General features: G+C 72.4%; 95 protein-coding genes and 1 pseudogene (2 of these 96 cut by a window edge). 56 read left to right on the top strand and 40 right to left on the bottom strand.

Annotation, left to right across the window (positions count from 1 at the left end; translation table 11 throughout):
* From ABTY62_RS03070 to ABTY62_RS03045, 6 genes are all read left to right on the top strand, one after another.
* Positions 1-19, top strand: partial view of a hypothetical protein gene (locus ABTY62_RS03070; protein ID WP_352127594.1) — the final stretch only. 593 nt of this gene lie to the left of the window's left edge; only the last 19 of its 612 coding nucleotides appear in the window; its start codon lies off the left edge, out of view; its stop codon occupies positions 17-19.
* A 72-nt stretch (positions 20-91) separates the two neighbouring features.
* Positions 92-679 (top strand): copper resistance CopC family protein, encoded by a 588-nt coding sequence (locus tag ABTY62_RS03065; RefSeq protein WP_352127593.1) that lies wholly within the window; start codon positions 92-94, stop codon positions 677-679.
* Complete coding sequence (locus ABTY62_RS03060) at positions 669-2786, top strand: bifunctional copper resistance protein CopD/cytochrome c oxidase assembly protein (RefSeq protein WP_352127592.1); 2118 nt, start codon at positions 669-671, stop codon at positions 2784-2786. The genes ABTY62_RS03065 and ABTY62_RS03060 overlap by 11 nt, the downstream gene beginning before the upstream one ends.
* Entirely contained in the window at positions 2783-4393 is a 1611-nt protein-coding gene (lnt, locus tag ABTY62_RS03055) for an apolipoprotein N-acyltransferase (RefSeq protein WP_352127591.1), read from the top strand. Before ABTY62_RS03060 ends, lnt begins: the two co-directional genes overlap by 4 nt.
* 39 nt (positions 4394-4432) lie before the next feature.
* Positions 4433-5083, top strand: coding sequence for a hypothetical protein (locus ABTY62_RS03050; protein ID WP_352127590.1), 651 nt, complete (start codon positions 4433-4435; stop codon positions 5081-5083).
* A 59-nt stretch (positions 5084-5142) separates the two neighbouring features.
* Complete coding sequence (locus tag ABTY62_RS03045; protein WP_352127589.1) at positions 5143-5880, top strand: DUF1775 domain-containing protein; 738 nt, start codon at positions 5143-5145, stop codon at positions 5878-5880.
* Between the two features lie 57 nt (positions 5881-5937).
* Here ABTY62_RS03045 and ABTY62_RS03040 read toward each other — a convergent pair whose 3' ends face one another.
* Both ABTY62_RS03040 and ABTY62_RS03035 read right to left on the bottom strand, forming a co-directional pair.
* Complete coding sequence (locus ABTY62_RS03040; protein WP_352127588.1) at positions 5938-7485, bottom strand: GMC family oxidoreductase; 1548 nt, start codon at positions 7483-7485, stop codon at positions 5938-5940.
* Between the two features lie 106 nt (positions 7486-7591).
* Complete coding sequence (locus tag ABTY62_RS03035; RefSeq protein ID WP_352127842.1) at positions 7592-8662, bottom strand: cation diffusion facilitator family transporter; 1071 nt, start codon at positions 8660-8662, stop codon at positions 7592-7594.
* Between the two features lie 599 nt (positions 8663-9261).
* Here ABTY62_RS03035 and ABTY62_RS03030 point away from each other — a divergent pair.
* Positions 9262-9936, top strand: a complete 675-nt coding sequence (locus ABTY62_RS03030; RefSeq protein ID WP_352127586.1) for a GntR family transcriptional regulator — start codon at positions 9262-9264, stop codon at positions 9934-9936.
* Between the two features lie 30 nt (positions 9937-9966).
* On the opposite strand, the gene ABTY62_RS03025 is transcribed toward ABTY62_RS03030, so the two are convergent.
* Together ABTY62_RS03025 and ABTY62_RS03020 are read right to left on the bottom strand one after the other, a co-directional pair.
* Complete coding sequence (locus tag ABTY62_RS03025) at positions 9967-11301, bottom strand: CAP domain-containing protein (protein WP_352127585.1); 1335 nt, start codon at positions 11299-11301, stop codon at positions 9967-9969.
* Positions 11302-11372: 71 nt separating this feature from the next.
* Complete coding sequence (locus tag ABTY62_RS03020; RefSeq protein ID WP_352127584.1) at positions 11373-12818, bottom strand: glyceraldehyde-3-phosphate dehydrogenase; 1446 nt, start codon at positions 12816-12818, stop codon at positions 11373-11375.
* A gap of 210 nt (positions 12819-13028) precedes the next feature.
* Between ABTY62_RS03020 and ABTY62_RS03015 the strand changes: the two genes are divergently transcribed.
* The 6 genes and pseudogenes from ABTY62_RS03015 to ABTY62_RS02990 all read left to right on the top strand — a co-directional run bounded on the left by ABTY62_RS03015 (position 13029) and on the right by ABTY62_RS02990 (position 19780).
* Entirely contained in the window at positions 13029-14219 is a 1191-nt protein-coding gene (locus ABTY62_RS03015) for an alginate lyase family protein (RefSeq protein ID WP_352127583.1), read from the top strand.
* Between the two features lie 99 nt (positions 14220-14318).
* Complete coding sequence (locus ABTY62_RS03010; protein WP_352127582.1) at positions 14319-14930, top strand: hypothetical protein; 612 nt, start codon at positions 14319-14321, stop codon at positions 14928-14930.
* A 153-nt stretch (positions 14931-15083) separates the two neighbouring features.
* Positions 15084-15278: pseudogene (locus ABTY62_RS03005) on the top strand (helix-turn-helix domain-containing protein); the annotation flags it as partial.
* 30 nt (positions 15279-15308) lie between these two features.
* The gene (locus ABTY62_RS03000) at positions 15309-15824 is read left to right on the top strand and encodes an IclR family transcriptional regulator domain-containing protein (RefSeq protein ID WP_352127841.1); all 516 of its coding nucleotides are present in this window, start codon (positions 15309-15311) and stop codon (positions 15822-15824) included.
* Positions 15825-16063: 239 nt separating this feature from the next.
* Complete coding sequence (locus tag ABTY62_RS02995; protein WP_352127581.1) at positions 16064-18655, top strand: hypothetical protein; 2592 nt, start codon at positions 16064-16066, stop codon at positions 18653-18655.
* 15 nt (positions 18656-18670) lie between these two features.
* A complete protein-coding gene (locus ABTY62_RS02990) occupies positions 18671-19780 on the top strand; it encodes a hypothetical protein (RefSeq protein ID WP_352127580.1) in 1110 nt (369 codons plus the stop codon).
* Positions 19781-19795: 15 nt separating this feature from the next.
* Here ABTY62_RS02990 and ABTY62_RS02985 read toward each other — a convergent pair whose 3' ends face one another.
* A complete protein-coding gene (locus tag ABTY62_RS02985; protein ID WP_352127579.1) occupies positions 19796-22585 on the bottom strand; it encodes a SpoIIE family protein phosphatase in 2790 nt (929 codons plus the stop codon).
* 249 nt (positions 22586-22834) lie between these two features.
* On the opposite strand from ABTY62_RS02985, the gene ABTY62_RS02980 reads away from it, so the two are divergent.
* The 3 genes from ABTY62_RS02980 to ABTY62_RS02970 all read left to right on the top strand — a co-directional run bounded on the left by ABTY62_RS02980 (position 22835) and on the right by ABTY62_RS02970 (position 26005).
* Positions 22835-24550 carry a PHP domain-containing protein gene (locus ABTY62_RS02980; protein ID WP_352127578.1) on the top strand — a complete coding sequence of 572 codons (1716 nt, stop codon included), beginning with the start codon at positions 22835-22837 and terminating at the stop codon, positions 24548-24550.
* Positions 24547-25170, top strand: coding sequence for a hypothetical protein (locus tag ABTY62_RS02975; protein ID WP_352127577.1), 624 nt, complete (start codon positions 24547-24549; stop codon positions 25168-25170). Before ABTY62_RS02980 ends, ABTY62_RS02975 begins: the two co-directional genes overlap by 4 nt.
* 151 nt (positions 25171-25321) lie before the next feature.
* The gene (locus ABTY62_RS02970) at positions 25322-26005 is read left to right on the top strand and encodes a DUF899 family protein (protein ID WP_352127576.1); all 684 of its coding nucleotides are present in this window, start codon (positions 25322-25324) and stop codon (positions 26003-26005) included.
* 13 nt (positions 26006-26018) lie between these two features.
* Here the strand turns inward: ABTY62_RS02970 and ABTY62_RS02965 are convergent, their stop codons facing one another.
* Positions 26019-26687: a TetR/AcrR family transcriptional regulator gene (locus ABTY62_RS02965; RefSeq protein ID WP_352127575.1), complete on the bottom strand. Its 669-nt coding sequence runs from the start codon at positions 26685-26687 to the stop codon at positions 26019-26021.
* Positions 26688-26888: 201 nt separating this feature from the next.
* Here ABTY62_RS02965 and ABTY62_RS02960 point away from each other — a divergent pair, with 201 nt between their 5' ends.
* Complete coding sequence (locus tag ABTY62_RS02960; RefSeq protein ID WP_352127573.1) at positions 26889-28403, top strand: MFS transporter; 1515 nt, start codon at positions 26889-26891, stop codon at positions 28401-28403.
* Positions 28404-28565: 162 nt separating this feature from the next.
* Here the strand turns inward: ABTY62_RS02960 and ABTY62_RS02955 are convergent, their stop codons facing one another.
* Positions 28566-29501, bottom strand: a complete 936-nt coding sequence (locus ABTY62_RS02955; RefSeq protein WP_352127572.1) for a LysR family transcriptional regulator — start codon at positions 29499-29501, stop codon at positions 28566-28568.
* A 70-nt stretch (positions 29502-29571) separates the two neighbouring features.
* Between ABTY62_RS02955 and ABTY62_RS02950 the strand changes: the two genes are divergently transcribed.
* Complete coding sequence (locus tag ABTY62_RS02950) at positions 29572-30717, top strand: TDT family transporter (RefSeq protein ID WP_352127571.1); 1146 nt, start codon at positions 29572-29574, stop codon at positions 30715-30717.
* Here the strand turns inward: ABTY62_RS02950 and ABTY62_RS02945 are convergent.
* The 6 genes from ABTY62_RS02945 to ABTY62_RS02920 form a co-directional block, all read right to left on the bottom strand.
* The gene (locus tag ABTY62_RS02945) at positions 30714-31064 is read right to left on the bottom strand and encodes a UBP-type zinc finger domain-containing protein (protein WP_311723313.1); all 351 of its coding nucleotides are present in this window, start codon (positions 31062-31064) and stop codon (positions 30714-30716) included. The two genes, ABTY62_RS02950 and ABTY62_RS02945, sit on opposite strands and share 4 nt — an antisense overlap.
* A complete protein-coding gene (locus tag ABTY62_RS02940) occupies positions 31061-32506 on the bottom strand; it encodes an ATP-binding protein (RefSeq protein WP_352127840.1) in 1446 nt (481 codons plus the stop codon). The genes ABTY62_RS02945 and ABTY62_RS02940 overlap by 4 nt, the downstream gene beginning before the upstream one ends.
* 5 nt (positions 32507-32511) lie before the next feature.
* Positions 32512-34188 carry an NAD(P)/FAD-dependent oxidoreductase gene (locus ABTY62_RS02935; RefSeq protein ID WP_352127570.1) on the bottom strand — a complete coding sequence of 559 codons (1677 nt, stop codon included), beginning with the start codon at positions 34186-34188 and terminating at the stop codon, positions 32512-32514.
* Positions 34189-34322: 134 nt separating this feature from the next.
* The gene (locus tag ABTY62_RS02930; protein ID WP_352127569.1) at positions 34323-36065 is read right to left on the bottom strand and encodes a pyruvate dehydrogenase; all 1743 of its coding nucleotides are present in this window, start codon (positions 36063-36065) and stop codon (positions 34323-34325) included.
* 165 nt (positions 36066-36230) lie between these two features.
* Entirely contained in the window at positions 36231-36428 is a 198-nt protein-coding gene (locus ABTY62_RS02925; RefSeq protein WP_352127568.1) for a hypothetical protein, read from the bottom strand.
* A 24-nt stretch (positions 36429-36452) separates the two neighbouring features.
* Positions 36453-37175, bottom strand: a complete 723-nt coding sequence (locus ABTY62_RS02920; protein WP_352127567.1) for a GntR family transcriptional regulator — start codon at positions 37173-37175, stop codon at positions 36453-36455.
* A 216-nt stretch (positions 37176-37391) separates the two neighbouring features.
* On the opposite strand from ABTY62_RS02920, the gene ABTY62_RS02915 reads away from it, so the two are divergent.
* The 8 genes from ABTY62_RS02915 to ABTY62_RS02880 all read left to right on the top strand — a co-directional run bounded on the left by ABTY62_RS02915 (position 37392) and on the right by ABTY62_RS02880 (position 47895).
* Positions 37392-39632: an MMPL family transporter gene (locus ABTY62_RS02915; protein ID WP_352127566.1), complete on the top strand. Its 2241-nt coding sequence runs from the start codon at positions 37392-37394 to the stop codon at positions 39630-39632.
* Positions 39633-39756: 124 nt separating this feature from the next.
* Entirely contained in the window at positions 39757-41076 is a 1320-nt protein-coding gene (locus ABTY62_RS02910) for a sensor histidine kinase (RefSeq protein ID WP_352127565.1), read from the top strand.
* Positions 41073-41729, top strand: a complete 657-nt coding sequence (locus ABTY62_RS02905) for a response regulator (RefSeq protein ID WP_352127564.1) — start codon at positions 41073-41075, stop codon at positions 41727-41729. Before ABTY62_RS02910 ends, ABTY62_RS02905 begins: the two co-directional genes overlap by 4 nt.
* A 109-nt stretch (positions 41730-41838) precedes the next feature.
* Positions 41839-42555 (top strand): GntR family transcriptional regulator, encoded by a 717-nt coding sequence (locus ABTY62_RS02900; RefSeq protein ID WP_352127563.1) that lies wholly within the window; start codon positions 41839-41841, stop codon positions 42553-42555.
* Positions 42556-42611: 56 nt separating this feature from the next.
* Positions 42612-43619 (top strand): ADP-ribosylglycohydrolase family protein, encoded by a 1008-nt coding sequence (locus ABTY62_RS02895; protein WP_352127562.1) that lies wholly within the window; start codon positions 42612-42614, stop codon positions 43617-43619.
* Positions 43620-43680: 61 nt separating this feature from the next.
* Complete coding sequence (locus ABTY62_RS02890) at positions 43681-45174, top strand: purine-cytosine permease family protein (RefSeq protein ID WP_352127561.1); 1494 nt, start codon at positions 43681-43683, stop codon at positions 45172-45174.
* A complete protein-coding gene (locus ABTY62_RS02885; protein ID WP_352127560.1) occupies positions 45171-46190 on the top strand; it encodes a PfkB family carbohydrate kinase in 1020 nt (339 codons plus the stop codon). Before ABTY62_RS02890 ends, ABTY62_RS02885 begins: the two co-directional genes overlap by 4 nt.
* Positions 46191-46320: 130 nt before the next feature.
* The gene (locus ABTY62_RS02880; RefSeq protein WP_352127559.1) at positions 46321-47895 is read left to right on the top strand and encodes a class I adenylate-forming enzyme family protein; all 1575 of its coding nucleotides are present in this window, start codon (positions 46321-46323) and stop codon (positions 47893-47895) included.
* Positions 47896-47965: 70 nt separating this feature from the next.
* Here ABTY62_RS02880 and ABTY62_RS02875 read toward each other — a convergent pair whose 3' ends face one another.
* The 4 genes from ABTY62_RS02875 to ABTY62_RS02860 are packed head-to-tail and all read right to left on the bottom strand — an operon-like array spanning position 47966 to position 53430.
* Positions 47966-49243, bottom strand: a complete 1278-nt coding sequence (locus tag ABTY62_RS02875; protein WP_352127558.1) for a cation:proton antiporter — start codon at positions 49241-49243, stop codon at positions 47966-47968.
* Positions 49244-49258: 15 nt separating this feature from the next.
* Positions 49259-50707, bottom strand: a complete 1449-nt coding sequence (locus tag ABTY62_RS02870) for a cytochrome P450 (protein ID WP_352127557.1) — start codon at positions 50705-50707, stop codon at positions 49259-49261.
* Positions 50704-51795 (bottom strand): alpha-hydroxy acid oxidase, encoded by a 1092-nt coding sequence (locus tag ABTY62_RS02865; RefSeq protein ID WP_352127556.1) that lies wholly within the window; start codon positions 51793-51795, stop codon positions 50704-50706. The genes ABTY62_RS02870 and ABTY62_RS02865 overlap by 4 nt, the downstream gene beginning before the upstream one ends.
* Positions 51796-51804: 9 nt before the next feature.
* Positions 51805-53430, bottom strand: a complete 1626-nt coding sequence (locus ABTY62_RS02860; protein WP_352127555.1) for an NAD(P)-binding domain-containing protein — start codon at positions 53428-53430, stop codon at positions 51805-51807.
* A 193-nt stretch (positions 53431-53623) separates the two neighbouring features.
* Between ABTY62_RS02860 and ABTY62_RS02855 the strand changes: the two genes are divergently transcribed.
* Entirely contained in the window at positions 53624-55777 is a 2154-nt protein-coding gene (locus tag ABTY62_RS02855; RefSeq protein ID WP_352127554.1) for a hypothetical protein, read from the top strand.
* A gap of 18 nt (positions 55778-55795) precedes the next feature.
* Here ABTY62_RS02855 and ABTY62_RS02850 read toward each other — a convergent pair whose 3' ends face one another.
* Positions 55796-56602: an SAM-dependent methyltransferase gene (locus ABTY62_RS02850; RefSeq protein WP_352127839.1), complete on the bottom strand. Its 807-nt coding sequence runs from the start codon at positions 56600-56602 to the stop codon at positions 55796-55798.
* A 268-nt stretch (positions 56603-56870) separates the two neighbouring features.
* On the opposite strand from ABTY62_RS02850, the gene gnd reads away from it, so the two are divergent.
* The 3 genes from gnd (at position 56871) to ABTY62_RS02835 (ending at position 60591) form a co-directional block, all read left to right on the top strand.
* Positions 56871-58310, top strand: coding sequence for an NADP-dependent phosphogluconate dehydrogenase (gene gnd, locus ABTY62_RS02845; protein ID WP_352127553.1), 1440 nt, complete (start codon positions 56871-56873; stop codon positions 58308-58310).
* A gap of 150 nt (positions 58311-58460) precedes the next feature.
* Positions 58461-59294 (top strand): alpha/beta fold hydrolase, encoded by an 834-nt coding sequence (locus ABTY62_RS02840; RefSeq protein WP_352127552.1) that lies wholly within the window; start codon positions 58461-58463, stop codon positions 59292-59294.
* A gap of 184 nt (positions 59295-59478) precedes the next feature.
* On the top strand, positions 59479-60591 hold the full coding sequence (locus ABTY62_RS02835; protein ID WP_352127551.1) for an IS701 family transposase: 1113 nt from the start codon (positions 59479-59481) through the stop codon (positions 60589-60591).
* Here ABTY62_RS02835 and ABTY62_RS02830 read toward each other — a convergent pair.
* Positions 60510-62594, bottom strand: coding sequence for a helix-turn-helix domain-containing protein (locus ABTY62_RS02830; protein WP_352127550.1), 2085 nt, complete (start codon positions 62592-62594; stop codon positions 60510-60512). The genes ABTY62_RS02835 and ABTY62_RS02830 overlap by 82 nt on opposite strands.
* Positions 62595-62850: 256 nt before the next feature.
* Between ABTY62_RS02830 and ABTY62_RS02825 the strand changes: the two genes are divergently transcribed.
* The gene (locus tag ABTY62_RS02825; RefSeq protein WP_352127549.1) at positions 62851-63627 is read left to right on the top strand and encodes a 50S ribosomal protein L11 methyltransferase; all 777 of its coding nucleotides are present in this window, start codon (positions 62851-62853) and stop codon (positions 63625-63627) included.
* Between the two features lie 46 nt (positions 63628-63673).
* Complete coding sequence (gene pabB, locus ABTY62_RS02820) at positions 63674-65809, top strand: aminodeoxychorismate synthase component I (RefSeq protein WP_352127548.1); 2136 nt, start codon at positions 63674-63676, stop codon at positions 65807-65809.
* On the opposite strand, the gene ABTY62_RS02815 is transcribed toward pabB, so the two are convergent.
* The 4 genes from ABTY62_RS02815 to ABTY62_RS02800 form a co-directional block, all read right to left on the bottom strand.
* Positions 65793-66968 carry a transaldolase family protein gene (locus tag ABTY62_RS02815; protein WP_352127547.1) on the bottom strand — a complete coding sequence of 392 codons (1176 nt, stop codon included), beginning with the start codon at positions 66966-66968 and terminating at the stop codon, positions 65793-65795. The two genes, pabB and ABTY62_RS02815, sit on opposite strands and share 17 nt — an antisense overlap.
* 6 nt (positions 66969-66974) lie before the next feature.
* Entirely contained in the window at positions 66975-68144 is a 1170-nt protein-coding gene (gene metK, locus ABTY62_RS02810; protein ID WP_352127546.1) for a methionine adenosyltransferase, read from the bottom strand.
* Between the two features lie 98 nt (positions 68145-68242).
* Positions 68243-69670, bottom strand: a complete 1428-nt coding sequence (locus ABTY62_RS02805) for an MFS transporter (RefSeq protein WP_352127545.1) — start codon at positions 69668-69670, stop codon at positions 68243-68245.
* Positions 69667-70563: an AfsR/SARP family transcriptional regulator gene (locus tag ABTY62_RS02800; protein WP_352127544.1), complete on the bottom strand. Its 897-nt coding sequence runs from the start codon at positions 70561-70563 to the stop codon at positions 69667-69669. Before ABTY62_RS02800 ends, ABTY62_RS02805 begins: the two co-directional genes overlap by 4 nt.
* A 201-nt stretch (positions 70564-70764) precedes the next feature.
* Here ABTY62_RS02800 and ABTY62_RS02795 point away from each other — a divergent pair, with 201 nt between their 5' ends.
* From ABTY62_RS02795 to ABTY62_RS02745, 11 genes are all read left to right on the top strand, one after another.
* On the top strand, positions 70765-71556 hold the full coding sequence (locus ABTY62_RS02795; protein WP_352127543.1) for an HAD-IA family hydrolase: 792 nt from the start codon (positions 70765-70767) through the stop codon (positions 71554-71556).
* Positions 71557-71598: 42 nt separating this feature from the next.
* The gene (locus ABTY62_RS02790) at positions 71599-72831 is read left to right on the top strand and encodes a transaldolase family protein (protein WP_352127542.1); all 1233 of its coding nucleotides are present in this window, start codon (positions 71599-71601) and stop codon (positions 72829-72831) included.
* A gap of 8 nt (positions 72832-72839) precedes the next feature.
* On the top strand, positions 72840-73613 hold the full coding sequence (locus ABTY62_RS02785; RefSeq protein ID WP_352127541.1) for a sulfotransferase-like domain-containing protein: 774 nt from the start codon (positions 72840-72842) through the stop codon (positions 73611-73613).
* A complete protein-coding gene (locus ABTY62_RS02780; protein WP_352127540.1) occupies positions 73610-74341 on the top strand; it encodes an SDR family NAD(P)-dependent oxidoreductase in 732 nt (243 codons plus the stop codon). Before ABTY62_RS02785 ends, ABTY62_RS02780 begins: the two co-directional genes overlap by 4 nt.
* 38 nt (positions 74342-74379) lie before the next feature.
* Complete coding sequence (locus ABTY62_RS02775) at positions 74380-75513, top strand: hypothetical protein (RefSeq protein WP_352127539.1); 1134 nt, start codon at positions 74380-74382, stop codon at positions 75511-75513.
* Between the two features lie 73 nt (positions 75514-75586).
* Positions 75587-76372, top strand: coding sequence for a class I SAM-dependent methyltransferase (locus tag ABTY62_RS02770; protein ID WP_352127538.1), 786 nt, complete (start codon positions 75587-75589; stop codon positions 76370-76372).
* Between the two features lie 16 nt (positions 76373-76388).
* A complete protein-coding gene (locus tag ABTY62_RS02765; RefSeq protein WP_352127537.1) occupies positions 76389-77714 on the top strand; it encodes an MFS transporter in 1326 nt (441 codons plus the stop codon).
* Entirely contained in the window at positions 77707-78315 is a 609-nt protein-coding gene (gene cysC, locus ABTY62_RS02760) for an adenylyl-sulfate kinase (RefSeq protein WP_352127536.1), read from the top strand. Before ABTY62_RS02765 ends, cysC begins: the two co-directional genes overlap by 8 nt.
* Positions 78312-79250 (top strand): sulfate adenylyltransferase subunit CysD, encoded by a 939-nt coding sequence (gene cysD / locus ABTY62_RS02755; RefSeq protein WP_502997390.1) that lies wholly within the window; start codon positions 78312-78314, stop codon positions 79248-79250. Before cysC ends, cysD begins: the two co-directional genes overlap by 4 nt.
* 2 nt (positions 79251-79252) lie before the next feature.
* Complete coding sequence (locus tag ABTY62_RS02750; protein WP_352127535.1) at positions 79253-80566, top strand: sulfate adenylyltransferase subunit 1; 1314 nt, start codon at positions 79253-79255, stop codon at positions 80564-80566.
* A complete protein-coding gene (locus ABTY62_RS02745) occupies positions 80563-82017 on the top strand; it encodes an FAD/NAD(P)-binding protein (protein ID WP_352127534.1) in 1455 nt (484 codons plus the stop codon). The genes ABTY62_RS02750 and ABTY62_RS02745 overlap by 4 nt, the downstream gene beginning before the upstream one ends.
* 63 nt (positions 82018-82080) lie before the next feature.
* On the opposite strand, the gene ABTY62_RS02740 is transcribed toward ABTY62_RS02745, so the two are convergent.
* The 5 genes from ABTY62_RS02740 to tatA all read right to left on the bottom strand — a co-directional run bounded on the left by ABTY62_RS02740 (position 82081) and on the right by tatA (position 88169).
* Positions 82081-83310 carry a hypothetical protein gene (locus ABTY62_RS02740; RefSeq protein WP_352127533.1) on the bottom strand — a complete coding sequence of 410 codons (1230 nt, stop codon included), beginning with the start codon at positions 83308-83310 and terminating at the stop codon, positions 82081-82083.
* Between the two features lie 7 nt (positions 83311-83317).
* A complete protein-coding gene (locus ABTY62_RS02735; protein WP_352127532.1) occupies positions 83318-83899 on the bottom strand; it encodes a hypothetical protein in 582 nt (193 codons plus the stop codon).
* A gap of 2 nt (positions 83900-83901) precedes the next feature.
* A complete protein-coding gene (locus tag ABTY62_RS02730) occupies positions 83902-85272 on the bottom strand; it encodes a hypothetical protein (RefSeq protein WP_352127531.1) in 1371 nt (456 codons plus the stop codon).
* Entirely contained in the window at positions 85265-87709 is a 2445-nt protein-coding gene (locus tag ABTY62_RS02725; RefSeq protein ID WP_352127530.1) for a hypothetical protein, read from the bottom strand. Before ABTY62_RS02725 ends, ABTY62_RS02730 begins: the two co-directional genes overlap by 8 nt.
* Positions 87710-87938: 229 nt before the next feature.
* Positions 87939-88169, bottom strand: a complete 231-nt coding sequence (tatA, locus tag ABTY62_RS02720) for a Sec-independent protein translocase subunit TatA (protein WP_352127529.1) — start codon at positions 88167-88169, stop codon at positions 87939-87941.
* A gap of 115 nt (positions 88170-88284) precedes the next feature.
* Here tatA and ABTY62_RS02715 point away from each other — a divergent pair, with 115 nt between their 5' ends.
* Positions 88285-89796 (top strand): LCP family protein, encoded by a 1512-nt coding sequence (locus tag ABTY62_RS02715; protein WP_352127528.1) that lies wholly within the window; start codon positions 88285-88287, stop codon positions 89794-89796.
* A 40-nt stretch (positions 89797-89836) separates the two neighbouring features.
* Here the strand turns inward: ABTY62_RS02715 and mgtA are convergent, their stop codons facing one another.
* From mgtA to ABTY62_RS02690, 5 genes are all read right to left on the bottom strand, one after another.
* Positions 89837-92530: a magnesium-translocating P-type ATPase gene (gene mgtA / locus ABTY62_RS02710; RefSeq protein ID WP_352127527.1), complete on the bottom strand. Its 2694-nt coding sequence runs from the start codon at positions 92528-92530 to the stop codon at positions 89837-89839.
* Entirely contained in the window at positions 92514-92864 is a 351-nt protein-coding gene (locus tag ABTY62_RS02705; protein ID WP_311722297.1) for an ArsR/SmtB family transcription factor, read from the bottom strand. The genes mgtA and ABTY62_RS02705 overlap by 17 nt, the downstream gene beginning before the upstream one ends.
* 99 nt (positions 92865-92963) lie before the next feature.
* Positions 92964-94979, bottom strand: a complete 2016-nt coding sequence (locus tag ABTY62_RS02700; RefSeq protein ID WP_352127526.1) for an AfsR/SARP family transcriptional regulator — start codon at positions 94977-94979, stop codon at positions 92964-92966.
* 52 nt (positions 94980-95031) lie between these two features.
* A complete protein-coding gene (locus ABTY62_RS02695; RefSeq protein ID WP_352127525.1) occupies positions 95032-95793 on the bottom strand; it encodes a DUF6065 family protein in 762 nt (253 codons plus the stop codon).
* A gap of 118 nt (positions 95794-95911) precedes the next feature.
* Positions 95912-96070, bottom strand: coding sequence for a hypothetical protein (locus ABTY62_RS02690; protein ID WP_311722293.1), 159 nt, complete (start codon positions 96068-96070; stop codon positions 95912-95914).
* Between the two features lie 207 nt (positions 96071-96277).
* Between ABTY62_RS02690 and ABTY62_RS02685 the strand changes: the two genes are divergently transcribed.
* Positions 96278-97462, top strand: a complete 1185-nt coding sequence (locus tag ABTY62_RS02685; protein WP_352127524.1) for a CaiB/BaiF CoA transferase family protein — start codon at positions 96278-96280, stop codon at positions 97460-97462.
* 73 nt (positions 97463-97535) lie between these two features.
* On the opposite strand, the gene ABTY62_RS02680 is transcribed toward ABTY62_RS02685, so the two are convergent.
* Positions 97536-97991: a PaaI family thioesterase gene (locus ABTY62_RS02680; protein ID WP_352127523.1), complete on the bottom strand. Its 456-nt coding sequence runs from the start codon at positions 97989-97991 to the stop codon at positions 97536-97538.
* Between the two features lie 40 nt (positions 97992-98031).
* Positions 98032-98703, bottom strand: a complete 672-nt coding sequence (locus tag ABTY62_RS02675; RefSeq protein ID WP_352127522.1) for an enoyl-CoA hydratase-related protein — start codon at positions 98701-98703, stop codon at positions 98032-98034.
* Positions 98704-98940: 237 nt separating this feature from the next.
* Between ABTY62_RS02675 and ABTY62_RS02670 the strand changes: the two genes are divergently transcribed.
* Complete coding sequence (locus tag ABTY62_RS02670; RefSeq protein WP_352127521.1) at positions 98941-99306, top strand: ArsR/SmtB family transcription factor; 366 nt, start codon at positions 98941-98943, stop codon at positions 99304-99306.
* Between the two features lie 63 nt (positions 99307-99369).
* Here ABTY62_RS02670 and ABTY62_RS02665 read toward each other — a convergent pair whose 3' ends face one another.
* Positions 99370-100098, bottom strand: coding sequence for a response regulator (locus ABTY62_RS02665; RefSeq protein ID WP_352127520.1), 729 nt, complete (start codon positions 100096-100098; stop codon positions 99370-99372).
* A gap of 941 nt (positions 100099-101039) precedes the next feature.
* Here ABTY62_RS02665 and ABTY62_RS02660 point away from each other — a divergent pair.
* From ABTY62_RS02660 to ABTY62_RS02630, 7 genes are all read left to right on the top strand, one after another.
* Complete coding sequence (locus tag ABTY62_RS02660) at positions 101040-101654, top strand: hypothetical protein (RefSeq protein WP_352127519.1); 615 nt, start codon at positions 101040-101042, stop codon at positions 101652-101654.
* A gap of 44 nt (positions 101655-101698) precedes the next feature.
* Entirely contained in the window at positions 101699-103297 is a 1599-nt protein-coding gene (locus tag ABTY62_RS02655; RefSeq protein ID WP_352127518.1) for an aldehyde dehydrogenase family protein, read from the top strand.
* A gap of 57 nt (positions 103298-103354) precedes the next feature.
* Positions 103355-104638 (top strand): aspartate aminotransferase family protein, encoded by a 1284-nt coding sequence (locus ABTY62_RS02650; protein ID WP_352127517.1) that lies wholly within the window; start codon positions 103355-103357, stop codon positions 104636-104638.
* Positions 104639-104640: 2 nt separating this feature from the next.
* Positions 104641-105132 (top strand): type II toxin-antitoxin system RatA family toxin, encoded by a 492-nt coding sequence (locus ABTY62_RS02645; RefSeq protein WP_352127516.1) that lies wholly within the window; start codon positions 104641-104643, stop codon positions 105130-105132.
* Between the two features lie 34 nt (positions 105133-105166).
* A complete protein-coding gene (locus tag ABTY62_RS02640; RefSeq protein ID WP_352127515.1) occupies positions 105167-106207 on the top strand; it encodes a beta-ketoacyl-ACP synthase III in 1041 nt (346 codons plus the stop codon).
* A 78-nt stretch (positions 106208-106285) separates the two neighbouring features.
* Complete coding sequence (locus tag ABTY62_RS02635; protein ID WP_311722282.1) at positions 106286-106516, top strand: acyl carrier protein; 231 nt, start codon at positions 106286-106288, stop codon at positions 106514-106516.
* Positions 106516-107736 carry a beta-ketoacyl-[acyl-carrier-protein] synthase family protein gene (locus ABTY62_RS02630; RefSeq protein ID WP_352127514.1) on the top strand — a complete coding sequence of 407 codons (1221 nt, stop codon included), beginning with the start codon at positions 106516-106518 and terminating at the stop codon, positions 107734-107736. The genes ABTY62_RS02635 and ABTY62_RS02630 overlap by 1 nt, the downstream gene beginning before the upstream one ends.
* A gap of 48 nt (positions 107737-107784) precedes the next feature.
* On the opposite strand, the gene ABTY62_RS02625 is transcribed toward ABTY62_RS02630, so the two are convergent.
* The 3 genes from ABTY62_RS02625 to ABTY62_RS02615 form a co-directional block, all read right to left on the bottom strand.
* Entirely contained in the window at positions 107785-109371 is a 1587-nt protein-coding gene (locus ABTY62_RS02625) for an amidase (RefSeq protein ID WP_352127513.1), read from the bottom strand.
* The gene (locus ABTY62_RS02620) at positions 109368-109652 is read right to left on the bottom strand and encodes a hypothetical protein (RefSeq protein WP_352127512.1); all 285 of its coding nucleotides are present in this window, start codon (positions 109650-109652) and stop codon (positions 109368-109370) included. Before ABTY62_RS02620 ends, ABTY62_RS02625 begins: the two co-directional genes overlap by 4 nt.
* Before the next feature lie 98 nt (positions 109653-109750).
* Positions 109751-112129: a thiamine pyrophosphate-binding protein gene (locus tag ABTY62_RS02615; protein ID WP_352127511.1), complete on the bottom strand. Its 2379-nt coding sequence runs from the start codon at positions 112127-112129 to the stop codon at positions 109751-109753.
* A 192-nt stretch (positions 112130-112321) separates the two neighbouring features.
* Between ABTY62_RS02615 and ABTY62_RS02610 the strand changes: the two genes are divergently transcribed.
* From ABTY62_RS02610 to ABTY62_RS02600, 3 genes are all read left to right on the top strand, one after another.
* Positions 112322-112810, top strand: a complete 489-nt coding sequence (locus ABTY62_RS02610) for an Lrp/AsnC family transcriptional regulator (RefSeq protein ID WP_352127510.1) — start codon at positions 112322-112324, stop codon at positions 112808-112810.
* Positions 112811-112970: 160 nt separating this feature from the next.
* Positions 112971-113849, top strand: coding sequence for an alpha/beta fold hydrolase (locus ABTY62_RS02605; RefSeq protein WP_352127509.1), 879 nt, complete (start codon positions 112971-112973; stop codon positions 113847-113849).
* Positions 113850-113938: 89 nt separating this feature from the next.
* A complete protein-coding gene (locus tag ABTY62_RS02600; RefSeq protein WP_352127508.1) occupies positions 113939-114667 on the top strand; it encodes a TetR/AcrR family transcriptional regulator in 729 nt (242 codons plus the stop codon).
* 60 nt (positions 114668-114727) lie between these two features.
* Here the strand turns inward: ABTY62_RS02600 and ABTY62_RS02595 are convergent, their stop codons facing one another.
* A protein-coding gene (locus tag ABTY62_RS02595) for a hypothetical protein (RefSeq protein WP_352127507.1) crosses the window boundary here: on the bottom strand, positions 114728-115343 show its final stretch. 836 nt of this gene lie beyond the right edge of the window; only the last 616 of its 1452 coding nucleotides appear in the window; the start codon falls outside the window, past its right edge; its stop codon occupies positions 114728-114730.

Here is a 115343-nt window from a genome sequence, read left to right as displayed (position 1 = left end):
CGGTGCCTGCCCGGTCTGAACCGGCGTGGCGGCCGCCGCGTGCCCGGCCGCCGACCCCGGCCGTGTTCGCGGCCGGAGACCAAGGCACTTCATGTCCATCGCACGCATCACGCGAGCAGCCGCCGTGTCCGGGCTGCTGATCTGCGCCGCGCCCGTCTCGGTCGTCACCGCGCCGCCCGCCGCCGCGCACACCGGGCTGACCGGCAGCGCCCCGGACGACGGCGCCACCGTCGCCGCCTCGCCCGCCCGGGTCTCGCTGTCCTTCAACGACCCCATGGACGCCCGCTACAGCCGCGTCGCGGTCACCGGCGCCTCCGGCCGTTCCGTCACCACGGGGGCGCCGAAGGTCGACGGCCGCACCGTGTCCCAGGCGTTGACGGCCGAGCTGCCGGCGGGCCGGTACACCGTCGGCTACCGGGTGGTCTCCGCCGACGGCCACCCGGTGTCGGGCAGCTACAGCTTCACCGTGGCCGCCGCCGGTACGACGGCTCCGGTCCCCCGGCCCTCGCGGTCCCGCCCCGCTTCAGCCGCCCCGTCCGCCTCGGCCGAGGCGGATGACGCGGATCAGTCCTCCGGCCCCGGTGCGCTCCCGGTGGCCGCCGGGGCGGCAGCGGTGCTCGCGGGCGCGGGCGGCATCACGTACGCGGTGCGCAAGAGGGGGTTCCGCCATGGCAATTGAGCCCCTCGTGCGCAAGGTCCTCCTCCGTCCTCCGCTGCTGGCCGCGGCCGCGCTGCTGGCCGCGACGGGCGCGCTGCTGGCGGCCGTACGGTTCGGCGGCGCCGTCCCCGAGGCCGTCCCCGGGCTGCCGGACGCGGGGCCGGTCACGGCCTGGGGGCTGCCGCTGGCGCGCACCGCCGCGGACCTCGCCGCGGTGTGCACCGTCGGCGCGCTGCTGCTGGTCGCCGTCCTGGCGCCCGGTGGCGGGCGGCGGCTGGGCGCCCGGCGGATGCGGGTGCTCGCCCTCGCGGCGGTGTCCTCGGGCGGGTGGCTGCTGGCGACCCTGGCGGGGCTGGTGTTCACCGCCTCCGATCTGCTGGCCCAGCCGCCCGCCGACGTCCTCGACCCGACCGTGCTCGCCGATGTCGCGGTCAACACCCCGCAGGGGACCGCCCTCGCGCTGACGGCGGCGGCCGCGCTCGTGCTCGCCACCGCGCTGCCCGGGGTCACCACGCAAGGCACGGCGCGGTGGGGACTGTGCCTGGCGCTCGCCGGGCTGGTGCCACCGGCGTTCGCCGGCCACTCGGCCGCTGCCGGCAACCATGACGCCGCCGTCATCGCACTCGCGGCCCATGTGCTCGCGGCCACGGTGTGGACCGGCGGGCTGGCGGCCGTCACCGCCACCGCCCTGCGGGCCCCGTCCCACACGGTGGCGGCCGTGCGGCGGTTCAGCCCGCTGGCCGCCTGGTGTCTGGGCACCGTGGCCGCCACCGGCACGGTGAACGGGCTCATCCGCCTGGCAGCCCCGGGGCAGTTGTTCACCACCCGCTACGGGCTGCTGCTCCTCGCCAAGACCGCCGCGCTCATCGCCCTCGCCGCCTGCGGCGCCCGGCATCGCAGGCGTACCCTCCCCGCGCTGGAGGCGGGGCGACGGGCGGCGTTCGCCCGGCTCGCCGCGGCCGAACTGCTGCTGCTTGCGGCCACGGTCGGCCTCGCGGCCGGGCTCTCGCGCACCCCGGCCCCGGCGCGGGCGCCGGAGTCGTACGACCCGGTCCGGGAGCTGCTGGGCTTCCCGATGCCTGCCCCGCTCGGGGGCTTCCCCTGGACACCGCTGTTCACCGAGTGGCGGTTCGACGGGGTGTTCGGCTTCGCCACCGCCGCCCTGGCGCTCGCCTATCTGGCCGGGGTGCGCAGGCTGCGGGCGCGTGGCGACACCTGGCCGGTGGGCCGTACCGTCTCGTGGCTGGCGGGTCTGGCGGTCGTCGTGGTCGCGACCATGAGCGGCCTGGGCACCTACGGCAAGGTGCTGTTCAGCGTGCACATGGGCCAGCACATGACGCTGGCGATGACGGCGCCGATCCTGCTGGTGCTGGGCGCCCCGGTGACCCTCGCGCTGCGCGCCCTGCCCGCCGCCCCCAAGGGCGGCCGGCGCGGGCCGCGCGAGCTGCTCACGGCGGTGCTGGGCAGCCGCTACGTCAAGGTGATCTCACATCCGGTGGTGGCCGGGGTGCTGTTCATCGGCAGCGCCTTCGCGGTCTACTACACCCCGCTGTTCGCGTTCCTGATGCGCAGCCACTACGGCCATCTGGCGATGCTGGTGCACTTCCTGGCCGTCGGGCTGCTGTTCTTCTGGGTGATCATCGGCGTCGATCCCGGTCCGCACCGCATCCCGTATCTCGCCAAGCTGTTCGTGATGATCCTCACGATGCCGTTCCACTCCTGGTTCAGCATCTCGCTGATGAGCTCCACCGACCTCATCGGCGCGGGCTGGTGGACGGCGCTCGACCGCCCCTGGGGCGCCTCGCTCGCCGACGACCAGTACAACGCGGGCGCCATCGCCTGGGCGACCGGCGACATCCCCGTGCTGATCACCACGATCATCCTCGCCGTCCAATGGGTACGCTCTGATGCCCGCGAGGCTCGCCGCGTCGACCGCCGGATCGACCGCGGCGACGCGGGCGACCCGCTGGCCGCCTACAACGCCTACCTGGCGAGCCTCCATGCCCGCGATGAAAGGATCCGGATGGCGCGGGCCGGGCGAGGCGACGCGCGGAAGCCGGGAGCGCGGGCCGCAACGCCCGCTCCACCGGCCGACGGTGAAGCACACTCGATGGAGGACAGACCATGACCCGCTTGACGACGGCGCTGAGCCGCGCCGACCTCATACGCCTTCGGACGCGGTGGCGCGACCCGGCGGCGGCCGTCGCGGGCGGCCTGCTCCTCGGCAGCGCCTTCCCGCCGATCGGGCTGTGGCCGGCCGCCGCGGTCGGCCCGGCCCTGCTGCTCGCCGTGTTGCGGCACCGCCGGCCACGCGCCGCCTTCCGGCTCGGCACACTCTTCGGGCTGGCGTTCTTCACCCCGCTGCTGTGGTGGCTGAGCAACCTCGGCGTGCTGCCCTGGCTGGCGCTGAGCATCGCCCAGGCGCTGCTGCTCGGCCTGCTCAGCTGCGCCGTCCCGGCCTTCGGCCGGCTGCCGGGCTGGCCGCTGTGGGCCGCCTGCTGGTGGGTGACCGCCGAGGCGGTGCGCTCCCGGGTGCCGCTCGGCGGCTTCCCGTGGGGGCGGCTGGCGTTCAGCCAGGCCGATTCCCCGGCGCTGGGGTGGGCGTCGGTCGGCGGCGCGCCCGCCGTCAGCGCGGTGGTCGCCCTGGTGGCGGGGAGCCTCGCCGCGCTGGTGACCAGCCGTCCCGGCCCGCGTCGCCTGGCGGCCGCGGGGCTTGTGGCGGCCGTGGGCGCCTGCGCCGGCGGGGCCCTGCTGATCCCCACCCCGCCCTCGGCGGATCAGGGGTCACGGGCGCGGGTGGCCGTGGTGCAGGGCAATGTGCCCCGCGCCCGGAACATGGAGGAGCAGGCCCGCCTGGAGCAGGTCGCCGAGAACCACATCGCCGCCACCCGGCAACTCGCCCGCGACATACGGGCCGGGCGCACGCCCCGGCCCGACCTCGTGCTGTGGCCGGAGAACGCGAGCGACACCGACCCGCGCACCGACCCCTCGCTGCACGACCGGATCTCCGGCCTCGTGGCCGATCTCGGCGCCCCGCTCGTGGTCGGGGCGATCCTCGACGCGCCCGGCGACCGGATCCGCAACACCGGGCTGCTGTGGCTGCCCGACAGCGGTCCCGGGCGCTACTACACCAAGCAGCACCTGGTGCCGTTCGGCGAGTACATCCCGCTGCGCGATGTCATCGGCGGCCTGGGCAAACTCCAGCTCATCCCGCGCGACTTCATCGCCGGTGACCACCCGGTGCGGCTGGACGCCGGGCGCGTACGGCTGGCGGAGTCGATCTGCTACGAGGTGGCGTACGACAGCCAGGTCCGCGGCGCCGTCCGCACCGGAGCCAACCTCCTCGCGGTCCCGACCAACAACGCCACCTATATGCGCGACGGCAACATCGCCGAGCCGGAGCAGCAGCTCGCCATGTCCCGGCTGCGGGCCGTCGAGCACGATCGCGCGGTGCTGGTCGCCTCCACCACCGGCATCAGCGCGATCATCGCCCCGGACGGCAAGGTCACCCAGTCCACCGGACCGTGGACCCGTGCCGTGCTGACCGGCACCGTCCCGCTGCGCACGACCACCACGCTCGCCACCCGCCTGGGCCCCGCCCCGGAGGCGGCCTTCGCGGTGGCCGCCTGCGCGGCCGTGGCCGTCGGCCTCCGACGCCGCCGCCGCGACACCCCGTCCCGGCCGGCCGGATCGCCTGAACAGCCGGCCGAGGACGTACGTATCCAGACGGTGTGATGCACACACCGGCAGCCTCGCCGCCACGGACGGCGTGACATGGCGAGGACCACGGGCGCCGGGCCCGCCACGGGCCTTGATGTCCACGCGCGCGTGGTCCGCTCCGGCGTGTTCTCGGTCACCGGTGTCGCGCTGGCCGCCGTCGCGCACCACGTCGCGTCGCGGCAGCCGGTGTCCTGGGCCGCCCTGCTCCCGGCGCTGGCCGTGGCCTTCCTCGCCGCGCTGCCGTGGGCGGGTCGGCCCCGTTCGCTGCCCGGCGTCGTGGCGGCCACGCTCGCGGTCCAGGTGGCGGCGCATGAGTGGCTGACCGTCACCGGCCCCGCCGGTGGCCTCGCCGCCGGGCATCACGGCATGGAGCCGCGCAGCGCCACCGGCCATGGCCCCGTCGTGGACTCCGGGGTGATGCTCGCCGCGCACACGGTGGCGGCCCTGGCCGTCGCCGTGCTGCTGTACGTCGCGGACGACCGGCTGGCGGCGCTGCCCTCGGCACTCGGCCGGTTCGCCGAGTCCGTACGCGCGGCGGTGGCGCGGTGGGTACGCCGGTGGTGGGGCACTCCGGCGCGGCGGCGTGGCGGGGTTCCCCGGCGGCGGAGCGCCGAGGCGGCGCCCGCGACCGTGGCCCGCGATCTGCTCGACCACGTTCTCGTCCGCAGGGGGCCGCCGTGGCCACGGGTGCGCTTCGCCCCGTGAACCACGCGACGGACGCCTCGCACGACCCGGCGTCCACCCCTTTGACGAGGAGAGACCACGTGTACGCACACCACCCGTCGGCCCGCCCGTGGCGGACCGCCGCCCTCGCCGTCGCCGCCTCGGCGATCGTCCTCGCCACGGCCTCGCCCGCCCTGGCCCACGCCGAGGTGAGCGCCTCCGACTCGCGCGCTCTGGCGAAGAACGTCACGCTGACGTTCGAGTCCGAGGCGGAGTCCGAATCGGCGGGCTTCACCGAGATCCGCACCGTTCTGCCCGAGGGCATCGACGGCGACGGCATACGGCTGAAGGAGGCGCCGAAAGGCTGGAAGCTGAAGCCCACCAGCGACGGCTACAGCGTCGCCGGACCGGCGCTCGAACCCGGCGAGAACGCCGAACACAGCGTCTTCGTCGAGCAGTTGCCGGACGCGAAGTCCCTGGCGTTCAAGACCGTGGAGACCTATGAGGACGGCGAGGTGTCCCGGTGGATCGAGCTGCCCCGTGACGGGGAGCCGGAACCGGAGAACCCCGCCCCGGTCCTGAAGCTCAAGCCCGCGGCCCCCGGTGCCACCGAGGCCGCGGCATCGGCGTCCGCCTCGGCCTCGCCCTCCGCCTCCTCGGCCTCCTCGCCGCCGGAGGGCGGGACGCCGAGTCCGGACGGCTCGGCGCCGTCCGAGGCGGCGGAGTCGGACGACGGGTCCCCGTGGCCCACCGTGGCCGTTGTCGCCGGCCTCTGCCTGGTCGCCCTGGTCGGAGGTGTCCTGGTGTTCAAGCGGCGCGGCAGGGCTGGGACCGAGTAGCGCGAGAGGCGGGGCGCCGGCCCGGCGCCCCGCCTCGGCTCAGCCCTGGCTGGAGGATCAGCTCCTGATGAGGTCGGCGGCCTTCTCCGCGGCCATGATGACCGGCGCGTTGGTGTTTCCCCTCGGCACGCTCGGGAACACCGAGGCGTCGACGACCCGCAGCCCCGCCACGTCCAGCACCCGCAGCTCGTGGTCGACCACCGAGCCGATGGCGCAGGTGGACGTCGGGTGGTACAGCGTCATCCCGACCCGCTGCGCGAAGGCGAGGAGATCCGCGTCGGAGTCCGTGTCCGGCACCTCGAACGGCCCGGTGACGACCTCGGTCAGGGCGGCCTGCGCCGCGATCTCCAGGGCCATCCGGAGGCCGCCGACCATGCATGCGCGGTCCTCGGCCGTCGTCAGGTAGTTGTGCACGATCCGGGGCGCGGCGTCCGGGAGCGGGGAGCGCAGCGTCACCTGGCCGCGGCTGGTCGGGGCGACCACAGAGGGGCCGAGGGCGAGGCCGTGCTCGGTGACGGGGCCGAGCCCTTCCTGGTGGAACAGCACGGGAGCCATGTGCAACTGCACATCGGGGGCGTCCAGTCCGCCCCGGCTATGCAGGAAGCCGCCCGCCTCGCCGATGTTGGAGGTCAGCGGGCCCCGCCCCGCGTCGCGCAGCAGCGCGACATTCTCCGGGCTCTGCGCGCTCATCAGGGACTCGACGCCGGTACGGAAGTTCAGCACCGTCATGTAGTGGTCCTGAAGGCCCTGGCCCACCGGCAGATCGCGCACCACCTCGATGCCGAGGGCCGAGAGCGCGGCGGCGGGCCCGATCCCGGAGAGCATCAGCAGTTTCGGGGACTCGTAGGCGCCCGCGGACAGGATCACCTCCCGGTCGGCGCGGATCACTTCGACCGCGCCGCCCCGCTCCACTTCCACCCCCGTCGCCCGGCCGCCCTCGATCACCACGCGGTGGGCCCGGGCGGAGGGGAACACGGTGAGGTTCGACCGCTCCAGGACGGGGTGCAGATAGGCGACGGCGGCGCTACAGCGCATGCCGCCGCGCTGGGTCAGCTGATACCGCCCGACGCCCGCTTGCGTCTCGCCGTTGAAGTCCTCGTTCCGCCGGTGTCCGGCCTGCTCGGCGGCGCGGACGAACGCCGTGACGAGCGGGTGGTTCGACCTGCTGTCGCTGACCGTCAGCGGCCCGCCCGCCGAGTGGAACTCGTCCTCGCCGCGTTCGTTGTCCTCCGAACGCCGGAAGTAGGGCAGTACATCGGCGTACGACCAGCCCTCGGCCCCGGCGGCGGCCCAGCCGTCGTAGTCGGCGCGGTTGCCGCGTATATAGATCATCGCGTTGATCGAACTGCTGCCGCCGAACACCTTGCCCCGGGGCAGATAGGTCCGCCGGCCACCCGCCCCCGGCTCCGGTTCGGAGTCGAGGTCCCAGTCGAGCTCGCTCTTGAAGAGCTGGGGGAAGGCGGCCGGAACGTGTATCTCCTGCGCGGTGTCGGGGCCACCCGCCTCGATCAGCGCCACCCGGACATCGGGGTCCTCCGACAGCCGCGCCGCCAGCACACAGCCCGCGGATCCGGCACCGACGACGACGTAGTCATATGTGGTCACTCGATCTCCTTGACCGAAGAAGACGCAGACTGTGCAAACGCTAACATTCGCGATCCGCGCCCAACTCTTCGGTAAGAAGGAGATTCTGGCCCGCCTGACGGCGGGTTCAGTGGTTGTGGGGGACGCTGCGGTGGGTCCGGCCGTGCAGTTCGGCGCAGTGCGGCGTCGAACTCACGGTGTGCAGCACTCCCCCGGCGGACACGGCGAGGCCGTCCTCGGCGTGGTGGTCGACCTGCAAGGTGGTGTGGGTGATGGCGTACTCCTCGGCCAGGACTCGTTCGAGGTCGTCCCGGACGATGTGGCAGTCCCCGTCCGCTTCGACCAGAACGTGCGCGGAGAGGGCCGTCTGGCCGGAGGTGATGGTCCAGATGTGAAGGTCGTGGACCTCCGTCACCTGAGGGGCCTCGGCGAGGCGCCGGCCGATGGCGTCGGGGTCCAGCCCGGCCGGGGCCCCTTCGAGCAGGATATGGCCCGACTCGCGCAGCAGGTCCACACCGGCCTTGATCATGAGCGCCACGACCAGCAGGGTCGCGATGGCGTCCGCGCGGGCGAAACCGGTGAGCAGGACGATGGCGCCGGCGATCGCGGTGCCGATGAAGGCGAAAAGGTCGTTGAGGATGTGCTGGTAGGCGCCTTCGATGTTCAGCGAGGAGCGGTTGGCCTTGGACATGCACCAGGTGGCGACCAGGTTGACGGCGACCCCGGCGAGCGCGGTGACCAGCACCATCCAGCCGCTGACCTCGGGCGGATCGAAGAGCCGCTGGATGGCCTCGTAGCCGAGCCACACCGCGGCGAGCAGCAGGGTGAGTCCGTTGGCCTGCGCGGAGAGGATCTCCACGCGCTTCAGCCCGAATGTGTAGCGACCGCGCGCCGGCCGGGCCGACAGCCGCATAGCCACCAGGGCCAGCACAATGGAGAGCGCGTCGGTGAGCATATGGATGGCGTCCGACAGCAGCGCCAGCGAACCCGCAACGAAAGCGATAATGCTTTCCACTGCAATAAAGCCGACGATGAGCAACAGCGCGGCCGTCAGCCAACGCCGGTCGGCATCGGCGGATACCCCGTGGCTGTGCCCCGAATGGCCGCCGTGCCCGTCATGGCCCCCGGGATCCCCATGCCCTTCCGGGCCGTGGCGGTGCGTGTGAGCGGAAGTCACTGTGCTGCCCCCTATCGGCATGTCCTTCGACTGACCGAAGTGAACCGCACACCACGGGGGTATGGCAAAGGCTGCATTGGTGACCGTTGTCAATATCATTCGCGCGCCCCTGACCTGCGGCGATGAGCGGATGCCGGGCCAATGCCGGTTCCGTGGAAGTGTCCCGGGAAGAAGAAATGCGAACAAGAAAACCATGCTCGGTCAGAAGTGAGCACCATGCTGCCGCGATGAAATGACGCAGACGAACGAGGCTCGGGCGGGTCGGCGCCACCCTCGGCGGAGGGATGGCGGCGATGCTGGACGCCGGGCGGACTTCTCCGCCTATGGCGCGGCCATTCAAGGCGTACAGAAAAAGCGGCACGGTCACCCGGGTGGCATTCGCCGAATCGGCCGGTGGTTCGGTTGCCCACGGCCATGCGCTGCTCGTGGAACCGACGGGAGACAGCAGACCGGACATCGCGTCGTGTTCCGCTTCGACCCTCCGTGACCTGCCCTGATCATCATCCGCAGCAGATCTGAAGGTATGCGTTTCCCTATCCGGTCTGCGGGACAATCGCTGTGGTTCCCGGCTTCGTCCATGGGCGCGGGTCAGTCGGCCCCGGCGAGAGGATGGTTGAGCGATGGCTCGGAGCAGCGTCGATATCTACACGATCGTGCGCAGTCGGGTCATGGCGGGCTTCTACCCTCCCGGCGCCCACCTGACGGAGGCGGCGCTGTGCACCGAACTCGCGGTCAGCCGGAATCCGGTGCGGGCGGCACTGCGGCGGCTGGGCGAGGAGGGCCTGGTCCGGGTCGAGCTGAACAAGGGGGCGTTCGTCGCCGAGTACACCCGCTCGGACATCGACGAGGTCTTCGAGCTGCGGCAGCTTCTCGAGTCGCGGGCCGCGAGGCTGGCCGCGACTCGCCGCACCGAGCGGGACATGCGGGTGTTGTGGGAATCCGTGGAGCACATGCACCGCATCGCACGTGACAAGGGCGAGGGCTACCTCGATGAATTACACCGCAGCGACTGCGATTTCCACCGGGCCGTCCTCGCCGCGGCCGAGGCGCCGAGGACGTTCCGGATCGCCCGGGCGCTCGCCGAGACGTCGATGACGCTGGGGACCTTCTTCTACTACTCCGACGACGACATCGACCGCACCGTGCAGTTCCACCGGGATCTCGCCCAGGCGATCGCAGCGCGGGAACCGGACCTCGCGGCGTCGTTGATGTCGGCGCATCTCGGGCTCGCGCACGTGGCCTTCATGGCGCGGCGGTTCGCCGAGATCGATGACGCCGCCGCCGGACGCGGGTGATCCGGCGCTCGGTGGCGGAGCTGCGCCGCCTCACACGCTGCCGAAGAGCTGTGTCCAGTACGTGCCCGCCCGGCTCCCCGTCGCGTAGCCGATCCCGATGTGGCTGAACTCCGGCTTCAGGATGTTCGCCCGGTGTCCGGGGCTGTTCATCCAGCCCCGGACCACCTCCGCCGGGGTGCGCTGACCGCACGCGATGTTCTCGCCGATGCCCCGGTGGCGGCATCCGGCGGCCGCCGCCCGGTCCCACGGCTGGCCGCCCTCGGGGTCGGTGTGGGAGTAGAAGTCGCGGGCGACCATGTCCTCGCTGTGCCGCTGCGCGGCCACGGTCAGGTCCGGGTCCGCGGCGAGCGGTGGCAGTCCGGCCGCGGCGCGCTCCGCGTTGGTGAGCTCGCGTACGGCAGTGGCCGCACGGGCCAGGCCCGCGGCCGTGAACGGCTGGGCCCACAGCACCGTCCAGAAGACCTCCCCCGAGCGGCCGCCGACGGCCCGGCCCACCCCGAGGTGCGCGACCGAGGGATCCCGGAACGGCGCGCCGCGCTCCCCGTCCTGGAGGCAGTAGTCCATGAACTCGGCCGCCGTACGGGGCCCGGAGACGATGTGCTCGGCGATGGTCAGACAGGCGTAGCCGGCGGTGGCGATCCGGTGGAAGACCGATGTCCCGTCGGGGCTCTCGAGGCCGAGGCGGCCGTGCGAGGCCATGGCGTCGGCGTGGGCCCGGGCGGCCGTGCTCAGCCGCGCATCGAGGGCGATCGCGGGGGCGCCGCTCCGCGCCCGCACGCCGTTGACCAGGCCGAGGAGGCCGTCGGGGTCCTGAGCGGCGCCGGCCGGGGGCGCGGCGGGCGACGGAGCGGGCGGCGGAGGAGGCGGGGGCGGCGGCTGCCCGCCGTCGTCCGCGACGTCCACCCCGAAGTCCCGGGCCACCCCGGCCAGCCCGTCCGCGTACCCCTGGCCCAGCGCCCGCACCTTCCACCGGTCGCCGCGCCGGTAGATCTCGGCGAGCAGCAGCACCGTCTCATGCGTCGGGCTCGCCGGGGTGAACCGGATGGCCCGCGCCCCGCCCACCCCCGTGATGGTCATGGTGGGGGCGGGCAGCCGGCCGAGCGGCGTGCCGGGATCGGCGGGGCTGATCACCACCGTGGCGCGGCCGGCGCCGCGCCGCAGTTCCTCCGGCCGCAGCGTGACGGTGTCACCGTCCAGCCGGGCGCCGGGGGCGGACGGCTGGTTGAAGAAGACGAAGTCGCCGTCCCCCGCGACCTTTCCGTCCTCTCCGGTGATCAGCACGGACAGGTCGAAGGGGCCCGGCACCCGTATCGACAGCACGCCGTCAGGGAGCATTGCGTTTCCGCCAGGAACCAGTTCGCCCATGTCACACCCAACGTCGTGGCGTCGCGCGGGGTTCCGGGGCGGTGGCCTGAACGCCCCGCCCCGGTCCGCGGTCAGGCCACGGGGGCCGGGTAGGTCGGGTACTCCACCCCGGAGACATGCTGGACGACGCGGATGACCTGGCAGGAGTAGCCGAACTCGTTGTCGTACCAGAGGTAGAGGATCGCGTTGTCGCCCTCGACCTTGGTGGCGCCGGCGTCGACGATCGAGGCGTGGCGCGAGCCGATGAAGTCGCTCGAGACGGCGTCGGGGGCGCTGGTGAAGTCGATCTGGCGCTTGAGCGGAGAGGTCAGCGACACATTGCGCAGATAGTCGAGTACGTCCTCGCGGGTGGTCTCACGCGCGAGCCGCAGGTTGAGGATCGCGATCGAGACATCCGGCACCGGAACCCGGATCGAGCTGCCGGTGATCGGCGCCTTGAGGTCGGGCAGCGCCTTGGTGACGGCGGAGGCGGCACCGGTCTCGGTGATGACCATGTTGAGCGGCGCCGAGCGGCCACGGCGTTCGGACTTGTGGTAGTTGTCCAGCAGGTTCTGGTCGTTGGTGAACGAGTGGACGGTCTCCACGTGGCCGCGCAGCACGCCGTACTCGTCCTCCATCGCCTTCAGCGGCGGGACGATCGCGTTGGTGGTGCAGGAGGCGCAGGACAGGATCTGCTCGTCCGGCTTGATCGTGTCGTGGTTGACGCCGTGGACGATGTTGGGGACGTCGCCCTTGCCGGGCGCGGTCAGCACGACCTTGTCGATGCCGGGCCTGAGGTGCTTGGACAGGCCCTCGCGGTCACGCCACTTGCCGGTGTTGTCGATGAGGATGGCGTCCTTGATCCCGTACGCCGTGTAGTCCAGCGACGTCGGGTCGTCGGCGTAGATCACCTTGATCTCGTTGCCGTTGGCGACGATCGTGCTGCTCGCCTCGTCAACGGTGATCGTGCCCTGGAACTGGCCGTGGATCGAGTCACGGCGCAGCAGCGAGGCACGCTTGACGATGTCCTGATCACCGCCCCCGCGGACGACGATGGCGCGCAGCCGCAGGCCGTTGCCGGAGCCGGCCTTCTCGATGAGCAGCCGGGCGACGAGGCGGCCGATGCGGCCGAACCCGTAGAGGACGACGTCACGCCCCTCGCCGCACTCGATCTTGTTGGCGCCCGTGGCGCCGGCGACGGCCTCGGCGGTGAACGCCTCCACCGACAGTCCGCGGTCGTCGGCCTTGTACAGCGCGGCGAGCATGCCGATGTCGATCTGGGAGGGACCGAGATCGAGCGTGGTGAGGGCCTGGAGGAACGGCACCGTCTGGGTGACGGAGAGTTCCTCTCCGGCGATCTGCCGGGCGAATCGGTGGGCCTTGAGAATGCTGACCACCGACTTGTTCACCAAAGAGCGGCTGTGCAGCAGGACGGTGACATCTCGTTCCCGATGCAGTCTCCCGATGAGCGGGATCATCGACTCCGCGATCTCCTCGCGGTTCTTCCAGTTGGTGAACGAGTCCTCGTTGACAGTCACAAGTTTATCTTTCGAGCTAGGCGGCGCTCATATGCTAACCCGTCGATGCTTTGATCAATCAAACGGTGCCCCCCGCGCTCGAATGTGCGGCGATTCGCCCGATACGCCACCCTCGCCATTGACATGCACACGAAGACTCCCTATGGTCCAGGCCAATCCAGTCCGTATTCGGAACCAAGTTCCTATTCGTGAATGGAAAGAGGTCGTCGAATGGCACGAACCAGAACCGCGCTGTGCACCGTCCTCGCCCTGCTGGCCGGCCTGCTGAGCCTTCAGTTCACCGGCCCTGCCCCGCGGGCGACGGCCGCGCCGGCCACCTTCGCCCACCCGGGCGTGCTGGTCAGCCGGGCCCAACTCGACTACGCCCGCGCCAAGGTGGACGCCGGACAGCAGCCCTGGAAGGCCGCGTACGACAACATGCTGGCCAGCTCCTACGCCTCGCTCTCGCGCACCGCCAAGCCGCGGGCGATCGTGGAGTGCGGCTCGTCGTCCAACCCCAACAACGGCTGCACCGACGAGCGCCAGGACGCCATCGCGGCCTACACCGACGCGCTCGCCTGGTACTTCACCCGGGACAGCAGATACGCCAAGAAGTCGATCGAGATCATGGACGCGTGGTCCGCGACCATCACCGACCACACCAACAGCAACGCCCCGCTCCAGACCGGCTGGGCGGGATCCACCTGGCCGCGCGCCGCCGAGATCATCAAGTACACCTACGACGGCGGCTGGCCGGGCGCCGGGCGCTTCGCGACCATGCTGCGCGAGGTGTACCTCCCCGAGGTGATCAACGGCGCGGCGACCAAGAACGGCAACTGGGAACTGGTCATGACCGAGGCGGCGATCGGCATCTCGGTGTTCATCGAGGACCGCGCCGCCTACGACAAGGCGGTCGACACGTACCTCGCCCGCGTCCCGGCGTACATATATCTGACCAGCGACGGCGATCTGCCCAAGCCGCCGGCCAACAGCAGCATCGACACCAGCGCCGAGATCATCAAGTACTGGCAGGGCCAGAGCACCTTCGCCGACGGCCTCGCCCAGGAGACCTGCCGTGACTTCGGGCACACCGGCTGGGGCATCGCCTCCGTCGCGGACATCGCGGAGACCAGCCGGATCCAGGGCCAGGACCTCTATCCGAAGATCCAGGACCGGCTGCGCCACGCGCTGGGCTTCCACACCTCCTACGAGAACGGCACGGCCGTGCCCTCCTGGCTGTGCGGCGGCTCGGTCAAGACGGGCCTCGCCAAGGTCACCGAGGTCGGCTACAACGCCCTCCACAACCGGCTCGGGATCAGCATGTCCAACACCCAGAAGTACACCGAGGCACACCGGCCGTCCGGCACGGACAACTACTTCAACGCCTGGACGACCCTCACCCACGCGGACAACCCCAACTGACCGCCACCGGCCCGCGGCGCGGTAATCCGCTTGGCATCCCGCCGCGGCGCCTGCCACGATCCTCGGGTTGAGGACATTCGCCGACCCGAGGTGAGGGCGATGGCGCGAGCCGGAGAACAACGGCCGCCGGACGGCCGGCGCGCCCCCTACCGCGGGCCGGGACAGCGCCCGGCACCTCCGACGCTCGGTGTGGACGTGGGCGGGGTGATCATCGACCGGATCGCCACCGGAGAGGACACCTCGTTCTTCGGCTCGCAGCCCCTGCTGACCCCGGCGGTGGACGGCGTGTTCGAAGCCCTCGCCCTGCTGGCGGAGGAACCCTTCGAAGGGCGAGTGCACATCGTGTCCAAAGCGGGCCCGAAAGTCGCCGGAAACACCCGCGCGTGGCTGCACCACCACGAGTTCTTCCCCCGCACCGGCATCCCGGCCGAGAATCTGCACTTCGTCCGGGAGCGCGCGGACAAGGGGCCGGTCTGCGCACGCCTGGGCATCACCCACTTCGTCGACGACCGCCTCGACGTCCTCGGCCATCTCACGACGGTCGCCCACCGGTACCTGTTCGTGGGCGGTTTGGGCGACGAACCCGCCCCCACGGACGTACCGCCGTGGGCGACGGTGGCAGACACCTGGGCCGGGCTCGTCGACACGATCAGGCAGCCGGACCCGCCGCCCGAGGTGACGCGGCCCCGTCGCCGTCGGCGGAAAGCCTGATCGCCGTTCGGCCGCGCGCGGGGCATCAGCGTCCGGACCGAGGCGTCCGCGTATGTCCACCAATCTCGCGAATACCGGGTTGTCAAGTGGGGATTTATCTCCCGTGTATCTAAAATAGCTTTCCTTGCCGTAAGAGAGCACAAAGCGGCAGCGGTGGAGGGAAGGGCGGGCTCGGCGGTGACCGAAACGAGTGTGCCGAGTGGCGGACGCGGGGTTCTGGAGGGCGCGTTCGCCCTGCTCGAGGCCGTGGAAAGGGCCGGGCCCTCCCGGCTCACGGAGTTGGCGGCGGAGACCGGATTACCGAAGACGACCGCGCGCCGACTTCTCGAACAACTCGTCGAATTGGGTGCGGTAGAACGGTCGAATGGCCTTTTTCGAATGGGCTCGCGAATGTTCCGGCTGGGGCTCGGATGGCAGCCGCTCCCCGGCACACTGGCCCTCGCTCGCGGACCGGTCCGCGAGTTGTCGAAAGCCACCGGCGCCACGGTCGGGATCTTCGTCCTGCGCGAGGGCCGGACACTGACAGCCGGCACGGTCCCCGGCGAGTTGGACGCCGTGACGCCGATGCGGGCGGGGATGACATTCCCCTGGACGACCGCCGCGGGGAAGATCCTGGTGGCGGGCGCGCCCGACGCCCTGCCCCTGGACCCGCCGTCCAGGGCATGGGCGCGGGAGGCGGCCCGGATCCGGGAGACCGGGTTCGCGCTCGACCGTCAGGAAGTCATGGACGGGGTGTGCTGCGTCGCCGTCCCCCTGCGCGGCCGGGGCGGTGCGGTGGTCGCGGCCCTGGGCGCCCTGGTGGACCCGGACCGGCCGCTGCCCTCGCTGGCGGCCTCGGTGGTGCGGACGGGGAAGGTCATCAGCGCCGCGATGCAACGGCGCCCGGGGAGCTGATCCGCTCAGCGGCACAACTGGTGCCGCTGGGTGATCCGCTGTGCGAGGGTCGGGTCCAGTGGCCCGGAGTGCGGCCGCAGTCACCCGCTGTGGAGATCACCATGACCATTGCCCCCGAGTCCGGATCGGGATCCGGGTCCGGAGCGGACGCGCCGAGCGTCGCCGCTCCGATGCCACAGACCACTCCACCGACCCCCGCGTCAGCGACAACACCGGCGACATCATCGACGACAGCGCCGATGTTTCCGCCGGCGACCGCGCCCGTGCTCGACCAGTCGACCCGCGAGATCGAAAAAGCGACCTTCGTGCCCCTGGCCGTGGAGACCCCGTCCGTCGGACAGGCCCTGGCCAAGGCCGCGTTCGTACGCCGGCTCCAGCTGCGACCCGACGAGGCCGACGCGCTGGGAGACCAGCGCCCCGAGCTCATCGAGCCACTGCGGGACCTGCTCACCCCGCCCGCCCTCTCCCCCGCACCGCTCTCCGCCTTCGCCGCGGTCCCCATGCACACGCTCCGGGAACTCGGCGAGGCCGTGGTCGCCCTGCGCCGCCGGCGCGCGGAGGAGCCCCAGGCCACGCGGGGCACGGCGCTCCAGGCGCTACAGACCGCGGTGGTGGCGGCCAAGGGCCTCGAGGCCAACACCGCCGCACCCCGGATGGGCCTGATGAACCTGGAGCGGCTGGAGATGACACCGGCCGGGATCGAGCGGGGCGAGCTCGTCGCCACCATTCCCCTGGCCCCGCAGGAGGAGACCGCCGTCACCTACAAGGAGTGGTCGGTCCAGAAGAAGGAGTTCAGCTCGATCGTCACCGACTCGCTGGAAACCTTCAGCGAGACCGGGGTGACGGACAACACCGAACTGTCGCAGTCGACCGCCTCGCAGCAGCAGCACTCCAACCAGTTCAACATCACCGGGACCGTCTCCGGCGGCATCCCCGTCATCTCCGGCTCGGTCACCTCGGGATTCACCGGCCAGGACGCGGCCTCCCAGTCGGCCACCGACAGCCGGAAGCACGCGACCACCCTGACCCAGAAGGCGTCCACCCGCGCCCGGCAGGAGCACAAGGTCACCATCTCCACGACCACGGTCACCGGAACCTCGCAGACCACCACCAGGACGCTGCGGAACCCCAGCACGACCAACCCGATCCGCATCGACTACTTCAGCCTGATGCGCAAGTGGCGGGTCCGCCTCTACCGGTACGGGATGCGGCAGACGTATGACGTCGTGCTCCCGGAGCCCGCCGCCACGATGCGCCGCGCCTACGCGGAGCTCGAGGCGCTGAAGGCCCAACTCGGGCCGTTCGTCTTCAACATCCCGCACAACGACATCACCGCCGAGGTGCGCAAGGGCGACCCGGAGCCGCCGGAGACGGACCCGCCCACCCCCAAGTCGCCGCACTACCTGGTGCTCGCCGACCAGTACGACGCGCAGGTCCCGCCGCCGCCCCCGGACCTGCCCCCGCAGACGTACGCGGTGGAGACCGGGCCGCTGCCGCAGGGCCGTGGCGTCACCAGGATGCCCCTCAACATCCCCGCCGGGTACGAGATCGTGAGCATCACCATCAGCGGGCGGATGACGAGCTTCTCGGGCCATCTGGGCCAGTTCACCATCGAGGGCACGACCCTGCCCTTCGACCCCTTCCCGGAACGGGTCTTCGAGCCCGGCACCGTGCTGAAGCGGGACACCGACGGCGGCGACTTCATGGCCGGCGCCGGCGGAACGTCGGTGCTCGTCCTGGTCTTCGACCAGGTGTCCACCCAGTCCCTGCTGCTGACCGCGGAGGTGCGGCCGACCCGGGCCGCCATGCAGCGGTGGCAGTTCGATGTGTGGAACGCGCTCTACACGGCCGCGCAGACGAACTACTACGCGGAACAGCAGGACATCGCCGGCCGGATCGCGGCGCTCGAAGCCCGGCTCAACGACGTGGACACGCTCACGCTGCGCCGCGAGGAGAGCGACGAGATCATGAAGAGCGTGTTGCGGTATCTGCTCGGCGGCAGGTTTCCCAGCATGCCGAAGGACGTTCTCGACGCCTTCGTGGCGGCCAAGGTGGATGTGGCGCACGGCACGGGCTTCGAGGGGGACACCATCGGCCCGGACTCCACGCTGTGGACGACGGTCCGCCAGTACGAGGACGTCGTACGCTTCGTCAACCAGGCCATCGAGTGGGAGAACGTGGTGAGCTTCCTCTACTCGTACTTCTGGGACCTCCCGCAGAGCTGGCGTTTCATCCGCGAGATCGAGCACCCCGACGCCAACCGGCAGGCGTTTCTGCGGGCGGGCAGCGCGCGGGTGGTGCTCACCATCCGGCGCGGCTGGGAGACGCGGTGGGTGAACTTCGTCGAGAACGGTGTCATCGACGACCCGAACACCCCCGAGAACCCCTCGCAGTACTGGACCATCGCGCAGGAGATCGCCGCCTACGACGACCGCAACTACCCGGGGATCCCGCCCGCGAACCCGGGGCGGACCGCGACCAGGCTGGAGGACGCGGTCTTCACCACCTCGGCCGCCTCGGTGGGCCCGTCCACCCGGCCGGTCTCCATCCCCGTCGCCTCCAGCTCCGGGTTCGTGGTCGGTGCCCAGGTCGTCATCGGTGCGGTCCACGGTCTCGAACACAGCCAGGAGGCCCAGACGGTCACCAGGGTCCCCGACGGCACGCACATCGAGGTCGCCCGGCTCGACCAGGCGCATACCGGGTCCCCGACCGCGCCGTTCCCGGTCATGCAGCCCGGGGAGAAGGGTGAGCTGATCGCCGAGTGGGCCGAATACACGCCGACTTCGGGCACGGACATCGCGGTCACCAGCAACCTCTCGGCCATCTCCTGAAGGGCGTCGCCGCGCATGGCCTCCCGGCTCGACACTCAGCAGGTCACGATCTGCCCCGGCGAGGGCAACTTCACCCGGAGCGCGGGGCGCGTACGCGGCACCGCGACGGGTGAGCAGAACACCATGGAGTGGCAGTGGGCCCAGGGGGCCATGTTCGGCTACTTCTACCCCGACTTCAAACTCCGCTATCCCGAAGCCTCGTTCGTGCTGGCCGAGAACGAGTACACGCGTCTGCTCACCCATATGACGGGACCGGACCGGTTGCTGAACCGGCTGTTCCGGGAGTTCCGCAGGGACCACAAGGCCGGCGGGCAGCTGCGTCCGGACATCCTCGGGTTCTGCGCGAGACCACCGCAGGCCGGTCCGATCGTGCTGGAGCTGCTGGAGGTCTCCACGGCGGATCAGGCGGTGGCCACGCTCACGGACGACATCGGCTACAAGCTGAACAAGTTCGAGCAGATCATCCGCGGGCTGGACCCCGACATCAAGGAGGGCTTCAGCCTGACCTCGTACAGCGTCCAGGCCGGTCCCTCGAAGTGGCGGCCGACGCCCATGTACCAGCGCATCGTCCCCCTGCCGCCGTACACCGACGAGCAGGGCAACAAGTACATCGAGTGGATCTGCTTCCAGCCGACGTTCAACCGCAACTGGCCCTACGGGATCGACGGGCTGCTGCTGTACGAGATCCACCGCATGCCCTACGGCTCGGAGCTGCCGGTGGTGCGCAGACTGATCGACGAGGAGAAACGCCGCCGGCAGGCCGCCCGCACTCCGTACGGGGTGACCCTGACCCCGTGGCTGAACGAGGAGTACCTCAACCGGATGCCCCGTGACCGGGACGCGCTCCGGATGGCCGCCGCGCTCATGGGCGTCGGGCTGCTGGCGCTGCTCGCCGTCGAGCTGCTGCCGGTGGTCGCCGGCTTGGAACTGGGCGCGGCGGCGCTCGGGACGGGCCTGGCCGAAGCCGGGGCGGGCGCGGGGGCGGGGGTGGCGGCCGAGGCCGGGGAGGTGGGCGCCGCCGCGCTCGCCGCCCGCGCCGCCGCCCTGCCCACGGCGCTGGAGACCGCGGCCAGATGGCTGTCGGCCCTCGGCCGCCACCTGGTGCTCAGCCCGAAACCGGCGTAGCGCTCACCGGTCGGCTCACCAGTCCGCCACATCCCACTGGCCGAGCAGGCTGTCGCCCGTGGCGTCGTCTCCCGCCGGGGTGTCGTGCAGGGCCTGCTCGGCCCAGATGACCTTGCCGCGCGTGGTGTAGCGGGTGCCCCAGCGCTGGGCGAACTGGGAGACCAGGAACAGCCCCCGGCCGCCTTCGTCGGTGGTTCTGGCCCGCCGCAGATGGGGGGCGGTGCTGCTGCCGTCGGAAACCTCGCAGATCAGAGTGCGGCCGTGCAGCAGCCGCAGCCGTACGGGCGGGACGCCGTACCGGATGGCATTGGTGATCAGTTCGCTGATGATCAGCTCGGCGTTGAAAGCGGCCTTTTCCAGGCCCCAGGCCTCGATGTGCCGGCCGCATTCGGCCCGCAGCGGCGCCACCGCCGCCGGGTCGAAGGGCACCTCCCACTCGGCCACGTGCTTGGGGTCGAGCAGCTGGGTGCGGGCGACGAGCAGGGCGACGTCGTCGGCCGGGCGGGGCGGCAGCACATGGTCCAGCAGGCTGCGGCATGTCTCCTCGGGGCTGCGGTCCGGGGCTGTGGCCAGCGCGTGGCGCAGCGTGCGCAGGCTGGTGTCCCGGTCCTGGTCGTCGTGGGCGAGAAGTCCGTGGGTGTGCAGGATCAGGCTGGTCGCGTCGGGCAGGGAGAGCTCGGCGGTCTCGACGGGTTCCCGGCCCTTGCCGAGGGGCGGGCCCAGCGGCACCTCGGGGATGTCCACGGTGCCGTCGGGGCCGAGGAGGGCGGGGGCGGGGTGGCCCGCGCGGGCCACGGTGCAGCGGCCCGCCACCGGGTCGTAGATGGCGTACAGACAGGTGGAGCCGGCGATGCTCGGGGAGTCGGCGCTGGGCCCGCGTTCGAGGTCGACCCGGGTGACCAGCTCGTCCAGGAGGGAGAGGACCTCGTCGGGGGGCAGGTCCAGGGCCGAGAAGTTCTGGACCGCGGTGCGCAGCCGGCCCATGGTGGCCGTGGCGTGGAGGCCCTGTCCGACCGCCGAGCCGACGACGAGCGCGACCCGGGCGCCCGGGAGCGGGATCACATCGAACCAGCCGCCGCCCCCGCCCGCCTGCGCGGGCAGATAGCGGGAGGCCACCTCCACGGCGTCCTGCTCGGGCAGGTCGTAGGGCAGCAGATTGCGCCGCAGCGTGACGACCATGGTGTGTTCGCGGGTGAAGCGGCGGGCATTGTCGACGCACACCGCGGTCCGCGCGGCCAGCTCCCCGGCGATCGCCACATCGTCGTCCTCGAACAGCTCGCTGCGCCGTGTCCGCCAGAAGTTGGCCAGGCCCAGGGTGACACCGCGGTAGCGCAGGGGCACCGTGATCAGGGAGCGCATGCCGTGGTCGAGGAGGCGCAGGGCCTCGGGGCCGTACCCCGCGGGCCACGCGGAGGTGTCGCTCAGGTCGGTCCGGAGCACCGCCTGCCCGGTCCGAAGGGCCTGGAGCTGCGGGGCGGACGGGGGGTAGGTGGCCTGCTCGCCCTGGCGGAAGAGGGGGTGTCCCTCGGGGACCCCGCCGACCGCGGTGCGGCGCAGTACCTCGGCCTCGTGCGGTGGCGACGGCTCCTCGCCGCGCTCCACCGGATCCAGCAGTTCCACGGTGACGACGTCGGCGAAGCGGGGGACGGCCACTTCCGCCAGCGCCTCCGCGGTCCCGGTCAGCTCCAGGGTGGAGCCGATCCGTACGCCGGCGTCGTAGAGCAGCTCGAGCCGCTCGCGCGCCACCTCGGCGCGGCCGGCGACCACGCGGAGTTCGGTGGTGTCCCGCAGTGTCGCCACCGTCCCGGTGGGGGTGCCGGCGTCGCCGGTGGACCGGATGTTGACCGCCAGCAGCCGGGTCCCGCTCGGGTGGACCTCGTCGCTGACGGTCCGCCCCGAGGCCAGCAGCTTTTCCAGATGTGGCTCGAGGCCCAGTTCGGAGACGTGGCGCCGCTCGATGTCCGGGGCCAGCTGGAGAAGGCGCCGGGCCTCGTCGTTGACCAGCAGGAGCAGGCCGTCCCCGTCGAGGATCAGCACGCCCTCGCGGACCGCGTGCAGCACCGCGTCGTGGTGCTCGTACATGCGGGTCATCTCCGCGGGCGCCAAGCCGTGGGTCTGGCGCCGCACCCGCCTGCTCACCAGGGTGGTGCCGCCCGCGGCCACGACGAGCGTCCCGCCGGCGGCGCCGAGCAGGACCGGCAGCCGCTGGTCCACCTCGCTGTTCACACTCTTGATCTTGACGCCGACCGACACCCCGCCCAGGAACTTCCCGCCCGGCCCGGTGACGGGAAACGCGGAGATCACGGAGCGGCCCTGGCTCGCGTGGAAGGTCTCGGTGATCGGTTGGCCCGCCAGCTCCTTCCGGATCTGCGCGGCGGGCCCGACGATCCGCTTGCCGATCAGTTCCGGCTGGGGGTGGGTGAGGCGGATCCCCCGGGTGTTGAACACCACGACGCTGTCGACACCGGAGGTCTTTCTGGCCGCCTCGGCGCGCGGCTGAAGCACCGCGGTGGGATTGCCCCTGGTCATGGCCTCGGCCACGCCAGGGGACTGGGCGAACGCGGCGGCGACGGCACGGGCACGGTGGCGGGCGTCCGCCGTGACCTGGGTCCGGGCGCTGAGCACCATCGCCACCACGGCTATCGCGACCAGCGCCACCACCAGCAAGAACTCCAGGACGAAGACCTGCCCGGCCACGCTCGACCCGCGCAGCAGCGAGGCCCGCCGTCTCGGGGACGACGTGTGCAGGGCTGGGGGCCCGCTCGGCCTGCGGCGACGCCAGGCTTTGCGAGCAGCTGCTGTCATGTCGGCCTTTATAACATTCATTCCTCTTTATCCGACAGTGCCATATCCACCCCGAAAACGGCCCCCGACCTGGCTCAGACGGCCGCCCGGCCCCGCCGGCGCCGGGAGCGGCCACCGGCACCGAGTGTGCGCTCGCCGCACATCAGCAGTTCCTCACCGCACCACCGGCCGGTCCTCCCCCGTTCACGCAGGCTTCGCAGAATCTGCCCCGTCCCAGCCTGTACGTCCCTGCGCCAGCGGGAGTTGAGCATGAGCCACGGTCACAGACACGACCACGGTCACCACCATCACCACCACACGAGCGGCGACGCGTCGTCCCTGCCGCCCGCCCTCGACATGTCCGTCCCGGACGAGGCACTGACCCCCAGCCAGCTGTCACGGCGCTCCATGCTGCGCCGTACCGGCCTGCTCGGGGCGGGCCTCGCGGCGGGCAGCGTCCTCGGCGGCGCGGGCCAGGCCGCCGCGGCCCCCGCGGCCGCGACATCCGCGTCGGCAGCCTCCGGGAGCGAGCGCTCCGGCGGATACCTGTGGCTGGCCGGCGACCACCACATCCACACCCAGTACAGCTCCGACGCCAAGTACCGGGTCATCGACCACGTACGCCAGGCGAACGCCCACGGCCTCGACTGGATGGTCATCACCGACCACGGCAGCGAGACGCACGCCAAGATCGGCGTGGAGAAGGTCAACCCGGACATCGTCGCCGCCCGCGACCAGATCGACGACACCCTCGTCTTCCAGGGCCTGGAGTGGAACATCCCGGCCGCCGAACACGGCACCGTCTTCGTCCACCCCGGCAAGAACGAGGTGGCGGTGTTGAAGGAGTTCGAGAACTCCTTCGACGGCTCGGTGAAGAAGGCGAGCTCAAACACCCCCGCCAACGAGGCGCTGGCCATCGCGGGCGTCAACTTCCTCGCCGAGCAGGTCCAGCGCCGCAGGGTGAAGGACATCCTGTTCCTGGCCAACCACCCCGCGCGCAAGGGCATCGACTCCCCGCACGAGATCCGCGCCTGGCGCGACGCCCAGCCGACCATCGCCGTCGGCATGGAGGGCGCCCCCGGCCACCAGGCCGCCGGTCTGCCCGCCCCGAACGGCCCCGGCGGGGCCCGCGGCATCTACGACAACAGCCCCGGCGCCGACTCCTTCGGCGGCTACCCGCTGGAGAGCTACCGCACCTGGGGCGGCTTCGACTGGATGACCGCCACCGTCGGCGGTCTGTGGGACAGCCTGCTCGCCGAGGGCAAGCCCTGGTGGATCACGGCCAACTCCGACTCCCACAACGTCTACGCCGACACCGCCGTGCGCGGCCCGAACAGCGACTTCAACGCCAACGGCCGCTACAACGACCCGGTCTACGGCGGCGGCCTCAACCTCACCGACACCGACTTCTGGCCGGGCCAGTACTCCCGTACCCACGTCGGCGCCGCCTCCTTCGCCTACAAGGCGGTCATGGACGGCATCCGCGCCGGACGTGTCTGGGTGGACCACGGCGGGCTCATCAGCGGCCTGAACGCCCAGCTGCGCTCCGGCAGCCGCGCGATCACCCTCGGCGATGTGCTGCATGTGCGCCGTGGCGCCCAGGTCGACCTGGTCATGGAGATCAGCCTGGCCAACGGGCCCAACTGGGCGCAGTTCGTGCCGAAGCTGGCCCGGGTGGACGTCATCCAGGGCGATGTCACCGGCCCGGTCTCCGACAAGGACACCTTCGCCACCCCGGACACCAAGGTCGTGAAGTCCTTCGAGGTGAACAAGTCCACCGGCTCGGTGCGCCTGACCTACTCCCTGGGCCGCGTGGACAAGCCGGTGTATGTGCGGCTGCGCGGCACCGACGGCAACCGCTCCGCCGTCGGCCTGCGCGGTACCGCCGTCGACCCGGCCGGACCGGCGATGGACGTGATCGGGGACGCCGATCCGTGGAAGGACCTGTGGTTCTACTCCAACCCCATGTGGGTCCTGCCCGCATGACCGCACCACACGACGTGCCCGGCGTCCACCTCCTCATCGGGGTGGACGCCGGGTCGGCGAACCTGCGCGGGGCCGACCATCTGATCCACGATCTGCTGGACCACCTCGGCCTCGCACCGGGCACGATCGCCTGCACCCATCTGATCCGCACCGAGGAGCGCCGCTCCACCGCCGTCTCGTTCGCCCTGCCCGACGCCGCCGCGGCCGAGGCCGTGTGGGAGCGCATCGCCGGAGGGGAGAGCCCGGACGTGGGCGCGGTCCTGCGGGAGCGCTCGTACGGCGCGGACCAGGCCGTCCGTACGGCCACGCTGGCCGCCGCGGAGCACGCCCACCGCAGCGGCGGGCGGGCCGTGGTCTACCCCGGAGTGGAACACCTCACCGGCACGGTCACCTTGGCCGACCTGCTCGCCCTGACCGCCATCGACCGGATCACCGTGGTCGGCGCACCGGCGGCGGACGGCCAGGGGCCCGACCCCGCCACGCCGGTGCTCACCCGCGACCACGTACGGCCCGAGTGGCGGGACGGGCGGCTCACCCTCGCCCTGGTCCCGGCCGCCGGCGGGGCGCTGGCGCCGTTCGAAGTCCCGAATCCCACGCCCTGCTGCGCCGACCACGCCTGACGGGGCTCCCTGCTGGAGCAAGCCCACCTCCCGGGCCGTTGCCCTCCCGACCTGCATTTTCCTCGCTTGGCACACTATTTATCGCTGTCTGCGTACCCCGGGAGCGCCATAGACTCGAATCCTTCGGGGGCTTCCCACCCAGGAGGATGCGATGCTGCGGCAGACCCGACTGCCCGATGAGTCCGCCGACTACCTCGCCGCCCGCGAAGAGCTCCGCCTCGCCGAGATCGAGCTCATGCGCCACCGCGAGGAGGTCGCGGCCCGGCGGCGGGCGCTTCCCGCGGGGCCGCCGGTCGACGACTACGTCTTCCTCGAGGGCCCCGCCGACCTGGACACGGGCGACGCCCCCGTCCGCGAGACCTCCCTGAGCGAGCTGTTCACCGCCCCGGACCGGCCGCTGATCGTCTACCACCTGATGTACGGAAAGCGGCAGACCGAGCCGTGTCCGATGTGCACCCTGTGGGTCGACGGTTTCAACGGCATCGCCCACCACATCGCCCGGAACGCCGACTTCGCCGTCGCCGCGGCCGCCGACCCGGCCACCCTGCGGGAGCACGCCCGCAGCCGCGGCTGGTCCCGGCTGCGCCTGCTGAGCTGCGGGGACAGCACCTTCAAGTACGACCTGGGCAGTGAGGACAAGGACGGCGAGCAGGACTCCACCATCTCCGTGTTCACCCGGGACGGCGACGGCACGATCCGCCACCGCTACTCCGCCCACCCGCGCATGGCCGAGGACATCGAGCAGCGGGGCATCGACCTCCTCGCCCCCGTCTGGCATCTTCTCGATCTGACCCCGGGCGGCCGGGACGACTGGTTCCCGCGGCTGGACTACTGAGCGGTGTCCCGCGTCACGCCGGCCGCGGGCGGGCCGGGTGACGGGAGACGGGGGCCTCCCACAGGGCGGCGATCGCGTCGGTCAGGTCGGTGGCGGTGTCGTCCCAGTTGAGGCGGGTGGCGGGGGCGCCCTCGGCCAGGGCCCGCTCCGTCTCGACGCACATCTGCACGATCAGATGGCGCGCCATCAGCATGCGCATGGTGATCACCTCGGGCGGCAGGTCCGGGAGGAACCGGTCGAGGAGGTCCCGCAGCTGTTGCGGTGACGAGGACATGAGGGAGTCCTCGACCACGATCTGGAACAGCGCCGGATCGGCCGACACCTGGGCGTTGAACCGGGCGAACCAGGTGGGGGTCCCCAGGGAGGCCAGGTGCTCGATGACGGGGCGCACCGAGGAGGCCGCCCAGTCCCGGACACAGGTGAACTCGCCGGACTCGGCCAGGATGCGGGCGCGGATCTCCGCGATGACCGCCGTGTGTCTGCGGGCGATCGCCCGGACCAGGTCGGTCTTCGTGCCGAAGTGGTAGCCGACGGCGCCGGTGTTGCCCTGGCCCGCGGCGATGCTGATCTGACGGTTGGAGACCGTGTGCACCCCGTACTCGGCGAACAGCCGCTCCGCGGCGTCGAGGATCGCCTCACGGGTCGCCTCGACCTGCTCCTCACGGACCCTTCTGCCGGCCATGTCCACCACCTCACCGGGACCGCGGCGTGCCCCGCGGCGGCCGGTCCCGACGCCCGCCGCAGGTCCTCCCCTGGGCGGCGAGGCAAGGCCGACAGCCTACTGACCGGCGCACCGTCTGCTACAGTCACTTTAACTCAGTCGAGTGATTTAAAATATCGAGTCCGGCAGTCCGCCGATCCCCGCCTCCGGAGGCCCTTCGCCATGCCCGACGCCCTCGCCCAGCCCGCCGGAAGCGGGCAGTCCACCGCGAGCGGGGAGTCCGCCCCGCCGAAACCGAATGTGGTCGTGGCGGTGCTGGCCTTCGCCGGCATCGTGGTCTCGCTGATGCAGACCGTCGTGATCCCGATCATCCCCAAGCTCCCGACGCTGCTGAACGCGACGGCCGCGGACGCCGCCTGGGCGATCACCGCCACCCTGCTCGCCGCCGCGGTCGCCACCCCGGTCGTCGGCCGGCTCGGCGACATGTACGGCAAGCGCCGCATGCTGCTGTTCAGCCTGGTGCTGCTGGTGTGCGGCTCGGTCCTGTGCGCGCTGTCCGACTCGCTGACGCCGATGATCGTCGGGCGGGTGCTCCAGGGCCTGGCCGCCGGTGTCATCCCGCTCGGCATCAGCATCATGCGCGACGAGCTGCCGGCCGAGCGGCTGGGCACCGCCACCGCCATGATGAGCGCCTCCCTCGGCATCGGCGGCGCGCTCGGTCTGCCCGCCGCCGCGCTCATCGCCGACAACTTCGACTGGCACGCGCTGTTCTGGACCTCGGCCGTGATCGGCGCCCTCGGCACCGCCCTCGTGTTCCTGCTCGTCCCGGAGTCCAAGGTCCGCACGGGCGGCCGGTTCGACGTGGTGGGCGCCGTCGGCATGGCCGTGGGCCTGGTGTGTCTGCTGCTGGCGATCTCCAAGGGCGCCGACTGGGGCTGGGGCAGCGGCACCACGCTCGGCCTGCTCATCACCGCCGTCGCCGTCCTGGCGGGCTGGGGCCGCTACGAGCTCCGGATCGCCGAACCCCTGGTCGACCTGCGCGCCACCGCGCGCCGCCAGGTCCTGGTGACCAACATCGCCTCGATGGCCTTCGGCTTCTCGATGTTCGCGATGTCCCTCGTCCTTCCGCAGCTCCTCCAGTTGCCTGAGGCGACCGGCTACGGTCTGGGCAAGTCGATGCTGGCCGTCGGTCTGGTCATGGCCCCGCAGGGCCTGGTGATGATGGCCTGCGCCCCGATCTCCGCGGCCCTGTCCGCGGCCAAGGGTCCGAAGATCACCCTCATGATCGGCGCCCTGATCGTCTCGGCCGGATACGCCCTGAACATCGTGATGATGTCCGAGGTCTGGCAGCTCGTCGTGGTCTCCTGCATCATCGGCGCCGGTGTCGGCTTCGCCTACGGCGCGATGCCCTCCCTCATCATGGGCGCCGTGGACCCGTCCGAGACGGCGGCCGCCAACAGCCTCAACACCCTGATGCGCTCGATCGGCACCTCCACCGCCAGTGCCGTCGCCGGCGTCATCCTGGCCCAGATGGTCACCGACTTCGGCGGCCACGCGCTGCCCTCGGAGAACGGCTTCAAGGTCGTCATGGCCGTCGGCGCCGGAGCCGCCCTCATCTCCTTCGCGGTCGCCTCGCTCATCCCCGGCCGGCGTCCGCTCACCGCCGCGCACCCGGCCCCGGACGACACCGCCGAGCCCGCCACGGCCTCGGACGCGGCCACCGCCCCACGGGCGTAGGCCGGACACGCTTCCGGGTCGCGCGTTGAGCGGCGCGCGCCCGGTCCGCACCACCCGTGGGGACGGGGACGGTGCGGGTGATCGGCCCGGCCGCGATCCGCACCCCCTTTGAGGATTCGCGGCCGGGTCTCGCCCGGCCCCGCGGCGGATACGCGGCGCCGGTCAACGGCCGGGGGCCGGGGCGCCGCCGCCGTTGCGGCGGGCGATGGCACACAGGTCCAGGGCCGGTCCGAGGAGCCTGCGTCCGCGGATGTGGACCATGCGCAGTCCGCGTCGGAGGTCCAGGCCCTGGACGGGCACGGCGACCACGGTGCGGTTGGCCAGGTCGGCGGCCACGGCCAGAGAGCTGAGCACGCCGGGGGCGACGCCCTCGGCCACGGCCGTCTTGATCGCTGTGGTGGAGGGCAGCTCCAGCAGCGGGGCCGCCAGCGGGGTGCGCGTCCTGGCGCCGACGGCGCGTTCGAGATAGCGGCGGGTGCCCGAGCCGCGCTCCCGGCTCACCAGCGGCGTGGCGGCCAGCTCCTCGGGGGTGATGCCCGAGCGGCGCCGGGCCCACGGGTGGCCGCGGGCCACGATCACGGTCAGTTCGTCCCGCGCGATCCGCTGACCGCTCAGGCCCCGGGGGATCTGCGGGCCCTCGACGAATCCCAGGTCGGCCCGGTCCTCGAGCACCGCCTGGGCCACGTCGTCGGAGTTCCCGGCGGTCAGCGCCACGGCAGCGTCCGAGGCCGTGGTCTGCAACGCCACCAGCCAGTGCGGCAGCAGATACTCGGCCACCGTCAGGCTGGCCGCCACCCGCAGCCGGCTGTGCGCGCCGTCCCGCAGCGAGAGCACACCGGCGTCCATAGCCGCGGCCGCCTCCACGGCCTCCCGGGCCCAGTCCGCCACCAGCGCGCCGTGCTCGGTCAGCCGCGAGCCGCGCGGCGAGCGGTCGAGCAGCCGCAGACCCAGCTTGCGCTCCAGGTGGCTCAGGCGTGAGCTCGCGGCCGGCTGGGTGATGTCATGCGCCCGGGCGGCCGCGCCGACACTTCCCAGCCGCGCCACCGACAGCAGCAGGTCGAAGGCGGTCAGGTCGCTGACGCGCGGCGAGAGAGGCATAAGGCCACTTTATGAGCTCATCCGGAATCAGTGCCTACCGGCCACGTCGGGGACGGGCGACGGTTGCTCCATGCCCCCTCTCCTCACCGCCCCGCGGCCCCCGGCGTACGACGCCCGGCGGCGGCTCCCCGCCGGTCTGCTGCGCGACCTGGACCGCCCTGCCCAGCTGTTCGAGAACCTCGGCCCGAACTGGTACGCCTCCGTCATGGGCACGGGCATCGTCGCCACCGCCGCGGCCGGCCTGCCCGTCCGGGTCCCCGGGCTGCACACGGCCGCCACCTTGGTCTGGGCCCTGGCCGCGGTCTGGCTGGTGGCGCTCACCGCGGCGTGGGCCGTGCACTGGACCCGCCACCGCGACCGGGCCAGGGCACACGCCGGACACCCGGTGATGGCCCACTTCTGGGGCGCCCCCGCCATGGCGCTGCTCACCGTGGGCGCCGGCGCCCTGACCCTGGGGCAGGACTGGCTCGGCCGGCCGACGGCCGTGGCCATCGACGTGGCGCTGTGGTCGGCAGGCACCCTGCTGGGGCTGGTCACCGCCGTCTGGATCCCCTACCGCGCCATGACGGGGCACGCCACCGCCCCGGACGCCGCGTTCGGCGGCTGGCTGATGCCCGTCGTCCCGCCCATGGTGTCCGCCGCCACCGGCGCCGCCCTCGTCCCCCACACCGCCGCCGGGCAGCCCCGGCTCACGCTGCTGCTCGCCTGCTACGCCATGTTCGGCATCAGTCTGCTGGCGAGCCTCGTCATCATCACCCAGATCTGGGCGCGGCTGATGCACCACAAGGTCGGGCCGGCCGCCATGACGCCCACCCTGTGGATCGTCCTGGGCCCGCTCGGGCAGTCGGTGACCGCCGCCAACCTCCTCGGCGCCGCGGCGCACAGCGCCCTGCCCCGCCCCTACGCCACCGGCGCCGAGGTCTTCGGCTTTCTGTACGGCGTCCCCGTCTGGGGCTTCGCCATGATGTGGCTGGCCCTGGCCGCGGCGCTGACCCGCCGCACCGCCCGGAGGGGGCTGCCGTTCTCGCTGACCTGGTGGAGCTTCACGTTTCCCGTCGGTACGTGTGTCACCGGCACCAGCGCGCTGGCCCTGCGGCTGCACTCCACCCCGCTCGCCGCCCTCGCCGTCGCCCTGTTCGCCCTCCTCCTCACCGCCTGGGTCACGGTGGCCCTCCGCACCGCGCGCGCGGCCGCGCGCGGTGCGCTGTTCGCCTAGCCGAGCTGCCGCACCCAGTCCGCGGGCACCCGTCCCGCGGGACCGGGCGTCGGCTGGTCGGCGGGGTGGCTCTCGGGCCCGGCCAGCTGCGGGCCCGACTCGTACATCTCGGAGGTCTCGTAGTTCCAGAACCAGCCCTCACCCGGTTCGAAGCTGCGGATCAGCGGATGGCCGGTGGCCTCGGCGTGCGCGGTCGCGTGCTTCGCGAGCGAGTCGTCGCAACAGCCGATGTGTCCGCACTGCGCGCAGCGCCGCAGATGGAACCACCATCCGCCGCCGGCCTCGCACTCGGCGCATCCGGTGCCGCTCGGCGGCACCGACGGGTCGATTCCGTTCTGCGGGGTCATGAGGGCTCCTGTGGGGTGTCGGGACCGGTGGCGGTCAGCGGGAGGCGCACCTGGAAGCGGGTGTCGCCCGGAGTGGACTGGACGCGGAGGTCACCGTGGTGCTTGTTGACGACGATGCGCCATGAGATGTCCAGGCCGAGACCGGTGCCCTGGCCCACCGGTTTCGTGGTGAAGAACGGGTCGAAGACACGGTCGCGGATGTCCTCGGGAATGCCGGGCCCCGTGTCGCCGAACTCGACGAGAAGGTGGTCCTCGTCGCGCGCGGTGCGCACGGTCAGGGTGCCCGGGGCGTCGTCCCCGGTGTTCATCGCGGAGACCGCGTTGTCGATCAGGTTCGTCCAGACCTGGTTGAGCTCGCCGGGGTAGGCGGGGATCTTCGGCAGGGTGCGGTCGTAGTCCTTGACGACGGTGATGTGCGGGCCGATCTTCGCGGCGAGCATCAGCAGTGTGCTGTCGAGCAGTTCATGCACATCGGCCACCTGGTAGGGCGCGCGGTCGAGCTGCGAGTACTGCCTGGCGGCGTTGACGAGGGTCGAGACCCGGGTGGTCGAGTCCTCGATCTCGTTCATGAGGAGCTCGGTCTCGACGGTGTAGTTCAGCCACCGCACGGCCCCTTCGAGGATGTCCTCGCCGACCGCCAGCGCGACCTGGTCCAGCCAGTCGGTGTCGAGGCCGGCCTGGACGAACGTCGGCGCGAGCTGCCATCCGCCCTCGATGCCGTGGTCGTCCAGCCAGTCGGAGATGGCGTCCTCGAGGTCCGAGGCCTCCAGCGGGCTCAGGGTGGTGGCCTTGGCGACGCGCTCGGCCGTGCGCTCCTGCACCTCGACGAGGATCTGGAGGCTGTCGCGCCGGTACGGGCCCGCCGCGATGGCGCCGAGCTTGTGGCGCATCCCGGCGACCCGCTCCCGGAGCGCCGAGGTGGCCCGTACCGCGGCGGCGGCCGGGTTGTTCAGCTCGTGGGTGAGGCCCGCGGAGAGCGAGCCGAGGGCCTGGAGCCGCTCCCGCTGTCCGATGGCCTGCTGGGTGTTCTTGGTGCCGAAGAAGAGCCCTTCCAGCAGGTGGACCCCCATGGGAAACCACTCGTGCATGACGCGGGCGAACGTCTCGGCGGGCAGCACGAAGAACCGCGCGGGCTCGATGACCCGCAGGGAGCTGGTGTACACCTGCCGGACGCGGTCGCCCAGGTAGGCGTGGAAGGCTCCCGCGTAGACACCACGGCTGGAGCTCCGGTTCACCTCCACGTCCTGGCCCCCGATCCGGCTGGAGAGCACCAGCGTCCCCTCGAGCAGCACATAGAAGCAGGTGGCCGGTTCGCCCTCGGCGTACACGGGCCCGGGTTCGAACCGCTCCACCCGGCCCTCGCGGCACAGCCGCGCGAGCTGGTCGGGGGCCAGCTTCTCGAAGAGGAACAGGGAGCCGATCTCGGCCTCGCTGCACTGCAATGCGTTCACGACTGCTCCAGATACCGGTGCACCAGCATGACCGCCATGGCTCCCTCTCCCACGGCGGAGGCGACGCGCTTGGCGGACTCGGCGCGCGCGTCTCCCGCCACGAACACCCCGGGGATATTGGTCTCCAGGTGGTACGGCGGCCGGTCCAGCTCCCAGCCGGGCGGGGGCGCCCCGTCGGCGGTGAGGTCGGGGCCGGTCAGGATGAAACCGCGGGAGTCCCTGAGCACGGTGTCGCCCAGCCAGTCCGCCAGCGGGGCCGCGCCGATGAACACGAACATCCACTGGGCGTCGACCATCTCGGCGTGGCCGGTCGTGGTGTCGGTCAGGGTGAGCCGCTCCAGCTGGTGCTCGCCGTGGGCGGCCTCGACCACCGTGTTCGTGCGCACCGAGATCGTGGGCGCGTCCGTGATCTGCTGGACGAGATAGTGCGACATGGAGTCGGACAGGGACGCTCCGCGCACGAGGAGGGTGACCGACTTGGCGCCCCGGGACAGATACATCGCGGCCTGGCCCGCGGAGTTCGCGCCGCCGACGATGTAGACGTCGTGGTCCTGGCAGGCGGCCGCCTCGGTCAGTGCGGAGCCGTAGAACACCCCGCATCCGGTCAGGTCCTCCACGCCGGGCGCCTGGAGTTGCCGGTACGACACGCCGGTGGCGAGGATGACGGCGTGGGCGGCGATCGCGGATCCGTCCGAGAACCGGACGACGCGGGCGGCGCCGTTGATCTCCAGCCCGGTGACCTCGCGCGCGGTCAGTATCTCGGCGCCGAACTTGGCCGCCTGGCGGCGGGCCCGGTCCGTGAGCTGCGCTCCGGACACGCCGTTCGGGAAGCCGAGGTAGTTCTCGATCCGGGAGCTCTGCCCCGCCTGGCCACCGGTCGCCGAGCGCTCCACCAGGACCGTCCGGAGGCCTTCGGAGGCCCCGTACACGGCCGCGCCGAGCCCGGCGGGTCCGCCGCCGATGATGACGAGGTCGTAGAAGTCGGCCGCCGGTGTCGTGGCCAGACCCACCTTGGCGGCGATGTCCCGGTCCTCCGGCTCCACGAGCGCTGTGCCGTCCGGGGTGACCACGAGCGGGAGCCGCAGTCCGTCCTGGCCCGCCGCGGAGAGCAGCCGCCGGCCTTCCGGCTCGTCGGAGGAGTACCAGCGGTACGGCACCTGGTTGCGGGCCAGGAATTCCCGTACCGCCGAGGACCGCGCCGACCAGCGGTGTCCGACGACCTTGGTGATCAGCACCGGCCGGTGTTCGCTGGCCCGCCAGGTCTCCAGCAGATCGTCCAGGACCGGGTAGAGCTTCTCCTCGGGCGGGTCCCACGGCTTGAGCAGATAGTGGTCGAGGTCGACGACGTTGATCGCGTCGATGGCCGCGTCGGTGTCCGCGTACGCCGTCAGCAGCACACGGCGGGCACCGGGGTAGATGTCGAGCGCCTGCTCCAGAAACTCGATGCCGTTCATCTGCGGCATGCGGTAGTCGGCGAGGATCACCGCCACCACATCGCCGCGCAGCTTGAGCTCCCGTAGCGCGTCGAGAGCGGACTCCCCGCACTCCGCGCGCACCACGCGGTATGCCTGCCCGTAGCGCCTCCGCAGGTCACGGGCTACGGACCGGGACACTCCGGGGTCGTCGTCCACGGTCAGAATGATGGTCCGCGCGGCTTCTGCGGACTGTGTCATGCCTCTCCCGCCCCGGACTGGCCGACGCCGGGCGGCGCCGACGGTCCGTGTGCAACTGTGCGCCGATGATCCCCATCGTATGGGCGACCATCCTGCTTCGCTACGAAAAACCTGGGTGTATCCATCGGCCGCGTTCAGGGGCGCGGAAGGTTGCGCAGATTGCTGCGGGCCAGATGGACCATGCGTCCCACGCCGCCGGCGAGCACGGTGCGGCTCGCCGACAGCGCGAAGCCGGTGACCTGCTCGGCCGTGATCTTCGGCGGGATGGACAGCGCGTCGGGGTCGGTGACGACATCGACGAGCGCCGGACCGTCGTGGGCGAAGGCCTCCCGCAGCGCGTCGCGCACCTCGGCGGGCTTCTCCACGCGGACCCCGTGCGCTCCGGCCGCCCGGGCGATGGCGGCGTAGTCCGTGTGCGGGTACCGGGTGCCGTGCGAGGGCAGACCGTCGACCATCATCTCCAGGTCGACCATGCCGAGCGAGGAGTTGTTGAACACCACGACCTTCACCGGAAGCCCGTACTGCACCAGGGTCAGGAAGTCGCCCATGAGCATGGAGAAACCGCCGTCGCCTGACAGGGACACCACCTGCCGCCCCCGGTCGAGGAACTGCGCGCCGATGGCCTGCGGCAGCGCGTTGGCCATCGATCCGTGCACAAAGGATCCCAGGATCCGGCGGCGGCCGTTCGGCGTCAGATAGCGGGCGGCCCACACGCAGCACATCCCGGTGTCCACGGTGAAGACCGCGTCGTCGGCGGCCTCCTCGTCGAGCACCGAGGCCACGTACTCCGGGTGGATCGGGGTGTGCTTCTCCACATTCCGGGTGTAGGCGCTGACGGCGCCCTCGAGCGCGCGGGTGTGGTGGTGCAGCATCCGGTCGAGGAACCGGCGCGAGGTCTTCTCCCGCACCATGGGGGTGAGACAGCGCAGTGTCTCACCGACGTCCCCCCAGACGGCGAGGTCCAGCCGGGTGCGCCGGCCCAGCCGCTCGGGCTGCACATCGACCTGCACCGTCCGGACGCCACGCGGCAGGAATTCGGTGTACGGGAAGTCCGTGCCCAGAAGCAGCAGCAGGTCGCACTCGTGCATCGCCTCGTACGCGGCGCCGTAGCCGAGCAGTCCGGACATCCCGACGTCGTACGGGTTGTCGTACTGGATGTGTTCCTTGCCCCGCAGCGCGTGGCCGACCGGGGCCTTGATCTTCTCCGCGAAGGCCATCACCTCGGCGTGGGCCCCGGCGACGCCCCGGCCACAGAACACGGTCACCCGCTCCGCGGCGTCGACCAGCTGCCTCAGCCGGGCGAGTTCCTGGTCGCCGGGGCGGATGGCGGGCAGGTCCAGCGGGATCGCGAGTTCGGCACCGCCGCCGGGAGAGTCCTGCCCGGCGATGTCGCCGGGCAGAGCCACCACGGACACCCCGCGCCGGCCGACCGCGTGCTGGATCGCCGTCTGGACCACCCGGGGCATCTGGCGGGGCGAGGAGATGAGCTCCGAGTAGTGGCTGCACTCCTCGAACAACCGGTCCGGGTGGGTCTCCTGGAAGTACCCGGTCCCGATCTCGCCGCTGGGGATCTGGGCGGCCAGCGCGAGCACGGGCGCCATCGAGCGGTGTGCGTCGAAGAGGCCGTTGATCAGATGCAGATTGCCCGGCCCGCAGGAGCCCGCGCAGGCGGCCAGCCGGCCGGTGAGCTGGGCTTCCGCCCCGGCGGCGAACGCCGCGACCTCCTCGTGCCGAACCTGCACCCACTCCATCGCGCGGTGCCGCCTGACCGCGTCCACCACGGGGTTCAGGCTGTCCCCGACCACGCCGTACATCCGCCGCACACCGGCGCGGGCTATCAGGTCCACGTACTGTTCGGCGACTGTCTGCTTGGCCACGGAGCTCCTCGGGTTCGGCGGCGGGGACGGCCCCTTGGGCGGCCCGCCACGGCGACGGGGCCACGCTAGGTGGCCGCGGAGCCGCCGGGTTGACTCTCCGCGCACGGCCCCGCGTCCGGCAGTGCACGGCTCGGCAAGCGCAGGCGGGGACATGGGTCGCCGGGGTCAGCGGGGAGTGCGCGCTCCGCGGTCGATGATCTTCAGGTTGACCGCGAATCCGGGGAAGGCGAAGCCGACCGCGACCCCCAGGGCCATCGCGATGACGACCCGCGCCCCCAGCCCCCGGTACCAGCGCTTGCGCGCCGCGGGGGGCGAGACGGCATCCAGGAGTTGTTTCTCAGACCACAGAAATCCGCGTGTCAAGGGTCGTCCACCCGCAACCGGGGGTTACTTGCGCTGGAGAACCGTCTCGTAGGCGAAGCGGTCACCGGCACGGGTGCTCACGGTGACCTCGAAGAGTGCGCCCGAGGCGTCGTAGTAGCGCCGTACGAACTCCAGCCCCGGGCTTCCCGGTGCCACCCCGAGATGCGCCGCCGCCGCGGGCACCCCCACCGCCCGCACCTGCTGCACCACCCGCGCCACCGCGCGCCCCGTACGGGCCTCGATCAGGTCGGCGATGAGCTGGCGGCCCTCCTCCAGATCCCCGGCGATCGCCTTGGCGTCCCCCGGACCCAGATACACCCGCGCCCAGGAGAGGACCCCGCCGGAACTCCCGGGATCCCGCCGGGTGGAGGTGATGCGCACCTGCCCGGACCCCTCGGCCAGGCCTGTGGCCGCGGACAGGGCGGCGTCCACCGTCACCGGCTCCACCGACAGAATGGACCGCACGGCGGCCTCGCCGTACTGGGTCAGGTCCTCGACGCTTCCCAGCTGGGTGGTGAACGCGGCCACCGGCGTCGAGCGCTCCACGCGGGTACCCGTCCCGGGGTGACGGGAGATCAGGCCGCCCTGTTCCAGACGGAGCAACGCCCGCCGCAGCGTCTCCCGCGAGACGCCGTACTCGGCCGCCAGCTCGGGCTCGGTGGGCAGCAACTCCCCCACGGCCCACTTCCCGGCGGCGATCCTGCCCATGAGATCGCCGGCGATCACCACGTATCGCGGCTCACCCACGACGAACTCCTTGCCTGCTCAGGACCGGTCCACAAAATCCCAGAGCACCACCGAGGGGGAACCCGCGGAGGCCGGGCGAGTAGTACCGCGGTACTACTCGGCCGCCGGATTGGGTCCCGGGGTGCCGGGGATCCAGGGAAAACCGCTCCTACGTTGAGGCCGGGGTCGTTCGGGCCCCGCTCTCGTAGCGATTCTTCTCCTGGTGGGAGTACTTCCGTGGCCACCTTCCTCTACCGGCTGGGCCGGCTCGCCTTCCGGCGACGACGGCTCTTCCTGACGCTGTGGATCGTCGTCCTGGCCGCCGTCGGCCTGGGCGCCGCCGGCGTGTCCGGCACCACGACGGACGACTTCACCCTGCCCGGCACCCAGTCCCAGAAGGCGATCGACCTGCTGGAGAAGGAGTTTCCGCAGGCGTCCGCCTCCGGCGCCACGGCACGGGTCGTCTTCGAGGCGCCCGACGGCGGGAAGTTGACCTCCGGCGCCCACCGGACCGAGATCGCCGCCCTGGTCGCCGATCTGAAGAAGGCGCCGCAAGTGGCGAGCGTCTCCGACCCGTTCAGCAGCGGCCTGGTCAGCAGGTCGGGCACCATCGCCTACGCCCAGGTCACCTACCGGGTTCCCAAGGCCGACATCACCACCGCCGCCTCGGACGCCCTGCACCACATCGCCGACCAGGGCGAACGGGCCGGGCTCACGGTGAGCCTGGGGGGCAACGCGGTCCAGGACAAGGCCGGCAGCAAGGCGGCCGAGCTGCTCGGCCTCGTGGTCGCCGCCCTCGCCCTGGTGATCACCTTCGGCTCGCTGATCGCGGCCGGACTCCCGCTGCTGACCGCCGTGTTCGGCGTCGCGGCGGCCATCTGCACCATCACCATCGCCACCGAGTTCGTCGACATGGCCTCCGCCGCCTCGACCCTGGCGCTGATGCTGGGCCTGGCGGTGGCCATCGACTACGCCCTGTTCATCGTCTCCCGCTACCGCGGCGAGCTCCGCGACGGCCACGAGCCGGAGGAGGCCTGCGGACGCGCCCTGGGCACCGCCGGCTCCGCGGTGGTGTTCGCGGGCCTGACCGTGGTCATCGCACTGGCGGGGCTGAGCGTCATCGGCATCAAGATGCTGACCACCATGGGCCTGGCCGCCGCGTTCGCGGTCGTCGTCGCCGTCGTGATCGCCCTGACTCTGCTCCCCGCGGTGCTGGGCTTCGCCGGGACACGCTTGATGAACGGCCGGCTCCGGACCCGCCGCATGCGGGCCCTGGAACGCGGCGAGGGCGAGACCATGGGGGTGCGCTGGGGCCGGTTCGTCACCCGCCACCCGGTCAGGATGCTCCTCGTCTCGGTGGCGGGTCTCGGGCTGCTGGCCGTTCCCGCGATGTCGCTGCGCCTCACCCTGCCCGACGACAGCATGGCCTCCCCCGGCAGCACTCAGCGCATCGCGTACGACACCCTGAGCAAGGGGTTCGGGCCCGGCTTCAACGGCCCGCTGACCGTGGTCGTCGACGCCCGCGACAGTCACGACCCCAAGTCGGCCGCCCGTCGCGCGGTGGCCATGCTGCGCGAGCTCCCCGACATCGCCACGGTGCGCCCCGCCGCCTTCAACCGGTCAGTCGATGTGGCCCTGATCGGCGCCGTCCCGAAGTCCTCCCCCACCAGCCAGGACACCATCGACCTGGTCTCCGCCATCCGTGACCACGGCGCCGCCCTGCGCGCGGACACCGGCGCCCATCTGATGGTCACCGGCACCACCGCCGTCAACATCGACGTCTCCGCCAAGCTCGGCGACGCCATGGTGCCCTATCTGGGCATCGTGGTCGGCCTCGCGCTGGTCCTGCTGCTCCTGGTCTTCCGCTCGATCCTGGTGCCCCTCAAGGCCGCGCTCGGCTTCCTGCTCAGCGTGCTGGCCACCCTCGGTGTCCTCGTCGCGGTCTTCCAGTGGGGCTGGCTGAAGGACGTCTTCGGCGTCGACCAGACCGCGCCGATCGTGAGCGTGCTGCCCATTCTGCTGATCGGCGTGGTGTTCGGGCTCGCCATGGACTACGAGGTCTTCCTCGTCACCCGGATGCGGGAGGAGTACGTCCACGGCGCCGATCCCACCGAGGCCGTGGTCGCGGGCTTCCGCCACGGCGCGCGCGTGGTCACCGCCGCCGCCATCATCATGATCTCCGTCTTCGCCGGCTTCCTCCTCGACGACGTCGCGCTGGTCAAGTCGATCGGCCTGGGCCTGGCCTCCGCCGTCCTCTTCGACGCCTTCGTCGTCCGGATGACCATCGTCCCCGCCGTGATGGCCCTGGTCGGCCGACGGGCCTGGGCCCTCCCCGGGTGGCTGGACCGGATCCTGCCCAACGTCGATGTCGAGGGCGAGAAACTGCGCCATGTCCTCGAGGCCCGGCAGGGCGACACCGGCGGCCCCGGCGACCCGGAACACCCGCCCGTGCCGTCCACACCGATCGGGCGTGGCTGAACCGGCGCGGAAGCGCCGAGGGGCGAGGGCTCACCGCCCGGCCGTACGATCGCCACCTGAGCGGCGGGCCCGGGGCGGCCGTGTGCCCGAGCCCCGCCCGCCCGCACCACGAAGGGCGTACACCGTGACCGCACCACCGCACGCACCCGCGTCGACGGCCCGCCCCTCGGGGCGCCCGCCCCGGCTCCCCGAGGCTCTGACCAGCGACCCCGAGCAGCGCGTGATCGTCTCGATCATCGCCCGGCTGGCCGCGTGGCGGATGGCCGACCGGGCCCACCCGCGGGTCCGGCGGTGGGGGGTGCCCGCCTTCTGTGCCGCGCTCAGCATCCCCTCCCTGCTGAACCCCGCCAACAGCGCCAGACCCTCGGTGGAGCTGGCGCTGGCCCTCGCCTTCACCGTGCCGCTGCTGTGGCGGGAGCGCCGACCCGTGGCGGTGTTCGCCGTCACCACCGCCGTATCCGTGGTGGCCCTTCCCCTGGGCGCACTGACCGGCGCCGACGCCGCACGGGTCGTGGCCCTGTACAACGTGGGCCGCTTCGGCACCCCCCGGCAGCTCCTTGTCGCCATCGCCGTCACCACGGCGCAACTCGTCGCGTGGGCCGCCGTCTTCTGGAGCGGCGGCCAGCTGGAGCACGCCACACGCCCGGAGGTGGTGACGGCGATGGCGATGGTCGCCATGGCGGCGTTCGCCGGTCTCGGCCTGGCCGGCCGGCTGGCGAACGCCTATATCGCCGCCCTCCAGAAGGAGCGTGACCAGCAGGCCCGCCTGGCGGCCGCCCAGGAACGCGCCCGGGTCTCCCGCGAGATGCACGACATCCTCGGCCACACCCTCGCCGTCATCGTCGGCCTCGCCGACGGCGCCGCCGCCCTCACCGAGACCAAGCCCCAGAGCGGTGCCGACACTCTCCGCATCATCGCCGACAGCGGCCGCGGCGCCCTGGGCGAACTGCGGCGCCTGCTCGCCGTCATCGGCGACGAGCGCGACACGCGGGGCGACGCCCCGCTCGCCCCGCAACCCGGCCTGGCCGACCTCGGCACCCTGCTGGAGCGGGTCCGCGCCGCCGGTCCCACCGCCACCCTGCACACCGAGGGCGACCTGACGGGCCTCGGCCAAGGGCTCCAACTCGCCACCTACCGCATCGTCCAGGAAGCCCTCACCAACACCCTCAAACACGCCGCCCTCGACACCACGGTCACCGTCTCCGTCACCGCCACCGCGGGCTCCGGCCCCGTTCGCATCGCCGTCGAGGACACCGGCCCGCCGCGGGCCCCGAAGGCGGGCCCCCGCGACGGTGGCGGCCGGGGCCTGGTCGGTATGCGCGAACGCGCCGCCCTCTACCGGGGAGACGTCACCGTCGGCCCCAACACGCATGGCGGCTGGAGTGTCCACGCCGTCCTCCCGACCACCACACCCACCACCCCGCCGGAGAAGCTCCCCGCATGACCACCGTCCTCATCGTCGACGACCAGGCCCTGCAACGCCTCGGCTTCCGGATGCTGTTGGAGGCCCAGCCCGACATGACCGTCACCGGGGAGGCCACCCACGGTGGCGAAGCGGTCCGCAAGACCGCCGAACTGCGCCCCGACGTCGTCCTGATGGACGTCCGGATGCCCGGCATGGACGGTATCGAGGCCACCCGCCACATCGTGGAGTCCGGCGGCCGCTCCCGGGTCCTGGTCCTGACCACCTTCGACCTCGACGAGTACGCCTACGACGCGCTGCGCGCCGGAGCCAGCGGCTTTCTCCTCAAGGACGCCCTTCCGGACGAACTGGTCGCCGGCATCCGCGCCGTGGCCGCCGGGGACTCCGTGATCTCCCCCGGCCTCACCCGCAAACTCATCGACGCCTTCACCAGCCACCTCCCCGGCCGCGCCCCCGGCCAGGAACGCCGGCTCGCGGACCTCACCGAGCGCGAGCGCGAGGTCCTCACCGCCGTCGCCGCCGGCTGGACCAACGCCGAGATCGCCGAGAACCTCTGTCTGGCCGAGTCCACCGTCAAGTCCCATGTCAGCCGCGTCCTCGCCAAGATCGGCGCCCGGGACCGCGTCCAGGCCGTGATCTTCGCGTACGACGTGGGGCTGGTACGGCCCGTCTGAGCCGGCCCCATCGGCGGGAGAGAGAGCCGACCGGGAAAGGGATCGGGAAGGAGACCGGGAAGAAAACAGGGTCTAGACAGGACTGGACATGTGTGGCTAGCTTCCAGACATGCCTAAACAGGTCCTCAAGCATCAGCGCATTGCCCGCGTTCTGGCCCGTGAGATCCACAGCGGTGTTCTGGAGCCGGGCAGCAGGCTGCCCGGCGAACACGCGCTCACCCGGCGCTTCTCGGTCAGCCGGACCACGGTCCGCCAGGCGCTGGACGAGCTCAGCAGGCAAGGGCTGATCTCCACCCACGCGGGCGTCGGCTCGTTCGTCGCCTTCGACGGCAGCCTGCTGGACAACAGCCTCGGATGGACCAGGGCCCTGGCCGACCAGGGCGCCCGGATCAGCACGGAGGTGCTCCGGCTCGAGGCGGTGCGCGATGCCCGGCTGGCCGAGGAGCTCGGGCTGGAGAACGTGGAGTTCATGGCGCTCGACCGGCTGCGCGTGCTGCCGGAGGGCACCCCCGTCTCGCTGGAGCGCAGCAGGGTTCCGCTGGTCCCGGCGCTGGCGGACGTCCCGGTCGGCGGGCTCCTCGAGGACTCGCTGACCAAGACCCTGGCCGCGGCCGGACTGCGGGCCACGCACGGCGACGAGTGGGCGTCCGTGCGGCCGCTGGCCGCCGAGGAGGCGGCACTGCTCCGCCGCCCCGAGGGTGAGGTCTGGCTCAGCACCCGCCGGGTCGGCCGCGGGGCGGACGGCCGGGTCGTCGAGCAGGTGACCAGCCTCCTGGACCCCGCCCGCTTCCAGCTGCACCTCGGCTTCGGCGAGCAGCCCGAATGAACCGGCACGTGCCCGACCGCGCCGAACGTACCCCCGCACATCGACAGGAAGCCTGAATGAACCACCAGCACGACCGCGCGCTCGGCGCCCTGTACGGCCTGGCCATGGGCGACGCCCTGGGGATGCCCACCCAGATCATGTCCCGGCGGTCGATCACCGCCCGCTTCGGCACCGTCACCGGCTTTGAACCCGGCCCGGCGGACAACCCGGTGAGCGGGGGAATGCCCGCCGGTTCCGTCACGGACGACACCGATCAGGCCCTCATCGTCGGCCGGCTGCTGACCGAGAACGGCGGGCGCATCGAACCGCTGCGGCTCGCGCACGAGCTCCTGGAGTGGGAGCGCGCCATGAAGGCCAAGGGCTCCTTCGATCTGCTCGGCCCCTCCACCAAGGCCGCCCTGGAGGCAGTGTCCCGCGGTGTGCCGCCGGAGGAGGCGGGCAGGTCCGGGTCCACCAACGGCGCGGCCATGCGGATCACCCCGGTCGGCGTCGCCTTCTCCGCCACCCCGCTGGAGCCCTTCGTCGACCGGGTGGCGGCGGCCTGCCAGGTCACCCATGACACCGGCATCGGCATCGCCTCCGCGGCCGCCGTGGCGGCCGCCGTGAGCCGGGCCGTCGACGGCGGAGACCTGGAGGACGCCTTCGCCGCGGCGATCACGGCGGCGGCGGCCGGCGCCGAGCGTGGCCACTGGGTCGCGGGCGCCGATATCGCCGCCCGCATCCGCTGGGCCGTGGACCTGGTCCGCGGGCTGCCCGAGGACCAGGCCCTGGACCGCGTCTGCGACCTGGTCGGCACCAGCGTGGCCAGCCAGGAGTCGGTCCCCGCCGCCTTCGCCGTCCTGGCCCTCGCCGAGGGCGCCCCGTGGCGGGCCTGTCTGCTGGCGGCCAACCTCGGCGGTGACTGCGACACCATCGGCGCCATCGCCGGTGCCATCGCCGGTGCCCTCAGCGGCGCCTCGGGACTGCCCGCCGAGGCCCTCGCCACCCTGCGCTCGGTCAACGGCCTCGATCTGGAGCCGCTGGCCACCGCCCTGCTCGCGCTGCGCGCCGGCTCGGCCGAGTGAACACGCGCCCGCCCTTCCACCCGCACCGGAGCGCCCCCCGTACAGAAAGACAGGTACCACCATGGCCGCTTCAGAGAACGAACGCGTCGGCTCCGTGGAGACCCGTGGCATCGAGCCCGTTCCGGACACCGAGCGCCACGGCCACGCAGGACAGATGTTCTGGACCTGGTTCGCCGCGAACATCAGCATCCTCGGCCTGCCGCTCGGCGCGGCACTGGTCAGCTTCCGCGGCCTGAACATCTGGCAGGCGGCCGTCGTCGCCGTGCTCGGGTCTTTCGGCTCCTTCGCCCTGGTGGGCGCGTTGAGCATCGCCGGCAAGCGGGGCGGGGCGCCCGCCCTCACGCTGTCCCGGGCGGTGTTCGGGGTCCGTGGCAACGCGGGCCCCACGCTGGTCACCTGGATGAGCCGGCTCGGCTGGGAGACCATCAACACCACCACGGCCGCCTTCGCCCTGCTGGCGCTGCTCGACGTCGCCTTCGGCATCCGGCGGAACACCGTGCTCACGGTGGTCTGTCTGCTGGTCTTCATCGGCTGCACCCTGCTGATCAGCGGCCTCGGACACGCCACCATCATGTGGATCAACAGATGGGCCAGCTATGTCTTCGGCCTGCTCAACCTGGTGGTGATCGGTTTTCTCGCGGCCACCGTGGACTGGGGCAAGGTGGGCCACGCGCCGGCCGGTCCGGTGAGCGCGATGGTCGTGGGCGTCGGCATGATCGCCGCCGGGACCGGGATCGGCTGGGCCAACACGGGCGCCGACTACGCCCGTTATCTGCCGCGGCGGATCCCCGGCGGGCGGCTCGTGGCCGCGTCCGCGTTCGGCGCCGGTATTCCGCTGGTCGTGCTGATCTCGCTGGGCTCGCTGCTCGCGGCGGGTGAGCCGGACCTCGCCTCCGCCTCCGACCCGGTCTCGGCCATCAACGCGATGCTGCCCACCTGGATGTCCATCCCGTATCTGATCGCGGCGTTCGGCGGGCTGCTGCTCTCCAACCACCTGTCCGTCTACTCGGCCGGACTCACCATGATCACCCTGGGCATACGGGTCCGGCGCACCCTCGCCGTCGGCCTGGACGTCATCGTCACCTTCGCGGGCGGGATCTACTTCATCCTGATCGCCAAGGACTTCTACGGCCCGTTCATCACCTTCCTCACCCTGCTCGCCGTGCCGATCACCGCCTGGGTGGGCGTCTTCGCCGTCGACCTCATCATCCGCCGGTCGTACGACAGCGCGGCCCTGATGGACGTCGGGCGGTCCAGCCGCTACTGGTTCCGGGGCGGGGTCGCCTGGGCCGCGATGACCGCCTGGGCCGTGGCCATCGTGGTGGGCCTGCTGTTCACGGAGGCGAGCACCAGCCCGACGGACGTGTGGTTCTCCGGCCCGCTCGCGCACAGCTGGATCGGCTCCAACGGTCTTGGCTGGGTCGTGACACTGACCCTCGCGGCCGCCGTCTACACGGTGCTGCGCAAGCTGGACGGCACCGTCCGCCAGGAGGCCGCGGAACAGCGCCCCCAGCAGCAGGTCCTGTCCGTTCCGGCCGTGCGGGAGAGCTCATGAGCGGGCTCGTGAACCCCGGCGCCGGGGACGGCGTCCCCGGCGAGCCCACGCGCGGCCGGCTGGTCCTGCTCGGCAACGCCATCGTCGACCTGGTGATGCGCGTGCCCGCGCTGCCCGAACGCGGCGGCGACACCCTGTCCCAGGACACCGCCCTCACCACGGGCGGCGGCTTCAATGTCCTCACCGCCGCCCGCCGCCTGGGCCTGCCCGCCCTGTACGCGGGCGCCCACGGCACGGGGCCGTTCGCCGACCGGGTGCGGGCGGATCTCGCCCGGGAGGGCATCGAGGTGGTGCTGGATCAGACCGCGGGGGAGGACACCGGATTCTGCGTCGCCTTCGTCGACGACGGGGGCGAGCGCACCTTCGCCACCAGCCTCGGCGCGGAGGCCCGGCTGACCGAGGCACACGCCGAAGCGGTGCTCGCCGCGCTGCGCCCCGGCGACATGGTGCAGATCTCCGGATACGGGCTCGCCTACCCGGTCAACGGGCCGGTCCTGGCCTCGCTCGTCGCGCGGCTGCCGGAGCACACCCGGGTCTTCCTCGACCCGGGTCCCCTGGTCGACCAGATCCCGCAGGAGGTGCTGGCCCCCGTCCTGGCACGCTGCGACTGGGTCAGCTGCAACCAGCGCGAGGGCAGGCTGCTGACCGGCCTGGACGACGCCCACGGGGCCGCGGCCGCGCTCGCCGCCCGGCTCGGCCCCCGCACCGGGGTGCTGCTGCGGGCCGACGCGGACGGCTGCCGGCTGGTCCCGCCCGGCGGTGAACCACTGCACCTGCCCGGCCGCCGGGTGACCGCGGTCGACAGCAACGGCGCGGGCGACGCCCACACGGGGGCCTTCCTGGCCCTCCTCGGCCATGGGCTGGACGTGGTCGCCGCCGCGCAGGGCGCCAACGCGGCGGCCGCCTTCGCGGTCACCCGGCACGGCCCCGCCACCGGGCCGACCCCCGACGAGCTCCTCCGCTTCCTCGACGGCGACCCGCCCACCGCGCAACTGTCCTCGGCGCTCCGCCCGTAGGAGGTGTCCGGCGCGCCGTGGCGATCGGCGGTACGGGGCCACGGCGGCGCCGGACCGCCGTATCGTGGCCGTGGCTCCACCGCGCTCCACCACGTCCCAGTCGGCACCATCGCCCCGAACGGAGACGCACATGGACACGTTGACGGACCCGTCCGGCCACGCCGTCGGCCGCCACGACGCCGAGCCCCTCCCGGCGCCCTTCCCGCAGTCCCTCGTCGACGCCTTCCGCGAGCGGCCGGAGTCGCCCGCCTTCGAGCACGGGGCGCGCGAAGTGTCGCGGGGCCAGGTGCTGGAGCTGATCGGCCGGTGTGCCGACGGGCTGCGGGAGGCGGGGCTCGGGCCCGGACGATCGGTCGCGGTGGCCACCGGGGTGACGCCCGAGGGGTTCGCGGTGCTCATGGCGGCGTATCTGGTGGGCTGCCGGGTGACGGGGCTGCGGCCCGGAATGACCCCGGCCCATCTGGCGTACGTCCTCTCCGACGGCGTCGACGCCCTGGTGGCCGATGACACCGGCGCGAGCCCGGAGCTGCCGGCGGCGGGCGGGTTACCGGTGCTGCGTGTTGGGCCGGATCTGCTGGACACCCACCCGGTGGCGAAAGGGGAGCTCGCCGCCCAGGGCCGGCCCGGGGACATCGCCATGGTGACGCTGACCAGCGGCAGCACGGGGCGGCCCAAGGGCTGTACGCACACCTACCGGTCGCTCACCCTCAACTGGTCGTGGCAGCCCGCGCGGTGGACCGAGCGCACCGCGCGGCTGGCGGCGGGCTACGAGCGTTTTCTGCTCTTCGGCACCCTGAGCAGCGCGGTGATCTTCGAGCACCTCGGGCTGTGTCTGCTGGGCGGCGGCACCGCCGTCATCCCCGAACCGCCGCTGGACTTCCCGCAGGTCTTCGAGCGCCACCGGATCACGGGGTGTCTGATGACCGTGCCCCGGCTGCACCATGTGCTCGACGTCCTGCGCACCGACCGCGTCGACGTCGGCAGCCTCAGGGCCCTGCTGGTGGCCGGGTCCCCGCTGGCCCCGCACCGGCTCGAGGAGGCGGTCCGGCGGCTGGGCCCCGCGGTCCACCAGGGGTACGGACAGACGGAGACCGGCATGCTCACCCTGCTCACCCCGGACGAGATGGCCGAGTGGCGGGACGGGGTGTACGACGCGGTCGGGCGGGCGTGGTCGGGGGTGGAGATCGACGTCCGCGACCCCGGGGGGCGGCCGGTGCCGGCCGGGACCACCGGCGAGATCTGGGTGCGCACCGACTCCGCGATGGCGGGCTACTGGCGGGACGAGGAGCAGACCCGGGAGGTGCTGCGGTCGGGGTGGGTGCGCACCCGCGACATCGGACACCTGGACGGCCACGGCTTTCTGCGGCTCACGGGGCGCGCCCGCGACGTGGTCATCATCAACGCGATCGTGTACTACGCCGGGGCGATCGAACACGCGCTGGCCGCCCACCCCGACGTCGACCAGGCGTATGTGGTGGGCGCGCCCGACGACACCACCGGGGAGGCCGCGCACGCCTTCGTCGTCCCGGTGGAGGGCCGCGAACCGGATCCCGGCGCGCTGCGTTCCCTGGTCGCGGGCGAGTTGGGGGTGGCCGGGGTCCCCGCCACCGTCACCGTCCTCCCGGAGATGCCGGTGGCGGCGAGCGGCAAGCCGGACAAGCGGGCGCTGCTGGCGAGGGTGTCCGGCGGCTCCGCCACCTCCTGACGCGGGCGCGGCCGTCCCGGCATGCGCCCGCGTCAGCCGGGACGCCCCTCCCCCGGTCGCCCCCGGGTCGTCAGCTCCCCGTCGGCACCGCCCGCGGGGTGTCGCTCGGTTCCTCGGCCACGGCCGATCTCGCCTCGCGGCGGTCCAGCCAGCTGAGCACCGGGACCGTCATCACGGTGGTCACCAGGGCCACCAGGACCAGCGCGGCGAACAGTTCGTCGCCGACGATCCCGGCCGCCAGCCCGATGTTGAGCGCGATGAGCTGCATCAGCCCGCGCGCGTTCATCAGGGCGCCGACCCTGACGGCCACCGGACCCGGCTCCCCGCACAGCTTGGCGGCGGCCCAGCAGCCGCCGAACTTGCCGACCGCGGCGAGAACGACGCAGGCCGCGCCGAAGGCCATCACGGCCGGGTCCGAGAACACGTCGAAGCGGGTGTTGAGGCCGGAGTAGGTGAAGAACATCGGCACGAAGACCACCTGGGTCACCCCCTGGATGGTCTTCACCATCCGCTCGGAGGCCTCGTGGCGGGGCATGGCCAGCCCGACGCAGAACGCGCCGAAGACGGCGTACAGCTGGATGATGTCGGTGAACCAGGCCGCGCAGAACAGCACCGCGACGGTGAACAGCAGCCGGGTCTCCTCGCTCAGCCCCGGCCTGGTCACGATCCACGCGAGCAGGCGCCGCCCCAGCAGGAACAGCACGGCCACGAAGAGCAGCGAACCGCCCACCGCCTTGACCACGGGCCCGGTCTCCTCCGCGGCCACGCTCAGCACCCCGGCGAGCATGAGCCAGGCGGCCGCGTCGTCGGTGGCTCCCGAGGCGAGGGACAGCGAGCCGTGCCGGGTCCCGGCCAGGCCGCGCTCGGTGATGATGCGGGCCAGCATCGGGAAGGCGGTGATGGCGAGGGCGACCCCGACGAAGGCCGCGGTCACCCACACCGACACCCCGTCGACGAAGATGTCGACGTGGCCGTGGGACACGAAGGTCAGCCCGACGCCCAGCAGCAGCGGGATCGCCACACCGGCGGAGGAGATCGCCACCGCGGGCCCGGCCAGCCCCCGTCCCGCGTGGGCCCGGAATTCATAGCCGGCGTGGAACATGAGGGCCACCAGGCCGATCTGGCCGGCCACGTACAGCACCGGTGTCAGCTCCGGCGGGAAGACCGCGGCCGAGGCGTCCGGCGCCAGCAGCCCGAAGAGTGAGGGGCCGAGCACCACTCCGGCGATCATCTCGCCGACCACGGGCGGCTGGCCGAAGCGGCCCGCCACCAGCACCACCAGACGGCAGGTCAGCAGGATCACCACGGCGGCGATGAAGAACTTCGGGGCGAGCTCTGTGGGAGTCATCGTCTCCTCTCCTCCTCATCGGCCGGCGACGGCGGCCGGGGCCGCCTGGCCGCCGGACGCCGTGGCGAAGTAGGTGCGGCACAGCCCCTGCCGCCGGGCGTCCCACACCATGTAGCCCCCGAGCACGAGTTGGGTGACGCTGCGCGGGATCGCCGCCCACCGGTCGCCCAGCCGCATCCCGGCGAGCCTGGCCGCCCGCCCGGCCCGTCCCCAGGCCGTCGCGTCCCGCCGGGCGGCCCTCGGGATCAGCAGACAGGGGCCGCGGTTGGGCAGCGACCGGGTGTGCTCGGCCGACGAGGCGAGGCGGAAGCGGCGCAGCACCTCCTCGGCGGCGACCCGCATGGTCAGAACGGCGAAGCCACGGGCCGGGCAGGGCCGGTTGGCGGTCACGCCGAAGGGGATGTGGGCGGCGGGCCTGGTGTCCGCGGACAGCCAGCGGCCGGGGTCGAAGCGCCGGCGGGCGGGGACTCCCGACCGCTGGTACTCGGGGTAGTTGAACAGCAGGACCGAGCCCGCCGGGATCGGGGGCCTGCCCGCCCGGCGGATCTCCCCGGTCGTGATGCGGTGGGCCACGCCGAAGAGCGGGAAGTGCTGGAGCGTCTCGTTGATGACGTGGTCCAGGTAGTCGGGCGGCTCCGCGCCGGTCAGCAGCCGCTCCTGCACCGGCCGGTGGGTGGCGAGGGCCATCAGCAGATGGGCCATCGCCTCGGAGGTCTGCACCACGGCGGTGTTGAAGAACGTGCCCTGAACGTAGTACGCCCGCTCCTGCTCGGAGAGCAGCGACGGCAGCGGCACCGGCGGGGGCGCCGTCGCGAGCCGGTGGCGCAGATACGCGGTCAGCCGGGCGCGCCGGTCCATATGGCGCAGGCCGGTGCACTTCAGGGCGGTGACGACGTCGTTGGCGTTGCCGACGATCAGATCCCTGACGTGGCGCGGGCACGGCTCGCGGAACACCACCTCGTAGTACACCTCGGCCCACACCGGCATCATCAGGTCGCGCAGGGTGACCCGGCGCGCCCGGGTGCGGGGCGCGGGCCCGCGGCCGTCGGGTCCGTCGGGTCCGTCGAGCTCGTCGAGCACCCGCCGGGCGCAGCGGGCGACCAGTTCGCTCCACTGCTCCCGGGAGAGCCCGGCCAGGATCTGCCGGGTCGTCCTGGCCACCTCGTCGTAGCGCGGGCCGGGCTCCAGATGCTCCTGGTGGACGTGGGGGCCGGGGGCGAGCCAGTACCAGAACAGATCGGACAGGGCGGCGCCGCGGCTGCGGCCGTTCGCGGCCGGATGTCCGTAGACCCGTCGGAACTCCTCCACGGGCACCTCGCGGCCGGGTGCCGGGATCCCCTCCTCGCCGTTGATCCGGGCGAAGAGGCGCACCCGCAGGGCGACCACCAGCCGGGGCAGCCAGTACGGCAGGCTCGCCGTCAGCCCCACGGCCGCGGCGGCGGCCGGCCGCCGCACGCCGCTCATGAGACCACCCCGTCGAGGGTGCGCGGGGCCCGCACCAGTGCCGGGGTGAGGTCCTGGACGCCGGAGGCGCCGCACAGCGCCAGCGCCTGGTCGAGCTCCTCGCGCAGCAGCTCCAGCAGCCGCCGCACGCCCTTCTCGCCGCCCTCGGCCAGGGCCCACATCACCGGCCGGCCGATGCCCACGGCGGACGCGCCGAGGGCCAGCGCCTTGACCACATCGGTGCCCCGGCGCACCCCGCCGTCCAGCACGATCGGGATTCGGCCCGCGACCGCGGCGGCGATCTCGGGGAGGAGTTCGACGGTGGCGGGCACGGTGTCCAGCTGGCGGCCGCCGTGGTTGGACAGCAGCAGCCCGTCGGCCCCGTGGCGCACCGCCAGCCGGGCGTCCTCGGGGTGCAGGGCGCCCTTGATCAGGATCGGCAGCGAGGTGGTCCGGCGCAGCCAGCCGAGGTGTTCCCAGGAGATCTCCGGGGACATGGCGATCGGGCGCACCCGGCCGCCCTGGCGCGGGTCGGCCATGTTCTCGCAGCGCAGCCCGGCCGGCAGATCGAGGAAGCCGTTGCGCAGGTCGCGCCCGTGGGCGCCGCGCACCGGGGAGTCCACGGTGACCACCAGGGCGGTGCACCCGGCGTCGGTGGCGCGCCGCACCAGGACCTCGGTGAACTCGAGGTCGGGCTGGATGTAGAGCTGGAACCACCATGGCGCCGGGTCGCCGCTCTCGCGGGCCCCGCGCCCCGCCTCCGCGATGTCCTCCACCGCCACCGTGGACGCCATGCTCACGATCATGATCGTGCCGGTGGCCGCGGCGGCCCGCGCGGTGGCCACCTCGCCTTCCTCGTCGACCAGTTTGTGGAAGGCGGTCGGCGAGAGCAGGACCGGCATCCTCGTACGGCTGCCGAGCACGGTGGTGTCCAGCTCCCTGACGGCGCTGCCGCGCAACACCCGGGGCAGCAGCCGCAGCCGTCGGAACGCCTCTTCATTGGCCCGTACGGTGATCTCGTCCCCCGCTCCGCCGGCGATGAAGTCGGCGTGGACGGGGTCGAGTCTCGTCCGGGCGGCGGTTTCGAAGTCCTGGACGGTGGTCAGCATGGGGCGGTGTCACCGCCCCGCGCCGGTGGGCTGCGGTGCCGACTCACGCGCGAAGAACTCGGCCAGCGGGGCGTGGTGGACCTTCGGGTGGTTCCACTCGTTCTCCAGGTTCTCGGCCATGTGGTGGGTGCCGAGGAGTCCCCCGCCCCGGTAGTGGCGGATCACCGGGTGCAGATACGAGGCGTCGAAGGCCTCCTCGACCGAGTTCTGGGCCGTCCGGCGCACCGTGATGTCGAAGGGGTCGACCTTGTCGTGGTCGGGGCCGTACTCCAGGGTGACGGTGAAGTAGTCGGCCCCGGCGGTGCGGGGGCTGTCGTGGGCGTAGGCGACCGGCACTTCCTCGTGGTAGCGGCCCGGCTCCCCGGCCGGCGTGACCAGGAGGTCCCCGACCACACCGAACTGCTGCCACAACGCCGAACTCCGGTTGACCCGGGCCACGACGGCGTCGGCGAGCGCGGCCGGGTCCGTGGCGAGCGGCCGGTGCGGCCAGGGCCGGTCGTGATGGCGTTCGTCGAGGATGCGGCTCAGCGCGCGTACGGCGTAACGGAATCCGTGGATGAATCCGTTGGTGGACTTCTTGAAGTCGCGCTGCTGGGTCAGGGTGCCCGCGAAGTAGAGCCCCGGCACGTTGACCGACTCGTAGGCCGGTGTGAGGGCGGCGAAGCGGCCGTTGACGGCCGGCTCGGGGCGGCACTCGGGGTCGAACGGCGAGGCGTCGAAGCGGAAGCCGGTGCACACGATGACCCGGTCGTAGGAGAGTTCCTTCACGACCTCGTCGGCCCGGGAGAAGCTGAAGCGCACCCGGTACCGGCCGCCGTCGCCGGGCTCCTTCTCGATCGACAGCACATGGCCGTCCAGCAGGGCGTTCTGCGATTTGAGCTGGTAGGTGTCGAGAAAGTTGTTGTTGACGGCGCGCAGATGGCCCACGTAGTGGGTGTTCCAGGCCAGTTTGAGGGAGTGCGGCCCGGCCACATGGATGACGGCGGCCGTCTCGACGAGGTTGTCGGCCGTCTCCAGCGCGGAGTTGCCCTTGCCGAGGATCAGGACGCGCTGGTCGACGAAGTCGTCGGGGTCCACCGACACCACGGTGTAGTCCTCGGCGGTCTCGATGCCGGGCACCTCGGGAATGTGGGGCAGGCTCACTCCGGTGGCCACCACCACCCGGCGGCTGTGGTGGTCCTGGCCGTGCTGGTCGGTGACGGTGAATCCGCCGTCGGCGCGGCGGACCCGCACCGCCCTGGTGTCATAGGCGATGTCGAGGTCGAACGCCTCGGCGAAGTCGGTCAGATAGCGCACGAAGTCGTCGGCCTGCGGGAAGTAGCGCTTGCTGTAGCGGGTGAACAAGAGCTCGGGATCCGGGGACAGCAGGGAGTTCCAGTCCATCCGGAGGTTCAGCTCGGGGTCGTCGGTGCCGGTGTGCACCTTGTTGATGGAGATGAGCTGACGGTGGCGGGGGAAGGTCCGGAAGAAGGTGCCGGGTCCGCTGCCGGCCTCCAGGATCCGGTAGCGGTGTCCCGCCGCCTGTAACAGCTGCCCGAGCTGGAGTCCGGCCGGGCCGCCACCGATCACGAGGTAGTCAAGAGAGTGGAGAGAGTGGTTGTGCACGGTGCCTTCCTTCCGAGTGCGCGATGCCATGGGAAAGACGTCACAGTGGTTCCTTTAACTCTCAATAACCACTCTAGTGAGTCATGTTCACCGTGAGCAGGTCGAAAACAGGCCAGTGCGGCGTGGTCGGTGCTGTCAGAACCATTGCCCCCGGGGCGTGGGGGTTGTTAGCTTGCGCCCGCGGTAAAAACGATTCAATCAGCGACACGGCGGGAGTCGAACCATGGCAGTCAGCCGTCGGACCTTCGTACGCACGGGCATGACCGGTGTCGCCGCCGCGGTCACCGCGGGCCTGCGGGTCGGCGACGCCGCCGCCCAGCCGTCGCCGCGGCGGCCCGGCGGGATCGACCGGCGCGCCCTCGTGTCGCGTCATGATGTGGTCCGTACGGCGAGCGACCCGAAGACGCCGCTTCAGGTGGGCAATGGACAGCTCGCGTTCGGCGCCGATGTGACGGGGCTCCAGACCTTTCTGCCGTTCGGCACCCTGTCCGACTGGGGCTGGCACAGCGACGCGCTTCCGGACGGCCAGACTCCGTCGGACTTCGCCGGACAGGTGTGGGACACCCATGGCCGGCCGGTCCGTTACGACATCCCCGACCCGGAGCGCCCGGCCCTCTCCGAATGGCTGAGGGCGAACCCGCACCGGATCAATCTGGCCCGCATCGGTCTGCGGCTGCTGCGCGCCGATGGCACCGAGGCGGTCGAGGCCGATCTGAGCGACTGCCACCAGCGGCTCGACCTGTGGACCGGAACGCTGCACAGCCGGTTCACGCTCGACGGCAGCCCGGTCACGGTGCGGACGAGCTGCTGCCCGGATCTGGACGCCATAGCCGTGCGGATCGACTCCCCGATGGTGGCCGACGGCCGGCTCGCGGTGTTCATCGACTTCCCCTACGCCAGCGGCGCGGAGAAGTTCTCCGCCCCCTTCGTGGGCGTCTGGGACCGCCCCGACGCCCACACCACACGGCTGCGGACCCGCGGCCCCCGCCGCGCGGACATCACCCATGAGCTCGATGACACCCGCTACGACGTGGGCCTCGTCTGGCGGGGCGGCGGGAGAGGGCTGGTGCGGGTCGCCGGCCATCCGCACCGGTATCTGCTGGGCGGCGGCGCGGGCACCCGGCTGGAGGCCACCTTCCTCTTCGCGCCCCGCCCCACCCCCCAGGTGCCCCACGCCGCGGCGGTCGAGGCGGCCGGCGCCCGGGCCTGGCCCGCGTTCTGGCGCTCCGGCGGCGCCCTCGATCTCTCCGGATCCACCGATCCCCGGTGGCGGGAGCTGGAGCGCCGGGTGGTGCTCAGCCAGTATCTGCTGGCGGTCAACGAGGCCGGCAGCACCCCTCCGCAGGAGTCCGGGCTGGTCAACAACGGCTGGTACGGCAAGTTCCATATGGAGATGTACTGGTGGCACGCCGCGCACTACGCGCTGTGGAACCGCTGGCCGCAGCTGGACCGCGGGGTCGGCGTCTACCGGAGCTTCCTCGACTCGTCCCGGGAGCGGGCCCGGCGCCAGGGTTATCAGGGCGCGCGCTGGCCCAAGATGACCGATCCCGGCGGCCGCCAGTCGCCCGGCGAGATCAACGCGCTGCTGCTCTGGCAGCAGCCCCATCCGATCTTCCTCGCCGAGCTGGACTACCGGGCGCACCCGACCCGCGCCACCCTGGACAAGTGGCGCGATGTCGTCTTCGCCACGGCCGATTTCATGGCCTCGTACGCCTTCGAGGACGCCGGCCGCCAGGTGCTGGGCCCGCCCATGCATCTCGTCTCCGAGAACAGCGACCCCAAGGTCACCGTGAACGGCGCCTTCGAACTGTCCTACTGGCGCTTCGGACTGCGGCTGGCGCAGCGGTGGCGCGAGCGGCTGGGGCGGCCCGCGGACGCCGGCTGGGAGAGGGTGCTCGACGGGCTGTCACCGCTGCCCGTCCAGGACGGCGTCTATGTCGTGTACGAGGGGGTGCGCGGGATGTGGACGGAGTACATCTTCGACCACCCCTCGCTCGTCGGCCTCTACGGCTGGCTCCCCGGGCACGACGTGGACCTGGACATCATGCGCGCCACCGCCCACAAGGTGTGGCAGGTATGGGCCTGGGACGCGGCCTGGGGCTGGGACTTCCCGATGCTCGCGATGAACGCGGCGCGGATGGGCGAGCCCGACCGGGCCGTCGACTTCCTGCTGCACGAGAAGTTCGGGTTCGACGACGCCGGGATGCCGCTCGGCGGCTCCCGGGTCGCCACTCCGTACTTCCCGGGCGCGGGCGGGCTGCTCTACGCGGTGGCCCTGATGGCCGCCGGCTGGGACGGCGCCGGGAAGGACGCGCCCGGATTCCCGTCCGACGGGCGGTGGCGGGTGCGGTGGGAGGGATTGGGGCGCGCCCTGTGAAACCCGGGAAAAGGCCGGCTACGGTTTTCTGGCCACACCGCCGTACATGGAGACCTCCGCGTCCGTGAGCTCACCGAGCGAAGGGGCGTCGGGGCGCCAGCGGTGAATCGGCACCACGCCGGGCTCGACCAGCTCCAGCCCGTGAAAGAACCGTTCGATCTCGTTCTTCGGGCGCTGCCGCACCGGAACCCGCGATGCCGCGTAGACGTCGGCCGCGCGCTTCATCTCCTCGGGGGCGAAGTCCGCGGTGCCGTTGGTCAGGGCCAGATAGCTCCCCGGGGGAAGGGCGCTCACCAACTCGTCGAGGATGGCGTAGTGGTCGTATTCCGGGGGGACGAAGTGCAGAATCGAAATCATCATCAACGCCACGGGTTTGCTCATATCCAGCGTCTCGAGCAGCTCGGGAGCGTTGAGGATACTGCCGGGATCCCGCAGATCGGCCTCCGCGTAGGCGGTCTTCCCCTGAGGATCGCTGGTCAGGAGGGCGCGGGCGTGGGTCAGCACGATCGGGTCGTTGTCCGTGTAGACGATGCGCGACTCGGGGGCGATCCGCTGGATGACCTCGTGGAGATTGGGCGAGGTGGGAATCCCGGTCCCGATGTCCAGGAACTGGCGAATCCCGGCCTCTTCGGCGAGCATGCGCGCCGACCGGCGCATGAAATAGCGGTTGTTCTTCGCGATGGTGCGCGCGTTCGGCAGGACGAGTAAGACCTTCTCGGCCGCCTTCTGGTCCGGAGGGTAGTTGTCCTTTCCGCCCAGGAAGTAGTCGTACATGCGCGCCGAATGCGCACTCTCCGTGTCTATCTCATCGGCGGACCAGCCCATACGGGACAACCCCACTCCGTTTCTTCGCCGTGACAAGTTGTTGAGGTCTAAACAAACCCCCGGCCGCACGGTGGAGCCGCACATCAATGCTGCCGAACGGGGCGGGTGTCGCGGCCTCAGTATGTCGCAACAAGGCAAGTGGATTCGCCGAATTGGCGCGGCTCACACCTCCGGTGCCCCCGCGTCGAGACGACCGGGCCTGCGCTCCGTATCTGGTGACACGGGATCGCCCGACCCCCGACCACGCGAGACAGTCAAGGACCTCCTCATGAACGCATCCGCTTCCATCGGCGTCACCGGCCTGGGCGTCATGGGCCGCAACCTGGCCCGCAACTTCGCCCGCCACGGCTACACCGTCGCCGTCCACAACCGCAGCGCCGGCCGGACCCGCGCCCTGGTCGAGGAGTTCGGCGACGAGGGCGCCTTTGTGGCCGCCGAGTCGGCCGACGACTTCGTGGCCGCGCTCCAGCGCCCCCGCCGTCTGGTGATCATGGTGCAGGCGGGTGGCGCCACCGACGCCGTCATCGAGGAGTTCGCCCCGCTGCTGGAGCCCGGTGACATGATCATCGACGGCGGCAACGCGCACTTCGCCGACACCCGCCGCCGCGAGGCCGCGCTGCGCGAGCGCGGCCTGCACTTCGTCGGCACCGGCATCTCCGGCGGCGAGGAGGGCGCCCTCCACGGCCCGTCGATCATGGTCGGCGGCTCGGCCGAGTCGTACGCCGCGCTCGGCCCGATGTTCGAGGACATCAGCGCCAAGGTCGACGGCGAGCCCTGTGCCACCCACATCGGCGGCGACGGCGCCGGACACTTCGTCAAGATGGTCCACAACGGCATCGAGTACGCCGATATGCAGCTCATCGCCGAGGCCTACGACCTGCTCCGCCAGGTCGCCGGCTACGCCCCCGCCGAGATCGCCGACATCTTCCGCACCTGGAACGAGGGCCGGCTGGGCTCGTATCTGATCGAGATCACCGCCGAGGTCCTCGCCCACACCGACCCCGCCACCGGCGGGCCCTTCGTCGACGTCGTCGCCGACGCCGCGGGCCAGAAGGGCACCGGCCGCTGGACCGTACAGACCGCCCTCGACCTGGGCTCCCCGGTCACCGCCATCGCCCAGGCCACCTTCGCCCGCGCCGCCTCCGGCCAGGCCGACCTGCGCGCCGCGTACGCCGGGCTGCCCGGCGGCACCACACCCCCGCTCAGCCGCTCCGAGGCCACGCGGTTCACCGCACAGGTGGAACACGCCCTGTACGCGTCGAAGGTGATCGCCTACGACCAGGGCTGGAAGATGATCCGGAGCGCGGCCGCCGAGTACGACTGGAAGATCGACCTCGCGGCGGTGGCCCGGATCTGGCGCGGCGGCTGCATCATCCGCGCCTCCTTCCTCGACCGCATCCGCGCCGCCTGCACCGCGGACCCGGACCTGGTCAGCCTGGTGTCGGAGAAGGAGTTCGCCGCGGAGATCGGCGACGCCCAGGTGCCCTGGCGGGAGACCGTCGCCTCCGCCGCCCGGCGCGGCATCCCGGTGCCCGCCTTCTCCGCCGCCCTCGCCCACTACGACACCCTGCGCGCCGACCGGCTGCCCGCCGCCCTCCTCCAGGGCCAGCGCGACTACTTCGGCGCCCACACCTACCGGCGCACCGACCGCCCCGGTGCCTTCCACACCCACTGGTCCCGGCCCGACCGCCCGGAGACCACGGCCTGACGACGCCGCGGATCGGCACACCGGCGCGGCCCGCGGGCCGCGCCGGTGTGCGTGGCCGGCCGGATCCCGGGCAGACTGGCACGGCGCCCGCCCGCGGCACCGGGCAGGCGCGCGTACCTACGCTCGGAACGTGAGAAAGGAGCCGGGATCGTGTGCGCCTGGCAGTTGCGGGAGGGTCTGCGGACCGCGTCGGGGACCGTCCGGTGGGATGAGTACGGAGAGGCGGACGGGGAGCCGGTCGTGCTGCTGCACGGGACGCCCTTCTCGTCGTACGTGTGGCACGAGATCGCCCCCGCGCTCGCCGCCGAGGGATACCGGGTCCTGGTCTGGGACATGGCGGGCTACGGAAGCTCCGACCAGTACGCCGGGCAGGACGTCTCGCTGCGGGCCCAGGGCGAGGTGTTCGCCGAACTCCTCGCGCACTGGGGGCTGGACGAGCCGTCCGTGGTCGCGCATGACTTCGGCGGCTGCGTGGCGCTGCGCGCGCATCTGCTGCACAAGGTCGGCTACCGTCGGCTCGCACTGGTCGATCCGGTGGCGCTGGCCCCGTGGGGATCGCCCTTCTTCCGGCTGGTCGGCGAGAACACGGAGGTCTTCGAACAGCTGCCGGGAGCGCTGCACCGGGCCCTGGTGCGGGAGTACATCGGCTCGGCGAGCCACCGGGGGCTGCGCCCGGACACGTTGGACGCGCTCGTCGCGCCCTGGGCGGGCGAGGAGGGGCAGGCCGCCTTCTACCGGCAGATCGCGCAGGCGGACCAGCGCTACACCGATGAGATCCAGGGCGCGTATCCCACGATGCGGCTGCCGGTGACGGTGTGCTGGGGCACCGAGGACACCTGGATCCCCTTCGCCAAGGGCGAGGAACTGGCCTCGCTGATTCCCGGCGCACGGCTGCGGCCGATCCCCGAGGCCGGCCACCTGGTGCCGCTGGACGCGCCCGCGGGGTTGCTGGGCGCGCTGCTCGCCTTCCTCAAGGAGTCGTGAACGGGGTCTCCCGGAGGGGCCGTGAGGCGGGGGTGGTGGCCCGGTCACCGGGCCGTGGGCGGTTCGGGCGGGTTCTCCGGCCGTCGCGGGGGCGGTGACGGTGGCGGGGCCACCACCCCTGCCATGCCGCCGTGTACCGCTCGCACCTCGTGCGCGGCACGCCGGGCGCGAAGCCTGGTGAGGTATGAAGGACATCACGCCCGACCTCTGCGCGGCCCTGTTCACCGGGTTCCGCCGTTACGACCAGCGCATCCGCGCCCGGCAGTACGTCGACGGACTGCTCAGCGCCCCGGGGCGCAAGTCCATCGCGAACATCGCGGCGGCGGTCGGCGGCCCGGGCGACGAGCAGCGGCTGCACCACTTCGTCAGCGACTCGCGGTGGAACTGGGACCCCCTGCGCAGCGCCCTCACCCGCACGCTTGAGCAGCGCGCCCGGAGCGCGGTGTGGGTGGTCAGGCCGGTCTCGATCCCCAAGGCCGGCGAGCACAGCGTCGGGGTGGGCCGGCACTTCTCCGCGGACGCCGAGCACGTGGTCAACGGTCAGCAGGCGTACGGGATCTGGTTCGCGTCGCGGGAGGCGGCTGTGCCGGTCAGCTGGCGGATGCGGCTGACGGGTCGCTGGGGCCGGGAGCGTAGCTCCGGCGACGAGGGGGTCTCGGGGCTGCTGGCCGACGTACGCCGGTGGGGGGATCCGCGGCGCCCGGTGCTGCTGGACGTCGGGGATGTGCCGGAGGCTCCCGCCCTGGTGTCGCGCCATCTGCGCGAGGGATGTCCGCTGGCGGTCCGGATCGGTGGAGGTCTGCCGCTGACCCCCGTGCGGCCGACGGTGGCCGGGGCGGGACGGCGGGCCGTCCCCGCGCGGCGGATTCTGGCGACGGCCCGGCGGCTGCGGGCGACGCCCGTCACCGGTGGGCGGGGACCGGGCAGCGTGGTGACGGCGCGGGTGCGGCTCCCGGACACCGGCCTCGCGCAGGAGCCGCTGGTGCTGTTCGGCGTGTGGGACGGGACGGCGGTGGCCGGGTCACCACCCGGGCCGTCGGAAGTGTGGCTCACCAACATGGGCACCGTGTCGCCGGGCGCGCTGTGGTCGCTGACCCGGCTGCCGCACCGGGTGGCGGAGGGCTGGCGGACCCGGGGCGCGGCGGTGGGGCTGCGCGACTTCGAGGGCCGGTCCCTGGCGGGCTGGCACCGCCATATGACGCTGGCGTCCTGCGCCTACACGATCCTGTCGCTGCGGGCCGCGGCACCGTCCTCCCCGTCCCTCGCCCCGGTGTCCCGCGTCAGGTCCGCGGCCTGACGCTCGGTCGGCGAGGCAGACGAGGCAGATGAGGCAGATGAGGCCGTCGTGGCGCTGTCCTCGGTCGCCGTCGAGGCGGCCCGGTCCGTGCGGTGTCTGCGGCGCAGCACATGGCGGGTGTGGTGGAGCCGCAGCGCGAGCTGCATCTCCAGCGCCCGGTCCGGCCGCGACCAGTCGGGGCCGAGCAGCGCCGCCACCCGCTCCAGGCGGCGCGAGACCGTGTTGGGGTGCACATGCAGTTGCTCCGCGGCGTTGGTCGGACTGCCCCCGGCGGCGAAGTAGGTGTCGAGGGTCCGGGTCAGCTCCGTCAGCCGCTGCGCGTCGTACTCGAGGACGGGGCCGATGGTCGCCATGACGAAGGTGTTGGCGTCGCTGTCGTCGGAGAGCAGCATCCCGAGGAAACCGAGGTCGCGCACGCAGGCCGCGGACCCGATGTTGCCGAGCGCGAGCAGCGCGTCCAGACAGCGAGTCGCCTCGGCATGCGCCTCCCGGATCAGCTCGAGTCCGCGGACCGGTCCGCCCGCGCCGACGGTGACGGGCTCGCCGAGGTGCCGGGAGAGCTCCTCGGACACGGCGCGGGCGCAGCGGCCCGCGGCTTCCGCGGGGTCGTCGGCGGGCACCGGCAGCAGCAGGGAGATGCAGCCGTTCTGCACGCTGCGCAGCCCGCCCTTGCGCCGCGCGTACGAGGCGGCCCAGCCCACCGCGCGCCCGGTGGTCCCGCCCTCGGGGCGCACCACGACCACGACCGCGGGCTGCTCGGGGTCGAGCCCCAACCGGGCCGCCCGCAGGGCGAGTTGCTTGAGCGGGCGCCGGGTCACCGCGAGGAGGTCCTCGAACAGCTCGTCGCGGAACGGCCCCGCGGCCGCCTCCTCGCCGCGCTGCACCTGGAGCAGGACGGCCACGGCCTGCGCCGCGAGCCGCAGCCGTCGTACGCCCGCCTCGTTCAGCGGTTCGCCCGGGCGCAGCCGCAGCTCGGCGAGCTCCTCGTCGCCCGCGGTGACCGGGGCGAGCCAGGTGGACGAGGCGGCGACCCGGACGGGGGTGGGCACCGGCGACGGGTTCCCGTACGCCGTGCCGGCCGCGTGCGGCACCTCCGCCTCGTCCACCGGGGGCAGTTCGCCGACCGTGGCCAGCCGCCGGTGCTCGGTGTCCCTGACCTCGGCGGCCCCGTCGAAGGCCGCCGCCACTTCGGTGAGCAGGGTGTCCAGGTCGACGCCCGCGAGGGCCAGGTCGATGAGCCTGCTGTGCACCTCGCCGAAGCTGCGGAACTCCGTGAGGTCCTCGACGTCCGAGTGACGGCGCTCCAGCGTCCGGGTCTTCTCTATGGCCAGGGCGGCCAGGTCGCCCAGCGAGCTCATCAGCGCCACCTCGCCGACGCTGAAGTGCCGTATGTTGCGGTCGGCCGCGTACAGCACGCCGAAGGTCTCCGCCCCGTAGGTCAGCGGTGCGGCGATGATCGCGCGCAGGCCCTCCGCCCGCACCACCTCGTCGAGGACGGCGGTGTGCCGGATCCCGTCGTCCGCCAGGTAGTCGGGGGTCCAGATCGGCACGCTCTTGTCGGTGGCCTCCTCGCCCACCCCGGCGTCGCTCGGCACGCGGTAGCCGACGGTGAGGGCGGAGGCGTGGCCGTCGGCCGTCCGCACATAGCTGTCGCCCCGCTCGCGGTCCCGGAAGCTCACATAGGACATGTCCATCTTGAGCAGGGTGCGGGTGCGGCGGGTGATGGTCCGCAGCAGGGCGTCGAGGTCGTACGGGAGCGTCAGGTCCCGCGCGATGTCCACGAGGGCGGACAGCTCGGACTCGCGCTGCTGTCTGCGCGCGAAGTGGGCGTGGACCTCGTGGGCGAGGCGCTCGGCGCGCTCCAGCCGCTCCGTCCTCGCGTGGCCGCGGGACACCTGCCGGATGCGGTCGGGTGGCGCCTCACCGGCGAGGAGTTCGAGCAGGGCGAGCACGGCATCGGTCTCGGACTCGGGCCTCGGCAGCCCCCGGTCGGCTGGCCGCACGTCGCGCCTCCCCACTCACCCCGTTGATGATGTCGCCCCGCGGATCGCGCGGCGCAGAAGAACGCCTTCCCCGTGTCTCGCAGCTTCTCCTCAATGTAACGCAGGTCACTTGCGTGCAGTGTGGTGATCTCACCACGGAAATCCTCAGCTCTGTCCCCGGATCACCTTCCTCGGCCGCGCGGGTGCCGAGAAAGGTGAAAGAGGAACGGCTCATCGAGCGGTCCGCGAACCGCGGCCGAGTCAGGAGGGACTTTCGATGCAGTACGGACGGGACACCCGCGGGATCCGCAGTCACATCCGGTCGCTGGAGCGCAGCCGCGCCTCGCGGACCCGGCCGGACCGCCCCCGGGAGTTCACCATGCTGGGCCGCGAGTGGGAGCTGCTGGACGATGTGTTCGCCCCGCCGTACTCGCCCTCGACCGGCGTCGCCGCGGACTTCCTCGGCCTGGGTACCCCGCTGCCGCAGCGGAAGGCGTCGGCCGGCCGGTCGCTGCTGGAGATCGGGTGCGGCAGCGGTGTGATCTCGGTGCAGGCCGCGCTCGGCGGCCACGCCACCGTGGTGGCGGCGGACATCAACCCGCTCGCCGTGGAGAACGCCCGCGTCAACGCGGCGCGGCACGGCGTCGAGGACCGGGTGACGGCGGTGTGCAGCGATCTGTTCTCGGCGCTGGAGGGCCGGCGGTTCGACCGGATCTTCTGGAGCTCCAACTATGTGCGGGCGCCCGAGGACTACGCCTACGGGTCGATGCACGAGCGCGCGTATGTGGACCCGGGCTACCAGGCCCACCGTCGCTATCTGTCGGAGGTGACGGACCATCTCACCGAGGGCGGCAGGGCGCTGCTGCACTTCTGCGATCGCGGCGAGCCGGACGCCCTGCGGAGCATCGCGGCGGAGTGCGGCCGCGAACTGCGCACGGTGCGCAGCCGCACGGTGCTGGAGGGCACCGATCCGATACGGCATGTGCTGCTGGAGATCCGCCCGGCGACCACTCGCCCGGCGCGCGGCCGGGACCGCCGGCTCGTCCGGGTGTGAGAGCGAAGAACCGCACACGACACGGCACTCGGGAGGCTGGGCACGCATGCGTACGCTGCTGATCGACAACCACGACTCGTTCACGTACAACCTCTTCCACGATCTGGCCCGGGTCTCCGGCCGGGAGCCGGTGGTCGTCACCCATGACGACCCGCACTGGCGGACGGCCGATCTCGCGTCGTTCGACCGGGTCGTCATCTCCCCCGGCCCCGGACACCCCGGCCGCCCCGCCGACTTCGGCATCTGCCGGGAGGTGGTCGGGGCCGTCCTGGACGGCGGCGTGGACGTCCCGCTGCTCGGCGTGTGCCTGGGACACCAGGGGGTGGCCCTGGCGGGCGGCGCCGTGGTGGGCCGGGCACCGGAGCCGTGGCACGGGCGGGTGTCGCCGGTGCACCACACCGGGGAGGGCGTGTTCGCCGGGGTGCCGAGCCCGTTCGACGCCGTGCGGTACCACTCGCTGGCCGTGACCGGCCTGCCGGACGGCTTCGAGGCGACGGCCTGGACGGCGGACGGTGTGCTGATGGGTCTGCGGCACCGGGAACGGCCGCTGTGGGGAGTGCAGTTCCACCCCGAGTCGGTGGGCACCGAGCACGGCCTGCGGCTGCTGGAGAACTTCCTCGGACCGGAGGCCGGCCGGGCGCGGCGCGCGGCCCCGGCCCGCCGGGCGGCGCCGCGCCCGCGCACAGCCGTGATACGCCGACGGCTCGAGATGCACCTGCGCCGGTTGCCGACCCGATGGAGCGACGAGGCCGTGTTCGCGGCGCTGTACGCGGACAGCCCGGAGTCGTTCTGGCTCGACAGCAGCCGCACCGACGACGCGCTCGGCGGCCGCTTCTCGTTCATGGGGGACGCCTCCGGGCCGCTTGCCCGGGTCGTCACCGCGGACGTCGGCAGCCGCACGGTGCGCGTGCGCTCGGCCGACGGCGGGGACACCGTCGTCACGGGCGGCTTCCTGGACTGGCTCGATCAGGACCTGCGGTCCATGGCGGTCACGGCGCCGCCCCGCCTGCCGTTCGGGTTCGCCCTGGGCTGGGTGGGCTGCCTCGGTTACGGACTCAAGGCGGAGTGCGGGGGCGAGGCGGCGCACCAGTCCCCGGAGCCCGACGCCGCGATGGTCTTCGCCGACCGGGCCGTGGTGTTCGACCACCATGAGGACGCCACCTATCTGCTGGCGCTGGCGCCCGAGGGCGACGCGGCCGAGGCCGAGGCCTGGCTGCGCGACACCGGGGAGCGGCTGGCCGGCCTCGCCGCCGCGCCGCCCATGCCCCCGCCGCGGCCGGCGCCCGCCGGCGGTTTCGCGGAGATCACCCTGCGCCACGACCGCGACGCCTACCTCGCCCTCATCGAGCGCTGCCAGGAGCTGATCCGCGCCGGCGAGTCGTACGAGATCTGTCTGACCAACATGGCCGAGGTGCGGGTGCGGCTCGACCCGTGGGAGGGGTACCGCCGGCTGCGCGCGGCGAGCCCCGGAGCCCACGCGGCCTTTCTGCGGCTCGGCGACCTGTCCGTGCTCAGCAGCTCGCCCGAGCGCTTTCTGCGAGTGGGCCCGGACGGCACGGCGGAGTCGAGGCCGATCAAGGGCACCCGGCCGCGCGGCGATTCGCCCGAGCGGGACCGGGCCCTCGCCGAGGAACTGCGGAGGGACGAGAAGGAGCGGGCGGAGAACCTGATGATCGTGGATCTGGTGCGCAACGACCTCGGGCGATGCGCGGAGATCGGCTCGGTCGAGGCCCGCGAGGTGTTCTCGGTCGAGACCTACGCGACGGCGCACCAGCTGGTGAGCACGGTCCGCGCCACCCTGCGGCCGGAGTGCGGGCCGGTGGGCTGCGTCCGCGCCGCGTTTCCCGGCGGCTCGATGACCGGCGCGCCGAAGGAGCGCACCATGCGGATCCTCGACGAACTGGAGGGCGGGGCCCGCGGGTTGTACTCCGGGGCCATCGGCTACTTCTCCCTGCTGGGCGCCGCCGACCTGAGCATCGTGATCCGTACGGCGGTGGTCACCCCGGACCGGGTGCGCTACGGCGTCGGCGGCGCGATCACCGCGCTGTCCGACCCGGCGGCCGAGTACGAGGAGACCGCGGTCAAGGCGGCGCCGCTGCTCGCCCTGGTGGGCGGCGCGTTCCCGGGCCGGCGGACGGAGACCGCGGACCGCCCGGGTCCGCTGGTCAGCCGTACGCCCTGACCGAAGGGGTCTCGCGGACGGCGGCGAGCAGGCCGTCGCCGTGCCGCCGCAGCCGCCGTACGCGGTGCTCGGTGAGCTCGCCGGCCAGCCGGTCCACGGCCACGCCGCGCTGCCGCAGGAGCGCCCAGAACTCCCTCGCCGTGGGGCCCTCTCCGGTGAGCGAGTCACCGTCCGGAGCGGCGCGCGCGGCCACCTCGGTCAGGATGCCGGGGGCCAGCAGATGGGCGGTCCGCCAGGCCACGATCTCCTCGACGTGCCGGATCCGCCCGGCCGTGTCGAGGTCGGCCGCGGGCCGCTCCGCGTCGGCGCCGGACCACCCGATGCGGTACGGGCGCGCCCCCGCCCGGCGCAGCGCGCCCCAGCGGCCGCTGTCCAGGGCGCGCTCGTGGATGTCGTACACGCCACGCGCGAGGGCGAGCGCGGTGCGGCCGCGCAGCTGGCCGGCGGCGGTCCCCCCGGGGCTCCTCGCCAGAGCCCGGTCGACGGCCCGCTCCACGTCGGCCACTTCGACGGTCACGACGCAGACGTGGCGGGAGAGGTCCCGTCCCGTGCGCAGCGCGTGCTCCAGCCCCTGCCAGTAGGCGTCCAGGACGTCGGTGTAGCGGTCCACCGAGTGGACGAGGGCCGCGTTGACGCCGATGCCCTCGGCCGCGCAGACACTCACCAGGTCGGTCCCGGCGTCGGTGGCGGGCACCCGGATCAGCAGGTTGGGGCGGTTGACCACGCGGGCGAGCGACTTCGCCGCGGCGAGGGCCGAGGACGTGTCACGGGCGGTGTCCTGGGGCAGGTCCACGCACACCCAGCCGTCGAGCCCGTCGGCCGCCGCGTGCACGGGGGCGAGCAGGTCGCACGCCCAGCGGGCGTCGTGCGAGAACAGGGCCCGCACGATCGCCTCCGGAGCCGTGCGGCGGCGGGCGAGCGTGTCGATCTGTTCGCGGTACGGGTGCCCCGCACGCGCCCGGACCTCCCGCAGGAGCGGCGCCGCGGACAGCACCGCCCCGGTCACCGCCCCGCCCCGTACCCAGGCCGCGAACGACCCGTCGGCGAGCGCGGATCTGGTGAGCCCGTCGAGCCAGACGGACACCCCTTCCGCGGCGAGGCCGCTCAGGACGGGGCTCGCGGGCTGCTGCGCGGAGCTCCCGGACCTTCTCTGCGTCATGGCGGATCACCAGGTGCCGTGCGCATGGCGGCGCAGGGCGTCCACCCGGTCGGTGCGCTCCCAGGTGAACTCGGGCAGCTCGCGGCCGAAATGGCCGTAGGCGGCGGTCTGGGCGTAGATGGGGCGGAGCAGGTCGAGGTCGCGGATGATGGCGGCCGGGCGCAGGTCGAACACCGCCGTGATGGCGTTCTCGATCCTGGCGGTGGGCACCGTGTGGGTGCCGAAGGTCTCCACGAACAGGCCGACCGGCTCGGCCTTGCCGATCGCGTAGGCCACCTGCACCTCGCAGCGCGTGGCCAGGCCGGCCGCGACCACGTTCTTCGCCACCCAGCGCATCGCGTACGCCGCCGAGCGGTCGACCTTGGACGGGTCCTTGCCGGAGAAGGCGCCGCCGCCGTGGCGGGCCATGCCGCCGTAGGTATCGATGATGATCTTGCGGCCGGTGAGGCCGGCGTCACCCATCGGACCGCCGATCTCGAACCGCCCGGTCGGGTTCACCAGCAGCCGGTAGTCCTCGGTGTCCAGCTTGATGCCGTCCTCGGCCAGCCCCGCCAGCACATGGTCCACGACGTGTTCACGGATGTCCGGGGTGAGCAGCGCGTCGAGGTCGATGTCGGAGGCGTGCTGGGACGACACCACCACGGTGTCCAGGCGCGCCGGCCGGTCGCCGTCGTACTCGACGGTGACCTGGGTCTTGCCGTCGGGGCGGAGGTAGGGGACCGTCCTGTTCCGGCGGACCTCGGACAGGCGCCTGGCCAACCGGTGCGCGAGATGGACGGGCAGCGGCATCAGTTCCGGGGTCTCGTCGGTCGCGTAGCCGAACATCAGGCCCTGGTCGCCCGCTCCGCCGGTGTCGACGCCGAGGGCGATGTCCGGGGACTGCGCGCCGATCGACACCGACACGCCGCAGGAGGCGCCGTCGAAGCCCTTCTTCGAGGAGTCGTAGCCGATCTCCAGGATCTTCTCGCGGACGAGTTGCGGGATCGGCGCGTAGGCGTTCGTGGTGACCTCGCCGGCCACCAGGACCAGGCCGGTCGTGATCAGTGTCTCGACGGCGACCCGGGACGCCGGGTCCTCGCGCAGGAGCGCGTCGAGAATCGTGTCGCTGATCTGGTCCGCGATCTTGTCGGGATGACCTTCGGTCACGGACTCCGAGGTGAACAGACGACGGGACATGGCGTGTCTTGCTCCTTTCGGTCCTTGGTCATGGGAACTGGGTCATGGGGCATGAGTCATGGGGCATGGGGCTTGGGTCATGGGTCATGGGCCCGGTCTCACCTGGCTGCGTGCGCCCGGCCCTCGTCCGGAGTGCTCGCCGCGGCCAGTTCCAGCCCGCTGGTCTCGGGGGCCCAGGCCGCGGAGACCGCGGCGCCGGCGAGGGAGAGCGCGGCACCGCAGAGCATGACCGCGCCGGCTCCCCACGCCTGGAGCCCCATCGGCACGAGGAAGGTGCCGGCCGCGGCGCCGATCCTGCTCGTGGCGGCGGCGAGGCCGATGCCGGTGGCGCGGACGGCGGTGGGGAACACCTCGCTGGGGTAGACCGCCTGGAGGGTGCTGGAGCCCGCGTGGAACAGCCCGAACAGCGCGAAGCAGCCCACGACCATCCACTGAGGGCCGTGCGGCCACAGTCCGAGCACGAGCAGGGCGAGCGCGGTGACGAGGAAGGGGACGATCAGCAGGGGCCGGCGGCCCGTGCGGTCCATCAGGTACGTGCCGCACAGGCAGCCCACCAGCAGGAAGCAGTTCAGCGCGGTCTCACCGACACCGTCGTCGGCGGCGCCCAGCGAGGCAAACACCTGCGGGGCGAAGGTGGAGATCGCGAAGAACGGGGTGACCTGGCAGAGCCAGAAGGCGCTGGTGAACAGCGTTCTGCGGCGGTAGGCCGGGGAGAGGAGCGTGGCGAACCCGGTGCGCGCACCACCGGGCGGCGCGCCCATGGTCTCGTCGAGGTCGTCGAGCCGGGTGCCGAGCCAGCGCCGGCAGACCGCGTCGGCCTCGGCCCTCCTGCCCCGGCCGGCCAGCCAGCGCGGCGACTCGGGGGTGCCCGTGCGGCCGATCAGGACCGCGAGGGAGGGCAGCGCGCTGCTGGCCAGGATCCAGCGCCAGAGCCCCGGATCGTCGCTCCACGCGGTGAGGGCCGCCCCGAGGACCGTGGCCAGTACATATCCCGCGTACCAGTACGCGATCAGCGAGGCGAGCAGCCGCCCGCGGCGGTGCGTGGGCGCGAACTCCGCGACCAGGGCCCCGGCGATGGCGTAGTCGGCGCCCACGGCGATGCCCATGAGCAGCCGTACGGCGAAGAGTTCGGCGCCGCTGTCGACGACGAGTTGGAGCAGTGACCCGACGAGGAAGATCCCGAGATCGACGAGGTACATGCGGCGGCGGCCGATCCGGTCCGCGAGCGGGCCGAAGCACAGGCCGCCGAGGAAGATGCCGATCAGGGACGCCGCGCCGATCAGCCCGGCGGACAGGGTGCCGAGCGACAGATCGGTGCGGGCGAGCGGCATGGCCGCGCCCACCACGCCCAACACCCAGCCGTCGCACACCTCGCCACCACCGGCGCAGACCACGATCCGGTTCTGCGCGCGGCGTATCCGGCGCGCCTCGGCCTCGGAGGCGGCCTCGGACGCCGCGGCCGGGCGCGGGTGCGGGCGTGGCGGCGCGGTGACGGGTCCGGCCGCCCCCGGCTCGGTCCGGCTCATCGGGCGGCCGCCAGATCGAGGGAGAGCCGCAGGTTCTCCGGGGGCGTCACGTCCAGCGTGGTGCTGTCGGTGAGCACGGCGGTCTGGAGGCTGCGCAGCTTGTGCGACGGCTCGATGCCGAGTTCCTCGGCGAGGTGGCGGCTCAGGCCGCGGTACACCTCCAGCGCGTGGGCCGTGCGGCCGGAGCGGTACAGCGCGAGCATGTACTGGGCGTGAAGGTTCTCGTGCACCGGGTGGTGGGAGACCAGGTGGCCGAGTTCGGAGAGAAGTTGGTGGTGCAGACCGAGCCGGAGCTCGGCGTCCAGGCACTGCTCCAGGGCCGTCATGCGGATCCCTTCGAGCCGGGTGGATTGGGCGGCGATATGAGCGCCGTGCTCGATGTCGACGAGGGTCCTGCCCCGCCACAGGCCGAGCGCCGAGCGCAGCGCGGCGGAGAGCCGCAGATCGTCGTCGGCGGCCTGGGCGCGCCGGGCCTCGGCCAGGTGTCCGTCCAGCGCGTACAGGTCCAGGGCGCCGTCAGGGAGGTGGAGGAGATAACCCTGGTGCCGGGTCTCCAGCATCCGCTTCGCCGCGTGCGCCGTCCCGACGGAGGGCAGGTTCGCCAGGGCCTGCCGGATGTGGAACACCCGGGTGTGCAGGCTCTGTACGGCGCTGCGCGGCGAGTCGTCCCCCCACAGCTCCTGTACGCAGGTGTCGAGCGAGACCTGTGTGCCGGCGTGCACGAGCAGCAGGGCGAGCAGTTGGCGGGTCTTCGGAGGGGAGGGCAGGAGGTCGTCGTGCGCACCGGTCCGTGCGGAATTCGCGGTGCCACCGGAATTCCCGGAATACACCGAACGGCGTGCGGGCGTCACGGAATCCGTGACGGACAGCGGGCCGAGAACTCCGAACTTCATGGGATTTCCTCTCATGCGGACGAACCCCGGATGACTGGAACGTAGCCGCGGCTCGCGCGGGCCATCCACATCCGGACCGGTATCGCGCACGACTCTGTCAACTCGGTCCGATTTGTTCGACTTTGGCGACCTTTCATCCGTCTCATGGGCTCGTTATCGAGCGAGAATCGGATCGTAAGGACGCACTGCTGTCCTGAAGTCATGGAAGCCACGACGGCACGGAATCCCGCTCGGAATCTCGTCATCTTCGACTGCGACGGCGTGCTGGTCGACAGTGAACGGCTCAGCGCCCGCGCCCTGCACGAGATGGGCACGGAATACGGATTCGACCTGTCGCCCGCCGAGGCACTGGCCTTCATTCGCGGCCGCAAGGTCGCGGAATGGGTGGCCGAGCTGGGGGCGCGCCGCGGCCGGAACCTTCCGGAGGACTTCGTCCGGGACTTCCGGGGCCGCTCGGCACGGCTCTTCACCGCGGAGCTCACGCCCGTGCCGGGCGTGCGCGGCGTCGTCGAGGGGCTGACCGTCCCCTACTGCGCCGCGTCCAGCGCTCCCCGCGACAAGATCCGGCACACGCTCGGGCTCACCGGCCTGCTGCCGCTCTTCGCGTCCCGGATCTACAGCGCGTACGAAGTCGGCTGCTGGAAGCCCGATCCGGGGCTGTTCCTGCACGCCGCCGCCGACCTGGGCGTGGCTCCCCACCGCTGCGCGGTGGTCGAGGACAGCCTGGTCGGGGTACGGGCCGCGGTGGCCGCCGGGATGCCGGTGTTCGGCTACGCCCCGCCCGAGAGCGGGACCGCCGATGTCCTGGCGGCGGCCGGCGCCGTCACCTTCCCGGCCATGAGCGCGCTGCCCGCCCTCCTGGATTCCGTGACACCTCGCCCGCCCCGCCCGCCCCGCCCCCGCACCGGCCCGGCGCGTTCCGTGAGCCCCGTCAGCACCCCGGCAGCGGCCCGTGAGTGCGCTGTCCGCCCGCTCGGCCCGGCTCGCCCCTGACTCCCCCGAATTCCGGGGACCGGATCGGAAGGTACCTCTCGTATGTCGCTCATTCTCGAAGAACTGCAACGGGTCAGTCCCGGCACCGAGATCTGGTGGGACTCCTCCCCGCTGGACTTTCCCCGCTGGCGGGACCGTTTTCTCGCCGACGCGCCCGACGGGGACTCCTACGCACGGTGGTCCGCCGAGCTGGAACGCTTTCTGCTCCCCGAAGCCCCCGGCACTTCCCTGGTGCGCGGCATCACCACCAATCCCTCGCTCGTGGCCCAGTCCATCCTCGCCACCCCCGAGCCGTGGCGCGGGGAAATCCGGGAGTTCATCGCCCGGCAGCCGTTCCCGGACGTCGAAGGCGTTTTCCGGAACGTCTACGAGGAGGCCCTCAGAAGGGCGGCGCTGCACATGCTGCCGATGTGGGAGGCGACCGACGGCCGGTTCGGCTGGGTGTCGGGACAGCTGGACCCACGGCTGACGTTCAACGCCGAGCTGATGACCGAGCAGGCGCTGCGGATCTCCCGGATCGCCCCCAACCTGATGGTGAAGGTGCCCGGCTCGGCCGCCGGCTACGAGGTCGTCCGGGAGCTGGTGGGCCGCGGTATCTCCGTCAACGGCACACTCTCCTACACCGTCCCGCAGTTCCTCGCCTACGCCGAGGCGGTCCGCGCCGGGCTGCGGCGGGCCCGCCGCGAGGGCGTCGACACCCGCCGCTGGCGCGCCGTGTTCACCCATATGATCGGCCGCTTCGGGGCCAACACCGACCTGCGCTACGAGGCCGCCATCCGTGGCCTGGACCTCACCCCCACCGACCTCCGCTGGGGCGAGCTCGCCATCCTCAAGCGCATCCACCGCCTGGTCGAGGAGCACGGCCTGCCGGTCAAGCCCCTGGTGTCCAGCCTGGAGGCCGACGACCCGAAGCTCGGCTTCGACACCCTGAGCATGCATCTCGAACACAGCGCGGGCGGCGCCATCGCCTACACCTGCAAGCCCCGGTTCGTCGCCGACGTGATGCGCCGCGACCGGGAGGCGCCGGCCTTCACCCCCGACGCCATCTCCGCGGACATCCCGGAGCAGGTGCTGGAGAAGCTGATGTGGCTGCCCTCGTTCCACCGCGCCTACGAGCCGCACGGCATGGCCCCCCACGAGTTCGCCCACTACGGCGCCTTCGTGTCGACGTACACCGAAGTGCTCGGCAACACCCGCAAGCTGCTCGACTTCATCGCCCATCAGTTCCAGACGCTGTCCGCCTCCGCGCGGCCCCTGGTCCTCTCCACGAGGTGACGCCCGCCATGACCGCACCCGACCCGCGCGCGCCGTCCGTGGCGCTGTGGAGCCATCCCCGCTCGATGTCCACGGCCCTGGAGCGGTCCTTCATCGAGCGAGGCGACTTCACGGTGTTCCACGAGGAGTTCGCCTACGTCTACTTCATGCACGAGAAGCGCGCCGAGATCCCGCACAAACACCCCCGCCCCGGCCACCCCCTCACCTATCCCGAGATCAAGCGGATGATGGAGGACGCCCGGCGCCAGGGCCCCGTGTTCCACAAGGACTTCCCGTACCACTGTCTCGACCACCTGTTGGCCGACCCGCGGTACCTCCTGGGCCAGATCAACACCTTCCTGGTCCGCGACCCCGAGGAAGCCGTTCTCTCCCATGCCACGGTGCACCCCGGGGTCACCCGCGAGGTGCTCGGATACGAGCAGCTGGCCCGGCTCTTCGACTTCGTACGGAAGCTGACCGGACGCACCCCGCTGGTCATCAACGCCGAGGACCTGGCGACCCGCCCGGAGCAGACCATCGCCGCCTACTGCGAGGCGGTCGGCATCCCGTTCCGGCCCGAGGCGCTGCGGTGGTCACAGGGCGAGCGGCCCGAGTGGGCCACCTGGAGCGGCTGGCACACCGATGTCTCCGCCAGCGACGGCATCCGGGCCCCGCGCCGCAACTACCGGTTCGGCTATGAGGACACGCCGCATCTGCGCGACTTCGCCCGTTACTGCCGCCCGTTCTACGAACACCTCGACAGCTTCCGGCTCCGGCCGGACCACAAGGAGGCACTGACATGACCACAGGCACGGTGATCGTCACCGGCGGCGCGAGCGGCGTCGGCCGGGCCCTGGTGGGCCGGCTGCTCGACGCCGGACGCACGGTCGTCACCTGCGACATCGACGAGGCGGGGCTGAAGGAGCTCGCCGAGGAACACCAGGGCCGGCCGCTGGAGACCCATGTCCGCGACGTGGCCTCGCACGAGGAGTGCGACACGTTCATGGACGCGGTCCTCGCCTCGCACCCCGACACCGACGCCCTGGTGAACAACGCGGGCCTGTACCTGGGCCAGCCCGTGTGGGAGTACGACGACGCCACCATCGAGCGCGTCATCGCGGTCAATGTGAAAGGCCCCGTGTGGCTGTCGCGGCGCTTCGCCGACCATCTGCTGCCCGCCCGGCGGCGCGGCGCGATCGTCAACCTGGCCTCGGTCGCCGGTGAGGTCGGCAGCTCGGACGCGCTCTACGGGACCGTGAAGGCCGGCGTCATCGGCCTCACCAAGTCCAACGCGATGAACTTCGCCCCGTACATCCGCGTCAACGTGGTCTCCCCCGGCCTGATCGTGAACACCGCCATCGCGGACCGCATCCCGGACTACCGCTACGCCGAGTACAAGCGACAGGAGCAGCTGGACGGGGACATCCGGCCCGAGTACGTGGCCGACGTGTGCGTGTTCCTGCTCGGCGACGGCTCCCGCACCCTCACCGGCGCGCTGCTGCGGGCCGACAACGGCTGCTACCCCCGCTGACGCCCCCGCCCGCCCACCCCACCGGAGAGCGCGACATCATGACCACACCCGACAAACCTCTGATCATGCTGGTCGGCATGGGCGACCTGTCGGCCAGGGTGCTCACCCTGCTGCTCGGCCACGACGCCACCAGCCGGGTGGTGCTGGCCGGCCGGGACGCCGAAACCGCCCGCCGCCGCGGCAACCTGGCCCTCTTCACCGCGGCCAACCTCGGCCGCCACGCCGACATCCGCTCCGTCGGGCTGGACCTGCGGAACGTGGCCGCCACCGCCGAGACCCTGGCCCGGGTCCGCCCCGACATCATCTTCATGGGCGCCTCGCTCCAGTCCTGGCGCGTCATCACCCAGCTTCCGAAGCCCGTCTTCGAGGAGCTGGACGAGGCCCAGCTCGGCCCCTGGCTGCCCATGCACCTGACCCTCAACCACCTGCTGATGCGGGCGGTCCGGGACTCCGGCACCGCGGCCCGCGTCGTCAACGCCGCGTTTCCGGACGCCGTCGGCCCGGTGCTCGACAAGGTCGGCCTCGCCCCCACCGTGGGCATCGGCAACGTCGCCAACATCGTGCCCGCCCTGACCCACGGCGCGGCACACCTGCTGGGCGCGCCCGTGGAGGAGGTGGAGCTGCGGCTGGTGGCCCAGCACTACTTCAGCCACTACGTGCCGCGCTTCGGCGACGCCGGCGAAGGCGCCTACCACCTCGAGGTGCGGGTCGCCGGCGCCCCGGCCGCCGTGGACCACCACCGGCTCTTCGCCCAGCTCGACAACCGCCTCAAGCGGCTGGGCGGCATCGACGGCCAGCTGCTGACCGCCTCGTCGGCGGTCCGGGTGCTGCACGGCATGGCCGCCGACAGCGGCGTACGGGCGCACACGCCCGCGCCGGGCGGGCTGCCCGGCGGCTACCCGGTGCGGATACGCCGGGACGGGGCCGAACTCGACCTGCCCGAGGGCCTCACCGTGGAGCGCGCGGTGCGCATCAACGAGGACTGTCAGCGGGCCGACGGCATCGAGCGGATCGACGACGACGCGACCGTGCACTTCACCGAGCGCGAGTCGGCCGTCATGAACCGGCTCCTGGGCTACGACTGCACCAGCGTCAAGCTCGGCGACTGCCCCCATTGGGCCGATGAACTCGCCCGCAAATACGGGGAGTTCGCGACACGCTCCGGCACCTGACCGCGCCGCGCCGCGCCCCGCCGGTGCGGCGCGGCTCCCGATCCCCCTCCGTCCCACCCTGGAGAGACATCTCATGACCACCACCCCAACCACGCGGACGGTGCTCGACGACCACCGCACCGCCGACGACTTCGCGGCGCAGTACGGCACCGCGCTCGTGGACCGCTGGGACGACCTCATCGACTGGGACCGCCGCGAACGGAGCGAACAGGGATTCTTCGCGAAGCTGCTGACGGCCGCGAAGGCACATCGGGTCCTCGACGTCGCGGCCGGCACGGGCTATCACTCGGTGTCCCTCGCCCGGCACGGCTTCGATGTGACCGCCGTCGACGGCAGCCCCGAGATGGTCGCGCGGACCCGGCGCAACGCGGCCCGCCACGGCCTCACGTTCCCCGTGGTCGAGGCCGACTGGCGCACCCTGCGCCGCCATCTGGACGGCCGCTACGACGCGGTCGTCTGCCTCGGCAGCTCCTTCCCGCACCTCTTCCACGAGGCGGACCGCAGGGCGGTGCTGGCCGAGTTCCGCGAGGCGCTGAACCCGGGCGGCATCCTCATCGTCGACCACCGCAACTTCGACTCCATCCGCCGCCACCGCTATCGCAGCAGCGGCAACTACTACTACTGCGGCACGGGCGCCTCGGTCTCCGTCGCGCGCGTCGACGACCGGCTGTGCCGGTTCCGCTACGAGTTCGGCGACGGGGACGTCCACCACCTGGAGGTCTATCCGATCCTGTCCGCCGAGCTCTCCGGCCTGCTGCTGGACTCGGGCTTCGACTCGGTGCGGGACTTCGGGGACTTCCGCGAGGACTTCGACGCGTATGACGCGGACTTCATCATCCACGTCGCCCGCACGTCGTAGGGAAGGACGGCACACTGTGGCAACCGACACCCCGGTGAACCCCAAGGACACCGACCGCGCGCGGACCCTCGCCGGCTTCGCCATCACGGTGCTGCTGACCAGCTTCGTGGCGGCCACCTACGGATTCGGGTTCTACCTGTTCGCGCAGATCGTCACGGACATGCGCGAGGACCTCGGCTTCGGCTACACCGTCGTGGGCACCGTGACGGCGGCCGGGCAGCTGGGCTTCCTGCTGTTCGCCCTGCTCGGCACCTGGCTGTCCACCCGGGTCGGCGCCGGGTATGTGACCATCGGCTCGGCCGCCCTGTGCGGCCTGTGTCTGGTCCTCGTCCCGGTCACCGACAGCATCGTGGTCATCGGAATCCTGCTCACCATCATGGGCGGCACCGCCGCCTCGGTGTATGTGCCCCTGGTGGAGATCGTCGGCAAGGTCATCGACTACCGCCACCGGGGCAAGGTCCTCGGGCTCATCTCCAGCGGCACCAGCTACGGCGTCGTGGTCAACAGTCTCCTGGTGCCCGCCTTCGTGGGCGCCGGCAACTGGCGCGGCCTGTGGTACTGCGTGGGCCTCGGCACCCTGATGACCACCGCCGTCGCGACCTTCACCTTTCTGCGGCTCGGGCTCTTCCGCGGCGCCGACGGCGAGCCCGGCCACGCGCCGGAGCAGTCGGGAGAGGGCGACGAGCCCGCCGCCGACAGCGCCAGGGCGGGCTGGCGGATGGTGCTCGTCCGCTGGGTGGTCATCGTCTGGATCATCAAGTTCCTGAACGGTTTCGCCTGTATGCCCTTCCAGAACTATCTCTCCCCCTACCTGCGCGAGGAGCAGGGCTTCGACATCCACTCCGCGGCGCAGGTCTGGGGAGTCATCGGCTTCATCGGGATGTTCGCGGGGTTCGCGGTCGGCTGGCTCTCCGACCGGATCGGCGTGCGCACCTCGCTGCTGCTGTGCTACGCGATGTTCTTCGTGTCGGCGATGCTGCTCGTCCTCGCGCCGGTCCACTTCCTCCCGATGGTGTCGGGCGTGCTGTTCGCACTCGCCTTCTACCCCATCTACGGCCTGGTCCCGGCGTATGTCTCCAAGTCCGCGTCCGGCGCGGCGGCCACCGTCATCTTCGGCGTCACCAACGTCACCCAGGGCCTCGGCGGAATCGTCGGCAACTACACCGCCGGCTTCCTCAAATCCGCCACGGGCGACTTCAGGTGGTACTACGTCGTGATCGCCGCGACCACGGTCGTGCTGGGCTTCCTGGCCACGCGGCTGCCCCGCGAAGGCTCCCCCGAGAGCGCGGTGGGCAAGCGGCCCCCTCCGTCCCGAGTCGACAAGGACCTCGCCCATGCCTAGCCCCCACACCCTGTCCCCGACCCGCACCACCACCCCCGCGATCGACCGCACCCCCTTCTGCACCTGCTGCCCCGGGGCGACGGTGTGGCTGACCGGGCTGCCCAGCGCGGGCAAGACCACCATCGCGTACGAGCTGGCGGACCGGATACGCGCCGAGGGCCGCCGGGTCGAGGTACTGGACGGCGACGAGCTGCGCCGCTTCCTCTCGGCGGGCCTGGGGTTCGGCCGCGCGGACCGGCACACCAACGTCCAGCGCATCGGACTCGTCGCCGAGATCCTCGCGCGCAACGGGGTGCTGGCCCTCGTGCCCGTCATCGCGCCGTATGCGGAGAGCCGTGCGGCGGTGCGCGCCCGCCACGCGGCCTCCGGCACGCCCTACCTCGAGGTGCATGTGGCCGCACCGGTCGAGGTGTGCTCCGTACGCGATGTGAAGGGCCTGTACGCCAGAGCGGCCGCGGGCGAGCTGACCGGGCTGACCGGGGTCGACGACCCGTACGAGGAGCCCGAGTCGCCCGATCTGCGGATCGCGTCGCACACCGAGCCGGCAACGGAGTCGGCACAGGCGCTGTATGCGCTGCTCACGGAGAGGGGGCTGGCGTGACCAGGAGCATCACCCGCGTCGAGGCCGACCTGGACGGCCCGTACACGCTGTCCCATCTGAACACGCTGGAGTCGGAGGCGGTGCACATCTTCCGCGAGGTGGCGGGCGAGTTCGAGCGGCCGGTGATCCTGTTCTCCGGCGGCAAGGACTCCATCGTCATGCTGCACCTCGCCGTGAAGGCGTTCGCCCCGGCGCCGGTGCCCTTCGCCCTGCTGCACGTGGACACCGGACACAACTTCCCCGAGGTCATCGACTACCGGGACCGCACGGTGGCCCGGCACCGCCTGCGGCTGCACGTGGCCTCCGTCCAGGACTACATCGACCGCGGGGTCCTCAAGGAGCGCCCCGACGGCACCCGCAACCCGCTCCAGACGCTGCCGCTGACGGAGAAGATCCAGGCCGAGCGGTTCGACGCGGTGTTCGGCGGCGGGCGCCGCGACGAGGAGAAGGCCCGCGCCAAGGAGCGGGTGTTCTCGCTGCGGGACGAGTTCTCGCAGTGGGACCCGCGCCGCCAGCGCCCCGAGCTGTGGAACCTCTACAACGGCCGCCACGCACCGGGCGAGCACGTCCGCGTGTTCCCGCTGTCCAACTGGACCGAGCTGGACGTGTGGCAGTACATCGCGCGGGAGGGCATCACGCTGCCGGCCATCTACTTCGCCCACCGCCGCGAGGTCTTCCGGCGCACCGGCATGTGGCTGACCGCCGGCGACTGGGGTGGCCCGAGGGACGGCGAAACCGTGGAGAAGCGCCTCGTGCGGTACCGGACCGTGGGAGACATGTCCTGCACGGGGGCCGTCGACTCCGACGCCACCACGCTGGACGCCGTCATCGCCGAGATCGCCGCCTCCCGGCTCACCGAGCGCGGCGCCACCCGCGCCGACGACAAACTCTCCGAGGCCGCGATGGAAGACCGCAAACGGGAAGGGTACTTCTGACCATGACCACCACCCCGTCCGGCACCGTCGACACCCTGCGCTTCGCCACCGCGGGCTCCGTCGACGACGGCAAGTCCACCCTCGTCGGCCGTCTTCTGCACGACTCCAAGTCGGTCCTCGCCGACCAGCTGGAGGCCGTGGAGCGCGCGTCGGCCAACCGGGGCCAGGAAGGCCCCGACCTCGCGCTGCTCACCGACGGCCTGCGCGCCGAGCGCGAGCAGGGCATCACCATCGACGTGGCCTACCGCTACTTCGCCACGCCCCGGCGCCGGTTCATCCTCGCCGACACCCCCGGCCATGTGCAGTACACCCGCAACATGGTCACCGGCGCCTCCACCGCCGAACTCACGGTGATCCTGGTCGACGCCCGCAACGGCGTCGTCGAGCAGACCCGCCGCCACGCCGCCATCGCAGCCCTGCTGCGCGTCCCGCACGTGGTCCTCGCCGTCAACAAGATGGACCTCGTCGGCTACCGGGAGCCGGTCTTCGCCACCATCGCCGAGGAGTTCACGGCCTACGCCACCGAACTCGGCATCCCCGGCTGGGGGTCTGGGGGAAACCCCCAGGAAAAATGGTGTACCGCCATCCCGATCTCGGCGCTGGCGGGCGACAACGTGGTGGAGCCGTCCGCCACCATGGACTGGTACGGCGGCCCGACCGTCCTCGAACACCTCGAGGCCGTGCGCACCACGGGATCCCCCTCGCGGGAGCCGATGCGGTTCCCCGTCCAGTACGTCACCCGGCCGCGGACCGCCGAACACCCCGACTACCGCGGCTACGCGGGCCAGATCGCCTCCGGCACGCTCCGCGTCGGCGAGCGGATCGCCGTGCTGCCCTCCGGCCGTACGACGACGATCTCCGGCATCGACCTGCTCGGCGAACCGGTCGATGTGGCGCGGGCGCCCCAGTCGGTCACGGTGCTTCTCTCGGCAGACCTCGATGTGGGCCGCGGCGACCTGATCGCGCCGGCCGGGGCGCCCCCCGCGCCCGTGCGGGACGTCGTCGCCACGGTCTGCCATGTCGCGGACGAGCCGCTGGTGCCCGGCCGGCGGGTGCTGCTCAAACACACCACCCGCACCGTGCAGGCGGTCGTCAAGGACATCCCGTCCCGGCTGACGCTCGACGACCTGTCCCGGCATCCCGATCCTGGACGGCTGGTCGCCAACGACATCGGCACCGTCGTCCTCCGGACCGCTGAGCCGATCGCGTGCGACGCCTACGCCGAGTGCCGGCGCACGGGCGCGTTCATCCTGATCGACCCGGCCGACGGCACCACCCTGACCGCCGGCATGGTGGACGGGCGGCCACCATCATGAGCGACCGCCACGGGGAGACGGCCTACCGGGTCGCCGTCGTCGGGGCGGGCGCGGCGGGCACACTCGTGTGCGCCGCGCTCCTGAACGCGGCCTCCGCCGGCGGGCTGCGCGTACGGGTGGACCTGGTCGATCCCTCCCCCGACACGGGACGGGGCGTCGCCTACCGGACACCGGACCCCCGCCACCTGCTGAACGTGCCCGCCGGGCGGATGAGCGCGACCGACGACGCCGACGACTTCCGCCGCTGGCTGTCGGCGCGCGAAGGCCGTGCGGTCGGGCCCGGGGAGTACGTTCCCCGGGCCCGCTACGGCGGCTATCTGGCCGACCGGTTGAGATGTGCCGCCGCGGACGCGGCTCCGTACGGGTCCCTGCGCCGAGTGCACGACCGGGCCGAGGGGGTCAGCGCCTGCGACGGGGCGGTGCGGCTGGGCCTGCGCGGCGGCGCGGTCCTGGAGTCGGACGCGGCCGTGCTCGCGCTCGGCCAGCTGGCGCCGAGGACCGGCTGGGCCCCGCCGGCCCTGCGGGCCTCGGGCCGCTTCGTCGCCGATCCTTGGTGCCCGGGGGTGCCGGCGTCGATCCCCGGGGATCGCGATGTCCTGCTGGTGGGCACGGGCCTGACGATGTGCGACATGGCCCGGTCGCTGGTCCGGCCGGGCCGGACGGTGTACGCGGTGTCCCGGCACGGTCTGCTTCCGGCCGCCCACGCCTCGGCTCCGGCCGCACCCCTCGCCCCCGGCGCACCGCCGGAGGTGCGGTCCCTCGCCGCCCTCGAGCGCCTGGTCATGCTGCGGGCGGCGCGGGCGCGCCGCGCCTGCGGTGACTGGCGGCCCGCTCTGGACGCGCTGCGCCCGCACACCGCCGCGGTGTGGCAGCGCCTTTCGGTCGCGGAGCAGCGGGAGTTCCTGCGGACGCGGCTGCGGTGGTGGGAGGTCCACCGCCACCGCATGCCGCCCGACACCCACGCGGCCGTCCGGGGCGCGCTGGGGACGGGCGGCCTGCGGGTCCTGCGCGGGGCGCTGCGTGCGGAGGACTTCCGCGTCACCGCGTCCGGCGAAGTCCGCGTCCGGCTTCCGGCGCCGTACGCGGGCTGGACCGGGCCGCTCGGCGCCGTCGTCAACTGCACCGGTACGGAGGGCCGGGTGACCGAGGCCGCCGACCCGCTCGTCCACGGCCTCCTGGCCGCGGGCCTCGCCCGCCCCGGCCCGCACGCCCTGGGCTTCGACACGGCCCCCGACGGCCGCCTCCTGCCCGCCTTCCCGCCCGGCCCGGGAGATCCCGCGCCCCTGTGGACGCTCGGATCGCTGCGCCGCGGCAACCTGTGGGAGACGACGGCGATCCCCGAGATCCGCGTCCAGGCGAACCGGATCGCCACCGCCGTCGTCGCCCTGTTGGCGGGCCACCGCCCGGCCGAGCGGCAGCCCACCACCCCGTACCTTGCACAACCGGTCTAGCGCACCCTTCCCCCGCCCCTTCCCGGGAGGGGCGGGGAGGGGGACGAGCCCGCCGGGGCGCCGTCAGCGGAGGGGCATCGGGTCCTTGGCGCCGACCCGTGCCGCGTGCACCGCCGCGCCCTGCCCGCTCGCCGCCGAGCCGGTGCCCACCGACGCGGGCGACGAGGCGATCACGCTCGCGTTGCCGAGCGCCCGTACGGTGCCCGGGTCCAGCCGCGTCGCGCGGGAGCGGACATTGGTGCCGGTGACATGGGACCAGTGGTGGATGATCCGGTCCATGACCGGGCGCAGCTGCGAGCCGCGGGTGTAGAAGTACTCGGGCTGCTGGGTCGGCTCCAGCCGCCGCTCGATCGAGTACAGCAGCAGTGAGACGTCCGGCCCGAGCTGGAGGAACGACCGGGAGTCCTGATGAGCGTCCAGCTTGACCCGCGCGCCGAGCCGCCGCAGCCGCTCGTGCGGGGTGCTGGCGGTGGCCCGCAGGTCGCGCACCACCGGGCTCTCCCAGCTGATCGCCAGATGCAGCCAGGACAGGAAGGTCACCGCGACGAACTCCTCGTGCGCCAGCCCCGCCTGTGACGGGCCGCGCCGGTCCAGCATGACGTCGCCGATCTCCTGGACCAGGTCCTGGATGCGGAAGTCGTCCGTCGGGTTCGCGCCCGAGGTGTTGCTGGAATGCTGGATGCCAATGGACACCTCCTCCAGCAACTGCCCGAAGATCACGGGGAAGCGCTGGTTGGTGACGTCGGTGCGGTGGTACGGATACGCCCCGGGCTTGCCGCCCCGGCCGTGGTTCAGATCGAGCCCGAGCAGCCGGTGGTAGGCGTTGCGGCGGACGGCGTCCGCGTCGGGCCGCAGCTCGCCCGTGACGGCCAGCACCGACAGGGGCCCGGGGTCGCGGAAGAACAGCCGCTCGGTCTGGTCCAGCCACTGGAGGGTCTCGGCGGACGGCGTGTTGAAGTTCTCCGTGTTGAAGAAGGACACCAGGATGCGCCGGAAGATCTCCAGGATCCGGGTGTTCTCCAGCATGTAGGCGTAGACGAGATGGTCGGTCTTCTCCGGCAGCTGGATCTCGGTCTCCTGGAAGCCGGTCAGCACCCTCCGAGCATTCTCCTGGGCGTCGCGCGCGTACGCCGGGTCCCGCACGGGGAAGGACTCGCTCTTCTGCTGCCAGGTCGCCTCGACCAGCGAGGCGAGGTCGCCCGCAGTCTGCCGCGAGATGAACTCCGCCACCTGCGCGAATGTCTTCTTGGGCTGGGAAGCCGCCAGCAGGGCGCCGGCGAGTTGCATGAACACGGGTCGGTCACCTCTCGGGAGTCAGGACATCGGCGGACAGGGAGAGCCTGCGGCGGGAGACGGTGGTGTCCGGGCTGTACGTCCGGGTCTCCCCCGCCGTGTCCTTGTAGACGACGCTGCCGGTGACGGCGAAGGGGCCGGGGCCCTTCGGTATGCCCACGGGGGCCACGAGATAGCCGCCCCGGGCCAGGGTGGGCTTCGGCCCGCCCGGGTAGGTGTACCTCTCCACCCCGTCGATCCTGATCGAGACCTTGAACGCCTCGGGTTTCGACGGGGAGTTCACCACATGGGTGACGACCTGGGCCTGTGCCTCGGCCGCGTCGCTCCAGCGGGTGGTGAACGGGGGGTAGGCCGGCGTCGGCCTGCGCCCGGCGATGGCGTCGTGCGCGGTGAGGAACTCCGCGTAGAGGCTGTTGAAGGAGGCCGCTCCCAGCTTCTCCTCGTCGGTGAGCTCCTGCCGGGCCAGCCGCCGCGGCAGCAGGCGCAGCTGGTCGACGACGCCCTGAAGCGGGTTCGGGGCCGGGTCCGCCGCGGTGGCGACCGCGGTGGAGGGCTCGATCTGTTTGGGTGTGGTGCCTGTGGTGGTCATGGTCAGCCTTTCCTGCCGAGCGCCAGCAGCCAGTTCTCGAACTCGGTGCGTGCCTTATCCGCGTCGGGGCCGTCGAGTGACAGCCGCAGGCAGCCAAGAGCGAGAATCCGGAGCGGTTCCGCATCGGCCCAGTAATCGGATGTGTAGAGCGCGGGCCCGCCGCGCCGGGACAGGGCCGCGAGCTCGCCGGGCGACACCCGGCCGGGGTCAAGCAGCGCCGCGAGCGGCCGTCCGCGGAAGGCGGACGCGGACTGGCGCAGGCAGGCCCGGGCCAGCCGGGGGATCACCGGTACGGCCCGCCGCAGCGCGTCCGCGCGCTCCTTCGGCAGGTCGTCGAGCGGGTACGAGCGCAGCCAGGCGCGCTCCATGTCGTCCCAGGGCCCGCTGCCGTACCAGTCACGGCACATCGCGGCGCCGAGCAGCACGCGCAGATACGCGGGCGGGTGCGGGTCGCCCGCCAGGACGGTGGTCACGGCCTGCGGCGGTCCCGCGATGACATCGTGCAGGGCGGCCAGGGCCGCGTAGCCGGTGTGCGCGAAGGCGTACGCGTCGGCGGCGATCTCCTGCGCCCACTGCGCCCACGCGTCGGCGACGGCCTCGCCTCCCGGGCGGGCGGCGGTGTGCAGCGCCCGGGCCAGCTCCTCGTTCCAGCCGAGCTGGAAGGCGACCTGGTGGCCCGTCTCGTGGATGAGCGCGGTCGGGCGGAGCAGATTGTGCCGGGTGATCTTGATGGCCGCCACCGGGCTGATGGCCGCCGGATCCCACAGCCGCACCCCGGCACGGAGGATCGAGGCCCCCATCCCCTTGTCGATGTAGGTGAGCACCTCGGGCACGGGCTGCCCGAGCTGTGGCAGGACCGCCGTCATGCTGCGGACGGCGAGCAGGTCGCAGGCGCGCAGCAGCGCGGTCAGCCGCTGCCCGGTGCGGGTGTTGACGGCGTCGCCGTAGAAGTCGGCGACCGTCTCCACGCGCTGGATGTCGCGGCGCACCGCCACCACGCCCCGGCGCACGGCCTGTACCTCCTCGACCGAGCGGGCCCGGGCCAGCGCGCCCGCGAGCGCGCGTGTCCTCGGGCGCAACCGGTCCACGGCGCGCTGTAGTTCGGTGCGGAGGGCGATCCCGAGCCGGTGTTCCAGCGAGGCCCAGGCGGCCGCCGAGGCGAAGTTCTCCGGCTGGGCCAGGCCCTCGGTGGCGGCGGTCCAGTGGGCGAGCTGCCGGGCGGTCTGGACACGTAACGCCGCCGCGTCCGGACCCTCTTCCGGTGTGGTGTCGGCAGGCCGCGGCCGCGGATCCGTCGCGCCCGGGTGCGCGGGGGCGGGCGGGGGCACGTCGACCGGGACCGCCCGGGGTCTCGGCCGGAGCGTCTCAACCACGGTGACGGCCCGCCTTGACCTCCACCTTGGCGGCGGGCTCGGCGGCGAGCGCGGCGACGGCCCGGGACACCTCGGGCAGGGAGGGCAGCCGGCGCCCCAGGATGCCGGTGACGATCCCGACCAGCGGGGCGCCGGGCAGGGTGACGACCAGCGTGACCCCGTCCCTCGGGTCCTGGAGCGCGCGGGCGAACTCGTCGACCCGGCCCTTGAAGTACTGCGCGAACGCCTGGCTCGCCGCCCGCTTCAGCCCCTCCGCGACGGCGTCGCGCAGCCGTGGCGGAAGCGACGAGACGAACTCCTCGCCCTCGTCGGCCGGGGACAGGTGCGAGGACTGCTCGTACGCCTCGCGGAACACCCGCACATTGCGGCTCTCGCCGCCGAACAGCGCCGTCACCGTGGCCTCGGCCAGCGCGGAGCCGAGGCTGCCGAGGAAGGGGCCCACGGCGGGCGGCGTGCCCGCCGACCGCAGGATCTCCTGCGCCCGCTCCTCGGCCAGGTGGAGCGCGATGGCCAGGCTCTCCCGGCCCGCGCGGGCGTCGACGGTGAGCTGGACCTCGGTGGGCGTGCGCGGGTGTCCGGGCGCCGCGGCCCCGCCGCCCGCGCCCTGGCGCCGGTCGGCCAGTTCGATGCCGTACAGCCGCACCCCCCTGGGCAGTTGGCGCCCCTTGACGACCTTCGGGACCTTCGCCATGCCGAGCCCGGGGTGGCCGAGGAGGGAGTCGGCGGCCTGCCGGGTGAGCGGCAGCAGGGTCAGCAGCCGGGCGCCCGCGCGCCCGGCGCCGCGCTGCTCGGCGGCCTGGATCTGGCGGGCCCAGCTGTGGGCTCCGGCCTCGTACAGGTGGATCTTCAGCCGCACCGGGAAGGCGCGCACCCGGAACTGGTCCCGCAACACCGTGGCCAGCGGTGTCCCGCCGCCGGTGCGCAGCGCGGCGGCCTGCTCGGCGCCGACCTCCACCTCGAAGACGCGCGAGTACTTCTTGTAGCGCAGCGCTCCCTTGGCGCCGCGCGGCAGCGGCACCCACATGCCCTTGACCCCGGGGGCCTCGGTCTCCGCCAGGTCCTCGCGCAGGAGGGTGGAGGGGATGTTCGCGGCGGCGGCGACGTTGAACGCCTTGCCCGCGGCGACCTCGAGCCGCACCGGGTCCTCCAGCTCCTCGGCGGGGAGCTGGGCGAGCTGCCGGACGGTGTCCTCGGCGGTGGCGGCGAGCGCGCTCGCCGCGAGCCGCTCCGGCGCCTCCGCGGCGGTCTCCATGCTGAGGAGCTTCAGGCCGGTGTCGGCGATGGCGTCGGCCAGGATGCGGGCGTTGCGCGGGCCGGTGAACTTGCCGATGAGCGCGGCGAGCAGGTTGGACAGCGCCCCGACGACGTTCTGCCGCCCGGCGATCTGGACGATCTTGCGCACGATGGGCAGCGCGGCCATCACGACCGGCAGGAACTCCTCCAGCGCGGGCCGCGGATCACCGCCGTCCGGCAGTCGGCCGAGCACCTCGGTGAACCGCTCCCGGGCCTCGGCCAGCGATTCGGCCTCGGCGGCCGGGCTCTGGTGTCCGTATGCCTCGGCGGCCCCGCCGGACAGGGACTGGGCGGCCTCGGCGGCCCACGCCTCGCGCTCGCTCTCCTCGCCCGTCAGCAGCAGGCCCGCGGTGGCTCCGGCGAGTTCGAGGCTGAGCAGGGCGGCCGGGGCCGGCTCCGCGCCGAGCGCCTCGGCGGCCGGCGCCCGGTCGGCGCTCTCCGCCTCCTCCGCCTCCGTCATCGGCGCCTCGCGCAGCAGCTTCCGGGCGAGCTGGGTGGCGATCGGGCGGACCGGGGCGGGCAGCCGGCCGATGGCGATCTTCAGCACCCGCATCAGCAACGGCTGCACGATCGGGCGCAGCTGGCGCAGGATGACGCCGATGGGCATCACCTTGGCCACCGCCTTGACGCCGGTCTTGACGGCCTGGACGCCCTTCTTGGCCAGGTTCACCGCGCCGCTGACCGCCTTCTTGGCGAAGTTCTTCAGCGCTCCCAGGAACTGCTCGAAGGCGGGCGACTCCCCCACGCCGGCCGGTGGCGCCACCGACTCGAAGACGCTCTCCAGCTCGGCCTCGGTGAGCGAGCGCGTGTCCGCCTCGCCCGCGGCCTCGGCGAGCGCCTCCAGATACCGCTCCGCCTGCTCGGCAAGCGCCTCCAGATGCTCGCGCGCCGGCTGCTCCGCCGCCTCCGAGGCGGTGGCGCCCACCAGGGCGGCCGAGTGCTCGGCGTGTAACGCGGCCGTCTCCTCGAGCAGTTCGGAGAGGGCCTCTTCCATCTCGTCCGAGTAGAGCTCGGCGAGCAGTTCGCGCACCGCCTCGCTGTGCGCGTCCACGGACCCGCACCCGGTGTCGCGGGCCGCGCCCCGGAACGGGCTGTCCAGGTAGGACGCGGACGGCGCCTCGGTCCATTCCTCTTCATCGGACACGTCCCCCCGCTCTTCCGAGCGGAAGGGGGAGGTGGGTGCCCATGCCACATTGTCGGTCAGTGTCACGCTTCCCCCGTCAGTCTCAAGCGAATTACCGAACCGTTGGCGATGATAAAACGCAAGGACGGACATAGCGGCGGGATGCACATATTCCGGATGAGTGGGTCCTATGTGATCCAATAACACCGGATCACACAGGACCCGCGGACCGGGGAGGCGAACGGACCGCTCAGCGTGGCGCGGTGGCACCACCCTCGGAGGTGGGGCGCGCGGGGGCGGCGTCCGGGGCGGCGGCTTGCGCGTCGTCGCTCTTCATGGCTCTGGCCTCGCTCTTCAGGATCCGTAGCGACTTGCCCAGCGACCGAGCGGTGTCCGGCAGCTTCTTGGAGCCGAACATCACAATGACCACGATCGCCACGATCAGCAGATGCCACGGCTCCAGACCGTTGCGCAGGAACATGACCGCACTCCCCTTCCCGTCCACCCGAGATCACTTGCTACATTGCGCAACTATACAACTTTAGGGGGTGGCGTCCGCCGTCCCCTCGGGAACGGCGCGGGTGAGGGTGCACAGGATGTCGGGCAGCCACAAGGCGGTGGCCGAGCGCCACGGAAGCGGCCAGGCCACGGGCGGGAGGCGGCGGCGCAAGCGCAGCCGGGGGCGGGTGGTGGCCGTCGTACTGGTGTCGTTGCTCGTGCTGATCGTCGCCGCGGTGGGCGGGATCTACCTCTGGCTCAACGCGGACATCAAGACCTTCAGCGGGGACGGGATCAGCCGGGACCGGCCGGCCGCGGGCGCCGGCGGGCAGAACGTCCTGGTCATCGGCTCGGACTCGCGCTCCGGCGACAACAGCAGCTACGGAGGTGGCGAGGGCGACGTCGGGCGCTCGGACACCGCCTTCCTGCTGCATGTGTACGCCGACCGCAAACACGCGGTGGCGGTGTCCATACCGCGCGACACGCTGGTCGACATCCCGTCGTGCCGGCTGCCCGACGGGAAGTGGACCGAGGAGCAGAAGGACACCATGTTCAACGCGGCCTTCTCGGTGGGCGAGACGGCCGAGGGCAACCCGGCCTGCACCCAGAACACCGTCGAGAAGCTGACCGGGCTGCGCGTGGATCACACCGTCGTCGTCGACTTCGAGGGCTTCTCCAAGATGACCTCCGCGGTCGGCGGCGTCACCGTCTGCCTCCCCAAGGACATCTACCAGCGCGACCTCAGCCCGAACCGCGGCTCGCGCGGCAAGCTCCTGTTCGGCAAGGGCGAGCAGACCGTCTCCGGCCAGAAGGCTCTGGATTATGTGCGGATACGGCACGGCATCGGCGACGGCTCGGACATCGGCCGCATCAAGCGCCAGCAGGCGTTCGTGGCGAGCCTGATCAAGAAGGTGAAGTCCCAGGGCATGGACCCCACCACGCTGCTGCCGCTCGCGAAGGCGGCGACCAAGTCCATGACCGTCGACCCGGGGCTGGGCTCGGTCGACAAGCTGGTGTCCTTCGCGATGTCGATGAAGGACGTCGATCTGCACAACACCAAGTTCATCACCGTCCCCTGGCGCTACCAGGGCGCCAGGGTCGCCATCGTGCGGCCCCAGGCGGACGCGCTGTGGGCGGACCTCAAGGCCGACCGCACCATCGACGGCAAGGACGCGAGCGGGGGTTCGAAGTCCCGCAAGTCCCCCACACCGTCCCCGGCCGAATCCTCCGCGAGTGTGTCGGGCGCGGGCATCAGCGTCGCCGTCTACAACGGCACCGGCGTGACGGGGCTGGCCGCCCGCGCCGCCGAGACGCTGCGCGCCGACGGCTTCACCGTCACCGGCACCGCGACCGCCGCCTCACAGGACCACACCACCACCCTCGTCACCTACGGCCCGGGCGAGCAGGAGCAGGCGAAGACGGTGGCCCGGGTCTTCCCGGGGGCGCGGCTCCAGCCCGCCGACGCGCCCGGCATCAGCGTCACCCTGGGCCAGGACTACGCCGCGGACCCCTCCCCCAGCGCCTCGGCGCCCACCACGCTGCCCTCCGAGGTCGCCGACACGGCCCGCTCGGCCGACACCGACCCCTGCTCCGACCTCTCGTACGGATGACGACACGGAGGACGGCACGGATGACGGCCCCGCCGCCCGCTCACCACCGGCCTTCGGCGCGCCTGTCCCAGTGCGCCCTGGCCGCCGCCAGCCCCGCCGCGTACAGCGCGAGGACGGCCGTGAGCAGCAGGTAGTAGACGGGCGGCAGGGCGGTCATGCCCAGCACGGACGCCAGGGGCGACAGCGGCAGCAGCACCCCGATGACGGCGAGCGCGGTGGCGGCGAGCCGTATCGGCACCGGCATCCGGCCCTCGCCGTCCCGGCCGCCCCCGCGCAGCACGACCATCACCAGGGCCTGGGTGAGGAGGTTCTCGGTGAACCACCCGGCGTGGAAGGCCGCCTGGCCCTCGATATCGCCGGCCCCGGGCACCGCGACCATGAGCACCCCGAAGGTGGCCAGGTCGGCGACGGCGTTGAGCAGTCCGAATCCGGTGAGGAAGCGGAGCAGATCGCGCGGGCGCAGTACGGTCGGCCGCGCCAGGGCCGCCGGGCCGGGCCGGTCGAAGGCGAAGGCGAGCTGGGCGGCGTCGAAGCACAGGTTCTGCGCCAGGACCTGCGGCGGCAGCATGGGCAGAAACGGCAGCATCAGCCCGGCGGCGAGCATCGCGATGACGTTGCCGAGGTTGGAGGAGAGCGCGATGCGCAGATACGTGATGATGTTGCCGGTGCTGTGCCGCCCCGCCGCGATCGCGTGGTCGATGGCGGTGAGGTCCTTGGCCGCGAGCACGATGTCGGCGGCGTCCCGCGCCACATCGACGGAGTCGCGCGGGCAGACGCCCACATCGGCGGCGCGCAGCGCGGGAAGGTCGTTGACGCCGTCGCCGAGGAACCCGGCGGTGCGCCCGCCCTCGCGCAGCGCGCCGACGATACGGGCCTTGTGTTCGGGGGTGCAGCGCGCGAAGACGGTGGTCTTCTCGGCCAGCTCGGCCAGGGCCGCGTCGCCGAGGCCGTCGATCCGGTCGGCGGTGACCACCGGCCCGGCCAGGCCGAGTTCGCGGCAGGCGCGGGCGGCGGTGCCCGGGTGGTCGCCGGTGAGGACCTTGACGGTGACCCCGCGGCGGGCGAGGTCGCCCAGGGCGTCGGCGGCCGTCGGCCGCGGGGCGTCACGCAGCCCGACGAAGCCGACGAAGGTCAGCCCCCGCTCGTCGGACCGGCTGTACGGGCCGGGGCGGGCCGGGCGTTCGGCGAGCCCGACGGCCAGCAGCCGCAGGCCGTCGGCCGCCAGCTCCTCGGCCCGGCGCAGCAGCCGGTCCCGGCCCGCCGCGTCCAGCTCGGTGTCGCTGCCGCCGGTCCGCACCCGGGCGCACCGCCCGAGGACGTCCTCGGCCGCGCCCTTGACGACCAGGGTGTGCAGCCCCGTACGGCCGGGGCGGCGCACCACGGCGATGGAACTGCGGCGCACCGGGTCGAAGGGCAGCGCGGTGACGCCGTCGTAGTCCAGCAGGTCGTCGTAGTCCGCGACGGCCTCCAGGATCGCCTCGTCCAGGGTGTCGGGGGCGGGCAGGTCGGCCAGCTGGAGGGCCCAGAAGCTGTTGACGGCGGCCCAGTGGAGCACCGTCGGGTCGTCATGGCCCTCGGCGTCCAGGTGGCGGTCGAGGACCGGCCGGTCCTGGGTGAGGGTGCCGGTCTTGTCGGTGCACAGGACGTCGACGGCGCCGAGGTCGTGCAGCGCGGGCAGCCGTTTGACGATCACCTCGCGGTCGCGGGCGAGCCGGGCCGCGCCGCGGGCCAGCGCCGAGGTGACGACGACCGGCAGCATCTCGGGGGTGAGACCGACGGCCACCGCCACCGCGAACGGCAGCGTCTCCACGCCACGCCCGTCCAGCGCGGCCCCGGCCAGCAGCACCAGCGGCGGGGTCAGCAGCATGAAGCGGACGAGCATCCAGGAGATGCTGTTGACCGAGCGGTCGAAGGCGGACGGCCGCCGATGCCGGAGCAGCCCGCGGCGGGTCGCGGCGAACCGGGTGTGCTCGCCCGTCGCCACCACGACCGCGGTGGCGCTGCCCGACGCCACACTGCTGCCCTGGAAGCACAGGTGCGGCTGCTGGAACGGGGCCGGGCCCGCGGCGCCGGGGGCGTCCACGGCGTACTTGGGGACGGGCGCGGACTCTCCGGTCAGCGCCGCCTGGTGCACGGTCAGCCCGCTCGTACGCAGCAGCCGGGCATCCGCCGGGACCAGGTCGCCGGGGCCCAGGCTGATCACATCGCCGGGCACCAGCTGATCGACGGGGATCTCACGGGAGCGCGGCTCGGCGGACGCGGCGGCTCGGCGCCGCACGGTCGCGGTGGTGGCGACCAGCTCCCGCAGCGCGGCCACGGACCGGTCGGCCCGGTACTCCCCGCCGGCCCGCAGCACACAGCTGACCACCACCAGCACGACGATCACACAGGCGGTCCCCCAGGAGGCGACCGCCGCGGACACCAGCCCCAGGCACAGCAGCACGCTGGTGAAGGGGTCCCGCAGGCTGCGGGCGAACCGCCCCCGCCAGGAGGCCGGGCGCCGGGCGGGCACCACATTCTCCCCGCACCTGCCCAGGCGCTCCTCGGCCTCGGCCTCCACCAGCCCCCGGGGCCCGCTCCCCAGCCTGCGCAGGGTCTCCAGCGAGGTGAGTCGGGCCAGGTCCCGGACGTCCGGGGCGCCCGATGAGGCGGCCGCCGCCGTGGCCGGGCCGGCACCGCCCGAGGCAGAGCGCGTGGTGCCGGCTTCCGTGGTGTCCTCAGGCGCCCAGACCACGGACACGCTCCGCCGCCGGGTGGCCGGCGCGCTCCGCCACCTGCCCGACCAGCCACCGGACCATGGTCACCACATCCGGGTCGTCCAGCAGATACACCACCCGGCGCCCCTCGCGGCGGGACCGGACCAGCCCCGCCAGCTTCAGCTTCGCCAGATGCTGGCTCACCGCGGGCAGCGCGCCGCCGACCCGCTCCGCGAGCCCGCTCACATCGCTCTCGCCGTGCGCCAGCACCCACACGATGTGCAGCCGGGCGGGGGAAGCCAGCAGTCCGAAGGCCGCGGCGGCCTCCGCCAGCACCTCCGCGGGCGGATCCTCGCCGACGCCGTTCGCCACTGTCGCTCTCCCGTTCGCCCGACCCGATCGGCCCCGTCCGCCGAAGGCCCCAGTTTAGGTGCCCCCGCCGACAGCACCGGTGAGAGCGAGTCGCGGCGGCTACGCCTCGCCATCGCGGCGGCCCGGGCACCCGGCCGTCACCGGCGGCGCGCGACGGGGTGCGGGCAGGCCGGGGCGGCCGGGTTCCACCGGGGCCGGTCCCAGGGCGTGGAACGGCCAGGCCACCCCCTGGGCGGAGTGCGCGGGACGGTCGAGCAGCCGGTGGCAGGCGGCCCGCCGGTCCTCCTCGGTGTCCTGCGCCAGGGTGAGCTCCAGGGCGTGCGCGCGGAGCAGGTCGTGACGGTGGTACCGGCCCGGTGCCTCCTCGGTCACCAGGTGGGCCCGGCCCAGCTCCGCGAGCAGCGGCCGGACCCGCCGCTCCGGCTCGCCCAGCAGCCCGGCGGCGAGGGACGGGGCGACCTCGGGACCCGGGTGGAGGCCGAGCAGCCGGTACAGCCGGGCGGCCCGCGGGGTGAGGGAGCGGTACGACCGGGCGAACGCCGCCCGCAGATCGATCTCCGGATCGCCGCCGTCCAGCGCGTCCAGGACCCCGCCGGCGTCCCGCACCTCCCCGACCAGCGCGCCGAGCGGGAACTGCGGACAGATGGCGGCGCGTGCGGCCACGATCGCGAGGGCGAGCGGGAGCCGGGCGCACAGCTCGCCCAGCCGGTCGGCCGCCTCCGGTTCGGCCGCCACCCGGGCCGCGCCGAGGCGGCCGGCCAGGAACTCCCGGGCCTCGCGGGCCGACAGCGGGTCCAGGGTGACGGGCCGGGCGCCCTCGGCGGCGACCAGGCCGACCAGCCGGGTCCGGCCGGTCACCACGACCAGGCAGCCGGGAACGCCCGGCAGCAGCGGCCGTACCTGGGCGGCGTCCTGGGCGTCGTCCAGCACGATCAGCACCCGCCGCCCGGCGAGCACGCTGCGGTAGAGGCCGAACCGGGCCGCCCGGCCCGCCGGGATCCGCGCCCCGGGCACGCCGAACGCCTCCAGCACCCCGGCCGCCGCCTCCGCCGGGTCCAGCGCGGGCCCGTCCGGCCCGCACTGGCGCAGCGGCACATACAGCTGGCCGTCGGGGAAGTGGTCGCGGACACGGTGGGCCCAGTGCACCGCCAGCGAGGTCTTGCCCACCCCCGGGCCGCCGCCGACCGCGGCGACCGCGGTGGTCGCACCGGCCGCGAGCAGCCCGTCCAGGCTCTCCAGCTGGTCGTTCCTGCCGACGAACAGCGGGACGTCGGGAGGCAGTTGCCGGGGCACGGGCGGCTGCTCGGACAGGGCCGTCCGCCCGTCCGGCACAGGCGCCGGGACACCGTCGTCCAGGGCGCGCTCGGCCGTACCCGCCGCCGCGCCCTCGGTGGTGTCGCGCAGCAGCCGCAGATGGGTGTCGCGGAGCGACCGGCCCGGCTCGATGCCCACCTCGGACGCGAGCCGGGCGCGGGTGTCCGCGTACACCTGGAGCGCCTCCGGAGTACGGCCGCACCGGTGCAGCGCCAGCATCAGCTGCACCTGGAGCCGCTCCCGGAACGGGTGACGGCCGACCGCCTGCCGCAGCTCGCCGACGGTGTGGACGTGGCGGCCCGCCGCGAGCCGGGCGTCGAAGAAGTCCTCCAGTGCGCTGAGCCGACGCTCGTTCAGCCCGGGTCCCTCCAGCGCGCGGAGCGGCTCGGTCACCCCGCCCAGCGCGGGTCCGCGCCAGGTGTCCAGTATCGCGCGCAGCCGTTCCGCGGCCGACTCGGGGCGTCCGGCCTCGAGTTCGTCCCGGGCCCGGGCCACGGCCTCGTCGAAGGCGTGCAGATCGAGCTCGCCGGGCCCCACCACGATGAGATAGCCCGGCGCCTGCCGGACGATGGTGGCGCGGCCCAGCAGTTTCCGCAGCTCGGACACATGGACCTGGATCTGTCCGCGCACGCTGGACGGCGGGTCGTTGCCCCACACCAGGTCGGACAGCTTGCGCTCGGACACCACGCGGTTGGCGTTCAGCAGCAGGGCCGCCAGCACCGCGAGTCGTTTGGGCCCGGCCACGGGCAGCGGCCCGTCGGGACCGGTGACCGTCACGGGGCCGAGGAGCAGGTAGCGCATCTGGCGTTCTCGTCTTCCATGCTCCGGCGGAAGGGTCCGCCGTCGGCCCGGGCTAACCGGCCGACCCGGCCCTGGCGTCCGGCGTCCCGCCCCCGCGCCGCCGGCGTGCCACCTCGCGGCGGTAGCCGCCCGGCCGGTCGTCGCGCCGGACCGCGAGGGCGTCGGCGATCATCTGCCGGGTCTCCTCCAGGTTATCGGAGTCGGCCGCCACGAACTCCAGTTGACGCAGCGTCTGGCTCTGGTACGCCTCGGACGGCACCGGCTGCACGGCGAACAGCGGGTATCTGCGGGAGAGGCGGACCACCTCGTCGGTGCGGCGGAACCGGAGGTTGCCCACGAGCGGTCCGTGCCACCAGCCGGACTCGATCAGCCCGTCCTGCACCTCGTACGTCAGGCTGCCCGGCAGATTGGGCACGCCCCGCACCAGCAGGCTCCACTCCGGCGGGGTGCGCGCGACCAGGCCCGTCCACACCTGGAGCAGCCCGGGTTCGGGGGCCACGGAGAAGACCGGCAGGCCGAGCACGGGGTCGTCGTCGGGCGCCTCGCCGTCCCGCACCCGCAGCATGGTCTGGGCCGCCACCTCGGTCAGCGGCAGCCAGTCGGGACAGCCTTCGGCGAGCCAGCGGAAGGAGGTCCCGTCCCACTTCACAAAGCAGTCCAGCGGCGGGTAGAGGTACCAGCCGTACCCGGAGGCGGCGCGGAACGGCTCGCAGAAGGAGACGGCGCGGAACGCGGCGGTGCCGAGCGCCGCGGGATCGGCCACGGTCGGCGGAACGGCCCCGTCGAAGCAGGAGCGGAACGAGAAGAGCGTCATGAGCCGGGTGTTGCCTTCTTCCTCGAGCTTCCTGCGGCTTCCTGGAGCTTCCTCAAGCGTCGGCGGACCGGACGGCCTTGAGCGCCGAGCGGCGGTCAAGGCCGTCCGGGGAGCGTGCTCAGCGCCGGGCGCCGCGCACCGCGTCGACGAGCTCCGAAGAGCTGCGCGCGGCCGGCCAGCCGAGGCTCATCCGGACCGGAACCACCAGCGCGTCCCGCAGAACCGTCGTCTCCACGGCGGAAGCCGGCGCCTTTCCAGCCGTCTTTGCGTTCCCCATGACAAATCCTCCTACGGTGGTGTACCAGGGCTTGCCCGACCATGCTGGCGCACGTCACTTCGCGTCCGCTTCGAAAGCACTTTCTTTTTCCTCCGGCGCCGCGGAGCGTTGGCGGCCGCGGACGGGCTCGGTGCCATGTCGCCCTCCTGAGCGGGCGCGTCCCGCCCCTAGCATGGCGGCAGCCGAACACATCGCGATCGGAGTCCGATGAACGCGCTGCCCCTCGCCGGAATCACGGTGATCGCCTGCGAGCAGGCCGTCGCCGCGCCACTGGCCACCCGCCATCTCGCCGATCTCGGCGCCAGAGTCATCAAGGTCGAGCGACCGGGCACCGGGGACTTCGCGCGGGGCTACGACGAGACGGTGCGCGGCATGTCGAGCCACTTCGTGTGGCTCAACCGGTCCAAGGAAAGCGTCACCCTCGATCTCAAGCACCCCGACGCCAGGGAGGTCGTCCACCGCCTGATCGCGGGCGCCGATGTGTTCATCCAGAACTTCGCCCCCGGCGCCGCCGAGCGGCTCGGCCTCGGCGCCGGGGAGCTGCGCGCCCGGCATCCCCGTCTCATCGCCTGTGCCATCTCCGGGTACGGCTCCAGCGGTCCGTATCGCGACGCCAAGGCCTACGACCTGCTCATCCAGGCGGAGGCCGGTCTGGTGTCCGTGACCGGCAGCGAGGAGACACCGGCGAAGAGCGGAATCCCGGCGGCCGACATCGGCGCCGGGATGTACGCCTTCTCCGCCATCCTCACCGCCCTGTACGAGCGGGAACGCACCGGCGTCGGCGCGGCGCTGGAGATCAGCCTGCTCGACTCGCTGGTGGAGTGGATGGGTTATCCCTTCTACTACGCGGAGTACGGCGGAACTCCCCCGGCGCGCACCGGAACCAGCCACGCCGCCATCGCCCCGTACGGCACCTTCACCGCGGGGGACGGCACCGACATCGTGCTCTCCGTGCAGAACGAACGTGAGTGGGCGGCCTTCTGCCGACATGTACTGGACCGGCCCGAGCTGGCCACCGACGAGCGCTTCGACACCGGGAGCCGGCGGGTGGCACACCGCCGTGCGCTGGAGGAACACATCGCCGAGGTGTTCTCCGGGCTGACGGGAGAGCAGGTCCAGCGGCGCCTGGCCGCGGCGCGGATCGCCCACGCCCGACAGCGCGAGGTCACCGAGATCGGCGCGCATCCGCAGCTCGTGGCGCGGGACCGGCTGACCGAGGTGGGGTCGCCGGTCGGGCCGCTGACCGCCGTGCTGCCGGCCATCGGGCTGCCGGGACGCCCGGCGCGCATGGACCCGATCCCGGCGCTCGGGGAGCACACGGACACCGTCCTGGAAGAGCTGGGCTACGACAGCCGGGCCCGGGACCGGCTGCGCGCCGAGGCAGCCGTGTGACAGCGGTCGCGCGCATGGTGAGTACGACCGCTGTCAGGGTTTCGAACGTCAGGGTTTCGAACGTCAGGGTCTCTCAGTCGGCGGGCCGCAGGACGAGGCAGGTCGTCGTGGCATGGGCGATCAGCTTCCCCTGCTCATCCATGACCCTGCCCTCGGCCGTGGCGGTGCGGCGGCCGGCGTGGATGACGGACCCTTCCGCCGTGAGGGTCTGTCCGCCGGTGTGGGCGGCCCGGATGTAGTTGACCTTGAGTTCGAGGGTCGTGAAGCTGACACCGGCGGGGAGAGTGGTGTGCACGGCGCAGGCCATGACGGAGTCCAGGAGGGTGGCCGCGATGCCGCCGTGGACGGCGCCGAGGGGGTTGGCGAAGTCGGGCCGGGTGTCGAGGGAGATGACCATGCGACCGTGTTCCACCTCGTCGAACCGCATGCCGAGCAGCCGGCCGATGGAGGGGATGTCGGTGGGGCGCTCGGACTGTATCCAGCGCATCAGTTCCAGGCCGGACAGCGCGGCGAGATCGGTGGTGGACACGGGTGGCTCCTTGCTGTGGTGGTGGCGCGAGTCGCCGGTATCAGCCCAGGGGGCTGGTGGTGTCACGCAGGGCGGCGAGGACGGGGGCGTACATGCGGGCCTTGATGGTGCCGAGGGTGTCGCCCGCCTTGCCGGTCTGGGCCCGGGCGATCTCGAGGGCGGTCCCCCGGACGGCGTCCTCGTCGACGGCGCGGTCCGCGATCCCGGCGGCCGCGGCGTCGTGGCCGCCGAATCGGCGGGCGGAGACCATGGCCTCGTGCGCGGTCTGCGGGGCCAGCCGGGCCTGGATGAGGGCGGACATGCCCGGGGTGAAGGGGATGTTGATGTCGGCTTCGGGCAGACACCAGTAGCCGCGGTCGGCGCGCATCACGCGGAAGTCATGGGCCAGGGAGAACATGGCTCCGGCGGCGAAGGTGTGCCCCTGGAGCGCGGCCACGGTGACCACCGGGAGGGACAGCAGGCGCGCGAGGAGCTCATGGACGGAGACGACATAGTCCTGGTGCTGGTCTGCGTGGGCGAGCAGCCAGTCCAGATCCAGGCCGTTGGAGTAGAACTTGCCGGTCGCGGCGGTCACCAGGGCCCGGGCCCCTTCCGTCTTCTCCACGGTGTCCAGAGCGGCGTTGACGGAGGCGATCCAGTCGGGGTGGAAGCGGTTCTCGTCCGTCCCGAGGTCGAGGACGAAGACATCGTCCTGGCGGTCGAGTGTGGGCATGGGGCTCCCTCAGGCTGAGTGGGGTCCGGGGCGGGTGGATCCGGGGCGGGTGAGCTGCGGGGTTCGTCGTCGGTCGCCACGGCCGCCGCCAGGGTCGGGCAGCCGAATTACTTACCGGTAAGTTATGCCGTACGTCATAGACCACGCAAGAGCCGCCGCCACCAGGCCGGACACCACTTGTTCGACGCGGGTCGTACTATGGCCTCATCGCGCCCCAGCCACCCCGAAGGAGTCGCCATGGCCCGCGCACGAAACTCTTCACGGACCGTGGAGCACCCCTCCATGGAGGAGATCTCGCTCCAGCAGCTCCTGGAGGCACTGGCGGATCCGGTGCGGCGCCAGGTGGTGTCCCAGCTGGCCCGGGCCGGCGAGGACCTGACCTGCGGCACCTTCGACGCGCCGGTGTCACGGTCGACGCTGACCCACCACTTCAACGTGTTGCGGGAGGCCGGCGTGATCCGGCAGTACTACGTGGGGACGGCCAAGATGAACACGCTCCGCGCGGACGAGATGGAAGAGCGCTTTCCCGGCCTGCTGTCGGCACTGGTGGCCGCGTCCACCCTGGAAGCGGGGGCACCCGCACCCCCGCGCACACCCTCGTGACGTCCGACCGCCGGACACCCCGACCTGGACGGCCGGATGGGGGCCGTCCAGGTCGCGTGGCACCTACGCGCTGTTGACCGCCTTCGGCATCGGGCCCGCTGCCCGCTGGCGCGGTATGACCAGGCCGAACTCATAGCTCAGCGCCACGGCCTGGGCCCGGCTGCTGATTTCCAGCTTCCCCATGGCGCGGTTGAGATGTGTCTTCACCGTCGCCTCGCTGATGTGGAGCATCTTGGCGACGGTCACGTTCCCATGCCCCTTGGCGACCAGCTTGAGCACCTCGGCCTCGCGCATCGTGAGCGTGGCCAGCCTCGATCCGTCGTATTCGAGCGGCGTGGTGCGATGGGTGCAGATGTCGATCAGGCGCGACATCACACCGGGCGAGAAGACCATATTGCCGCGGGCGGCGGCCGTGACGGCCGCGGTCATCTGATCCGCGGGGATGTTCTTCAGGAGAATACCGCGGGCCCCTATATGGAGGGCCGAATATATGTCGTTGTCATCCACGGTCGACGTCACGAGAAGCGCGTTCGGCGCGTTCTCCGGGGCGGCCTCCAGGATGCGCTGGATGGTCTCCGCCCCGCCGAGATCCGGTAGATCGGTGTCGATGATGACGATGTCCGGCCTGACGCTCGCGGCCAATGCGCAAGCGGATTCGCTGTCCGCGGCCTGAGCCACGACATTCAGCCCCGACACCGCGTTCAACAGCGCGGAAAGCCCAAGCCTTGTCCAGGGATGTGCGTCCGCGATGAGTAATGTGGTCTCCACATCGCTCTTTCCCCCGCTGATCAAATTGTCCTCCTCCGGGCCGCACCGGCCGGCCAGGCGTCGGAAACCCACACTTTGGCCCGGCAGCCGAGGCAGTCAGCATTCCAGTCTCGACGGAGAATGCAGAGATTACTTTAGGTAATCACCGAACAAAGATCCTGGCACGCGTCGGTGGCACGCGCAAGGAAAACCCGTCCACACATGTCAACGGGCCGCGCATAAGTCGGCGGAAGTCAGGCATTCCAGGTGCACAGGTGATGAAGGACGCGGATGGGGCTCTTGCCGCGTCCTCGAGGAGGCCGCGAACGGGGTCGTGGCCCCGCCGGCTCCCCGAGAGCTTCGCGGGCGCCGACAGGCCCGCTCAGCGCGGTCACGGCGGCTTCCACTCCATGCGGTAGCCAAAGGGATCCACCGCACCGGCGGCCCAATGCCGGACAGCGGGCGACAAACCCAATTCCACCAGCAACAACGCATGGTGCTGACATATCGTCTCACACACCACCGGACCGGCCCACCCCGGCCCGACTCACCATGTGGGAGTACAGGAGGAGTGGATACGGTCGAGGGTGGACTATCGGCATCCGCAGAGAGTGCAGTTACGGCTACACCGACCGCTGTATGTTCGCCATTGGCCAGGTTGATACGTTCAGCAGCACGCCATTGTTCCCCCGCTGGGGAGAACACGCAGGTGGAGGTTTCCGTTACGTGAGCTTGCCTCGTGTCACCAGTGGAACGTTGTCTATCGCCCGGTTCACGTTTGCCTCAGGAGAGTCGGCCGAATTCCTGAGCCCTGTCGATTCCGACTTCGAAGCGGAGCCGGCCGTGGAGGGACACCAGCCGTCGCCGGGCGGAAATGCGCAGGACGCCCCGATCGGGATCGCCGCCGACTGGCTGACCGGTGTCTGGCAGCAGTGCACGGCCAGGTCTCCCGCACTACCGCAAAGTCCAGATGGGAAGTAACGAACGTGATCGAAGTGAAGACGTCCACGGACCTGGACGTGATTGTCGACATCCTCACTGCGGCATTCCTTGAGGACGATCCGGTCGTGAGGTGGCTGATACCGCCCGGCACTCCGGAGCGGGAGCGTCACCTCCGCGGCTTCCTGCGCGCCTGGGTGAGATTCATGCTGGACCACGAGGGGACCGCCATCGTCACCTCGGACCACGGTGGTGTCATCGTGTGGGAGCCCTACGAGAGGAAGACCCCCATCCCCCCGGCGGACGAGGAGGCGTTCCTCGCCGACATCTCCGCTTCCACCGGCCCCGCGGAGAAGCGCTGCCTCCAGCTCATCGAACTGCTGGACACGCACTACCCGGACGACCTTCCGCCCCATGGGCATGTCGCGCTCGCCGCCGTCCGCCCGGACCGGGGCATGGAGGTCCGGACCACCCTCACGGACGAGCTGGTGCGCCTGTCCCTCAGCCTGGACCTCGGGGGCTACTGCGAGGCTTCGTCCGAGCGGAACGCCCTGCTGTGGGAGCGGCTCGGGATGAAGCGCCGCGGTGAGCCGATCCGGCTGCCCGAATCCGATGTGGCCTTGATCCCCATGTTCATTCCTCCGCCCGGGTACCAGGGCTGAGCGTCACTGCCCCGGCAATGACCGGCTCAAAGGGGGGCCTGTTGATGCGTGAAAACCCAATCCACAGCTATCGGCTCTACATCGCGGGCAAGGACATCGAGGGCGACGGCTGGGTTTACACCGTCAGTGCGCAGTCACTGCTCGAAGACGTGTTCACGAGCGTCAGCCTGAAGCGGGATCTGGAGCGGAACGCCGAATCCGCGGCGGCGGAGCACCCGTATGTGGTGGGCCGCTGCGCCGTGGCGTCCGACGCCGCGATCGATCTGGCGACCGAGGCCGCGGCATCGGCCGCGCCGGGCTGGGCGGCGGTCCCGCTGGAGCGCCGGATGCGGCTGGGCACCCTGTTCCGGGAGGAACTCGCCCGCCGCCAGGACGAGTTCCTGGAGCTGCTGGTCGCCGAGGGGCACCCGGTGAGCCTGGCCCGCTGGGAGCTCAGCTGTCTGTTCCAGGTCTACAGCGAGGAGAGCCTGGGCTGGTACCGGGAGCGGATGCACACCGAGTTCGAGCACGCCGGGCGGCGGCTGATCGTACGCCGCCGGCCCGACGGCGTGGTCGCGTTCAACCCGCCGCAGAACGCCCCCGCGCCCAGCGCCGCCCTCGCGGTGCTCGCCCTGATGGCGGGCAACGCGGTCGTCGTACGCGCTCCCCGCTCCATCGCGCTGTCCACCATGTGGGTCCTGCGCGACGTGGTCGCGCCGCTGCTCGACGAGGTCGGGGCACCCCCCGGAGTGCTCAACGCGGTCTGCTCCAACCCGAAGCAGACGCTGGACCGGTGGATCGAGAGCCCGCTCATCGACGACATCTTCTACATCGGCGGCAGCGAGGAGGGCCTGCGCTTCCAGGAGCGGTGCGTGGCACACGGCAAGAAGCCGATCCTGGAGCTGGCCGGCAACGACACCATCGTGGTGTGGAAGGACGCGGACCTGGAGCGCGCCGCCGAGGCGATCCGCGAGTCGTTCTACGGGTCCGGGCAGATCTGCATGGTGCCCAACCGCGTCCTGGTGCACCCCGCCGTCGCCGACGACCTGATCGCCGCGGTCAAGGAGCAGGCCAGGACCGTACGGCCCGGCTATCCGGAGGACGAGGGCGTGCTGCTGTCCCCGGTCCGCCGCAGCGAGCGTTTCTTCGGACTGCTCCGGCAGGCCCTGGACAACGGCGCGGAGCTGGTCACCGGCGGCAGGCGCACCGAGCTGGACGGCACCCCTTCGGAGACGGGCGTCTTCCTCGAACCCACCGTGGTACGGGTGAACGGGCTCCCCGGTGCGCGCCGGTTCGACGTCGTACGGCAGGAGACGTTCTTCCCGCTGCTGCCGATCGTCGTCCCGGAGCCCGCGGGTGACGACGAACTCCTCGACGGCTTCGTCGAGTTCGTGAACACCAACGACTACGGGCTGCGCAACTCGCTGTGGGCCGGGTCCGAGGTCGTGATCGCATCCTTTGTGCAGCGCGTGGTCAACGGCGGCCTGCTGAAGATCAACGATTCGCACATCGGCTTTCTGCCCTATCTGCCCAGCCACGGCGGTACCGGCCTGACCGGGGGCGTCTTCGGCGAGGCCAACTACCCGATGCTCAAGACGTCGCACCTTCAGGGCGTGTCCATCGCCCGGGACGTCAGCCCGCGTGAGGCGGTCTTCGGGGCCTGATCACCCATCGTTCCCACTGCTCTGACCCACCACCGCGCAATCCGGAGGAAGTTGCCCGTGACCGTGATCCAGGGAGCCCGGGTCGACACCGAGGAGGAGATCCTCAGCCTGTACCGCGCCCACCTCAGCAAGGGGCGAGCGACCCTCGCCGAGCTGTTCGGCAGCCATATGGAGGTGGAGTCCTCCGGGGCCTGGCTGACCACCAGCGACGGCGAGCGGTTTCTGAACGCCGGCGGATACGGCGTGTTCATCATGGGCGCCCGGCACCCCATCGTCATGGAGGAGGTGGAGCGCCAGCTGCGCACCCACCCCACCGCCACCCGCATCCTGCTGGAGCCCACCGTCGCCCGCGCGGCCGAGGCGCTGGTCTCGGTCATGCCCGAGGGTCTGGACCGGGTGCACTTCGCGCTGTCCGGCGCCGAGGCCGTCGAGACCGGCCTCAAGCTGGCCCGCGCGGGCGGCCGCAGGCGCACCGTCGCCATGCTCGGCGGCTACCACGGCAAGACGCTCGGCGCGCTGTCGGCCACCTCCAAGGAGGTCTACCAGGCGCCGTTCCGCCCGCTGCTCCCCGATGTCCGGCATCTGCCCTTCGGCGATCCGGAGGCGCTGGAGGCGGAACTGCGGGCGCACCCCGGCGAGGTGTGCGTCATCCTCGAACCCGTCCAGGGCGAGGGCGGCGTGATCGTCCCGCCCAAGGGCTATCTCAAGCGCGTCGAGGAACTGGTGCGCGAGTACGACGGCTTCCTCGTCCTGGACGAGGTGCAGACCGGCTTCGGCCGGCTCGGCGAGTGGTGGGGCGCCGACACCGAGGGCGTGGTCCCCGACGTCCTGCTCACCGGCAAGGCCCTCGGCGGCGGCGTGCTGCCGGTGTCCGCGGCCGTGGCCACCCGCAAGGCGTTCCGCCCGTTCGACAAGGACCCGTATGTCCACACCGCCACCTTCTCGGGACAGCCGCTGCTGATGGCCGCCGTCCAGGGCGCCGTCCGGGCGGTCAAGGAGGAGCGGCTGGTGTCCCGCTCCATGGACCTCGGCGCGCGGCTGCTGTCGCGGATCTCCGAGATCGCCCACCGCAACATCCCCGGTCAGCTGGTGGAGGTGCGCGGCCGGGGCCTGCTGATCGGCGTCGAGCTGGTCGAGGCGGGGCTGGCGGGCGAGCTGCTGATCGAGCTGTTCAACCACGGAGTCGTCGCCAACCACTCGATGATCGGCAGTTCGGTGGTGCGCTTCACGCCGCCCGCCACCCTCACCGACGGCGATGTGAACTACTTCCTCGACTCCTTCGACCAGGCCACCCGCGCTCTGCTCAGCGGCTCGGCCACCATGCCGGAAGGCGGTAACTGATCGTGCGGCACGTGGAACTGGACGCCGTGGTGCGCTCCGAGAAGGCCGGACATGTCTTCGAGAACGTGGTCCAGTGGGAGAGGTACCCGCAGCTCGCCCCGCATGTGCGGGCGGCCACCGCGCACAGCGCGTTTCCCGCGGCAAAGGGCAGCTCCAGCTGGGAACTGCACTTCCGCAGCGGGCTGCTGCGCTGGACCGAGGAGGAGCGGTTCGTCCCCGAGCGCGGCGAGATCCACTTCGAGCAGACCGACGGCGACTTCGACAGCTTCGCGGGCCAGTGGCACATCACGCAGAGCGGCGACGATGTCCTGGTGCGCTTCGAGGCCGACTTCGACTTCGGCATCCCGAGCCTCGAGGGGATTCTCGACCCCATCGCCGAGCGGGTCATCAAGGAGACGGTCGCCTGGGCGGTCACCGGGCTGTTCGACCGTACCGAGATACGCGGTGACATCGCCCTGAGCAACCCCGAGGCCGCGGTCACCGGCGGCGCGTAGGTCCCGCCCGGACGCGTAAGGAGAACGCGCAGCTATGAACAGGCCGTTGGAGGGCGCCGGCGGCGGCCCGCCCGCGTCCGTGATCGCCGGCATCGGGGCGTACGTCCCACCGAACCCGGTGACCAACCACGACCTCTCGCTCCGCCTGGACACCTCCGACGAGTGGATCCGCAGCCGTACCGGCATCTCGTCCCGGCACATGGTGCTGCCCGGGCAGGCCACCTCGGATCTCGCGGTCGAGGCGGGCCGGCGGGCGCTGGAGTCGGCGGGGCCGGAACACGCGGAACGGGCGGACGCGGTGGTGCTCGCCACCGCCACGCCCGACCGGGCGTGCCCGGCCACCGCGCCCGAGGTGGCCTGGCGGCTGGGGCTCGGCACGGTCGCGGCCTTCGACGTCTCGGCGGTGTGCTCGGGCTTCCTGTACGGGCTGGCCACCGCGACCGGGCTGATCGCGGCGGGCACGGCCGACCGCGTCCTGCTGATCGCCGCGGACGCGTTCACCACCCTCGTCGACCCGCGGGACCGCTCCACCGCGGTGATCTTCGCCGACGGGGCGGGGGCCGTAGTGCTGCGGGCGGGCCGCCCGGACGAGCCCGGTGCGGTGGGGCCCGTCGTCCTCGGCAGCGACGGCTCGCTCGCCGGTCTGCTCGAGGTGCCGGGCGGCGGATCCCGGCAGCGCGCCTCGGGCGAGCCCGCCCAGCCCGGCGACGAGTTCCTGCGGATGGCCGGGCGCGACACCTACCGGCACGCGGTGGAACGGATGGCGGACGCGTCCCGGCGGGCGGTGAAGGCGGCCGGCTGCGGCCTCGCGGACATCGACCGGCTCGCCGCCCACCAGGCCAACGCGCGCATCCTCACCACGGTCGCGGAGCATCTCGGCATCCCCGAGGACCGGCGGCTCTCCAACATCGACCGCAACGGCAACACCGTCGCCGCCTCCATCCCGCTGCTGCTCGCCGACTCCGCCGCGGACGGCAGCCTGGCCGCCGGCCACCGGGTGCTGCTCACCGCGTTCGGCGCCGGGCTGGCCTGGGGCGCCGCGACCGTCCACTGGCCGGACGTCACACCCGGCTGACGCCCCAGGACACCCCTGTACGTCCCGCAGTACGTCCCGCAGTACGTCCCGCTGTACGTCCCTCGGAAGGAACCCGCCATGTTCGACACCCTCAAGGAAATCCTGGTCCATAAGCTCAAGGTGGCGCCCGAGCAGGTCGTCCCGGAGGCCACCAGGGACGATGTCGAGCTCGACTCACTGGCCGTCGTCGAGCTCTCCCTCGTCCTGGACAAGGAGTTCGGGATCGTCGTCAGCGACGACGAGCTGCTGGAGATGCCCACGATCGGCGACATGGCGCGCCTGCTGGAGGAGCGGAGCGCGAAGGTCTGATGGGCGGTCACGACATCGCCGTCACCGGACTCGGCCTGGTCACCCCGGGAGGCATCGGGACCGGGCCGAGCTGGCAGTCGGCACTGGACGGGCGGTCCGCCGCCGCCGTCGACCCGGAGCTCGCCGGCAACCCGGTGCGGATCTCCTGCCGCGTCCCGGGCTTCGACCCGGATCGGCTGCTCGGCGGCCGCCGGGCCCACCGGCTGGACCGCTTCGTGCAGTTCGCCGTGGTGGCCGCCCGGGAGGCGATCGCCGACGCCGGGCTGGACCCGGCCACCTGGGACGGCGGCCGGGTCGGCGTGGTCCTCGGCTGCGCCGACGGCGGCCCCGCCACCAGGGAGGCGCAGCACCGGGTCCTGCTGGAGGAGAGCCCCGCCTGGGTCTCCCCGCTGCTGCTGCCGATGCAGCTGTCCAACATGGTCGCCGGGCAGACCGCCATCGAGTTCGGGGCCACCGGCCCCAACCTGGTCGTGGCCACCGCCTGCGCGTCCGGCGCGAGCGCCATCGGCACCGCCCGCGACCTCCTGGCTCTCGACCGCTGTGACATCGTCATCACGGGCGGCAGCGAGGCGATGATCACCCCGCTGAACATGGCCGGATTCGCCAAGATGGGCGCCCTGTCCAAGCGCGAGGACGACCCGGCCACCGCCTCCCGGCCCTTCGACGCCGACCGCGACGGCTTCGTGGCGGGAGAGGGCGCGGGCGTGCTCGTCCTCGAACGGGTCGCCGACGCCCGCGCCCGCGGTGCGCGCGTACGGGCCAGGGTCATGGGCTACGGCGCGACCGCCGACGCCCACCACATGTCCTCGCCGCACCCGGACGGCGTCGGCATCGAGGCGGCGCTGCGCGCGGCGCTCGCGGACGCCGGCGCCGGTCCGGGGGACGTCCAGCACGTCAACGCGCACGGCACCGGCACGCCGCTGAACGACCTGGCCGAGGGCCGTATGCTGCACCGCGCGCTGACCGCGGACCCGCTGGTGACCTCCACGAAGGGCGTCACCGGCCATCTGCTGGGGGCGGCCGGGGCGGTGGAGGCGGCGTTCACCGTGCTGGCGGTCGAGCGACAGCTGGTGCCGCCCACCGCCGGTCTGTTCACGCTCGACCCTCGTCTCGACATCAAGATCCCCACCACCCCGACCGCCACCCGTATCGATCTCGCCGTCTCCGACTCCTTCGGCTTCGGAGGCCAGAACGCGGTGCTGGCGATAGCGAGGGCGTAGGCCGACCGATCCGGCCAACCGCCCAGGCCACCCGATCGGGCCGACCCCTCAGGCCGACGCCTTGGCCGCCTCCTCCGGGGACAGCCGGGGCCGCGCGACCGCCGCCCGCAGCCGGGCCTTCGACGCCGGGTCCGCCGGGCGGCGGGTGTGCCAGTCGGTGACCGCCTGATAGGCGGCCACGACCTCCAGCAGCCGGTCCTCCTCGTAGGGCTGGCCCCCGAGGATCGCGCCGACGGGCACACCGCCGGCGTCGAACCCGATCGGAAAGCCGATCTCGGGCAGCCCGAGGATGTCGAACGGCACGGGGCCGGTCTGGAGCAGCACGTCGCAACGGTTCAGGACGCCGTCCAGCACCTCCCGCAGCAGGTGGTTCTTGGCGCGCTGGGCGGTGAGCCACTCGTCGCCGGACAGCATCAGGCCCTGGAGCCACGACAGCAGCGAGACGCCGAACTTGGCGGGGTCGGTGCGCAGCCAGTGGCGGAACGGCTCGGTGCGCTCGACGAGCCGGGCCGCGTTGAAGGTGCCGGTCAGCAGGTTCCAGTCGGCCGGGTAGGCGATGTCGACGAGCGTCAGGCCCTCGATCGCGTCCAGCCGGTCCAGGAGGGCGCCGCGCAGTTCCTTCTGGCCGCTGAGGAAGTCGGCCGGGACGCCCACCTTGGTCGCCCGCCGCAGCCGTACCTTCCCTCCGCGCGCGACGACGGGCGTCGCGGCCCGTATCAGATCCGGCAGCTCCGGCAGCCCGAGGGTGCGCGGATCGGCGTTGTCGGGGCCCGCCATGACCTGGAGCATGATCGCGGCGTCCAGGGCGTCGCGGGCGAGCGGCCCCGAGTGGTCGCGCGTGGAGGACAGCGGGATGACGCCGTGGATGGAGACCCGGCCCATGGTGGGCTTGAGTCCGGTCAGGTTCTGCTGGTTGGAGGGCAGCACGATCGAGCCGCCGGTCTGGGTGCCGATCGAGGAGGACGCCAGGCGGGCGGCGACCGCGCAGGCGGGCCCGGTGGAGGAGCCGCCCGGGTCGACGGAGGGGTCGTTCGGGGTCCAGGCGTTGACCGTGGTGACGGTCCCGTTCGGCTTGGTGGCCCGGGTGGTGGCGAGCGGCCCCATCTGCCCCTTGCCCAGCAGGATCCCGCCGGCCGCGGTCAGCCGGGCCACGGCGGTGGCGTCCTCGTCCGGCACGAAGTCCGCGAAGATGGACGAGTTGCAGCGGGTCGGCACACCGGCGGTGAAGTAGTTGTCCTTGACGCACAGCGGGATGCCGCGCAGCACCCCGCCGCCGTGGCCGCGGTCGGCCTTGCGCGCCGCGGCGAGCGCGGTCTCGCCGGTGACCTCGGCGTACGCCTGGTATGTGGAGTCGTGGCGCTCGATCCGGTCCAGGTATGCCTCGGTGAGCGCGGTGGAGGTGAGCTTTCCGCGCCGTATGAGCACGGCCGCCTCGGCGAGGGTGGCCTCGGAGGGGTCGTCGAGCGCGGCCCGCCGTACGTCGACGTCGGGGACGCGCGGCGCGGCGGCGCCGGTCGGCGAGGGCGCCGACTTGGCGGGCGCGGCCTGGGCGGGTGCGGCCTGGGCGACCATGCCGCCGGCGGCCGCGGCGGCCGAACCGGCCAGGAAGACACGTCGGTTGACTGCTCGGCTCATCGCTCGCCCGCCTTCCCGGTCCACGCCTCCGTGATCGACGGGTACAGCAGGGGAGGCGAGGCCTGCTGGGCGTACTCGGCGCTCCGGGCGGGCGGGGCCCAGCCGGCTATCGCCCCGGGGGTGGCGGCCACGAACGACCGCAGCGAGGCGAGCACCTGGTCGCGCGTCGGCACTCCGGTGCCCACGTCGAACACCTCGGGGAGCAGTGAGAGGTCGAAGCCCGCCAGTGCCAGGCGGGTCCGGACATAGGCGTCCAGCTGCTCGGTTGTGGGAATGCTCAAGGAAACTCCATGATCGGCTGATTCGTCCCCGGACTTCATCACCCGGTCGTGAACACCCCATCAAGCCGCTGTTTCACCGAAGTTACTGTATATAACCCCTACTCGAGGTCCAGGACCGCCGCGACCAGGCTGTCGGTGTCCAGCCCGTGGTGCCGGTACACCTCCTCCAGCGAGCCGGACTGGCCGAAGCCGGTGACCCCCAGGGTCGTGGCGGGCACGCCGTGGATCGTGGCCAGGAACGCGAGCGTGTGCGGGTGCCCGTCCAGGACCGTGAGCAGCGGCGTCGCCCGTGAGGTGGGGAAGACCTGGTCGAGGATCCAGCTCGGCGCCTCCTCACGGCCCTGCCGGGCGCGCAGGGCCTGGAACAGCAGCCCGGGGCTGGTCACACAGACCACGTCCACCGGGAAGCCGAGGTCCGACAGCCGGTCGGCCGCGGCCAGCGCCTCCGGCACCATGGCGCCCATCGCGGCGATGGTCGCCCGCGGGGCTTCCGTACGGCGCAGGGCATACGCCCCGGCGACCACCTGGCGCCGGCGCCGTTCGCGCGCCGCCGGGTCCGCCGGCACGGCCGCGAACGACTGATCCACCGGCCGGGTCGACAGCCGCAGATAGGCGGAGCCGCCACCGGGCCGGCCCAGCCGGGCCAGCGACGCCAGCAGTGTCCACTCGACGTCGATGGCGAAGGCCGGTTCGTAGGCGGTGCAGCCGGGCTGTTCCAGGCCGATCGACGGCGTTTTGATCGACTGGTGGGCGCCGCCCTCGGGGGCGAGGGTCACCCCGGACGGGGTGCCCACGAGGATCGACTGGCCTCCGGCGTAGATGCCGAACGACCAGGGCTCCAGGGCGCGCTCGACGAACGGGTCGTAGAGGACGCCGATCGGCAGCAGGGGCCGACCCCAGCGGCTCCAGGTGGTGCCCAGCTCCCCCAGCAGGCCGACGAGGTTGGTCTCGGCGATGCCGAGCTCGATGTGACGGCCGGTGGGGCGTTCCCGCCAGTGCAGGATGGTCTCGGGGTCGTCGGCGAACCAGTCGACGCGTTCGGTGGGCGACCACACCCCGACCTTGTTCACCCAGCCACCCAGATTGGTCGACGAGCTGACGTCCGGGCTCACCGTGACCACCGCTTCGGCGGCCTCGGGCGCGGCGCGGGTGAGGTCGAGCAGGGTGCGGCCGAGCGCGGCCTGAGTGGTCGCGGTGCCGGAAGGGGTGCGGCCCATGTCCGTCGGCAGCGTCGGCGGGTCGTGGCGGACCGGCTCGGTGCGGCGCAGGCGCTCGGCCGTCCGCTCGCACAGCGCGGCTGCGGCGCCGCCGTCGGGGAACCGGCCCCAGGGGGCTTCCGGATCGGCGCCGAGCCGGTCGGCGAGCTCGCGCACCTGCTCGGCCGTCAGCAGCGCGGAGTGGTTCTGCGGATGGCCCTCGGTGGGGAGCCCGTGGCCCTTGATGGTGTAGGCGAAGACCACCGTGGGCCGGGTGTCGTCGATGGCCCCGAAGGCGTGGTCGAGGGCGCCGAGGTCGTGTCCGCCGAGGTTGCGGACCGCCGCGAGCAGCGTCGCGTCGTCCAGCTCGGCCACCAGCCGCGCGAGCGGCTCGCCGCCGTCGGGCAGCCGCAGCCGCAGCTCCTGGGCGGAACAGCGGAGCAGGCGCTGGTATTCGGCGTTGGGCATGCGGTCGATCCGCGTGTGCAGCTCCGCACCGCCCGGCCGGGTGAACAGCTCCTCCAGGAGCCGCCCGTATTTGACGGTGAGCACCTGCCAGCCCGCGCCCGCGAACATCGCGCGCAGCCGGTCGACGGCGATGCCCGGCACCACCCGGTCCAGCGACTGCCGGTTGACATCGACCACCCACACCAGCTCGCCGAGGTCGGCCACCGCCGGGTCCAGGACCGCCTCCCAGACCGCGCCCTCGTCGAGTTCGGCGTCGCCGAGCAGCGCGTACTGCCGCCCCGATCCGCCGTCGCCCGTCCGGTCGGCCACGTAGCGGCGGGCGATCGCGCCCCAGACGGGGGCGGTGGCGCCGAGGCCCACCGACCCCGTCGAGTAGTCCACCGGGTCGGGGTCCTTGGTACGGCTGGGGTAGCTCTGGAGCCCGCCGAAGGAGCGCAGGGTCGTCAGATGGCGCTCGTCGAGGCTGCCGAGCAGGTAGTTGACGGCGTGCAGGACGGGTGAGGCGTGCGGCTTCACGGACACCCGGTCCTCGGGGCGCAGATGGCGGAACCACAGCGACGTCATGACCGACACCATCGACGCGGACGAGGCCTGGTGGCCGCCGACCTTGAGGCCGGACGGGTTGGGGCGCACCCGGTTCGCGTGGTGGATGATCGCCGTCGACAGCCAGAGCACACGGCGCTCGATCTCCTCCAGGACGGATCCGTCCTCGGTGGAGAGCGTCCGGGTGTCGGTCGCCGCCGTTGCCGTTACCGTCGCTGTCGGCGTCGCCGTCGCCGGAGATGTCGGGTGGCCGGGTGTCAGGTCAGTCATCTCTCACCCTCCAGGGTGCACTTGGTGCCTGGATGACATCATGGGGATGCGGACCGCACAATCGATGCGCCCGAAACTGAGCAGAATGCCCAACACCACGGGGCCGTGGGGCCGCCTGGATGGGCAGTCTGTTCTGTCGCGCGCGGGCCGTGGCCGAACAGTGCCGACGGTCCGGCGGAAAGGTGGATGACCATGCCGGAGCATGATCCGGTGGGCGTGGACGCGGTGGACACACGTCTGCTGCTGGCCTTGAACGACGACCCGCGGGCCACCACGGTCGCCCTCGCCGAGCGGGTGGGCCTGTCGCGCAACACCGTGCAGGCCCGGCTGGCCAGGCTGGAACAGGGCGGCGCACTGGCCCCGTTCGAGCGCCGGATCGAGCCCAGGGCGCTGGGATATCCCCTGACGGCGTTTGTCACCGTCCAGGTCACCCAGCGGCTGCTGTCCGAGGTCGCCGCCGATCTGGCGGCCATCCCCGAGGTGCTCCAGGTGTTCGGCCTGAGCGGCCCGGTCGATCTGCTGGTGCAGGTGGTCGCGCGGGACGCGGACGACCTCTACCGGATCGCCGGCCGGATCCTGGACGGACCCGGCGTGGAGCGGACCACCACCTCCCTGGTGATGCGCGAGCTCGTCGGCCACCGGCTCACCCCCCTGCTCGAGCGGGGCGCCCCGGGCGCGTGACCCCGGCGAGCGGGCCGTCGGCGGTGACGATCACCCCGTTCCGGGGCGCCGGGCACGACCTCGCCGGACACGACCCCCCGCCTTCCGGCCTCCCTCGGGAAGATCGACTAGTTTCTTGGACAGCGCGCCTGACCATGACCCTGTTCTTTGGAGGCCAGACATGGCTCCGGTCGTGTACCACCGCACCGCGGAGATCGACGGGCTGGACGTCTTCTACCGGGAGGCCGGACCGGGCGACGCGCCGGTCGTCCTGCTGCTGCACGGCTTCCCGGCCAGCTCGCACATGTTCCGCAACCTGATCCCGCTCCTGGCCGACCGCTACCGCGTGATCGCTCCCGACCACATCGGCTTCGGCTACTCGTCGATGCCCGCGCCCGGCGACTTCCCGTACACCTTCGACGCCCTCGCGGATGTCACGGAGGCGTTGCTCGAGCGGCTCGGCGTGGCCGGGTTCGCGATGTACGTCCAGGACTACGGGGCGCCGATCGGCTGGCGTCTCGCCACGCGCGCTCCGGACCGGGTGACCGCGATCGTCACCCAGAGCGGCAACGCCTACGAGGACGGCTTCGTGAAGCCGTTCTGGGACGGCCTCTTCGCCTACGCCGAGGCGCCCGGACCGGACACCGAACCCGCCGTGCGCCGCGCCCTCACTCCGGAGATCACCCGCTGGCAGTACGAGAACGGCGTCGCCGACCCGAGCCTGGTCAGCCCGGACACCTGGACCCATGACCAGGCCCTGCTGGACCGGCCGGGCAACGACGAGATCCAGCTGCGGCTGTTCCGCGACTACCCGGCCAATGTGGCGCAGTACCCCGCGGTCCACACGTACTTCCGGACCAGCCGGGTGCCGCTGCTGGCCGTCTGGGGCCGGGGTGACGAGATCTTCGGCCCGGACGGCGCCCGGGCCTTCCAGCGGGACCTTCCCGAGGCCGAGGTGCACCTCCTGGATTCGGGCCACTTCGCCCTGGAGAGCCATCTCGACACCATCGCCGGATACCTCCGCGGTTTCCTCGGGCGGGTCCTGCCCGCGCCCTCCTGAGCTCCGTCCTGTGCCGGCGACCCATCGACCGTTAGAACCTCTAGCAATAGAATGAATCTGTTAGGGTGTGGTTGTCGAGGGAGGACATGATGGGCGCCAACAAAACGACGGCGGCGACAGGTGCGGCGCGCAGCCCGATGCGGGCGCGGTACCGGGAGCAGGTCCGCGAAGACGTCAAGGCCGTGGCGTTGGACCAGCTGGCCCAGGGGGGCGCCACGGCGGTGTCGGTCAACGCCATCGCGAAACAGCTCGGCGTCTCAGGACCGGCGCTCTACCGCTACTTCGCCGGCCGCGACGAGCTGCTCGCCGAGCTGGTCATCGACACCTACCACGACTTCGCAGCCGCCCTCGCCGCCGCCACCGACCCGGCCCTCGGCCAGGCTCCGGCGGAGCGGTTGTGCGCCCTGGCCGCCGCCTGGCGGGCCTTCGCCCGCGCCGAACCCCACCGCTACACACTGATGTTCGCGCCGCCCGTGCCCGGCTACGACGCCCACAGCGAGCCCCTGGTCACCGCCTCCCACGAGGTCATGGCCGTCGGGCTCGACGTGGCGGCCGGCCTCTGGCCCCCTGACGACAGCCCGGCGGCGGCGCCGGGGCACGAGGGCGACGTGGACCTGGACGCCGCCGTGCGGGCACACGAGGACATACTCGCCGCCACCGGAGCGGGTCCCGAGCAGCTTCGGCGTGTCCTCAGCGCCTGGACCAGGCTGCACGGCTTCGTCAGCCTCGAGATCGGCGGCAACTTCACCTCCATGGGCATAGACGCCGACGCCCTCTTCGCCCAGGAGGTCGACGCCCTGAGCGCGACAACGGCCTGAGCTCGACCATGGCCTGAGCTCGACGGCGGCCTGACCGAGGCATGCTCCCCCGGCCAGGGGTCACAGCGTCGCGAAGGCGAGGATCTCCTCCATCACATCCCGGGGCAGCGCGGGCGAGCCCGCTGCGGTTCTGGCCACCCACTCGTCCTGGTCGGCGAGCAGGGTGAGCAGGGCGGGTGTCGGCAGGCTCGGGTGGGCGGCCACCCCGCGGCGGACCCGGTCGGACTCATCCGCCGCCAGCCCCTCGGCGAGCCCGGCGGGCAGGTCCGGGTCCCGGAGCGCGAGGGCCCGGATTCTCGGGTCCGGGTCGGTCGCGAACCGGCGCAGGGTCTCCGGGGGAAAGACGACGTGGTCGGTCGGGCTCCAGGGGCGCTTGCGGCTCGCGGTGTGCCGGCGTTCGATGCGCTCGGCCGTCACCGGGTCGAGGTCGGGTGTCCGGCGGGCCACGGCCGCGCGTACGGTGCCGTCCTCGTCGTCGAGCAGCCGGGCGACGGCCTCCGCGGGCAACGGGCCACTCATCGCCAGGGACCGGCGAAAACACACATAGGGCGAGTCGAGGTGGTCGAGCGGGGCGGCGGACACCCACGGGAGGTGTCGATGGCCCAGCCCCTGGTACGCGACGTAGGACGCGAAGTCCTCCTCCTCCGACGCGATGAGGCCCTCCCCGGCCCGCTCC

Source organism: Streptomyces sp. NPDC097640, assembly GCF_040302705.1.
Taxonomy (GTDB): Bacteria; Actinomycetota; Actinomycetes; order Streptomycetales; family Streptomycetaceae; genus Streptomyces.
Note: the sequence above shows the minus strand (reverse complement) of the source record. Positions and strands in the feature narration are given on the sequence as shown.

Excerpts from the sequence above, each read along its gene's own strand:
- ABTY62_RS03065 (WP_352127593.1), top strand. The coding sequence starts at position 92 with ATGTCCATCGCACGCATCACGCGAGCAGCCGCCGTGTCCGGGCTGCTG.
- ABTY62_RS03060 (WP_352127592.1), top strand. The coding sequence starts at position 669 with ATGGCAATTGAGCCCCTCGTGCGCAAGGTCCTCCTCCGTCCTCCGCTG.
- lnt (WP_352127591.1), top strand. The coding sequence starts at position 2,783 with ATGACCCGCTTGACGACGGCGCTGAGCCGCGCCGACCTCATACGCCTT.
- ABTY62_RS03050 (WP_352127590.1), top strand. The coding sequence starts at position 4,433 with ATGGCGAGGACCACGGGCGCCGGGCCCGCCACGGGCCTTGATGTCCAC.
- ABTY62_RS03035 (WP_352127842.1), bottom strand. The coding sequence starts at position 8,662 with ATGCCGATAGGGGGCAGCACAGTGACTTCCGCTCACACGCACCGCCAC.
- ABTY62_RS03030 (WP_352127586.1), top strand. The coding sequence starts at position 9,262 with ATGGCTCGGAGCAGCGTCGATATCTACACGATCGTGCGCAGTCGGGTC.
- ABTY62_RS03025 (WP_352127585.1), bottom strand. The coding sequence starts at position 11,301 with ATGGGCGAACTGGTTCCTGGCGGAAACGCAATGCTCCCTGACGGCGTG.
- ABTY62_RS03015 (WP_352127583.1), top strand. The coding sequence starts at position 13,029 with ATGGCACGAACCAGAACCGCGCTGTGCACCGTCCTCGCCCTGCTGGCC.
- ABTY62_RS03010 (WP_352127582.1), top strand. The coding sequence starts at position 14,319 with ATGGCGCGAGCCGGAGAACAACGGCCGCCGGACGGCCGGCGCGCCCCC.
- ABTY62_RS03000 (WP_352127841.1), top strand. The coding sequence starts at position 15,309 with ATGGGCTCGCGAATGTTCCGGCTGGGGCTCGGATGGCAGCCGCTCCCC.
- ABTY62_RS02995 (WP_352127581.1), top strand. The coding sequence starts at position 16,064 with ATGTTTCCGCCGGCGACCGCGCCCGTGCTCGACCAGTCGACCCGCGAG.
- ABTY62_RS02990 (WP_352127580.1), top strand. The coding sequence starts at position 18,671 with ATGGCCTCCCGGCTCGACACTCAGCAGGTCACGATCTGCCCCGGCGAG.
- ABTY62_RS02985 (WP_352127579.1), bottom strand. The coding sequence starts at position 22,585 with ATGACAGCAGCTGCTCGCAAAGCCTGGCGTCGCCGCAGGCCGAGCGGG.
- ABTY62_RS02980 (WP_352127578.1), top strand. The coding sequence starts at position 22,835 with ATGAGCCACGGTCACAGACACGACCACGGTCACCACCATCACCACCAC.
- ABTY62_RS02975 (WP_352127577.1), top strand. The coding sequence starts at position 24,547 with ATGACCGCACCACACGACGTGCCCGGCGTCCACCTCCTCATCGGGGTG.
- ABTY62_RS02970 (WP_352127576.1), top strand. The coding sequence starts at position 25,322 with ATGCTGCGGCAGACCCGACTGCCCGATGAGTCCGCCGACTACCTCGCC.
- ABTY62_RS02965 (WP_352127575.1), bottom strand. The coding sequence starts at position 26,687 with ATGGCCGGCAGAAGGGTCCGTGAGGAGCAGGTCGAGGCGACCCGTGAG.
- ABTY62_RS02960 (WP_352127573.1), top strand. The coding sequence starts at position 26,889 with ATGCCCGACGCCCTCGCCCAGCCCGCCGGAAGCGGGCAGTCCACCGCG.
- ABTY62_RS02955 (WP_352127572.1), bottom strand. The coding sequence starts at position 29,501 with ATGCCTCTCTCGCCGCGCGTCAGCGACCTGACCGCCTTCGACCTGCTG.
- ABTY62_RS02950 (WP_352127571.1), top strand. The coding sequence starts at position 29,572 with ATGCCCCCTCTCCTCACCGCCCCGCGGCCCCCGGCGTACGACGCCCGG.
- ABTY62_RS02945 (WP_311723313.1), bottom strand. The coding sequence starts at position 31,064 with ATGACCCCGCAGAACGGAATCGACCCGTCGGTGCCGCCGAGCGGCACC.
- ABTY62_RS02935 (WP_352127570.1), bottom strand. The coding sequence starts at position 34,188 with ATGACACAGTCCGCAGAAGCCGCGCGGACCATCATTCTGACCGTGGAC.
- ABTY62_RS02905 (WP_352127564.1), top strand. The coding sequence starts at position 41,073 with ATGACCACCGTCCTCATCGTCGACGACCAGGCCCTGCAACGCCTCGGC.
- ABTY62_RS02900 (WP_352127563.1), top strand. The coding sequence starts at position 41,839 with ATGCCTAAACAGGTCCTCAAGCATCAGCGCATTGCCCGCGTTCTGGCC.
- ABTY62_RS02895 (WP_352127562.1), top strand. The coding sequence starts at position 42,612 with ATGAACCACCAGCACGACCGCGCGCTCGGCGCCCTGTACGGCCTGGCC.
- ABTY62_RS02890 (WP_352127561.1), top strand. The coding sequence starts at position 43,681 with ATGGCCGCTTCAGAGAACGAACGCGTCGGCTCCGTGGAGACCCGTGGC.
- ABTY62_RS02885 (WP_352127560.1), top strand. The coding sequence starts at position 45,171 with ATGAGCGGGCTCGTGAACCCCGGCGCCGGGGACGGCGTCCCCGGCGAG.
- ABTY62_RS02880 (WP_352127559.1), top strand. The coding sequence starts at position 46,321 with ATGGACACGTTGACGGACCCGTCCGGCCACGCCGTCGGCCGCCACGAC.
- ABTY62_RS02875 (WP_352127558.1), bottom strand. The coding sequence starts at position 49,243 with ATGACTCCCACAGAGCTCGCCCCGAAGTTCTTCATCGCCGCCGTGGTG.
- ABTY62_RS02870 (WP_352127557.1), bottom strand. The coding sequence starts at position 50,707 with ATGAGCGGCGTGCGGCGGCCGGCCGCCGCCGCGGCCGTGGGGCTGACG.
- ABTY62_RS02865 (WP_352127556.1), bottom strand. The coding sequence starts at position 51,795 with ATGCTGACCACCGTCCAGGACTTCGAAACCGCCGCCCGGACGAGACTC.
- ABTY62_RS02860 (WP_352127555.1), bottom strand. The coding sequence starts at position 53,430 with ATGGCATCGCGCACTCGGAAGGAAGGCACCGTGCACAACCACTCTCTC.
- ABTY62_RS02855 (WP_352127554.1), top strand. The coding sequence starts at position 53,624 with ATGGCAGTCAGCCGTCGGACCTTCGTACGCACGGGCATGACCGGTGTC.
- ABTY62_RS02850 (WP_352127839.1), bottom strand. The coding sequence starts at position 56,602 with ATGGGCTGGTCCGCCGATGAGATAGACACGGAGAGTGCGCATTCGGCG.
- gnd (WP_352127553.1), top strand. The coding sequence starts at position 56,871 with ATGAACGCATCCGCTTCCATCGGCGTCACCGGCCTGGGCGTCATGGGC.
- ABTY62_RS02835 (WP_352127551.1), top strand. The coding sequence starts at position 59,479 with ATGAAGGACATCACGCCCGACCTCTGCGCGGCCCTGTTCACCGGGTTC.
- ABTY62_RS02825 (WP_352127549.1), top strand. The coding sequence starts at position 62,851 with ATGCAGTACGGACGGGACACCCGCGGGATCCGCAGTCACATCCGGTCG.
- pabB (WP_352127548.1), top strand. The coding sequence starts at position 63,674 with ATGCGTACGCTGCTGATCGACAACCACGACTCGTTCACGTACAACCTC.
- ABTY62_RS02815 (WP_352127547.1), bottom strand. The coding sequence starts at position 66,968 with ATGACGCAGAGAAGGTCCGGGAGCTCCGCGCAGCAGCCCGCGAGCCCC.
- metK (WP_352127546.1), bottom strand. The coding sequence starts at position 68,144 with ATGTCCCGTCGTCTGTTCACCTCGGAGTCCGTGACCGAAGGTCATCCC.
- ABTY62_RS02805 (WP_352127545.1), bottom strand. The coding sequence starts at position 69,670 with ATGAGCCGGACCGAGCCGGGGGCGGCCGGACCCGTCACCGCGCCGCCA.
- ABTY62_RS02800 (WP_352127544.1), bottom strand. The coding sequence starts at position 70,563 with ATGAAGTTCGGAGTTCTCGGCCCGCTGTCCGTCACGGATTCCGTGACG.
- ABTY62_RS02795 (WP_352127543.1), top strand. The coding sequence starts at position 70,765 with ATGGAAGCCACGACGGCACGGAATCCCGCTCGGAATCTCGTCATCTTC.
- ABTY62_RS02790 (WP_352127542.1), top strand. The coding sequence starts at position 71,599 with ATGTCGCTCATTCTCGAAGAACTGCAACGGGTCAGTCCCGGCACCGAG.
- ABTY62_RS02785 (WP_352127541.1), top strand. The coding sequence starts at position 72,840 with ATGACCGCACCCGACCCGCGCGCGCCGTCCGTGGCGCTGTGGAGCCAT.
- ABTY62_RS02780 (WP_352127540.1), top strand. The coding sequence starts at position 73,610 with ATGACCACAGGCACGGTGATCGTCACCGGCGGCGCGAGCGGCGTCGGC.
- ABTY62_RS02775 (WP_352127539.1), top strand. The coding sequence starts at position 74,380 with ATGACCACACCCGACAAACCTCTGATCATGCTGGTCGGCATGGGCGAC.
- ABTY62_RS02770 (WP_352127538.1), top strand. The coding sequence starts at position 75,587 with ATGACCACCACCCCAACCACGCGGACGGTGCTCGACGACCACCGCACC.
- cysC (WP_352127536.1), top strand. The coding sequence starts at position 77,707 with ATGCCTAGCCCCCACACCCTGTCCCCGACCCGCACCACCACCCCCGCG.
- ABTY62_RS02750 (WP_352127535.1), top strand. The coding sequence starts at position 79,253 with ATGACCACCACCCCGTCCGGCACCGTCGACACCCTGCGCTTCGCCACC.
- ABTY62_RS02745 (WP_352127534.1), top strand. The coding sequence starts at position 80,563 with ATGAGCGACCGCCACGGGGAGACGGCCTACCGGGTCGCCGTCGTCGGG.
- ABTY62_RS02735 (WP_352127532.1), bottom strand. The coding sequence starts at position 83,899 with ATGACCACCACAGGCACCACACCCAAACAGATCGAGCCCTCCACCGCG.
- tatA (WP_352127529.1), bottom strand. The coding sequence starts at position 88,169 with ATGTTCCTGCGCAACGGTCTGGAGCCGTGGCATCTGCTGATCGTGGCG.
- ABTY62_RS02715 (WP_352127528.1), top strand. The coding sequence starts at position 88,285 with ATGTCGGGCAGCCACAAGGCGGTGGCCGAGCGCCACGGAAGCGGCCAG.
- ABTY62_RS02700 (WP_352127526.1), bottom strand. The coding sequence starts at position 94,979 with ATGCGCTACCTGCTCCTCGGCCCCGTGACGGTCACCGGTCCCGACGGG.
- ABTY62_RS02695 (WP_352127525.1), bottom strand. The coding sequence starts at position 95,793 with ATGACGCTCTTCTCGTTCCGCTCCTGCTTCGACGGGGCCGTTCCGCCG.
- ABTY62_RS02690 (WP_311722293.1), bottom strand. The coding sequence starts at position 96,070 with ATGGGGAACGCAAAGACGGCTGGAAAGGCGCCGGCTTCCGCCGTGGAG.
- ABTY62_RS02685 (WP_352127524.1), top strand. The coding sequence starts at position 96,278 with ATGAACGCGCTGCCCCTCGCCGGAATCACGGTGATCGCCTGCGAGCAG.
- ABTY62_RS02675 (WP_352127522.1), bottom strand. The coding sequence starts at position 98,703 with ATGCCCACACTCGACCGCCAGGACGATGTCTTCGTCCTCGACCTCGGG.
- ABTY62_RS02670 (WP_352127521.1), top strand. The coding sequence starts at position 98,941 with ATGGCCCGCGCACGAAACTCTTCACGGACCGTGGAGCACCCCTCCATG.
- ABTY62_RS02655 (WP_352127518.1), top strand. The coding sequence starts at position 101,699 with ATGCGTGAAAACCCAATCCACAGCTATCGGCTCTACATCGCGGGCAAG.
- ABTY62_RS02640 (WP_352127515.1), top strand. The coding sequence starts at position 105,167 with ATGAACAGGCCGTTGGAGGGCGCCGGCGGCGGCCCGCCCGCGTCCGTG.
- ABTY62_RS02635 (WP_311722282.1), top strand. The coding sequence starts at position 106,286 with ATGTTCGACACCCTCAAGGAAATCCTGGTCCATAAGCTCAAGGTGGCG.
- ABTY62_RS02630 (WP_352127514.1), top strand. The coding sequence starts at position 106,516 with ATGGGCGGTCACGACATCGCCGTCACCGGACTCGGCCTGGTCACCCCG.
- ABTY62_RS02625 (WP_352127513.1), bottom strand. The coding sequence starts at position 109,371 with ATGAGCCGAGCAGTCAACCGACGTGTCTTCCTGGCCGGTTCGGCCGCC.
- ABTY62_RS02615 (WP_352127511.1), bottom strand. The coding sequence starts at position 112,129 with ATGACTGACCTGACACCCGGCCACCCGACATCTCCGGCGACGGCGACG.
- ABTY62_RS02610 (WP_352127510.1), top strand. The coding sequence starts at position 112,322 with ATGCCGGAGCATGATCCGGTGGGCGTGGACGCGGTGGACACACGTCTG.
- ABTY62_RS02605 (WP_352127509.1), top strand. The coding sequence starts at position 112,971 with ATGGCTCCGGTCGTGTACCACCGCACCGCGGAGATCGACGGGCTGGAC.
- ABTY62_RS02600 (WP_352127508.1), top strand. The coding sequence starts at position 113,939 with ATGGGCGCCAACAAAACGACGGCGGCGACAGGTGCGGCGCGCAGCCCG.